We start from the raw sequence: 111870 nt of genomic DNA on the forward strand, positions 1-111870 counted from the left end.
TTCAGACAATTATTTTAAAAATTAGGGTCTGCAAAAAGCTCTGAATTGCCTGTGGATGAAATCTGGACAATTTTCCCACAAACGACTAATACCCAGTTAGCTCACATTCGCCTGACAAGTTGTGCACAGGCTTATCGACAAGACTCATCCCTTCAATACCTGCAGCAATACGTGCAGGTCGTGGTTCAGTTCGTTTTCCTTGGTGCGCAGCGAATCGATGGTTTTGACGGCATGAATGACCGTGGTGTGATCACGGCCACCGAAGGCATCACCAATTTCCGGAAAACTGTGCGACGTCACTTCGCGGCATAGCCACATCGCGACCTGACGCGGCCGGGCAATGGCTCGCGTCCGCTTCTTGGAAAAGAGATCGGCAACCTTGATCTTGTAATAGTCGGCCACCGTTTTCTGGATGTTGTCCATGCCGACGTTGCGCACTGAACCGATCAGGTCCTTCAGGGCTTCCTTGGCCAGGTCGAGGGCGATGATCCGCCCGTGGAAGGAGGAATAGGCCAGGACCTTCTTCAGCGCCCCTTCCAGTTCGCGAACATTCGAACGCAAATGTTTGGCAATGAAGAAAGCGACTTCGTCATCCAGTTGCAGCCCTTCGGCCTCGGCCTTTTTTTTCAGAATGGCGACCCGCATTTCCAGTTCCGGCGGTTCGATCTGGACTGTCAGCCCCCAGTCGAAGCGGGTGACCAGACGGTCGTCGAGGCCGTTGATGTCCTTCGGATAGGTATCGCAGGTGATGATGATCTGCTTGCGGGCTTCGATCAGCGCATTGAACAGGAAGAAGAACTCTTCCTGCGAGCGGTTCTTGCCATTGAAGAACTGCACGTCGTCGAGCAGCAGGACATCCAGCGTCCGGTACATGCGCTTGAAGGTATCGAAGGATTTTTGCTGATAGGCGCGCACGACGTCGGAGTAATAGTCTTCCGCATGCACGTAGCGGACGATCTTTTCCGGGTTTTCCTTGAGGATGGTGTTGCCGATCGCGTGAATCAGGTGGGTCTTGCCGAGACCGGCGCCGCCATAGATAAACAGCGGGTTGTAGGCGCCCCCCGGATTGTTGGCGACCTGCACGGCAGCTGCCCGGGCCAGGTCGTTGGCCTTGCCGACGACCAGATTGTCGAAAGTGAACGACGAGAAGAGCCGGGATTTTTCGTAATTGCTGCCCTTGCCGCGTCCTTTCTCCACAGTACCGCCCTGGGTCGCCGGTGTAGACGACGAAGCGGGGATGCCGGCCAGGATCGGGCGCGGTGCATCGGCGGAGGCGGCACTGACCTTGCTGCTGCCGATGATCAGGTCGATGCTGATCGGCTCGGCAAAGAAGGTACGGCTATATTCTTCGATCCGGCCGAGATAGCGGTCGCGAATCCATTTCAGGATGAAGCTGTTCGGAGCGATCAGGCGCAGACCTTCCTGCGGCGTATTTTCACCTTCGAGCCGCAGTGGCTTGATCCAGGTATTGAATTGCTGCGCGGGCAATTCCTGCTCAAAACGCAGTAGACAAGATTCCCAGAAACCAGCCATCGAAACCTACACTCCTTGCCGCATTGCCCAGGCGACCTGGATTGCGGTTTTAACTATATGATTTATTTGTTATTTTTATAACAAAATCGGCGGCCGATTGGCCGCCTTGGGAAGGCCGTATTCTACTCGTCATCCACACGGTTATCCACAGCTTTGGCAAATAATTGATCTTGACAAGACAAGTGAAAACACGGTGTAATCACGTGTTTTTCTTAGCACATCAAGGGATTACCAACATGAAACGCACGTATCAACCGTCGGTCGTGCGCCGCAAGCGCACCCATGGCTTCCTGGTTCGTATGCGCACCAAGGGTGGCCGTGCAGTTATTGCTGCTCGCCGCGCCAAGGGTCGCAAACGTCTGGGCGTTTAACCCGGACGTTCGGCGGGGTGGCACAAACCTTCGCCAGACGCTATCGCCTGACAAAAACGGATGAGTTCTCATCCGTTTTTGGTTTCAGGAAGGCGATTCGCGGGAAATTGCTGATGCTGCATTATCAACCTCGGGCTGAAGGCTTTACGGAGCCGCGGCTCGGGTTGGTGGTCGGCAAAAAGCTGCTCAAAAAGGCAGTCGACCGCAACAGGGTCAAGCGCATCGTCCGCGAGCAGTTTCGCTGTCTGCGCGAGAGCCTGCCGGCCTGTGACCTGATCGTTCGTCTGGCAGTAAAACCGTCATCACTTGACGGTAAACTGCTGGCCGGCGATTTTGTCGCCCTGCTGGACAGACTGCGTCGGCCAAAACCGAAGCGGGATGAATGATGAAACGCATATTGATCGGCCTGTTTCGCGTCTATCAATATGCGATCAGTCCCTTTTTGGGACGACGCTGCCGTTATTTTCCGAGTTGCTCGGAATATGCGGTGGAAGCAGTACAGAAACACGGTGCCATTAAAGGTGGCTGGCTCGGCGCCAAGCGCGTCTGCCGCTGTCACCCATGGCATCCCGGCGGGTACGATCCCGTACCCTGAATCAAGAATATTTACGTAGGCCGTTCATGGACACTCGACGCCTGATACTGGTTTTGATCTTCACGTTCTCCAGCTTCATGCTGTGGGAAAACTGGCAGAAGTACAACCAGCCGAAGCCGGCCGCCGATACCGTAGCCGCCACTCAGGCCGCCGGTGCTGCGCCCAAGCCTTCCACTACCCTGCAGCCTGGGGCCGCGCCCGGGACGCCCGTCGTTCCGGCTGGCGTTGCCGCCACGGCCGAAACCTTCACGATCAGCACCGACCTGCTGAAGGCCACCATTTCGCCACAAGGTGGCGACCTGGTCGGTCTCGAACTGCTCAAGTACAAAGAACACGACGACAAGGAAAAGACCTTCGTTCTGTTCGACGCCAAGCACCAGTACATGGCGCAAAGCGGCCTGATCGGCGACGGCCTGCCCACCCACCGCTCGGTATTCAAGCGGGTTGCCGGGGCCACTACCCTGGCGGACGACGCCCAAGAACTGAAGGTTCGTCTGGAAGCTGAGGCGGCCAATGGCGTCAAGATCGCCAAGATCCTGACCTTCAAGCGCGGCTCCTATGTCATCGACGTCGCCTGGGAAATTACCAACGGCAGCGACAAGCCGCTGGCGCCGCATGCCTACTTCCAGTTGCAGCGTGACGATGTCGTCCCGGCCGGCGAAACCAAGATGGTATCGACCTTTACCGGTCCGGCCGTCTATACCGAAGCCAACAAGTATCAGAAGGTCGATTTCAGCAATATTGCCGATAACAAGGCGAAGTTTGCCAAGACGGCCGACAACGGTTGGCTGGCCATGGTCCAGCACTATTTTGTCTCGGCCTGGGTGCCGAAGGACAAGACGCCGCGCGAGTTCTACATGCGCAAGCTGGAAGGCAGCAATGCCTATCAGGCCGGCCTGATCGTTCCGGTCAGCGAAATCGCGCCCGGTGCCAAGTCGGAAACCTCGGTCACGCTGTATGCCGGTCCGCAGGAACAGGCCGCGCTGAAGCAGATCGCGCCCGGTCTCGACCTGGTCGTCGATTATGGCTGGCTAACCGTTGTTGCCGCCCCGATTTTCTGGGCGCTGCAGGCGATTCACAGCCTGGTCGGCAACTGGGGCTGGGCCATCGTTGTCCTGACCATCATCCTGAAGGCGATCTTCTTCCCGCTCTCCGCTGCTTCCTACAAGTCGATGGCCAAGATGCGCGTCCTGACGCCGCGCCTGGCACAACTGAAGGAACGCTACGGCGACGACAAGCAGCGTCTGAATCAGGAAATGATGAAGATGTACCAGACCGAAAAGGTCAATCCGCTTGGCGGCTGCCTGCCGATCGTGGTCCAGATTCCGGTCTTCATCGCCCTCTACTGGGTGCTGCTGGGTGCCGTCGAAATGCGCGATGCACCGTGGATCCTGTGGATCAAGGATTTGGCTTCGGCTGACCCGTACTACATCCTGCCGGTGCTGATGATCATTTCGATGTTCATCCAGACCAAGCTCAACCCGACGCCGCCGGACCCGATCCAGGCCAAGGTCATGATGCTGATGCCGCTGATCTTCGGTGTGATGTTCCTGTGGTTCCCTGCTGGTCTGGTGCTGTACTGGGTGGTCAACAACGTACTGTCCATCGCCCAGCAGTGGCATATCACCCGGGCGATTGATGCCGGTAGCAAGGCTGCCAACGACGCCAAGGCCTAAAGTGTGAAGTCCGACACCATCGCTGCCATCGCCACGGCCCCTGGCCGTGGTGGTGTCGGCGTTATCCGCATCTCGGGCAGCAATTTGCTGCCCTTTGCTTTTGCGCTGACCGGCAAGACGCCGAAGCCGCGTTACGCCACCCTGGCCGATTTCAAGGCGGGCGATGGCACGGCGATCGACAGCGGCTTGCTGCTCTACTTCCCCGATCCGCATTCCTTCACCGGCGAAGATGTGCTCGAACTGCAGGGCCATGGCGGCCCCGTCGTCATGCAGATGCTGCTCGCCCGCTGTCTTGATCTCGGCGCCCGCCTCGCCGAACCCGGCGAATTCAGCCGCCGCGCCTTCCTGAATGGCAAACTCGATCTGGCCCAGGCCGAAGCCGTCGCCGATCTGATCGATGCCGCGACAACCAGTGCTGCCCGCTCGGCGGTGCGTTCGCTGCAGGGCGAGTTCTCCAAGGCCATCCACGGCCTGACCGACGAACTGATCAACCTGCGCATGCTGGTTGAAGCGACCCTCGACTTTCCCGAAGAAGACATCGATTTCCTCAAGGCGGCCAATGCCTTCGGCCGCCTGGAAAACCTGCAGATCCGGCTGGCCGAGGTCTTCGACCGGGCCGGTCAGGGCAAGCTGCTACAAGCGGGCCTGCACGTCGTTCTGGCGGGGCAGCCCAATGTCGGCAAATCCTCCCTGCTCAACCGGCTGGCTGGCGACGATCTGGCCATCGTGACGCCGATCGCCGGTACGACGCGCGATGCCCTACGGTCGACCATCCAGATTGAGGGAATTCCGCTACATATCATCGATACCGCCGGTCTTCGGGAAACCGAGGACGAGGTCGAGAAAATAGGTATCGAGCGCAGCTGGCGTGAAATCGAACGCTCCGACGTCGTTCTGCTGCTGGTCGATGCCCGCAGCGGCGTCAGCGCTGCCGACCGCGAAATCCTCGACCGGCTGCCGGAACGCCTGCAGCGCATCACCGTTTATAACAAGATCGACCTTTCCGGCGCCCAGGCCGAACGCCACGACGAAGCGGAAACTACCGCCATCGCGCTGTCAGCCCGTTCCGGCGATGGCATCGAATTGCTGCGCCAGGAGCTGCTGCGCATCGCCGGCTGGCATCAGACAGAAGATGTCTTCATTGCCCGCGAGCGCCACCTGCGGGCGCTGGCGATGGCCCAGGAGCATATCGCGGCAGCCCGCAGCGTTGTCGAAAGCGCCCTGCCCGCCCTGGAACTGTTTGCCGAAGAACTCCGTCTAGCCCAGCATGCCTTGGGTGAAATCACCGGCGAATTCACCGCCGACGACCTTCTGGGCGTGATTTTCAGCCGTTTTTGCATCGGCAAGTAAGCCCTTCCGCTGGTCCACAAAGCCCGTATTCCGTCGCCTTGAAAGCCTGTGCACAACTTGTCAGTGCTTTGGGGGTTAATGCGAGCTTTGTGGATTGTGGAAAAATTGTCCACATTTCATCCACAGCTGATTCAGAGCTTTCTGAAGAGCCTGATTTTGATTTCAAGTTGCTGAAAATAAATTGAATATTTGACTTATCCACAGAACAGTTCCTGAGATAGTCTTCGTAGACTGTTTTTATATAGTTCTTATTAAAGAACAAAGGCAGCGACTTTCCGATCCTTGAAAGCCTGTCTTTCCCAGCAACTCATTTTCTTGCAGGCAAAAAGTGGAATTTTTGGAAAGCGGATTGCTGGCCCTGGTTCTAGCGGCATTTCTGGCCGGGGCAATCGATGCGGTGGTCGGTGGGGGTGGCCTGATCCAGATTCCGGCCTTGTTTGCCGTGCATCCGGGCGAATCGGCGGCAACCCTGTTCGGCACCAACAAGTGCGCCAGCGTAGTGGGCACGGCCAATGCCACCTGGCGCTACGCGTTGCGGGTCAAAATGCCGTGGCGAACCATCCTGCCGGCCGCCATCGCCGCCTTTGCCTTTTCCTATCTCGGTGCGGCGGCCGTCGCCTGGTTGCCAAAGGACGCCATCCGGCCGCTAATCCTGCTGCTGTTGATTCTTGCGGCGGTGTACACACTGAAACGTAAGGATTTCGGTCAGTTGCACCGGCCGGCCCATGCCGGACCGCAGGAACTAATCTATGCCGTGCTGCTGGGTGGCGTCATCGGCTTCTACGACGGCTTTTTCGGGCCGGGGACCGGAAGTTTCCTGATCTTCCTGTTCGTCCGCTTTTTCGGCTTCGATTTCCTGCATGCCTCGGCTGGCGCGAAAGTGGTCAATGTGGCGACCAATCTGGCCGCCCTCGCCTACTTCATGCCGAACGGCTATGTCCTGCCCGTTCTCGCACTGACCATGGCGGTGGCCAATGTCAGCGGCTCGATGGCCGGCACCTGGCTGGCGCTGAAGCATGGCAGCGGTTTCGTCCGCCAAGTCTTCCTGGTCGTGGTCGGGGTCCTGATCGTCAAATTCGCTTGGGATACCTTTAGGCTTTTGTAATTCTTTTTCCTGAACCGATGCCAGGAAACTATTTCTAATAAAATTCAGTCACTTCGTTCGGGGAAGAATTCATGCGCATCACACTCGTTCATCCTGCCGGTTTCAATTTTGTCCCCGGCCAGCCGGATTTTTCGGTGCTGGCCAACCGGATGGCGCCAATCGGCATCATGCAACTGGCGTCCTGGCTGGAGAAGTTTGGCCATAGCGTGCAACTGCACGACTGTCTCGGCCCTTATGCGCCGCCGACCATCGCCGAAAATGCCGAAATCGTGCTCGCCACCGAGCCGGAGATGGTCGGTTTTTCGGCGACGACTTCCGGCTTCATGGATGCGTTCGAGATTGCCGCCTACATTCGCCAGCGGCGGCCGGAGATCAAGATCACTTTCGGCAACGTTCATGTCTCGTCGATCGGGGCGCCGATCCTCGAACAGTTCCCGGAGATCGATTATCTGGTGATCGGCGAAGGCGAAGGGGCATTCCTTGATCTGGCCGACGGCAAGCCGCTGAAAGAAATCGGCAACCTGATCTACCGTGACGAGACTGGCAAGATCCGCATCAACCCCCGCCGCGACCGCATTCTCGATCTCGACGAACTGCCCTTCCCGGCCTACGAAAAACTGGCCGGTTTTCCGCATGCTTACCATCTGCCGCTGTTCGCCTACGAAAAGCGCCACGGGGCGACGATGATCACCTCACGCGGCTGCCCCTATACCTGTTCCTTCTGCGACCGGACGGTGTTCGAGCGGTTGTACAAGACCAACTCGGCGCAATACACCTACGACCACATGAAGTACCTGCGGGATAACTTCGGGGTCTATCACATCAACATGTACGACGATCTGTTCACCGCCAAGAAGCAGCGGGTGATGGATCTGTGCCAACTGTTGATCGACAAGCCGCTCGGCATCCAGTGGAACTGTGCGATCCGTACCGGCCATACCTCGGACGAAATGCTCGCCAAGCTGAAACAGGCCGGCGTGCTGATGGTCTCGATGGGCATCGAATCGGCCGATCCGGGGATGATGGAACGCCACAAGGCCGGCGTCACGCTCGATGCGGTGCGCGATACGGTGCGCCAGATCCACGCTGCCGGGATGCGCGCCAAGGGCCTGTTCATTTTCGGCATGCCCGGCGAAACACCGGAAACCGTCAAGGTGACCAGCGATTTCATCCTGTCGCTCGAACTCGATGAAATGAACATGACCAAGTTCAGCCCGCTGCATGGCGCGCCGATCTGGGATGAATGCGTTTCCGGGGTGTCCGGCGAGATGATCGAAGACTGGCGACTGATGAACTGCCTGAATTTCGTCTTCCTGCCGCACGGCTTCAAGTCGCGCGAGGAAATGGACGCGCTATACAACTGGCACGTCAAGCGCTTCTACAACAGCAAGGGCTATCACCGCCGCTTCGCCAAGCGCCTGTGGGCGCACCGCTGGAGCCTGTGGCATGTCCTCAAGCACTTGCCGGAAACCATTGCCGCGGCCCGCTACTTCAGCGCCAACAAGGAGCAGTTGGAAAAGGCCAAGCGCGAATTCACGCTGCACCCGCGTCAGCCGGTCGGCCTGCAGCCTTTCCTCAGCCCGGAGTTGCAGGTCGATAACATTGTGTCGATGTCGCCGATCAAGCTCTCCCGCCGCGAAGTGATGAAAACGGTGCTGTCGGCCGTCGAGGAGGGATCCGCCTGTTGTACGCCGCCGGAATTGCAGGCAGCGGTATAATTTCGGCCCCGGGGGGTTTCAAAATGATAAACAAAAGCATTTTTGGCCATTTTTCACTGTTAACCGCAGCACTCGTGCTGGCATCGCTGGTCGGCTGCAAAGGCTCCGATAGCAAGCCGGACGATGGCAAACCGGCGGCAGCGGCCAAGCAAACCTTCCAGCGCAGCGGCTATGCCTGCTGCAATCTGCATTACGAAGGCGACTGGATCAGCGATTCGAACCTTGCCCAATTGGCTTTCATCCCGGCCGGGACGCCGATCAATGTCAAGAAGATCGATGGCTACCGGGCCTATGTCGAAGTCGATGGCAAGCCGATGCGCCTCGGCCACGACTATGGTCGGGCACAGGAAACGACCGAACAGTGGGTCAGCAAGATCGTCGTCCTCGATGACCCGAAGGCCAGGATCGCCAAGTTCCCGCCGACCGTCCGCAAGGCGATCGAAGCCGGCAAGCTGATGAAGGGGATGACCAAGGAACAGGTCGTCATCGCGGTCGGGTATCCGCAGACCAATGAAAACCCGAATCTGGACGGTCCTTACTGGCGTTACTGGTGGTCGAGTTTTGGCCCCTATTACGTCTATTGGTCCGGCAACAAGGTCAGCAAGATCGACGGTCACTCGGAAACCGTCGGTTACATGACTTACAAAGGCAAATAATAATTCTTCGCCACCACAGAGAAACGAACAGGCTCTAACCCATGGAACAGCAAGCGAAGAAAATTGAACGCCAGACATGCGATGTGCTGGTCATTGGCGGCGGCCCGGCCGGGACGACCGTCGCGCCGCTGCTGGCCGAAAAAGGCTACAAGGTGGTGCTGCTCGAAAAGGCGCGCCACCCGCGTTTCCATATCGGCGAATCGCTGCTGCCGGCCAACCTGCCGCTGTTTGAGCGGCTGGGCATCGCCGATCAGGTGAAGGCGATCGGCATGGAAAAATGGGGCGCCGAATTCGTTTCGCCGCAGCACGACATGTCCCAGACCTTTCATTTCGCCGATGCCTGGGACAAGTCGATGCCTCACGCCTACCAGGTCAAGCGCGCCGAGTTCGACACCATCCTGATCCGTAATGCCGCGGACAAGGGCGTCGAGGTGCATGAAAACTGCAAGGCCAAGGCGGTTGATTTCCAGGCCGACGACACGGCCGTGGTTAGCGCCCAGCATGACGACGGCCGCAAAGTCGAATGGCAGGCCCGTTTCGTGGTCGATGCCTCGGGGCGCGACACTTTCCTGGCCAACCGTTTCCAGATCAAGCACCGCAACCCGAAGCACAACAGTTCGGCGATCTACGGCCATTTCAGCGGCGCCAAGCGGCACGATGGCCAGGCTGAAGGCAATATCACCATTTTCTGGTTTGACCATGGCTGGTTCTGGTTCATCCCGATGATGAACGACGTCACCAGCATCGGCATGGTGACTTGGCCGTACTACATGAAGACCATCGGCGAGCGCAGCCTGGAGCAGTTCCTGCGCGATGGCATCGCGATGTGCCCGGGGCTGGCCGAACGCTTGAAGGACGCGAAACTCGAAACCAAGGTCGAGGCGACCGGCAATTTCTCCTATGTCTCCGAACGCAATCACGGCGCCAACTACCTGCTGCTCGGCGACGCCTACGCCTTCATCGATCCGGTGTTTTCGTCCGGCGTGATGCTGGCGATGAACAGCGGCGTGATCGGTGCCGAGGCGATCGATACCTGCCTGAAGACACCGGCCAAGGCGGCCGCCGCGCTGAAGCGTTTCGATGCATTGATGAAGCACGGGCCGAAGGAGTTCTCCTGGTTCATCTACCGCGTTACCAACCCGATCATGCGCGACTTCTTCATGTACCCGAAGAACATTTTCCGGGTCAAGGAAGCGCTGCTCTCGGTGCTGGCCGGCGACATTTTCGGCAAGACACCGATCTGGCGTTCGATTTGGATGTTCAAGGTGCTTTACTACCTAGCCAACATCTTTCAGCCGAAGCGCGCCTTCATGGGCTGGAAGCGTCGGAATTTCAACATCCGTCCGGTCGACGTGCCGCCGGTCTATAACGCCTAGTGAATCTCCAGCTTTTTTCCGATCTGCCGCTGGCCGATCTGCCCGATGCCGTTGCCGGCGGGGCGGATCGGGTGCTGGGCGGTGCCCGGCTCGGTCAGGCCAGCCCCGGGCTGGCCCCCGGCTGGCCGGTGCAGGCCATTGCCGCGCCGCTGCTCGGCAAGCCCGACGACAGCCTGCAGGAAATCTGGCGTTGCGATGCCGCCTGCGCGGCCGGCGAAAGCGAGGGCATCCGCTGGCGGCGGGCCGGTAATCTGCTGTACGGCGTGATCGAACTGGCGGAAGCCGATTTTTCGCCGACCCCGGTGGTTTCCGCCTTGCAGGCAGCCAGTGCCGAAGCCTACCGGCGCATTTTCCGGCTGCTCGATGCGCAGCGCCTGCCCAATCTGTGGCGGGTCTGGAATTATCTGGCCGGGATCAACCAGGAGGTCGATGGCCTGGAGCGCTACCGCCAGTTCAACATCGGCCGTCAGGACGCCTTCCTCGAATTCCGGCGCGGCGCCACCGGCAACGTACCGGCCGCCTGTGCCCTCGGTGTCGCCGAGGGGCCGCTGAGCATTGCCTTCATGGCCGGCGATACGCCGGCGGTGCCGGTCGAGAATCCGCGCCAGGTCAGCGCCTACAACTACCCGGCCGAATACGGTCCGCGCAGCCCGACCTTCTCGCGGGCGGCGCTGGTCTATCTGCCGGGTCAGGAAATCCTGTTCATTTCCGGCACGGCGAGCATCGTCGGGCACCGTACCGTGCATCCGGACGATGTTGTCGGCCAGTGTCGCGAGTCGCTGGCCAACGTTGCGGCTGTGGTCGCCGAGGCCAACCGGCTGGCGCGAACGACGGCCTACGGGCTGGACGAGTTGTCCTATCGGGTCTATGTCCGCCAGGCCGAGGATTTTCCGCTGGTGCGCGAAACGCTGGCCGGGCTGATCGGCGACACGGTCGAGATTGTCTATGTCCAGGCCGATATCTGCCGGCACGACCTGTTGCTGGAAATCGAGGCGATGGCCTCGCACACTCTGGAGACTTGCGCATGAATGCGGCCGGCAAAACCCTGGTGGCCATGCTGGCCGGCCTTGCCCTGATGCCAAACGCGGTACGCGCCGAGCAGCAGGAAAAGCCGCTCTGGGAAGTCGGGGCCGGAGTGGCTGCCTTCAGCTTTCCCGCCTATCGCGGTTCGGACCAGACCAATAATTTCCTGCTGCCGGTGCCGCTGGTCACCTATCACGGCGACTTCTTCAAGGCCGACCGGCACGGCATTCGCGGCAGTTTCTTCGATTCCGACCGGGTCGACCTGACGGTTAGCCTGGCCCTGTCGCCGCCGGCGAGCAGCGAGGATATCAAGGCCCGCAGTGGCATGAAGGACATCGAAGGCACCTTCGAAATCGGGCCGCAGATGGACTTCACCTTCTGGCGCTCGGAAAATCGGGCCCGCTTCGTCAAGCTGCTGATGCCGCTGCGTGCCGCCTTCACGGTCGAGAGTTCGCCCAAGGACATCGGCTGGGTGTTCCATCCCAAGCTGAACATGGACATCACCGACCTGCCGAACATGCCGGGCTGGAACCTCGGCCTGCTGGCCGGCCCGCTGTTCGGCGACAAGCGCCAGCACGCCTACTACTATTCGGTCGATCCGCAATACGCGACGGCCAGCCGCCCGGCCTACGAGGCCAAGGCCGGCTATGCCGGCATGCAGTACCTGGTCGGCCTGTCCAAGCGCTTTCCGAAATTCTGGGTCGGCAGCTTCGTCCGCTACGACAACCTGAGCGGCGCCACCTTCGAGGACAGCCCGCTGGTCCGCCAGAAGGACTATTTTGCGGCCGGCCTGGCCATTTCCTGGATCATCAGCGAGTCGTCCACCCGTGTGATGGTCAATGACTGAGTTGCGGCGGCCGGGCAATCCCTGGTGGATTACCTATGAATATGGCGCCATGCTGCTCGGCCTCGGCACGTTGGCCCTGCTCTGCCTGAGCTGGTTGCCCTTCGCTCTGCTCCTTTACCCGCTGCTGCCGCGCCGGCTCGGCCAGGCGCTCGGCCGGGCGACGATTTCATTCGGTTTCCGCCTCTATTTGCGCATCCTGACACTGTTTTGCGGCTGCCGCTTCGATCTGTCGGCACTCGACCAGCTGCGCGACGACGGGCCGCTGATCCTTGCTGCCAACCACCCTTCCCTGCTCGACGCCGTGCTGATCGTTTCGCGGCTGCCCAACGTCGTCTGCGTCATGAAGGCGGCGTTGATGGACAACCTGCTGTTCGGCGCGGCGGCGCGGCTGGCCCGCTACATCCGCAACAATGCGCCGCTCGAAATGATCCTCGGCGCGCGTGAGGAACTGCAGGCCGGGGCACAACTGCTGATCTTTCCCGAAGGGACGCGCACCGCCAATTTCCCGCTCGACGCCTGTTCGCCGAGCGTCGGCCTGATTGCCGGGCGCAGCAAGGTGCCGGTGCAGACGCTGCTGATCGAGTTTTCCACCCCTTACCTGGGCAAGGCCTGGCCGCTGTTTCGCCGGCCGACCCTGCCCCTGCACGTGCGCATCCGGCTCGGCCGGCGTTTCCCGCCCGCCGCCAATGCCCAGGCCCTGGCCGGCGAACTGGAAGCCTACCTGCGTCACGAGCTGGAAAATGCCCCGCCCACCATGTCGACCGCAGCTGTCCTTGCCTGACCTCATTTGATGCCCGAAACCTCCGCCACCCACCTCGTTCTGATTCCCAGCTACAACCCGGGGCCGAAAGTGCTCGCCACGGTACGCGCGGCGCGGGCGCAATGGACGCCGGTCTGGGTCGTGGTCGATGGCAGTACCGACGGCAGCGCCGCCCAGTTGCAGGCGCTGGCCGCCGAGGATGCCGGCTTGCGGGTCATCGTGTTGCCGGAAAATCGCGGCAAGGGTGCCGCCGTGCTCGAAGGCATCACGCAGGCGGCCGCCGCCGGCTTCACGCATGCGCTGACCATGGATTCCGACGGCCAGCATCCGGCCGAGCTGATTCCGGCCTTCATGGCCGCCTCGCAGGCGCAGCCGGCGACGATGGTGCTCGGCAAGCCGGTTTTCGCGGCCGATGCGCCGGCGCTGCGTGTCAATGGCCGCAAGGTGTCGAATGGCTGGGCCAACCTCGAAACGCTGTGGATGGGCATCGGTGATTCGCTGTACGGTTTCCGCGTCTATCCGATCGCCCCGCTGCGGGACATCATGCAGCGCAACCGTTTCATGCGCCGTTTCGATTTCGATCCGGAAGCGGTGGTCCGCCTGTGCTGGGCCGGCGTCAGGCCGCTCAACATCGACGCACCGGTGCGCTATTTCCGGGCCGATGAAGGCGGTGTATCGCACTTTCGCTACCTGCGCGACAATACGCTCTTAACCTGGATGCATACCCGGCTCTTTCTCGGCTTCCTGGTCCGCCTGCCAGTGCTGCTCTGGCGCCGCCTGCAATCAACCACCTGAATGCTGAAGACATGAGCGATTCCTCCAGCCGCGCCGCGGCCATCAAATCCGATCCCCGCCTGCAAGCCTATTTCGACGGCGAGGATGAGCGACGGGCGGCGACCCGTGCCATGTTCGACCAGGCGGCCGGCGGCTATGACCAGGCCGAGCGGATCACGGCGCTGGGCAGCGGCGCCTGGTACCGGCGCGATGTGCTGCGCCGCAACGGCTTGAGCAAGGGCATGACGCTGCTCGACGTCGCCGCCGGCACCGGCCTGGTGGCCGCCGAAGGGCAGCGCCTGATCGGGCCGGAAGGCCGCCTGCTCGCCCTCGACCCGTCGCCCGGCATGCTCGCCGAGCTGCGCAAGAAGCTCGATGTCGAAACCATCGAGGCCTACGCCGAGTCGATTCCGCTGCCCGACAATCATGTCGATTTCGTCTCGATGGGCTACGCGCTGCGCCATGTCGGCGATCTCGACCTCGCCTTCGGCGAATATCACCGCGTGCTGCGTCCGGGCGGCCGGGCCTGCATTATGGAAATCAGCCGGCCGCAGAGCCGCCTTGGCCGCCTGGGGCTGCGCGCCTACATCGGCGGGGTGGTCCCCTTCCTGGCCCGGCTGACGCGCAGCCAGGCCGACGTCAAGCTGCTCTGGGAGTACTACGGCGACACCATCGAGCTGGCCATCGAGCCGGAACGCATCCTCGACGCCATGCGCCGGGCCGGTTTCGTCGATGTCGAGTGCTCGGTGACCTTCGGCGTCTTCCGCGAATACCTCGGCCGCAAGGCCTGAGCATTTTTGCCCTTTTTCAGGTGTTGACCGCCGGAGTCCATATTTTTCGATGAATACCACCGAAATCTTCCTGATCGCGATGACGATCATCTTCACCGTGCCCTACCTGATCTGGCGGCTCGGCAAGACCGACTATTACGCGCCGCTGGTCGTCGTCCAGATCATCACCGGCATCCTGCTCGGGCCGGGCGTGCTCGGCCGCGCCTTCCCCGATTACTACAGTTTCGTCTTCACGCCGGCGGTGATCCAGTCGCTGAACGGCATTGCCTGGTGGGCGGTGATGCTGTTCGTGATGATCGCCGGCATCGAACTCGACCTCAAGAAAGCCTGGGCCCATCGCCGGGAGAGCTCGATCACCGCCGGCCTGGCACTCGGCATGCCGTTGCTTTTCGGCTGTGGCGCCGCCGGCGTCCTGCTCCTGAACGACGGCTGGATGGGGCCGCGGGCGCTGACCTGGCAATTCGTGCTCGGCGTCGGCATGGCCTGTGCGGTGACCGCGCTGCCGATCCTGATCCTGCTGATGGAAAAGCTCGAAGTACTGCGCCAGCCGATCGGTCAACGCATCCTGCGCTACGCCAGCCTCGACGACATCGCGATCTGGGGCGTGCTGGCGCTGATCCTGATGGACTGGGAGCGGATCGGTCGCCAGGGCGCCTTCCTCGTCGCCTTCGCGGTCGCCGCCTGGCTGTTCCATCACCTGATGCAGCGCCTGGCCGAGCGCGACCGCTGGTACGTCGCCCTGATCTGGCTGGCCGTGGTTTCCTTCGGGGCCGACTGGGCCGGCCTGCACTTCATGGTCGGCGCCTTCCTGGCCGGGGCGAGCATGGAAGCCGAGTGGTTCAATCAGGAAAAGATGGACCAGCTGCGCCACCACGTACTGCTCGTCATCATGCCGGTCTTCTTCCTGAGTACCGGCCTGCGCACCAACTGGGCGCTCGGCGGCGAAGCGGTCTTCGTCGGCGCGGCACTGCTGCTGCTCGCCTCGATCGCCGGCAAGCTGCTCGGCGTCCGGCTGGCCGGCCGCATCCTGAACTGGGCGCCGGGCGAAGCAAGCATCATCGGCTGGCTGCTGCAGACCAAGGCGCTGATCATGATCATTTTCGCCAACATCCTGCTCGACAAGCAGATCATCACCAGCGAAGCCTTCACCGCGCTGCTGCTGATGGCGGTGGTCAGCACCATGCTGACCGTGCCGGTGGTGGCGCCGAAACTGGCCCGGCTGAAGGAACTGATCTTCCGGACTAGCTGAGGCTTTTGGGGGCGGTTTCCGACCAATTCGACCTGCCGTTTAGGCCATCAAGGACTGAACGGCAGGTAACAACGATAAAATCGGCGCTGTTTTCCAGGCCAGCGAATCCGAATGACAACAACAGAAAGCCAGATCGAGCAGGATTTCATCGCCAAGCTCAAATCCCTGAAATACGCCTATCGACCGGAAATTCGTGATCGGGCATCGCTGGAAGCAAATTTCCGTAAACATTTTCAGGAACTGAACCGGGTCAGCCTGAGCGACAGTGAATTCGAGCGCCTGAAGGATGATCTGGTCACCGCCGATGTCTTTGCCGCCGCGAAACGCCTGCGCGAAATCAACAGCTTCGAGCGCGACGACGGCACGCCGCTGTTCTACACCCTGGTCAACATCAAGGACTGGTGCAAGAACACCTACGAAGTGGTGAACCAGCTACGCATCAACACCGACAACAGCCACCACCGCTACGACGTGGTGCTGCTGATCAACGGCGTGCCGGTCGTCCAGGTCGAACTCAAGACCCTGGGCGTCAACCCGCGCCGGGCGATGCAGCAAGTCGTGGAATACAAAAACGACCCCGGCAACGGCTACACCCGCACGCTGATGTGTTTCATGCAGCTCTTCATCGTCAGCAACCAGCGCGAAACCTGGTATTTCGCCAACAACAACACCCGTCATTTCAGCTTCGACGCCGACGAACGCTTTCTGCCGATCTACCAGTTCGCCGACGAGAGCAACGAGAAGATCAACCACCTCGCGCCCTTCGCCGAGAAGTTCCTGGCCAAATGCACGCTGGGCGAAATGATCAGCCGCTACATGGTGCTGGTCGCCAGCGAGCAGAAGTTGATGATCATGCGCCCGTACCAGATCTATGCGGTGCGCGCCATCGTCGATTGCATCCACCAGAACCGGGGCAACGGCTACATCTGGCACACCACCGGCAGCGGCAAGACGCTCACCTCCTTCAAGACCTCGACCCTGCTCAAGGACAACCCGGACATCGAGAAATGCCTGTTCGTGGTCGACCGCAAGGACCTCGACCGCCAGACGCGCGAGGAATTCAACAAATTCCAGGCCAATTGCGTCGAGGAAAACACCAACACCGAAACCCTGGTCCGCCGGCTGCTTTCCACCGACTACGCCGACAAGGTCATCGTCACCACCATCCAGAAGCTGGGCATCGCACTCGACGGCAAGGACGGCGAAGGCCACACGCTGCGCGCCACCACCGATACGCCTTTCTTCCACCATGTCGCCATGTTGAGCGAGTTGCATGCCGCCAGCTTGAACGGCGCGCTATACACCCACCACTTCAATACGCTGCGCAGCATTCTGGAGAAAACGGCGAACTTCTTTGGGCACGATGATTTTTCGGAATGCCTGGGCACCTCGGGTGACGAAGGTTTGCACGCCCGTGCCTTGAACCTGTTGAGCCATGGCAAGTATTCGCTCTACGAACCGCGCGAGATGCTGGAAGACAACAAGGCACTGTTCACGGAAATCCTGAATGGCTTTCTGGCGCGCTATGCCTTTGCCTTGCCCGAGCTTGCACCAGCCGTCGCTCAGGCTCAACCTGCCGTAGCAGAGGTCGTGCAATGACCGAGCGAGTGATTCTCTACACGGTGTGTAGAGATTTGGGAGGGTGCCTCCAGCGGTTAATGCCATATCGGGATTTCTCTGAGGTAACACAAGGCTTGTTTGCCCGCGGCGAGAGAGGAAATTGCCATGACTGATCTTGTTGATAACCGCTCTGCGTTACCGTCGCTGCTGGATGCTCTGCGTGGCCTGATTACCCAGGCACGCCAGCAGGTGCTACGCCACGTGGACCAGGTGCAGGTTCAGACTTGTTGGCAGATTGGACGGCATATCGTCGAGTTTGAACAGGGCGGACAGGCTCGCGCGGCGTATGGCAAACGCATGATTTCGGAATTGGGAAAAACCTTGGCCCAGGAATTTGGTAAGGGTTTTGACGAGCGCAACCTCCGCCACATGCGAGCATTTTTTCAGAGCTTCCCGATTTGGAACGCAGTGCGTTCCGAATTGAGCTGGACCCACTACCGGGTCTTATCCCGTGTGGAGAACGAGGAAGCACGGCAGTGGTACATGCGGGAAGCCGCAGCGCAGAATTGGAGTTCCCGGGCGCTGGAAAGGCAAATTGGCACCCTGTATTACGAGCGTTTGCTGTTGAGCCAGGATAAAGCAGCCGTGGAGGCCGAAGCCCGGGCCAATTTGGCCCTCTCGGACCAGTCGCCGCGTGCCTTCGTTCGCGATCCGGTGATGCTGGAGTTTCTCGGCCTGCCTAACGCCGGCAAGCTGCTTGAATCCGGCCTGGAACAGGCCTTGATGGATAAATTGCAGGATTTCCTGCTCGAACTGGGCAAGGGTTTTGCCTTTGTGGCGCGCCAGCAGCGCATCAGCACCGAGAGCAAGGATTTTTATATCGATCTGGTGTTCTATAACTATCTGCTGAAGTGCTTTGTGTTGATCGACCTGAAAACCGGCGAACTGACGCACCAAGATGTTGGGCAGATGGATATGTATGTGCGCATGTACGACGACCTGCGCAGGGGCGAAGGCGATAACCCGACCGTGGGCATCCTGCTTTGCGGCAACAAGGATCAATCGGTGGTGCGCTACTCGGTATTGAACGAGAGCGAACAACTGTTCGCCAGCAAATACCGCCTGGTATTGCCCAGCGAGGACGAACTGCGCGAGGAACTGGAGCGCGACCGTCAGGCGCTGGAAGAACAGGCCGAAGAAAAGAACAGCAAGGAAAACCAGGAATGACCGAGCAAGACCAGAAGAAACTGGGCGATACCCTGTGGGGAATCGCCGACGATTTGCGGGGCGCGATGAACGCGGACGACTTCCGCGATTACATGCTGTCCTTCCTGTTCCTGCGCTATCTCTCCGACAACTACGAGGTGGCGGCGCAGAAGGAGCTTGGCAGCGACTACCCGAAACTGCCCGAAGGCGATTCGCGCACGCCGCTGGCGGTCTGGTACGCAGATAACGCGGCTGACGTGGCGGATTTCGAGGCGCAGATGCGGCGCAAGGCGCACTACGTGATTGCCCCCTTCTATCTGTGGCGCAGCATCGCCGAGATGGCGCGCATCCAGCACAAGGAACTGCTAGGTACGCTGGTCGATGCTTTCAAGTACATCGAGAATGAGTCCTTCCAGAGCACTTTTGCCGGCCTGTTTTCCGAGATCAATCTCAACTCGGAAAAACTGGGCAAGACCGCTACCGACCGCAACGCCAAGCTGTGCATCATCATCAAGAAGATCGCCGATGGCTTGGCCAAGTTCTCGACCAATAGTGATGTGCTGGGCGATGCCTACGAATACCTGATCGGCCAGTTCGCCGCTGGTTCGGGCAAAAAGGCGGGCGAGTTCTACACGCCGCAGCCGATTTCGCGGATTTTGTCCGAGATCGTGACGCTGGATGGGCAAGACCCCACGATGGGTCCCAAGCACCGGCTGGACAAGGTGCTGGATTTTGCCTGCGGTTCGGGTTCGCTATTGCTGAACGTGCGTAAGCGCATGGGCGCGCACGGCATCGGCAAAATCTACGGCCAGGAAAAGAACATCACTACCTACAACTTGGCGCGCATGAACATGTTGCTGCACGGGATGAAGGACACGGAATTCGAAATCTTCCACGGCGACACCCTGTTCAATGAGTGGGACGAGCTGCGCGAGGCGAACCCGGCCAAGAAACTGCAGTTCGACGCCGTCGTCGCCAACCCTCCCTTCAGCCTGCGCTGGGAACCGAGTGAGGCGATGGCCGACGATTTCCGTTTCAAGGGCTACGGCGGGCTGGCGCCCAAGTCGGCGGCGGATTTCGCCTTCCTGCTGCACGGTTTTCACTTTCTTTCGCAGGAAGGCACGATGGCCATCATCCTGCCGCATGGTGTGCTGTTCCGGGGAGGTGCCGAAGAGCGCATCCGGACCAAGTTGCTGAAGGACGGCCATATCGATACGGTGATCGGCCTTCCAGCCAACTTGTTCTTCTCGACGGGTATCCCGGTGTGCATCCTGGTGTTGAAGAAGTGCAAGAAGCCGGACGACGTGCTGTTTATCAACGCGGCTGAGCACTTCGAAAAAGGCAAGCGTCAGAACCGCTTGCTGCCGGAGCACATCAAGAAGATCGTTGATACCTACCAGCACCGCACCGAAGAGGATCGTTATTCACTGCGGGTGCCGATGGAACGCATCGAGAAGGAAGGTTTCAACCTCAACATTTCGCGATACATCAGTACGGCCAAGGCTGAGGAAAAAATTGACTTGAAGGAAGTCCACCAGCAACTGGTGGGCCTCGAAAAGGAAATCACGGCGGCAAGAGACAAGCACAACGAGTTTCTTAAGGAACTGGGGTTGCCGCTACTGCCGTGAATCGGTAATCCAACAGTAATAGCTTCTCTATGCGAGGCTTTTTCCTGGCCGCGCAGGATATTGAATCAAGGAGAATAACGATGCCCTACACCCCGGATTTTGCCGACCCCGAACCCGGCCGCGCCGAGCTTGATTTACTGGCCGGCCCCGTGCTGATCGAATTCGGGGCGCCGTGGTGCGGTCATTGCCAATCGGCGCAGCCGCTGCTGGCCGAGGCGCTGGCGGCTTATCCGGCGTTGCCGCATATCAAGATCGAGGATGGGCCGGGGCGGCCCTTGGGTCGTTCCTTCCGGGTCAAGCTGTGGCCGACGCTGATCATGCTCAAAAACGGCAGTGAACTCGGCCGCCTGGTTCGGCCGGCGGCCAGCCGCGATATTGCGGCGCTGCTGGCGCAGGGCTGAAGACCGCCTTTAGTAGCGGTAGCGGTTTTTTTCGGCCTCGACCTGGCGCAGGTAGGCTTTTTCGCGGGCCAGGGCGCGTTCCGCCTCGTATTCCTTCTGCCGTTCGGCATTGGCCCTGGCTTGTTCCTTCTGCTGTTCTTCGCGCAACGCCGTTCGCCGGGCTTCGGCCTCGGCTCGTTCGAGGTTGTGGCTGACCTGGTTGCCGTAGGCGATATCGCGTTCGCGGTTGGCCCGTTCCATCGCTTCGTCGCGCTGCCGCTGGCGCTCCGCCCGTTCGACGGCGTAGCGCTCCTCGGCGGCCAGCCGGGCATCGGCCTGGGCCTTGATGGCTTCGGTCTCGGCCTGTTTAGCCGCGGCAACGACGCGCTCGGCTTCGAGGCGGGCCGTTTCCTGGGCGGCCTGGTATTTCTTGTAGGTGATGCCGAAGAAACCGACGATGCAGGCGATGACGATCAGCTTGACGAAGGGCCGGCCGGCCGGTTCGGCCTCGACTTCCTGGTCGCGGGCGGCCAGGCTGTCGTCGTAGCGCTGGCGGCGGCTCGGCTCGGACAGGGTGGTGAAGGCTTCGCGCAGCGCAATCATCCGGTTGGTCGCATCCTCGTCGCCCTTGGCCGCCGATTCGGCATATTGGGCATGGAGACGCTTGTAGCAGGCGGCAATGGCGTCGGCGCTGGCGGACTGACTGACTTCGAGCAGGTCGTAGAGGGTGTTGGCCATGAAAGTTGAGGTCTGCAGGGCGGCCTTCAGCGGCGCCGGTATTGTGGGGCATCGGCCGGGTTCATGCTGTCGATGCTGTTGAAACCGCCTTTGACGTTGCGATCGCGGGCGTTGCGGTATTCCAGTTCGGAAAGCTGGCTCTGGTTGCGTTGGTGCACCAGTTCGGCCTGCCGCTTCTGGCTGCGCTCGATCTGGTCGGCCGACTGGTCGACGCGGCTGGCGCCGGTCATGCAGGGCGTGTCGGAAATCATCGTCTTGCCACCCTGGCTGCATTTGTAGGTTTCGGCTTGGGCATGCAGGCCAAGGCCGAGCAAGGCGAGCAGAGTGAGGTGGTGCAGGCGATTCATGACTTTTCCGGAACGTTGGGCGAACTGCAGGATTCTATGGCTTTTGGGGAGCGGCGCCAAAGGATAAGCGCCGGGCGTTCAGATCATCGCGCCGTTGATCGAAATGACCTGCCCGGAAATGTAGGCGGCCCGCTCGGAGGCCAGGAAGGCGACCAGATCGGCGACTTCTTCCGGCTGGCCGGCGCGCTGCATCGGGACCAGCTTCTTGATCGCCTCCGCGTCGAAGCTGCCGTCGATCATCTCGGTGGCGATGATGCCCGGTGCCACGCTATTGACCGTGATGCCGCGGCTGGCCAGTTCGAGCGCCAGCGACTTGCCGGCGGCGTGCAGCGCGCCTTTCGCCGCCGCGTAATTGACCTGACCACGATTGCCGGTCAGGCCGGCGATCGAGGAAATATTGATGATGCGGCCCCAGCGGGTGCGGATCATCGGCAGGGTCAGTGGCTGGGTGACGTTGAAAAAGCCGTGCAGCGAGACGTCGATCACGCTATGCCACTGTTCGGCGTTCATGCCGGGGAAGACGGCATCGGCGTGGATGCCGGCGTTGTTGACCAGGATCTGGATCGTTCCGCTTTCGAGCAGCTTTTCCAGCGCGGCGGCCGTCGCGGCGCGCTCGGTGACGTCGAAGGCGACGGCTTCGGCGCTGCCGCCGGCGGCGACGATGGCGGCAACGACTGCGGCCGCCTTGTCGAGGCTGCGGTTGGCATGGACGATGACGTGATGACCGTCGGCGGCAAGGCGCTGGCAGATGGCGGCGCCAATGCCGCCGCTGCCGCCGGTGACGAGGGCGCGTTTCATGGGTTTTCCTTGGTCAGGGCGGCGGCGTCGAGGACGACGGCGGCACGGCCGTCGAGCAGGCAGCGGCCGGCGTGGCTGAGCGAGAACTGGTAGAGGATGTGGTTGGCGTCGCCGGACAGCCGTTCGGCCTGGACCAGCAGTTCGCCGGGCAGGTCGTCGAGGCGGGCGACATGCAGGCTGACGCTGCGCACGCTGGTCAGGTAGCCCTGGCGCGGCGGCGCGTCGGCGCCGGCAAGCAGCGCGCCATGGATGGCCATCGCCTGCGCCGCGTATTCGATGCCGTTGGCGGCGCCGAGCCGGCCGTCGGCGCGCAGCGGGTTGGCTGGATCGGTGTGGCTGATTGCCCGGCAGGAAATCGTGCTTTCCGACCAGTCGACCGCGGCATCGAGCAGGCACATGCTGCCCTGGTGCGGGATACGGGCGGCGATCCCGGCGTGGTCGAGCGGCGGGGTCAGCATGCTTGCAGGTCGACGTTCAGTTGCATTGGCGCCAGGTAATCAAGGCAGACGCGGCCGCTTTCGCCCCGCGCCAGCAGTTGCAGCAGCGGCAGGCTGCGCAGGGCCGGGATGGCGGTACGCAGGTTTTCCAGCGCCGGTTCGGCCAGTTGGGCGGCGCTTGCGTTGCTCGGGCTGACCGTAATCGCGGCCAGCGAACGGGTGGTCCGTGTCGGGGTCAGCAGCAGGGCGACGCCGCCGCAATCGGGTGTGTCGCGCTTGGCGTGCAGCGGCTCTGGGTATTCGCTGTCGTAGGCGATGAGCAGGGTCGGCTGGCGGTCGATGACGACCTGACCGAGCGCGTCGAGCAGGCCGGCGCCGAAGCTGGCATCGAAGCCGCAGATGACCTGGCAGGGCGCCATCGACTTGGTGGCAATGCCCCAGTAACCGGCGGCGGCGTTATGCACCGAATTGTGGAAACGGGTCGGCGAAATCTGGCGGTCGTCGGTCGCCAGTTGCTCGCACAGTGCGTGGCAGTTGTGGCCGTCGGCACCGGAGGCGGAAAAGACCGTGGCCAGCGTGCCGACATCGGCTGCGGCATGGGCGGCGGCTTCAAGGCCGATGGCCAGGGTCAGCTTGACGACGCGGCTGGCTCGCCGGCGTTCGGCCGGCGGCAGGATGGTTGGGGCCGGCAACAGGCTGGGGGCGGCGGTGAACGGCTGCTCGCCGCGCAAAACGGCGCGGGCGCTCGGCCAGTCGGGCAGCCCCGGGGCGAGCAGGCCGATGCCTTCGATCCAGGCGCTGAGCGGGATGGGGGCCGAGGCGATCATGGCGCCACTCCGAAAATGAGGCTGCAGTTGCTGCCGCCGAAACCGAAGGAATTACTTAGGGCGCGGCGGAGCGGTGCCGGGCGGCTGCTCAGTTGGTAGGCGAGCGGAATCGCCGGGTCGAGCGTGGTGGTGCCCGGGCTGCCGGGCAGCAGGTCGTGGCTGAGCGCCAGGGCGCAGATCACCGCCTCGACGGCGCCGGCGGCACCGAGCGTGTGGCCAGTGGCGCCCTTGGTCGAGCTGGCCGGGACGCGGTCGCCGAACAGCGCGCCGACCGCCTTGCCTTCGGCGGCGTCGTTGGCTGGTGTCGCCGTGCCGTGCAGGTTGATGTAATCGATGTCGGCCGCATTCAGGCTGGCCGAGTTCAGTGCTGCCTGCATCGCCATTCGGGCGCCGAGGCCTTCCGGGTGCGGCGAGGACATGTGGTAGGCGTCGCTCGATTCGCCGGTGCCGAGCAGCAGGATGCTGCCGCTGGCCGCTTGGTCGACGCGTTCGAGCAGGGCGAAGGCGGCGCCCTCGCCGACCGAGATGCCGTCGCGGTTTTCATCGTAGGGCCGGCACGGCTGGCTGGAAGTCAGTTGCAGCGAGGCGAAGCCGTACAGCGTGGTCAGGCACAGCGTATCGACGCCGCCGACGATGGCCGCGTCGATGCTGCCGAGTGCCAGTTGGCGGGCGGCGGCGGCAAAGACCTTGGCGCTCGATGAACAGGCGGTGGAAACGGCCATCGCCGGCCCTTCGAGGCCGAAATAGTCGCGGGTGAATTCGGCCAGCGAAAAGGAGTTGTGCGTCGTCCGGTAGATGAAGTCGTCCGGCAGCGCGCCGCTGGCCGGGTCGCGCCGGCGGTAGGCCAGTTCGGTCTGCAGGATGCCGGCCGTGCTGGTGCCGAGGAAGACGCCGACCCGCGCCTTGCCATAGCGGGCGACGGCGGCGCGGACACGCTCAGCGAAGCCGTCGGCTTGCAGGCCGAGCTGGGCCAGCCGGTTGTTGCGGCAGTCGTAACGGGCCAGGCTTTTCGGCAATTTTTCGGCGTCGACCGCCGGCACTTCGCCGATCCAGGTGGCGAGGTCGACCGTCTCGAAATGGCAGGGCTGCAGGCCGCTGCGTCCGTCGCGCAGCGCGGCCAGCGTGGCGTCAAGGCCGCGGCCGAGGCAGGTGGTGGCGGTGTAGCCGGATAGGAGCAGCGGGGTCACGATGGGCCTCGTATTCATCAGCCCGTCATTCTAACCGGAGGTGCCGTCAGCTGCTGCCTTCGGCCCGCGTCAGGCAGGTCCGGTAGCGGCCTTCGACGCGGCGGGCGAACCATTCGGTAGTCAGCTTGCGCTGGATTTTCGGGCTTTTCAGATCGATCTGCGGCATCGCCTGGCGCGGCAGCGGGCGGCCGGCCTGCTGCTCGGCCAGTGCGAAGAGACGACTGAAGGTCGGGCTCTGGCCGAAGGCGGCGGTTTTTTCGAGGAGCAGATCGCGGCGCAGTTCGCGCTGGCTCAGGCGCAGCTTGCCGGCCAGTTGCTGCAGGGCGCTTTCGACACTGCTCGGCTGCTCGACCGGCTTGCCGCCGGCATAGCGCAGCAGGTCGCCGTCGAGCACCATCGGCTTGCCGCTGGCCCGGCCGAGGGCGGCCTGGAAGGCGGCATTGCGGCTGCTGTAGCGGCCGGCGTTGAAATCGGCGAAGCGATAGACGACGTCGTCGTAGGGGGCCGGGTAGTCGAGCAGGATGGCGCTGCCGAAGTAGAGGCCGCCGCGCCGGGTGAACACTTCGTCGCGAATGCTGCGGTGGACCGGGTAGGGATAGGCTTTTTCGCGGGCGAATTCCTCGGCGAAGGCGATGCTGACCTGCATCGGGCCGCCGGTGCGCACCGGGTTGTAGCCGGCGAACAGCGTCTTGCCGGCCGGCAGCTCGGCGATCATGTCCTCGAACAGGCTGTTCAGCTGCTTCTCGGTTTTCAGCGTGTCGATGCGTTGGCTGTAGCTGCGGCCGTCGGGCGAGCCTTTCAGCATGGCAGCGGAAATCAGCAGTTTGGGGATGCCGTATTTCTTGCCGCGCTGTTCCAGTTCGCGCCAGACGATGTCGGGCAGGCCGGGCACCACCGGGTCGGCCTGGAAAGTCGATTCCTGTTCGATGACGGCGATCGTCGCGCAATAGAGTTGCGGTGCATGCGGCAGGCCGAGGCTGGCATAGGCGGTGTGCAGGTCGCCGGCCCAGGCGCTGCGCTCCTTGACGCCGGCCGGTAGCAGCCGGCCGATCATCGCCCGGATCTCACGCTCGCTCGGCGGCGGCTTGGCGACGCTGCCTTCGGGCTTGACCGGAGGGGCGCCGGGAATCGGCTGCGCCAGGTCGGGCGGCAGGTTGCTGGCCGGTGTGCCGGCCCCGCTGCCGTTATCGCGCCCGCCGGTGGCACAACCGGCGAGTAGAACGGCGCCCAGCAGCAGTGGCGACAGCCTGATCAAGCGCGGCACCAACTTAGAACAGATAGGGAATGAAGCGGCGCGTGCGCTGCATGTAATCGGCGTAGGGTTGGCCGAAATAGGCCAGGCATTCGTTCTCGTCGGCCTTGGCGGTGAGGAGCAGGAGCAGCGAGGCGAGTGCCGCGAGCGCCGTGCCCGGCCACGACGGGGCCTGGAAATAGGCGCCCCAGGCCAGCGCCAGCAGCGAGGTGTACATCGGGTGGCGGATGTACTGGAAGATGCCGCCGGTGACCAGCGCCGTGGTCTTTTCGAAGGCGTACAGCGCGTCGTCGTCGCGCGCCTCGCTGGCCGCGCCTTGCCGGCGCAGCGCGTTGTGGCCGAGGACGACGAGCAGGATGCTGAGCAGCATCAGCCCCCAGGAAACGCTCTGGTGCAGCGACGCCGGATTTTCGCCCCAGGGGCCGCGATTGAGCAGGACGAGGCCGAGGATCATTTCCCAGGCGAAGAAGCGGTAGAAGCCGTGCCGGCCGGGACGACGCAGCGATTTGCGCGACAGCCAGACGAGGGTCACGGTGCCGATAATGAACAGGGTCAGGTCGGAGAGGTCGGAAGTCATGAAGGCACCCGGCAAATCAACATGATATTGGCAAATGGCTTGCCGGCGCTCATCGGCATCGTTTCAACCTGGAAGCCGACGCTGCGCAGCAGTTCGCACCATTCGGCCACTTTGCGGCAATAGAGTTTGGGCAGGCGATGGCCGCGGGTGAAGGTGACCGCGTGATCGACCCAGTTGCAGATGTGGTAGCGCAGGCCGCCGCCGGCATCGCCGACCCGGGTCAGGAACAGGCCGCCGGCCGGCAATGCGGCGCGAATGCGCTTGATGACGTCCTTCTGGTGGGCGAAATCGATGTAATGCAGCGCGTCGAGGATGGTGACGACATCGGTCTGGCCGAAATCGACCTGGCACATGTCGCCCTGGCGGATCGAAACGACGGGATGATCGCGCCCGAAGGCGCGGGCGGCGCGCTCGACATCCTTGTGCATCAGTTCGTAGCCGCGCAGTTCGAGCGGCTTCGGCGGCGGCGCCCAGTCATTCGGCCAGTGGCCGTTGTCGTGCAGCCGGCGGGCGGCGAGCAGCCAGCCGAAGAGGCTGCCCTGGCCGCAGCCGAGGTCGAGAAAACGGGCTTCGGCCGGAAAAACGCCGCGCTTCAGCAGTTCGCGGAAGATGCAGTCGGAGGACAGCTTGCCGCGTGCGTAGTGGTAGGCGAAATGGCCGCCGTTGCGGAAGGGGCGGCTGGCTTCGTCGAGCAGGGTGGGCAGGAAACGGGAGGTCATCTCAGGGCAGCGCTTAGCGTGACGGGGGTTAGACGGTGTTCGGCGATGCTCTGCAGCAGCCGGGGCAAGACCGCAAGGATAACCGGCTCGCCGCCGGCAATGCGAGCGGCATTGCCGTCGTGCATCAGCAGGATGTCGCCGGCGGCGAGGCCCTTGGTCAGACGCCGGTAGACGGTTTCCGGCTCGCCGCAGCGGGTGTCGTAGGGGCGGCGTGTCCAGGAGGCGAGCTGGAGATCGAGTTTGGCCAGCACCGGGGCGAGCAGCGGGTTGCGCAGGCCGGCGGTCGGCCGGAAGAAGCGCGGTGCCTGGCCGGTGATGTCAGCCAGCGTCGCCTGGGCGGCGGCGATATCGGCCTTCATCCGGCTTGGCCCGAAGGTGGCGAACAGTGCGGAATGCGAGTCGCCATGGTTTTCGACCGAGTGTCCTCGCTCGACGATCTCGCGGCACAGCGCCGGGTACTGGCGGGCGATGCGGCCGATGCAGAAGAAACTGGCTTTGGCGCCGGCCGCTTCGAGCAGGTCGAGGACGCGCGGTGTGACTGCCGGGTCGGGGCCGTCATCGATGGTTAGCGCGATTTCCCGGCGGGCAATGGCGGCGGCGGGCAGCCGGTTGAGGTTGGGACCGAGCAGCGTCGTCCGTGGCAAGAGGCCGGCCGCGGTGATGATCGCCTGGTTGAGCGCGATGGCGCCGAGCGCCCACGGCCAGGCGGCCGGTGCGGCGAGCAGGCCGAGGCCGGCCACGGCGTGGGTGGCGAAAGTCAGTTGCAGGGCGGGGCTGGGTTTCCAGGGTTGCGGCATGGTCAGGCGGCGAGATAGCCACGGTCGAGAAAATGTTCCCACAAACGCTGCCAGACCGGCCAGTCGTGGCCGCCCGGCACGGCGTGGCGGTCGGCCGCCGGGAAACGTTCGGCGATCTGCCGCATGCCGCCGGCGAAGCGATCCTCGCTGCCGTAGCCGACGAAGACCGGCAGCCCGGCCGGTGGCTGCTGCAGCCAGCGCCACATGCGGAACTCGGGGTCGGTCAGTTCGTCGGCCGTCGCCTGCCAGGCGTCGAGGCCGCCGGCGCCGGCGATGGCGTTGGTGGTCAGCCGGCTGCCCGGATAGGGGGCGAGCAGGCACAGGCCATCGACGCAGCCCGCCGTGTCGGCGTTGTGGCACAGCGTCAGCAGGCCGCCGAGCGAGATGCCACCGAGCCAAACCTTGGCGTAGCGCCGGCGGGCCGGCGCGAGGATTTCGGCCTGCAGGGCCGGCAAGGCGCTGCCCTCGGAAATGCGGCTCAAATCGAGGTCGACCGCCAGGATATCGACGGCCAGCCGGCGCTCAGTGACGGCGTTGAAGAAACCGGCCTTGGCGTAGTCTTCCGGCGTCATGTAGGCGCCGGGCAGCAGCACGATCAGGGTCGGGGCGTCGCTACTCTGGCCGAGGGTGCGCAGCGCCGGTTTCATCGGCGCGTTTCACGTGGAACGAAAATGGCCGCCAGCAGCAGCGCCAGAATGGCGCCGGGGCCGACCGTAACGCCGACCGCGTGCAGCACCGGTACCTGTGACAGGCCGAGGGTGCCGAAGCCGATCGCGGTGGTCAGGTTGGCGATGGCCATCGAGGCCAGGGTTTCCGGGTCGAGCTGCTGCTGTTCGGCCCCGTCGAAGAACAGCGCGTAATTGGAGCCGACGGCGACGATCAGCAGCATGCCGACCAGATGCAGCAGGTGCAGGCGCTCGCCGAGCAGGTTGAGGCCGGCGATGACGATCAGCACGGCGAGGACCAGCGGCAATAGAACCTTGGCTAGCCGCCGGGCCGAGCGCAGCGTGACGGCGAGCAGCGCGACGATGGCGAACAGGCCGGCCAGCGAGAGCAGCATCGCTTCGTGCAGGTAGTCGTTGTAGAGCTTGTTGAATTCGCCCTTCATGTCGATGAACAGCGCATCGCTGCCGGCCAGTGCCTGGCGCACCGCGCTGGCGGCGATCTCCGGGGCATCCTCGCCGCTCGATGGATGCAGCGGCAGCAGCACGCTCCAGCCGTCGGCGTGGTGGAGCAGCAGCGAATCGACCAGTAGCGCCAGGCTGCTGCCGTCCAGCGACTGACGGGTGACCTCGCCCTGGTTGCGGGCGGCGGCGACATCGGCGATGAAGCCGCCGAGCTTGCCGGCGGCGAGCGGCGAATCCTGCTGGGCGGCCTGCAGCCGCGGCTGCAGGACCTCGGCCGGCGGCAGGCTGGCCCGCCGTACTTGTTGTGTGGCCAGGCTGGGCAGGAAGCGGGCCGGGCTGTCGTAGCCACCGATGATGCCGTCGGCGACCAGCCGGTCGAGCTTCTCGCCGGCCCGCTCGGCCGCCTGCAGGGCGGCTTCGCGCTCGGCCGCGCCGATCACCACCATGTAGCGGGAATCGGGGGCGGTGATGTCGGCGCGGATTGCCATGTCGCGGGCACCGTCCTCGGCGCTGACCGTGCTCAGGGCCGACAGTTCGGGGTGCCACAGGCTGTGGCGATGCAGGTACAACTGGCCGACGGCGAGTGCGGCGAGCAGCAGGACCGGCCAGCGCCAGCTAGCCAGGGACTGCAGGTACCGGTTCAGGGTCATGCCGAGCGGCGCCAGGTCGCGGCGCAGCGGCGTGTTGCCGGCCAGTTTGGGCAGCACGAAACGGGTGACCAGCGCCGCGGTCAGCACGCCGGACAGCGCATAAAGGCCGAGCTGGGCAAGGCCGGGAAAGCCGGAGAAAAGCAAGGCACCGAAGCCGGCGACCGAGGTCAGCACGCCGAGCCGGATGGTCGGCCAGAAGCGCTGGCGCCAGGCATCGAGGCCGACCCGGCCGGACTGCACGAAATAGTAGATCGAGTAATCGACCGCCTCACCGATCAGCGCCGAGCCGAAGCCGACGGTAATGCCGAAGACGGTGCCGTAGGCCAGGCTGACGACGACGACGGCGGCCAGTGCACCGCTCAGCACCGGGACCAGGCCGAGGCTGAGCAGGCGCAGCGAGCGATAGACGAAGAACAGCACGGCGACGATGGCCAGCGTGCTGATCAGCGACAGCCGGCTTACCTCGTCCTTGATCGTCGCCCGCGCCTTGACGGCAAACAGGCCGGGGCCGGACAGTTGCAGCCGTACATCGGTCAGGCCGGCCACGGCGGCAGCCGCCGCGAACTCCCGGTGAATCAACTCGATGCTCGCTTCCTGGCCATCGGTATCGGAACCGAGGGCGCGGGTCTGCACCAGCAGCATGGTCCGTTCGCCGTCGCGCGAGGCCCAGACGCCGTCGCGGCTGTTGGGCTGGGCGCCGGCGTTGAGCTGGCTGACGATGGCATAGAGTTCGCCGGTCGGGTCGCGGGCGAGCAGCGGCTTCAGCATCATGCCGGCCGGCGAGGCGAGCAGGTCGATGCTGTTGGCGATGGCATCGTGCAGGCCGGCGACGCTGAAGCGCTCCGCCGTCACCGCCGGACTGAGCAGGTAGCGGTGCTTGAACAGGAAGTCGCGGTCGGCCTGCAGGCCGTCGGCCTCGCCATTCTGGACGACGACAAAATTGTCCGTTTTCAGCAGTCGACCGCGCAACTCGCGCGACAGCGCGGCGCGCTGGCTGGCCTCGCCGCCTTCGATGGCGAGCATCAGCAGGCGCGAGACGGCGCCCTCCTTCAACTGGTCGACCAGGACCTTCTGCTCGGCCGTCGGGTGGGCCGGCAGGAAGAAGGACATGTCGGCCGAGAAACGCGCCTGCCAGACGATCGCCACCCCGGCCAGCATGGCCAGCAGCCAGAGCAGGAAGGTCCGGCCGGCGCTGCGTGTCATTTGGTTTCGATCGGTTCGATGCTCAGTACCGAGCGGTCGCCATCGGCCTGCAGGTATTCGATGCTGCGGATCTGGTTCCTGCTGCCGCTGACCGTGATGCGCTGGAGCAGCGTGGCGATTTTCTGGTCGCTCGGCAGCAGGGTGAGCACCCACTTGTCCTGGGTTCCGCTCAGATGCAGCAGATAGTTCTTTTCCAGCGCCGCCCGGTTGCCGCTCAGCGTGCCGCGGATGCTGTCGACGAAAGCCAGGGCTTCCGGCTGGTTGCCGAGGTTGATGCTCAATTTTTGCTTGTCGCGCTCGATGCTGAGCAGGTCCTTGTCGAGAACGAGCAGTTCCGGCTTCGGCGTCAGGGTCCGCTTTTCCAGCTTGTCGGGGGCGGTGTAGGTCATTTCGCCGGTCGACACGACCGGCTTGTCGAGCAGCGAGATGTATTTCTTCTCGACGAACTTGGCCTTGCCGCCCTTGTGGCGGGCCAGGTCGGCCATCAGTTGTGCGACGTCGAAGGCGGCCCAGGCCGGCAGCGCGAGGCTGGCCAGCAGCAGGCAGGAGAAAAGTCGTTTGCTCATTTTTTCTGCCAGAAATCGAAGAAATTGAACCAGTTGTAGGGGGCGAGACGGCAAAAGTGCGTCAGGCGTTCGGCGTAGCGGCGCTGCGCGGCCAGCATCGCGGCTTCGCGCTCGGCGCGCGGCGTTTCGGAGAAATCGGCGAGCGGCTCGAAATGGATCTGGTAGCGGTTGCCGCCGAGGTAGAGGCCGGTCATGAAGAAGACCGGCCGGCGCAGCATCGCCGCCATCCGCCAGGGGCCGACCGGGAACGGTGCCATTTTGCCGAGAAATTCGCAGTCCACCGTGCCGCGCAGCAAATCCCCTTGCGGGATGGCATCGTCGCCCAGGCTGCGGTCGGCCAGCATGCCGACGAGGTAGCCCTGCTCCAGCTTGTCGCGCGCTTCGAGCATCGATTCGAGGCGGCCGAGCGGGATGATGTCCTCGGTCGCTGCCGGGTTGATCGCTTCCAGCGTGCCATTGATCTTGCGGGCGTTTTCCTCGTACATCAGCATCGCCACCTTGAGCCCTGCCCTGCCCCGGCCGACGGCGCGCAGCACTTCGAAGCTGCCGAGGTGGGCGCCGATGAGCAGCGCGCCGGGCTGGCGGGCGAGCGCGGCATGCAGCGCCTCGGCGCCGATCACCTCGATGTCGAACAGGTCGAAGCGGTCGTTGAGCAGGTAGATGCGGTCGTGGATGGTGCTGGCGAAGCTGAAGACGTGGCGGAAACCGTCGCCCCACTCGGCCCAGCGCTGGAGGGCGAGTTGCAGGTAGGCGCGGCTGGCGCGCCGCGCCTTGGCGGCGAACAGCACGTAATAGGCGGCGATGCCGTAGAGCACGATGCGGCCGATGCGGCGGCCGAGGGTCAGCGAAATCCACACCATCAATTTGAGAATGGCGAGGTTGCTGCGTTCCTGCTGGCGCATCCAGTCGGCGCCGGCCGGTTTTTCCCGGTTCATGCGGCGGGCGGCGTCAGGCTGCCGGAGGCGACGGCGCGCTCGGCGGCTTGCACGGTGAAGGCGATGCCGCCGCTCGCCTTGCGCTGCAGTGCGAAAAACAGCGTTTCGCCAGGGCCGACCGGGCTGAGGAATTTGGCATTGCCGATCTGCCAGGCGATGGCCGGCTGGCCCAGCCATTGTCCGGCGAACAGGACGGCCTGGTCGAGCAGAACGACGCCGGGCACGATCGGCTGGCCGGGGAAATGGCCGGCGAAGGCCGGATGGTCGACCGGCACGGTCCAGCGATATTCAGCGGTCGACATGCGTCACCTTCTCGGCGTACAGCGCCTGCAAATGATTGCGCGGCAGCTTGCCGGTACTGTTGCGCGGCAACTCGTCGAGCAGTACCAGCGGCCGGGGCAGGAAGATCGGGTCGATGCGCTGGCGCAGTTCGCCGACGATCTGCCGGCTGCTCAGGCCGGGGGCGACGACGAAAGCGCAGAGACGGGTGATGCCGTCCACACTCTCCTCGTCGGGTAGGAAGAAGGCGGCATCGACGACGCCGGCGATGGCAGCGATCTGGTGGTTGAGGTAGGCCAGCGAGGTGCGCTTGCCGGCGATGTTGATCAGGTCGGCATGCCGGCCGTGCAACAGGAAGCGGCCGTCGGCGCGGATCTCGATCAGGTCGGAGAGCGGCACCCGGCCCTCGACGTGGCCGCCGACGGCGAATGTCGTCTCGTCCTGCTGTTCGAGCGCGACGCCGGGCAGCAGGTCCCAGGCGAGGTCGGCCGTGGTCCGTCGGCTGGCCAGCTGGCCGCTTTCGGTCGAGCCGTAGATTTCGTGGAGCGGCGCCCGGCAGGCGGCTTCGGCGTCGCGCGCCAGTTGCGCCGAGAGCGGCGCGGTTGCCGAGAGCAGCAGGTCGACAGCGGGAATCTCAAGGCCGGCGGCGAGCAGCGCCGACAGGTGGAAGGGTGTCGTCACCAGCAGGCGCGGCGCCGGCACGGCCTGCAGGGCGGCGACGATGTCCTGCGGGTAGAAAGGCTTGCCGGACCAGAACGGCGAGTTGCCGTGCAGCGCGAGCAGCACCGTCGATTCGAAACCGTAGCTGTGCTGCGCCGGCACCGTGCCGACGATGCTGTGCGGTTGCCGCAGTAGGCCGAGGCGCTCGGCTTCGGCGCGGCCGTTTAGCACCAGCTTGCCCCAGCTCTTGTCGTGGGCGACCGGGCGGCCGGTCGAGCCGGAGGTGAACAAGCGGGCGGCGATCAGCTCGCCGGGGATGCTCGGGATTTTTGCCACCTGGGCGGCGTCGACCGCCGGCAGCGCCGGAAAGTCGAGGCGCGGCAGGTCGAGGCTGTCGAACTCGCCATCGCTCAGGCAATAGACGTCTGGGCAGGTGGCCTCGATCTGGCGCAGCGTTTCGGCCGACTGCGAGGCCGGTTGCAGGCTGGTCTTGCCGCGCAGCAGGCCGGCTGCGAAACCGAGCGTGAAGCGGTAGCGGTCGTGGCAGACATTCAGTTGATGGCGGCCGGCCGGCAGCAAGGCGGCCAGCGCTTCGGCTTCGGCGATGAAGTCGCGGACGCGGACCGGGCCAGCGGCGCGCCAGGCGAAGATGTCGTCGAGGCTGGCGTGCCCGAGCAGCGGCACGCCGTTCATGGGTGGTTGGCCAGCGTGTGGGCGCGGCGTTCCTGCATCGAGGCGCGGTAGCCGCGGATGGTGTCGGCAACGCTGGAGCGCTCGTCGGCCGGCAGGAGCAGCAGGCGGGCCAGGTGTTCGAGGACGAACATCAGCGCGATCAACGGCGTGCTCAGCAGGTTGGCGAAGACCGACCAGGCGGCGGCCGGGGCCAGCCAGAATAGCGCGCTGGAGACGACCACCGAACCGACGAAGAAGGCGGTCCACGCTACCGTCACCTGCCGCGTGTAGCGCCGCTTCACTTCCGAAATGGCGCCGCCGTGGGCAAGGCGGGCGAACTGGGTAACCAGCGCATCCTGGTTGCCGAACAGGGTCCGCCCGAAGAGCAGGCCGAGCGCCAGGTTGGTGCCGAGGTGCTGGATGTAGAAGAGCAGCGCAATGTTCTGGCGCAGGCTGGGCCAGGCCCAGGCGAGCAGGCCGAGCACGCTCAGACCGCCGCCGACCAGCCACAGCGGATTGCCGATCCGCCAGAGCAGCATGACGACGAGGACGACGACCGGGGCGGTGGCGAGGGCGACCGAGACATCGGCATTGCCCTCGCCGGCGCTACCGAAGTGGGCGAGCACGGCCCAGGCCACGAGCAGCACCAGCAGGGCCAGTCCGCGCAGGAGAGCGGCCGGGCTGAAACTCATTTGGTGCGCTGGCTGGCGATGTGGGCGCTCAGGGTGCGCAGCGACGTGAAGATGCGGACGTTGTCCTCGTTGTCCGAGCGGAGCTGGAAGCCGTAGCGCTTGGAAATGACCAGGGCGATTTCCAGCACGTCGATCGAATCCAGGCCCAGGCCGTCGCCGAACAACGGTGCGTCGGCTTCGATTTCGTTCGGCGCGACCTCGAGATTGAGGGCGTCGACGATCAGTTCGGCGACTTCCGGCAACAGGGCGTCGACGTTTTCCGGGGATGGGTTTTCAGACATGACAGGGATTCCGGGGATCAAGGAGCGACGGCGCGAAACGCGAGAACCGCGTTGCTGCCGCCAAAGGCAAAGGAGTTGGAGAGCGCGGCGCGCAGCGGCTGGCCGTGGCGGGCGACGGTCACGTGATCGACGCCGGCGCAGGCCGGGTCGAGCTCGGTGAGGTGTGCGGTGGGCGGGATGGCCTGCTCGCGCAGCGCCAGCACGGTGACGATGGCCTCGACCGCGCCGGCCGCACCGAGCTGGTGGCCGTGCATCGACTTGGTGGCGCTGACCGCGAGGCGGCCGGCGGCGTCGCCGAAGACGGTTTTCAGGGCGGCGATCTCGACCGGGTCGCCCTCGGCGGTCGCCGTGCCGTGCGCGTTGACGTAGTCGATGTCGGCCGGGCTCAGGCCGCCGTCGGCCAGTGCCAGGTGCAGGGCGCGGACCTGCCCGGCCGCTTCCGGGCGGACCAGGTGGCTGTGGTCGCAGGTCGTGCCGTAGCCGATCAGTTCGCCGTGGATGCGGGCGCCGCGGGCGACAGCGTGCTCCCAGTCTTCGAGAACCAGGGCGGCTCCGCCCTCGCCCAGCACCAGGCCGTCGCGGTCGGCGCTGAACGGGCGGCAGGCGCGCGGCGCCGTCTTTTCATCGCCGCTGGCCAGGACGCGCAGGGCTTCCCAGGCACGGGCGACGCCATAGGCCTGCGGCACGTCGGAACCGCCGGTCAGCATGACCGGGGCCTCGCCGCTGCGCACCCGGCGGAAGGCTTCGCCGATGGCGATGGCCGACGAGGCGCAGGCGACGGTGTGGCTCATGCTGACACCGCCGAGGCCGAGCTGGATCGAGATGTGGGCGTTGGCCGCGTTGTTCATGCCAAGAATGACCGAGAGCGGCGAAATACGTTCGCGGCCCTTGATCCACAATTCCTTGTAGCCTTTTTCGTAGGCCAGCGTGCCGCCCAGCGCGGTGCCCCAGGAAACGCCCCAGCGCTCGCGGTTTTCGCCGTTTTCAGCCGGTTGACCGCAGGCCAGGCCGGCATCGGCCCAGGCGCTGAAGGCGGCGGCGGTGCCGAGCTGGGCGAAGCGGTCCATGGTGCCGGCCAGCGGCCGGCCGAGGCTGGCTTCGGCATCGAAGGCCGGGCAACTGACGAAGGGCATGGCCAGCGGTCGGGGAATGTCGTCGGTCTGCAGGAAACGAACGGCCGATTCGCCGGCCAGCAGACGGCCGAAGAAATCGGCGAGGTCGCCACCATAAGGACTGACCAGGCCCAGGCCAGTAATCGCCACCCGCCGCTGGCTCATGGCTCAGGGCTGCTGGCTGCGCAGCCGGTCCATCAGCGACACCATCTCGCCAACGGTCCGGGGGCTTTTCAGGTCTTTGGACAGCTTGACGCCGAAACGGTCTTCGAACTCGAAGATCAGTTCGAGCATCATCAGCGAGTCGACACCGAGCTCGCCCAGCGGGGCCTCGGCAACGACTGTTTCCGGGGCGACGCCAAGGCGCTCTTCAAGGAATTCGCGAATCAGGCCGATGGAGTCCATAGGGGGCGGATTTTATCCGAAAGCCCATGTTTCCCAAAGATTTTCCCGCCGCGCAGCGGGCTGATCGAGAATGCCGGACGATTTGATACCATGTTTGCCTTCGAGCGCTTTGCCGCGCCCTTCGTGGAGTTGCCCATTCAAGCCCCCTGGTACCGACAGCTCGTTGCACGGCTAGTGCTGCTGGCGCCGCTCAAGGCGGTGGGCACGATGCTGTTCATGGCCTTCTTTTTCTGGGCCTATTTCGCCATCCTGCGCAACCCGGTGACGCCGCCGACGGTGATGCCGCTGACCGCTGTTGATGAGTGGATCGCCTTTACGCCGGCCGCCTTTCCGGTCTATGCCTCGCTCTGGGTCTACGTCTCGCTGCCGCCGGCCTTGTTCAACAGCCGGCGTTCCCTGCTGCTGTTCGGCGCCTGGATCGGCGCCCTCTGCCTGTCCTGCCTGATCACCTTCTGGCTGTGGCCGACGGCGGTACCGGCCAGCCTGATCGACTGGGCGCAGTACCCGGAAATGGCGCTGATCAAGGGGCTGGATGCCTCGGGCAACGCCTGTCCGTCGCTGCACGTCGCTTCGGCCGTGTTCTCGGCAGTCTGGCTGGAGCGGCTGTTGCGCCGAGTCGGGGCGCCGCTGCTGCTGCGCGGCTCAAGCATCGCCTATTGCCTCGCCATCCTGTGGTCGACGGTGGCGATTCGCCAGCATGTCGTGCTCGATGTCGTGGCCGGTCTGATCGTCGGCCTGGCCTTCGCCTGGCCCTCGCTGCGCCAGGTGACGGCGGCGGCCGGCGAGGACGCGATCTGATTAACCGGTAACGCGGTTCAGGGCGGCCAGGAAAGTGGCGCCGTCCTGGAAGCCGACAATGCGCTGGCCCTTGATTTCGCGACCCTGGGCATCGAAAAAGATGATGCCGGGCGGGCCAAACAGGCCGAAACGGGCGAGCAGCGCCTTGTCGTCGGCGCTATTGGCCGTGACATCGGCCTTGAGCAGCTTGAAACCGGCCAGTTTGGCCTGCACGGCCGGATCGGTGAAGGTAAAACGCTCCATTTCCTTGCAGGAAACGCACCAGTCGGCGTAAAAATCGAGCATCACCGGCTGGCCGGCGGTGAGCACCTTCTGTTCCAGTTCGCCAAGCGAGGCGACCGGCTCGAACGGCAGTTTGTTGCTGGTAGTGGTGACGGCACCCTGTCCGGCGCGCAGGCCGGCCAGCGGTTGCAGCGGGTCGCGGCTGCCGGCCAGGGCGCCGATCAGCAGCGCGGCGCCGGTCAGCAGCATGACGATACCGATGCCTTTCCAGAAACGCGGCCAGCCCTTGGCATGCGGCGGCAGCGGATCGAGGGCGTGCAGGTAGATCGCCGGAATAATCAGCAGCGCGGCCCAGGCCAGCATCTGGACGACGGCCGGAATGACCGGCGAGATCAGCCAGACGGCGGTGGCCAGCAACAGCACGCCGAAGCCCTTCTTGACCGCTTCCATCCACGGCCCGGTTTTCGGCAGCAGCGAGCCGCCGGCCAGGCCGACCGCGAGCAGCGGCATGCCCATGCCGATGGCCATCACGAAGAGCGCGGTGCCGCCGAGCACGGCGTCGCCGGTCTGGCCGATGTAGAGCAGCGCGCCGGCCAGCGGGGCGGCGACGCAGGGGCCGACGATCAGCGCCGATAGCGCGCCCATCGCGAAGACGCCGAGGCCGCGGCCGCCCTGCAGGTGGCCGGACTCTTCCGACAGCTTGCTTTGCAGCGCGATCGGCAGTTGCAGTTCGTAGAAGCCGAACATCGAGAAGGAGAGGACGACGAAAACCAGCGCGAAGCTGCCCAGCACCCACGGGTTCTGCAGCGCGGCGGAGACCAGCGTGCCGCTCAGGCCGGCGGCGACGCCGACCGCGGCATAGGTCAGCGCCATGCCCAGCACGTAGGCCAGCGACAGCGCGAAGCCGCGGGCATGCGAGTTCTTGTGGCCCTGGCCGGCGATGATGCCGGAGAGGATGGGAATCATTGGGAAGACGCAGGGGGTCAGCGACAGGCCGAGGCCGGCGAGGAAAAAGAAGGCGAGATTGGCCCAGAAGCCGGCGTCCTTCAGCGTGCTGGCGATCTGGCCGCTTTCGTCGCCTTCGGCGGCCGCGGCACCCTGGCTGGGCGTGCTCGCCGGATCGGGCAGGTCGACGGTCAGGGTCTGGGTTTGCGGCGGGTAGCAGACGCCGGCATCGGCGCAGCCCTGCGAAGTCAGGTTCAGCTTCAGCGCCAGCGGGCCGGAGGCGTTCCGTTCGACCGGCAGGCGGATGGCGACGCTCTTGTAATAGACCTCGACCTTGCCGAAATTGTCGTCGTTCTTCTCCTTGCCCTTGGGTAGCACCGGCTGGCCGAGCGTCGTCGTCTCGCCGGCGACGGTGAAGCGGAACTTGTCGCGGTACAGGTAATAGCCCTTGGCGATCTCGTAGCTGACTTCGACGGTCTGGCCGTCGAGCGCCTTCAGCGAAGGCTTGAAGGCGACGGCCGGGTCGAGGAATTCCTCGGCGTGGGCGAGCGAGAGCAGCAGTGAAAGGAGGACGAACAGGAGGCGCATCATGATTGGAGTGTTTCCGCCGCCACCCAGTTCAGGTAGGCCGGCAAGCCGCGCGTGATCGGCAGCGCGATGATTTCGGGAACATCGTACGGGTGGCGCTGGGCGATGGCTGCCTGCAGCGCTGGATAGAGCGCGGCGGTGGACTTGATCAGCAGCGGGATTTCCGTCGCCGACTCGACCTTGCCCTGCCAGCGGTAGATCGACTGGACGCGCGGCAGGATATTGACGCAGGCCGCGAGCCCGGCTTCGACCACGGCCAGCGCGATGGCGTTGGCCGTTTCTTCATCCGGGCAGTTGGTCAGAACGAGCAGGGTTTCGGGCAAGGCTTCCATCAGCGAATTCTACTTGAGCAGGCGGCGGCGGGTCAGGTGCAGCGCGATGGCGAAGGCTACGACGCTGGTCAGCAGCAGCGCCATGATGTGGATCAGGGCATTCGGCGGCACCTGCCCGGCGAGCAGCGGGCGGACCAGCGCGACGCCCTGGGCCAACGGCAGCCAGCCGCCGATCAGCGCCAGCCAGCTAGGTAGCTGGTCGGTCGGGAAGAAGACGCCGGAAATCAGTGTCATCGGCGTGATGAACAGCGTGAAGTAGTACATGAAGAAATCGTAGGACGGAGCCAGCGCATTCCAGATCAGGCCGAGCGCGGCGAAGGCCAGCCCGGTCAGGACGATGGCCGGCAGCGCCCACAGCGCGAGCGGGCCGTGGCTCAGCCCCATGACGCTGATGACGACGAGAATGGCGGCGCCCGAGAACAGCGACTTGGTGGCGGCCCAGAACAGTTCGCCGGCGACGACGTCGGTCAGGCCGAGCGGCGTGTTGAGGATGGCATCCCAGGTTTTCTGCACATGCATGCGCGAAAACGACGAGTACAGCGCCTCGAAGGTCGCCGCGTTCATCGTCGAGGCACAGACGGTGCCGGCGGCGAGAAAGGCGACATAGGGCTGGCCGTCCAGCGTCGGCAGCAGCGCGCCGAGGCCGTAGCCGAGGCCGAGCATGTAGATCAGCGGGTCGGCCAGGTTGCCGAGGATTGACGGCAGCGCCAGCTTGCGCCAGACGAGGAAGTTGCGCTGCCAGACCGGAAACCAGCGAAAACTGTGCGAAGCAAGGGACATGCAGGCGGACCCGGAAGCGATTGGTGAGGCGGCCATTTTACTGCGTTCGGCCTGGCCCGGATTTTATTGCGGCGCACCATCGCGGCCCGTCCGCTGCCCCTGGCCGCACCAGCGTCAGGCATGCCCGGCCGGCCGGGGCTGGGTCGGGGTGATGATAAAACTATGTTTTTAAATAACTTGTGGCAGGCAATTGGCATTCGGCACGATTTTCGCTGCGGTGCACGACCAATCCCCCCGCGGTGCCGGACGGCCGCGCCCCAAGAGGACAAGACGATGGAAGAAAAGCTCGAAAAGGCCCAGCTGATGGCCCGTTTCAAACTGATGGTCAAACGCTCGCTGAGCCAGTCGGTCGACCTGGAGCGCCTCGAGCGCGAACCGGCCTATGCCCGCGAACGACTGGCCGAAATCGAGGAGGCCGCGCTCGACGAAGACCTGCTGGTCATGGTCCTCCGTCTGCGCGAACTGTTCGTGCCGCTCGCCCCGCTGCAACTGGCCGAGCCGGAAGCGGTCAAGGAAACCCGCAATTACAAGATGGGCGCCCGGGCCTGGTAAAAGCGCCGGGCCGCCTCCGGCATTTTTGCCCGCCGGGGGCGGTCGACCGCAGGCATGCTCCGGAAAGCGGTGGAACAGGGGTCGGGATGTCAAAATAGCGGCATGTCGCCACCTGCCATCATTCTCTGCACGCTCAACGCCAAGTACATCCACGCCTCGCTCGGCTTGCGCTACCTGCTCGCCAACATGGCCCGCCACGGCAGCGCCGAACTGCGGGCGGCTACCGTGTTGCGCGAATTCACCATCGCCCGCCCGGCAGCCGCCATCGTCGAGGCGCTGCTCGGCGAACTGGGCGAAGCGGCCGATGGCTGGCCGCAAATCGTCGGCTTCGGCGTCTATATCTGGAATGTCGCGGCGACCACCGAAGTTGTTCGTTTGCTCAAGGCGGCCCGCCCGGCGCTGAAGATCGTCCTCGGCGGCCCTGAGGTCAGCCATGAGTGGGAAAATCAGGAGATCGTTCGCCTGGCCGACCACCTGATCACCGGCTGGGGCGACGTCAGTTTCCCCAAACTGTGCCGCGCCCTGCGCCACGGACCGCCGCCGCTGATGAAGGTGATGCCGGGCGAACAGGCCGGCCTTGAGCAGGTCGACCTGCCCTACGCCGAGTACAGCGCCGACGACCTGGCGCACCGCCTGCTCTACGTCGAAGCCTCGCGCGGCTGCCCGTTCAAGTGCGAGTTCTGCCTCAGCGCCCTCGACAAGAGGGCCTGGGCCTTCGCCGAAGAACGCTTCCTGGCGGCGCTGGACGATCTGTTCCAGCGCGGCGCCCGCAACTTCAAGTTCGTCGACCGCACCTTCAACCTGAAGATCGACAGCTCGCTGCGCATCCTGCAGTTTTTCCTCGACCGCCTGACGCCTGATCTCTTCCTGCATTTCGAGGTCGTTCCCGACCACCTGCCGGAACGTCTGAAGGCGATGATCGCCCGTTTCCCGCCCGGCGTGCTGCAGTTCGAGGTCGGTATCCAGACTTTCAGCCCGGAAGTCCAGCAGCGCATCTCGCGCCGCCAGGACAACGACAAGACCTGCGCCAACCTCGCCTGGCTGGTCAAGCACAGCCACGCCCACCTGCATACCGACCTCATCTTCGGCCTGCCCGGCGAAACGTTGGCCAGCTTCGGCGCCGGTTTCGACCGGCTGTATGCGCTAGGGCCGCACGAAATCCAGCTCGGCGTGCTGAAGCGCCTGCGCGGCACGCCGATTGCCCGGCACAGCGCGGCATTCGGCATGCGCTACGAGGCGGCGCCGCCCTACACCGTGCAGCAGACGGCAGCGGTGGACGCGCCCACCGTGCAGCGCTTTACACGGCTCGCCCGCTACTGGGATCTGCTGGCCAATTCCGGCCGCTTCCCGCAAACCTTGCCGCTGCTGCTCGCCGGCCCCTCGCCGTTCGCCGCCCTGCTCGCCTGCAGCGACTGGCTGTGGCAGACGACCGGCCAGACCAGCGGCCTGACGCCGGAAATGCTGGTCGACCGCTTGTTCGATTACCTGACCGGGGTCATCGGTCTGGCCGCCGAGCAGGTTCGCCCCTTGCTGCTCGCCGATTACCTGGCCAGCGGCGCGCGCGCCAACCCGGCCTGCCTGCACGGCCTGTTGAAGGACCGCGCCAAGCCGCTGCCGCGCGCCACCCGGGCGCTGGCCGAACGCCAGGATCGGCATGGCGGGGCGGCTCGATGAGTGCCGACAGCCAGAAGATCCGCTTTTTCCGCCGCCATATTCCGGCCTTTGAATGCGAGCCGGGCTGTCACGACTGCTGTGGCCCGGTCACCGCCTCCAGCGAGGAGATGGCGCGGCTGCCGGTGAAAAGCGCGGCAGCGCACGCGGCGGCACTGGCTGAACTGAATTGCCCGCATCTCGGCGAGCACGGCTGCGAGGTCTATCTGGAGCGGCCGCTGATCTGCCGCCTGTTCGGCACCACGCCGCAGCTGCCCTGCCCGCGCGGCCGGCGGCCGGAAACGCCGATCGACCCGGCGATCGAGCAGCAGATCTACCGCTACTTCGCCGAGAAACGACAGATTCTCGTTTGAGACCGCGGCCGGCGGTTTTTGCCATTTTTACCCGGTCGACCGCCGGAGTTGGCGCCCAGCTACCTGCCAGCCCGTGCCGATGCAAGCTCGGCCAGTTTTGGCCGAGGTTGTACGCCTTCGGCTTCAAGCTCGGATTTGCCATGCTAATATATGCCATTGGCAACAAAGGGGGCTGAATTGCGTCCATTTATCGTTGTCGGAGATCGCACTAGCCACGGCGGTATTGTCATTTCCGGATCGGAATCCACGGACGTCGACGGTAAGCCCGTCGCACGGATCGGTGACCGGGCAACATGCCCACGCAAGGGGCACGGTAGCGTTACGACCATCGTCACCGGCGACGTTACGGCGATCATTGACGGTCGGCCGCTGGCTAGGCACGGCGACAAGACAGCCTGCGGCGCTACGCTGATATCCAGTCAAATGATTGCCTACGTCGACAACGAGAGCAGCAGGGGGCAAGGCGCTTCCTCGGCACCGGCTGCTGCCGTAGCTTCTTCGTTGGCCAGTAACGAAGAAAGCCACGCCTTCGACTTGCAATTCCTTGTTCAGGGTGACAAGTCCGGCAAACCCATGGCAAACACGCCTTACAAAATCACGCTGGACGATGGACGCATATTTACCGGCAAGACCGATAAAAGCGGTTTGACGCAGAAGGTCAGTGCGGATTACCCAGCTCACGCAACCCTGATTGCTCCATACCATGACGACGACAAGACAAGTACCGACGGATACTGCGGAATCGACTCCTGCTGTTGTTGATGCGCCGGGCGAGACGCTGGCAACACTGACCCCAACCAGCGATCCAACTCCCGCCGTCGCAATAGTCCCGGAGAGGGAATTCAGTGGCGCCGACTGGTGCGCTCGCTTTCCTGGTAGCAATTCGACCGATGACTTGGAAGGCGACTTTAAAACTGGCGTCAATTCATTCATCTGCGCGATGAAGCAGGGCGGTGCGGATGTCAGCGTTGCAGCGACATATCGACCGCCGGAGCGGGCCTACCTGATGCACTGGAGTTGGATGATTGCCAATGGCAAGAGCGAGGCCGCTGACGTATCGGCTAAAGCCGGCGTCAACATTAACTGGGATCATGGTAACGATGAGGCATCAAAAGCGGCTGCAAAAGCGATGGTTGCCGAATATGGCATGAGCGGCCTGAAGGTAGCGCCTGCGCTGCGTAGCAGGCACACTGAGCGAAAGGCTATTGACATGACGATTAGCTGGAAAAAAGAATTGGTAATTGCTGGGGCTGACGGGAGCCACGTGACGATCAAGACAGAGCCACGTACCGGAATGAATGAAGACTTGCATGCCGTAGGTGCTGGCTATGGCGTAATCAAGTTTTGGAAGGGCGATGCCGATAAGCCGCACTGGTCGACGGACGGACGATGAACTTTCGTTTAGCTGCCCTCGCCATTTGCCTAGCGTTCCCGCTCTCGTTGCGTGCAGACGCCGGGGTTTCGCCCGATATTGAGCGTTTCGTTGATATCGCTGATACGTGCCTGCACTTGGCCGGAGAATGGGATAGCTCTTTGCCGAAGGCGCAGCAGCGGGAAATCGAACGCAAGGCGAATTCCTACTGCATGCGAGCAAAAAAACAATATCGAGCCCTGCTCATCAAGTACAAAGACTCCCCAGAAATCGTCAGGCGACTTAATGATTACGAGGATTTGAATTCGGTCAGCGATTAGCCTATTCGCAAATCTGGATTCTGCTTAAACACCCACAATAGCGCGCCAGTGTCGGGCTTGTAGAGCGTCGGCTTACGCCTCAGCCAATACCTGTTTTGCCGCTAATCGCGCAGTTCGCGCCCGGTCAGCTTGATGAAGACGTCTTCCAGGTTGGAAGCGCGGTGCACATAGCGCAGGCCGCTGGCTTCGGCCAGTCGGGCGAGCAGTTGTTGCGGCTCGCGGCAGTAGAAGAAGGCGGTTTCGCCGCTCGTCTCGACGCGCTCGGCCAGTTGCCGGTTGGCGGCGACGAAGCCGCTCAGATCATGGCTGCCTTCGTCGAAGACTTCGACGACCTGTGGTTCGATGTGCTCGGCGATCAACTGGCGCGGGCTGCCTTCGCTGATCTTGCGGCCGTGGTCGATGACGATCAGCCGGTCGCACAGGCGCTCCGCCTCGTCCATGAAATGGGTGGTCAGGATCAGCGTCTTGCCGGCCGACTTCAATTGCTTCAGGCGGTCCCAGATCAGGTGGCGAGCCTGCGGGTCGAGGCCGGTCGTCGGCTCGTCGAGGAAGATGATGTCCGGGTTGTTGACCAGCGCCCGGGCCAGCGTCAGCCGGCGCTTCATGCCGCCCGATAGCGTCGCGATGCGGGCGTCGGCCTTGCCGGTCAGGCCGGCGAATTCGAGCAATTGCGGAATGCGCGCCTTGACCTCGGCATCGGCCAGGCCGAAATAGCGGCCGAAGACGAGCAGATTTTCGCTGGCCGTGAAATCGGGGTCGAGATTGTCGAACTGCGGCACGACGCCGACCCGGGCCCGCGCCTGCTGCGCGGCGGCGGGAATGGCGTGGCCGTTCAGCGCGATCTCGCCGCTGTCCGGCGCCGTCAGGCCGAGGCAGAGGCGCAGCGTCGTCGTCTTGCCGGCCCCGTTCGGGCCGAGCAGGCCGAAACAGGTGCCGGGCTCGACGGTGAAGGAAAGGCCGGCCACCACCTCGGTGCCGGCGTAGACCTTGCGCAGGCCGCTGACACTGAGCGCCATGGAAGCAGAGGCTGGCACTGGCGTCCCGGAATCAACAACTGCCATCAATGCCGCCAGGCGCGGGTGATGATGTCGCGGATCAGGTGCAGGCGACGGTGGAAGAAGTGGTCGGCGCCGGGCACCATGATCACCGGCAGGTCGAGCGGCAGCGCCCAGGCATAGACATTGGCCGGCGGCACCAGCGTATCGTCGGCGCCGTGGATGACGATGGTGTCGTGCGGCACGGCTTCGGTGTCGTACTGGCGGCTGCCTTCGACATGGCCGGCGGCGGTGCCGACCAGGACCAGGCGCTGGGCCGGGTGGCCGGCTTCGGCCAGCCGTTTGGCGGCGCGGGTCTGGCAGTAGGCGCCGAACGAGAAGCCGGCCAGCGCGACCGGCAGGTCGCCGCAGCGGCGCTTGGCTTCGTCGAGCACGGCAAGCAGGTCGTCGGTTTCGCCGCGGCCTTCGTTATGTTCGCCTTCCGTGCCGCCGACACCGCGGAAATTCGGGCGGAAAGCGGCATAGCCGAGGCTGACGAAAGTGCGGGCCAGCGTGTAGGCCACCTTGTTGGTATTGGCGCCGCCGCCCATCGGGTGCGGGTGGGCGATCAGCGCGATGCCGCGCGGTGCGTCCGGGCGTTCCATGATGACGTCGATCTTGCCGACCGGGCCATCGACGACGATTTTCTCTTCGGGGGCTTTCATGGTGTCAGAGCTTCAGGCGTTCGACGACACGGCCGTTGAGCAGGTGTTCCTGGATGATTTCCTCGACGTCTTCCTTGTCGATGAAGGAATACCAGGTCTCTTCCGGATAGACGACCATCACCGGGCCCTGGTCGCAGCGGCCGAGGCAGCCGGCCTTGTTGATGCGGATGGCGCCGGCGCCGTTCTTCTTCAGGGCGCCGATGCGGTCCTTGGCGTAGGCGAACATCTCCGAGCCGCCGACGCTGTTGCAGCATTGCTCGCCGGCTTCGCGCTGGTTGGTGCAGACAAAGACGTGGTGTTGGAAGTAGCTCATCAGTTTCTCCTTTGCGGCCGGCAATTATAGGCGGTCCGGTTTCACGTGGAACGCCGGCGGTTGCTCCAGCGCTTTTCGAGGCCGACGATCAGCGAGCTGAGCAGCGCAAAAGCGCCGATCTCCAGCCATTCCTGCCGGCCGATCGGTGCCGTCTGGAAGGCGGCGTTGAGCGGCGGCCAGTAGGTGAGCAGCAGTTGCAGGACGAGCATGGCGGCCAGCCCGGCCCAGAACCAGCGGTTGGAAAATAGCCCGAGCTGCCAGAAGCCGCGGCTCAGCGAGCGGCAGTTGAAGAGGTAGAGCATTTCGACCATGACGAAGACGTTGACCGCGACGGTGCGCGCTTCGGCCAGCGTGTGGCCCTGCGCCAGTTCACGCAGGAAGAGGCCGAAGGCGCCGCCGAGCAGCAGCAGCGAGACCAGCACGATGCGCCGGATCAGCGCGCCATCGAGGACCGGGGTCGCCTGCCGGCGCGGCGGCCGGTGCATGATGCCACGCTCGATCGGCTCGAAGGCCAGGGTCAGGCCGAGTAGGACGGCGGTCGTCATGTTGATCCACAGGATCTGCAGCGGCGTGATCGGCAGCGTCGCCCCGAACAGGATGGCGGCGACGATGACCAGGCCTTCGCCGAAATTGGTCGGCAGCGTCCAGGTGATGAACTTGACCAGGTTGTCCCAGACCCCCCGCCCCTCTTCCGCCGCCGCTTCGATGCTGGCGAAATTGTCATCGGTCAGCACCATTGCCGCCGCCTCCTTGGCGACTTCGGTGCCGCTCAGGCCCATGGCGATGCCGATGTCGGCCTGCTTCAGCGCCGGTGCGTCATTGACGCCGTCGCCGGTCATTGCCACCACCTCGCCCCGGCTTTGCAGGGCACGCACCAGGCGCAGCTTCTGCTCCGGCTCGACGCGGGCGAAGACGTCGGTATGCTGGGCGACCTCGGCCAGCTGCGCCTCGTCGAGCCCGGCCAGTTCGCGGCCGGTCAGCGCCCGCTCGGCCGGCAGACCGATCTGGCGGGCAATGGCCAGCGCGGTGACAGCATGGTCGCCGGTAATCATCTTGACCCGGATGCCGGCCGAGTGGCAGTTCCGGATCGCGCCGATCGCCGCCTTGCGCGGCGGGTCGATCATGCCGACCAGGCCGAGCAGGGTCAGCCCGTCGACCATGCCTGCGGTCAACGCCGAATTTTCGGCAAAAATGCGCCGGGCCAGCAGCAGGACGCGCATGCCCTGCCCGGCATAGGCTTCGGCGATGGCTTCGACCGCTGCCGCATCGAGCGCCACCGGCTGGCCACGCGCATCAAGCTGGTCGCGACAAAGCGGCAGCAGGCGTTCGAGGGCGCCCTTGACGTAGAGCAGCGGTTGGCCGTCACCCTGGTGGGCGGTTGCCATGTATTGACGGCAGGCATCGAAAGGCAGTTCGTCGCGGCGCGGGAACAGCGCGCGCAGCGTGTGCTCGTCCAGCCCGCCCTTACGGGCGGCGACCAGCAGCGCGGCTTCGGTCGGGTCGCCGGTGATCTGCCAGTGCGGGCCGTCGCGGCGCAGGCTGGCCTCGTTGCACAGCGCACCGGCGACCAGGCATTCGCGCAGGGCGCCGTCGATGCGGGCCGGCAAGCCGTCGTGCGTGATGGCGCCGTCCGGGGTGTAGCCGTGACCGCTGACGGCGTAGCCCAGGCCAGCCGTCCACAGCATGCGTACCGTCATCGCGTTTTCGGTCAGCGTGCCGGTCTTGTCGGAACAGATGACGGTCGTGCTGCCCAGCGTTTCGACGGCCGCCAGGCGACGGATGATGGCGCGCCGTTTGGCCATGCGGGCGACGCCGATCGCCAGCGTCACGGTGACGGCAGCCGGCAAGCCTTCCGGGATGGCACCAACGGCCAGCGCCACCGCCGCCATGAACATGTCGAAGGCGGCTTCGCCGCGGGCCAGGCCGACGCCGAAGGTGAGCAGGGCCAGGCCGCCGATTGCCCAGAGCAGCCAGTTGGAAAAGGTCGCCATCTTGCGGGTCAACGGCGTCGTTATTTCCGGAGCGTTGGCGATCAGGCCGGCGATGCGCCCGGTTTCGGTGGCGTCGCCGGTGGCGATGACCAGCCCGGCGCCCTGTCCGGCCACGACAGTGGTCCCGGCATAGGCCATGTTGGCGCGTTCGGCGAGCAGCGTGTCGTCGGCCAGCGGGTCGGTATGTTTGCCGACCGGCAGCGATTCGCCGGTCAGCATCGAGTCGTCGGTATGCAGTTCGCGCTGCTGGAACAGGCGGAGGTCGGCCGGAATGCGGTCGCCGGCGGCGAGAATGACGACATCGCCGGGGACCAGCCGGCTGGCGTCGAGCTGCTGCCGGTGGCCGCCCCGGCGCACGGTGACCGGCGTTGCGACACTGCGGGCCAGTGCGGCGAGCGCCCCTTCGGCCTTGGCTTCCTGCCAGTAGCCGATGCCGGCATTGACCAGCACGACGCTGAGGATGACGCTGGCGTCGGTCCATTCGCCGAGGCCGGCAGTAATGGCGCCGGCGGCAATCAGGACGAGGACCAGCGGCTGCAGCAACTGCTCGAGCAGGCGCCGCCAGGCCGGCTTGCCGGGCGTTTCCGTCATCAGATTGGGGCCGTGCCGGGCCAGGCGTTCGGCGACCTCGCCGTCGCTCAGCCCGGTCGAGCAATCGACGTTCAGTTGCTGCGCTGCCTGTTCGGCGGCCAGGCTGTGCCAGGCTACGGTCGACGGCTGGTCAGCAGCAGAAACGGCAGGGTCATGAAGGGCCATAGCGTACCTACCAATCGGGTCAGGCCGTTGAAGTTCAGGAAGTGCCCCTGCCGCCAGGTGGCCAGAGCGGCCATCGAGTACGGGTTGGGCGGGGCGAGATTGACCAGCACGGTGGCCGCCATCAGCGCCAGGGCGGCCAGCATCAGGCGGGGCGTCGCCGGCAACGCGATGGCAATGGCGAGAAACAGTGTCGCGACGAGCAAACCCATCTGGGCGCCGGGCGTCAGCCAGGCCAGCGCTTCGCCGGGGTTGATCAGGATCGCCGAGGCCAGTGTGCGGACGACCAGGCCGAGGAGCAGGAAGAGCGGTACGACCACATAGGCCCATAGCGTCCGTGCCGTCAGCTGGCGAATGATGAGGCCGACGGCGACCGCATTGAAGGCGGTGATGCTGGCCTCGATCAGCATGAAACTCTCGGCGGCGAAAGGCACCGCACCGACCAGGCCGAGCGTCTGGCGCAGGTCGCCGGCACCGAAAAGCAGGGTTTCCGGCGACAACGGTACGAGCAGCCAGAGACCGAGCAGGGTCAGGCCGAGTTCGGCGTGCGGTACCGGCGCAATCAGCCGGTGTTCCAGTGCCGCCAGGCGGGCGAAAACACGCGGGCCGACCGTCTGCGCCCAGAGTGCCCCAAGCAGCCCGCCCAGGCTGTTGCAGGCGAGATCGAGATTGGACGGAACGCGTGACGGTAGCCAGGTCTGCGCACTTTCCAGCCCGAAGCTGACCCCACCGGCGAGCAGCACGGCGAGGATCGGGGCGGTGAAGCGGCCGGGCAGCCGGTCGAGGGCGAGGGTCAGAAAAAAGCCGAGCGGCAGGTAGACCGCGACATTGGCGGCCAGGTCGAAGAAGGTCCAGTAACGCGGCCAGCCGCCCTCGATGAAGGCAAACGGCGAAACGCCGCTGTCTCGCCAGCCGGTAAACGGATGCAGGCTGCCGTAGATCACCAGCCCGCACCAGGCCAGCGCAAGGTAACGGGCGAGAAGGATGGGGCCGCGGCCGTGCTGGGTCATGAGCCCGATTTTATGGGCTATCGGCGAGGACGTCAGCCCTTATCTGCACTGCCTTAGGTGTGTCGCGCCTAGTGCTGGTGCGGGTGCTCGGTCGTGTGCTGGGTTTCCGCCGCTGCCCGGTGATGCAGTACGGCGTGGATGTCGATCGGCGGCGTCGGCCGGCCGACCCATTGCGGCAACAGCGAACCGAGGAGCATGCCGAGCATGCTGACGGCGAGGCCGATCAGTTGCGGCGGCACCAACTGCCCTGCCCCGGCCAGCGCGTAGGCGTAGTCGCCGGTCCGCGCACCGCCGGTGCTGACCAGCGCTTCGACCAGCAGCCAGGCGGACAGGCCGCCGATGATCGCGGCCAGGGCGCCCTGCGTCGTTGCCCGTTTCCAGAAGGCGCCGAAGAAAAGTGGCACGAAGGCGCCGGCCAGCGTCACCTTGTAGGCGTTCTCGACCATCTTGAAGATGCTGGCGCTGGAGTACAGCGCGAAGCCGAGGACGATGCCGGCGAATATGACGATCGAGGCACGCATCACCTTCAGGAACTGGTGGTCGCCCATGTGCGGGAAAAAGCCGCGGACGATGTTCTCGGAAAATGCGACCGACGGCGCCAGCAAGGTGGCCGACGAGCAGCTCATGATCGCCGACAGCACGGCACCGAAGAAGATCGCCTGGGCGAAGACCGGGGTGTGCTGCAGGACCAGGGTCGGCAGCACCAGTTGCGAGTCGGTCTGCAGCAGGCCGTTGAACAGTTCGGGGTCGATCAGCGTTGCCGAGTAGGCGATGAACATCGGCACGAAGGTGAAGCAGAAATAGATCGAGGCACCAAGGATCGAGCCCCACAGGGCGATTTTCTGGCTCTTGGCCGAGGTGATGCGCTGGAAGACATCCTGCTGCGGAATCGAGCCGAGCATCATGGTGATCCAGGCGCCGAGGAAGGTCAGCCACAGCCACGGGTCGGGCGGCGGGAAGAAATCGAGCTTGCCGGCCGCCGAGGCGTGGTTGATGACCAGTTCGACGCCGCCGGTCAGGCCGGAGACGACATAGCCGATGTACAGCATGCCGCCCATGATGACGCCCATCTGGACGAAATCGAGGATGGCGACCGAGAGCATGCCGCCGAAGGTGGTGTAGGTCAGTACGATGGCGGCGCCGAGGATCATGCCGGCCGTCTGGCTGACGTAGCCGGCGGTGACGACGTTGAAAACGAGGCCGAGCGCCTTGATCTGGGCCGACACCCAGCCGAGATAGGAGGCGACGATGCAGAGCGTGGTCAGCACCTCGACCGTGCGGTTGTAGCGCAGCCGGAAATAGTCGCCGAGGGTCAGAATGTTCAGCTTGTAGAGTTTCCGCGAGAAGAAAACGCCGGCGATGATCAGGCACATCGACGAGCCGAAGGGATCGGCGACGACGCCAGTCAGGCCCTCCTTGACGAAGGTTGCCGAGACGCCGAACACCGCTTCGGCGCCGAACCAGGTGGCAAAGACGGTGGCGGTGACGACCGGCAGCGGCAGATGGCGGCCGGCGACGGCGAAGTCCTTGGCGCTATGGACGCGGGTCGCGGCAAAGAGGCCGATGCCGATGGAAACGAGCAGATAGAGAACGACGAACCAGATCAGCATATGCGCGCGGTCGACCGGGGCAAGGGGTTGAAAACGCGGGAATTATAAGGTTATTGCGCGGCTGCGCTGCAGGCCGCGCGTTGATCAGAACGGTGGCGGACAGTGCAGGCTGAGCAGTGCTGCGGTCGACGGGTGCGGCAGGCATAAATCCATGGCATGCAGCAGCAGGCGTTCGGCCCGTTCGGTGGCCGCGCCGCCATAGAGGTCGTCGCCGAGAATCGGGTGGCCGAGGCTGGCCATATGCACCCGCAACTGGTGCGAACGGCCGGTGACCGGGGCCAGTTCGACCCGCGTCGTGTCCTGCGCCGGGTTCCGTTCGAGGACACGATACTGGGTCAGTGACGGCTTACCGATTGCGAAATCGACCATCTGCCGGGGGCGGTTCGGCCAGTCGCAGATCAGCGGCAGATCGATCTCCCCGGCATCATTGGCCAGGCAACCGGCGACGACGGCCAGATAACGCTTTTCCACCTGCCGCGTTTCGAACAGTTTGGACAGGCGCCGGTGCATTTCGGCGCCACGCGCCAGCAACAGCAGGCCGGAGGTCGACATGTCGAGGCGGTGGGCGATCAGCGCATCGGGAAACTCGGCCTGGACCCGCGCCACCAGGCAGTCATCCATGCCGGCGCCGCGGCCCGGTACCGAAAGCAGCCCGGCCGGCTTGTTGACCGCCAGCAGGTAATCATCCTGGTAGACCAGGTCGAGGCCGCTATGCGGCGGTGGGCAATAGGCGACCACGGCAGACCGGCTCAGGACTCGAAAACGATCAGGTCGAGGTCGGCTGCGGCGCTGCGCAGCGGAATCAGCGCCTGATAGGCAGCCGACTGGTACCAGCCGTCAACCGAGGCCCGGTCGGGAAAGCGGATGACCACCGTGTCGCTGTGCGCGTGGCTGCCGGTAAGGATCTCCGTGAGCGTGCCGCGCAGCACCAGTTCGGCCTGCCATGGGGCCAGCGTGGCCGGCACGGCGCTGCGGTAGGCCGCCCATTTTTCGGCATCCTTGACGCTGATGTGGCCGATGACATAAGCGGCGTGGGGGGCTTCAGCCATGAAAATATCCTTCGCGTACGGTCCGGGCTTGCGCCGGATGGGCTGTACAGGTATAACTGTACATATAAACAGTAGTCGAGTTTGGGGTGGGCGGACGAAGCATTTCGTTCCCGGCGCCGGGCCGAAAGGATACGCACCGTGCCGCGGGGTGTCCAACGGCATAAGGACAAATTCCGGCTTCTGCAATTTCTATTCCATCTTTGGCCCCTGTGCCATAATCCCGTCAAATTTCCGAGGTATGCCCATGGACGACAACAAGGCAAAGGCGCTCGCCGCAGCGCTGCAACAGATTGAAAAGCAGTTCGGCAAAGGTTCCATCATGAAGATGGGCGACGCCGAAATCGACGAAGGTATCCAGGTCGTGTCGACCGGTTCCCTCGGTCTCGATATTGCTCTCGGCGTCGGCGGCCTGCCGCGCGGCCGTGTTGTCGAAATCTACGGTCCGGAATCCTCCGGCAAGACCACGCTCTGTCTGCAGGTCGTTGCCGAAATGCAGAAACTTGGTGGTACGGCCGCCTTCATCGACGCCGAACACGCCCTCGACCCGCAATACGCCCAGAAGCTCGGCGTCAATGTCGGCGAACTGCTCATTTCGCAGCCCGATACCGGCGAACAGGCGCTGGAAATCGCCGACATGTTGGTACGTTCCGGCTCGGTCGACATCATCATCGTCGACTCGGTCGCTGCCCTCACCCCGCGCGCCGAAATCGAAGGCGAAATGGGCGACCAGATGGTCGGCCTGCACGCCCGCCTGATGAGCCAGGCCCTGCGCAAGCTGACCGCCAACATCAAGAAGACCAACACGCTGGTCATCTTCATCAACCAGATCCGGATGAAGATCGGCGTCATGTTCGGTTCGCCGGAAACGACGACCGGCGGCAACGCGCTGAAGTTCTACGCCTCCGTCCGCCTCGACATCCGCCGCATCGGCTCGATCAAGAAGGGCGACGAGGTGATCGGCAGCGAAACCAAGGTCAAGGTCGTCAAGAACAAGGTCTCGCCACCGTTCCGCGAAGCGATTTTCGACATCCTGTACGGCGAAGGTATTTCCCGTCAGGGCGAAATCGTCGAAATGGGCGTCGCTCACAAGCTGGTCGACAAGTCCGGCGCCTGGTATGCCTACAAGGGCGAAAAAATCGGCCAAGGCAAGGACAATGCCCGCGAATTCCTGCGCAGCCACCCGGAAATCGCCCAGGAAATTGAGGCCGGCATCCGCGAGGCCGCCAGCACCAACGTCATCAAGCCGGTCAAGGCGGCGAAGACGGATGCCTGATCCGGCTGTTGCGTTGCGAGTCGCTGCCCTTCGACTGCTGACCCGGCGTGATCACAGCCGGGCCGAGTTGATGGGCAAGCTCGCCGCGCAAGCCGAGTCGGTCGAGCAGCTGGAGGCCGTGCTCGACGCCCTGCAGGCGGAACGCCTGCTCTCGGACAACCGCTTCGCCACCCAGCGCGTCGTTGCCCGTGCCGGCCGTTACGGCAATGCCCGGCTGAAACAGGAATTGCGCCAGAAGGGGGTGGCTGACGACGATATCGCTGCCGCCCTGCCCGAAGGCGGCGACGAAGCCGAACGCTGCCGGGCGGTGTGGGCGCGAAAATTCCGCGAATTGCCGCAGAGCGCGGCAGAGCGGGCCAAACAGATGCGGTTTTTGCAATATCGCGGCTTCTCCGGCGAGGCGATTCGCCGGGTCATGCGCGGAGCGGATGAATGAGCGACACCCAAGTTTCCACCCTCGCCGCCCTCAACCTGAAAAAGCGCTACAAGGCGCGGACCGTGGTCGAGGATGTTTCCTTCGAGGTCAAGAGCGGTGAAGTGGTCGGCCTGCTCGGCCCGAACGGGGCCGGCAAGACGACCTGTTTCTACATGATCGTCGGCCTGGTGCCGGCCGATGGCGGCGACGTCTATATCGATGATGCCAAGCTGACCCACCTGCCGATGCATAACCGGGCGCGCCAGGGCTTGTCCTACCTGCCGCAGGAAGCCTCGGTCTTCCGCAAGCTGAACGTCGAGGAAAACATCCGGGCCGTGCTCGAACTGCTCAAGCTGCCGGCCAAGGAGCTCGACGACCGGTTGGAAGGCCTGCTCGCCGAACTGCACATCAACCACGTCCGCCATGTCAATGCGGCTGCCCTCTCCGGCGGCGAGCGGCGGCGGGTCGAAATCGCCCGCGCCCTGGCCACCAATCCGCGTTTCATCCTGCTCGACGAACCCTTTGCCGGGGTCGACCCGATTGCGGTGCTGGAAATCCAGAAAATCATTCGCTTCCTGAAAGAGCGCGGCATCGGGGTGCTGATCACCGATCACAACGTCCGTGAAACGCTGGGTATTTGCGACCACGCCTATATTATTAGTGCCGGCCGCGTATTGGCTGCTGGACGGCCGGACGAAATCGTCGATAATGAAAGCGTGCGTAAGGTTTATCTCGGCGAGCATTTCAAGCTCTGACCGATAAGCAGCGTCCAGATCCCATTTGATGAAGCCAGCACTCCAACTAAAACTATCCCAGCATCTGGCGCTGACGCCCCAGTTGCAGCAGTCGATCAAGCTGTTACAGCTATCTACGGTCGAGATGCAGCAGGAACTTGAGCGTTACCTGCTCGAGAATCCGATGCTGGAACGCGACGACGACGGCGGCACCGAATCCTTTGCCGCGGCCCAGCAATTCGATGCGCCGCGCACCGAGGAAGGCGAGCGCGAGCAGCGCGTCGAGCGCGAAGAGCGGGATGCGCGCGACGATCGCGAGCAGGATGTACCGATGACGCCGTCCGATGTGGACGACGACCGCTGGACCTCGGATGCCGGCACCTTTACCGGGGCCGGCCGCGACGAGGACGATGACAGCGATTCGCACGACGTGCATGCGGCGACGATCAGTCTGCGCGACCATCTCGGCTGGCAACTCGGCATGACCCAGCTCAGCGAGCGTGACCGCAGCCTGGTCCGTTTTCTGATCGAAGCTCTCGATGATGACGGCTATCTGTCGACGCCGCTCGAAGAGCTGTGGGAAACCCTGCCGCCGGAATACGAAATCGAGCTGGAAGAGCTCGAAATCGCCCTCCACCATATCCAGAATTTCGACCCGATCGGGATCGGTGCCCGTAGCCCGAAGGAGTGCCTGGCGCTGCAACTGAAGGCCTTGCCGGTGGATGCAGTGCGGGCGCTGGCCCTGGTCATCGTCGAAAAGCATCTCGAATTGCTGGCGGCGCGTGATTTCACCAAAATCCGCCGGTTGACCGGCTGCGATGATGAAATCCTGAAGGCTGCCCAGGCCCTGATCGTCAGCCTCAATCCGCGGCCGGGCGCCCGCTTCGCGCAGATCGAGGCGCGCTACATCACGCCCGACGTGATGGTGAAGAAGCTCAAGGGTAAATGGACCGCCTACATCAACCCGGATGCCTACCCGCGTCTGCGCATCAATCGCCTGTATGCCGAGATACTCTCCAGGCAGCGCCGGGGTAACGGCAATCTGTCCGGCCAGTTGCAGGAAGCGCGCTGGCTGATCAAGAACGTGCAGCAGCGCTTCGAGACCATCCATCGCGTCACGCAGGCCATTGTCGACCGCCAGCGCCAGTTTTTCGAGCACGGCGAAGTGGCGATGCGGCCGCTGGTCCTGCGCGAAATCGCCGACATTCTCGGCCTGCATGAATCCACCGTTTCGCGGGTCACCAGCCAGAAATACATGGCGACGCCGCGCGGCATTTTTGAATTGAAGTACTTTTTCGGCAGTCATGTCGCCACCGATACCGGTGGTGCCTGTTCTGCCACCGCCATCCGCGCCCTGATCAAGCAATTGATCGGAGCGGAGGATGGCAAGAAGCCCTTGTCGGATAGTCAATTATCCGAAATACTAGGCCAGCAGGGAATCGTTGTCGCACGACGCACGGTCGCCAAATACCGTGAATCGCTCAACATCCCGCCGGTCAATTTACGCAAGACCCTGTAGAGAGAGGAGAAAAGCATGAATCTGCAGATCGCTGGTCACCATATCGAAGTTACGCCGGCATTGCGCGAATACGTCGAAAACAAGCTCGACCCGGTTGTTCGCCATTTTGACAAAGTTACCGGCGTGAACGTCGTTCTGTCGGTTGAAAAGCTCAAGCAGAAGGGTGAAGTCACGCTTCACGTGCCGGGCAAGGACATTCACGTCGAAGAGTCCGGCGACGACCTTTACGCCGCCATTGACGCGCTGTTTGACAAGCTCGATCGTCAGGTCCAGAAGTACAAGCAGAAAGTGCAGGATCATCACCGCGGTGACAAGCCGGCGCACTACGTGGCCGAATAAAGGCTGACAGGCCGCGACTCTTTTGTCGCGGCCTTTGCTTTTCAAAACTCCCTTATGAACCCCCTAAACAATATTCTGTCTGCCTCGCAGGTGGTTCTCGACCTCGAAGCCAGCAGCAAGAAACGGGTCTTTGAACAAGCCGGCATGCTTTTCGAGAATCATCTCGGCATTGCCCGCGCTGTCGTTTTCGACAGCCTTTTCGCCCGTGAAAAACTCGGCTCCACCGGCCTCGGCCAGGGGATCGCCATTCCACATGGCCGCATCAAGGGCCTGAAGCAGGCCGCCGGCGCCTTCATCCGCTTGTCCGCTCCGGTGCCGTTTGACTCACCCGATGGCCGGCCGGTCAATCTGCTGTTTGTCCTGCTCGTTCCGGAACAGGCGACCGAGCAGCATTTGCAGATACTGTCGGAGCTTGCCCAGCGCTTTGCCGAACGCAGCTTCCGCGAGGCCCTCGTTGCCGCCCCCGATGCGGTGAGCGTGGTTGCCCTCTTCCAGTCCTGATTCCTGCCCGTGCGCCATATCAGCCTCGTCCAGCTTTACGAGGATAATCGCGAAAAGCTGCTGCTCAACTGGGTGCTCGGCCATCAGTCGGACCGCCGCATCGAGATCAAGCTGTCGAACAACTACGGTGCCGATGTCGTCGGCCATATCAACGTCATCCACCCGGAGCGTCTGCAGGTCATGGGCCAGGCGGAATACGACTGGGCGACGAAGATCGGCGAACGGCGCTTTGCCCAGATGTTCCAGGACCTGCTCGGCGCCCAGCCACCGGCGGTGATCGTCGCCGATGGCCTGACGCCGCCGGAAATCCTGGTTGATGCCTGCAAGAACTTCAATACCCCGCTGATTTTTTCGCCCAAGCCGTGCTCGGCGGTGATCGACCTGCTGCGGATTTATCTGTCGTCCCGTTTGGCCGATACGGTCAATCTGCACGGTGTTTTCATGGACGTGCTGGGCATGGGCGTGCTGATTACCGGGGATTCCGGGGTCGGCAAATCAGAACTGGCCCTCGAGTTGATTTCTCGTGGCCACGGCCTGGTTGCCGATGACGTTGTTGAAATGGCGCGGATTGCGCCGACGACGATCGAAGGTCGTTGCCCCGGCATGTTGCGCGATTTTCTCGAAGTCCGCGGGCTGGGCCTGCTCAATATTCGGACCATCTTTGGCGAAACCGCCTCGCGGCGGAAGATGAAGCTGAAGCTGATCGTCCATCTGCAAAAAACGGTGGCCGGCAGTGATGCGCCGCGCCTGCCGCTCGATGCGCAAACGCAGGAAGTGCTCGGCGTGCCGGTGCGCAAGGTGCTGATTCCGGTGGCGGCCGGCCGGAACCTGGCGGTTCTGCTCGAGGCGGCGGTGCGCAATACCATTCTGCAGTTGCGCGGCATCGACAGCATGCAGGATTTCATGGACCGCCAGCAGCGCATGATGCTTGACGATGACGCCTGATTGACCGATAGTTGGCCGGACATTCTTACCACCGGATTCGGGAGATTTTCAATGATAAAACTGATTGCCCTGCTTGCTGTCGTGATGTCCGCTTCATCGGTTTACGCGGCCGATGATTGCGCTGCCCGTGCCGCCGAAAAGAAGCTGGCCGGTGCCGCCAAGACCAGTTTCATGAAGAAGTGCGAAGCCGATGCCATGGGCCCGGAAGCCACGGCCTGTGAGGCCACGGCCAAGGAAAAGAAGCTGGCCGGCGCGGCCAAGAACAGCTTCATGAAGAAGTGTGTGGCGGACGCCCAGGCCGCCAAGTAACAATCAGGCAGTTTGTTCTCGATAGGCCATCTACGGATGGCCTATCGTCGTTTACAGGTATTCGAAATCCGCTGCGTCGGCTGCCGGATCGTTGCGCGAAGTACCGAAACAGATGTTGCCGCTGCCTTCGAGCAGGATTTCATGGCGCCGCACCATGACTTCCTGCTTGCCGGTCAGGCAGACAAAGGTGCCGTTGGTGCTGGTGTCCACCAGAAAGTAGCCGTCCTTGCGTTTCTCGATCCTAGCGTGCAGCCGCGAGGCTTTGCGATCCTCGATCTGCAACTTGTTGCCGAGGTCGCGGCCGAGCGTCAGGACCGGTGTCTTGTCGTCGAGCAGATAGGCTTTGCCGCGGTAGCGCACGCAGAGACGTGGGACTGGCATGATGCTGAGCGAACTGATCTGCTCGATGGCACTCTGGCTGGTCCATTCGATCAGGCGCAGGGCCACCTGTTCGTCATTTTGCCGAATGGTGCCGAGATTGGGCATCGGCCTCGAATTGATCGTGGTGTTGGCGGGCAGTTCGGCCACCAGATGGGAACTGGCCAGAATCTGGTCGCGGCGTGCCGCGCCGACGATCCGTGCCGCCGTGGTGACGACCTCGCCGCTCAACTGACCCTCGCCGTCCTCGGTCAGGGTGCCGACATGCAGGCCAATCCGGATGGTCAGCTTGAGGCCGGAGACCGGCGGCAGATCGGCAATCCGCTGTTGCATGTCGATCGAGGCCTGGCAGGCTTCTTCCGCCGTTTCGAAGGCGGCCAGCAACTCGTCGCCGACCACCTGGACGGTCCGGCCGCGGTAGCCTTCGATGGAGCGGTTCATCCGTTTCAGGCAGCGTTCTACCGCATGCATGGCCTCGGTATCGCCCAGGCGCTCGAAGAGGCGGGCGCTACCGGAGACATCGGCAAACATGATGACCAATTTGCGTTGCTGGCTGCTCATTGCGGACTATTCGTTCGTAATGTTCTGGATTATAAGCGGATTATGCCGGCTTGGCGTTATGACGAAAGGCTGATCGGAAAAGTGCCGCTGATTGGCATTTCCGGGCTGTCGAAGGCAATATCGCCTTCCTCGACCGGGGTGTCCAGCGTCAAGTTCTGGAAGTCGAACAGTTTGTTGTCGGCCAGGTGTGACGGCACGACGCTTTGCAGCGCCGTCAGGACCGACTCGGTGCGGCCGGGGAAGCGGCGATCCCAGTCCTCCATCATTTCCCGGATTTTCTGGCGTTGCATGTTTTCCTGGGAGCCGCAGAGGTTGCAAGGAATGATCGGGAATTCCATGCCTCGGGCAAATTTGGCGATATCGCTTTCGGCGCAGTAGGCGAGCGGCCGAATGACGATGTGGGCATGATCGTCGGTGACCAGCTTGGGCGGCATCGCCTTGATCTTGCCGCCAAAGAGCAGGTTGAGGAACAGGGTGTGGACCATGTCGTCGCGATGATGACCCAAGGCAATCTTGTTGGCGCCGAGTTCCTTGGCCGTCTTGTAGATGATGCCACGGCGCAGCCGCGAGCACAGCGAACAGGTGGTCTTGCCCTCGGGAATCTTGTCCTTGACGATCGAATAGGTATCGGCTTCGATGATCCGGTATTCGATACCGAGCGAGGCAAAATAATTGGGCAGGATGTCAGCCGGAAAGCCCGGCTGCTTCTGATCGAGATTCATCGCAATCAGACGGAATTTGACCGGCGCCCGCTGTTGCAGCGCCATCAGCATGGCGAGCAGCGTGTAGGAGTCTTTGCCGCCGGAAACGCAGACCAGGATGGTATCGCCATCCTCGATCATGTTGTAGTCGCCGATTGCCTTGCCAGTTCGGCTTTCGAGGTTCTTGCGCAGTTTGAGCAGGGTGTTTGAATGAGTCATCTGGGCCGTGGCGGGTATCCGCGAGTCGATTGCTGCGGTGAACCGATAAAAATGGCAAGTTTACCTGATACGTTGTTTTGCAAGCCGGTGATATTTCACCCTCCAGTCAAATTTGCCTGCGATTGCGACAACAAAAGCCTAAATCCGGGTCCGGCCACCGGCTAAAATCCCGCCTTTATGGAGCCACTATGAATCTGCCCCTCCCCTCGCCCGATGCCCAGGCGCATAGCCAGCGCCTGCTTGACTGCATTCGCCGGGAAATTGCGGCGAACGAGGGCTGGATCCCGTTTGCCCGCTACATGGAACTGGCACTCTATGCCCCGGGACTGGGTTACTACACAGCAGGGGCGCGGAAATTCGGGGCAGCCGGCGACTTCATCACCGCCCCCGGCATGAGCGTCCTCTTTGGCCAGGCGCTGGCCCGCCAGGTGGCGCAGGTGATGGCGGCATCGGCACCGGTCATTCTCGAAGTGGGGGCCGGCTCCGGCCGGCTGGCGGCCGATCTGCTGCTCGAGCTGGAGCGCCGGGCCTGTCTGCCCAAGCAATACCTGATCCTCGATCTGTCAGCCGATCTGCGCGAGCGTCAGCAGCAAACGCTGGCCGCTGAAGTGCCGCATCTGCTGCCCCGGCTGCGCTGGCTGGATGCGCTGCCCGAGTCCTTCGCCGGCGTGGTGGTCGGCAATGAACTGCTCGATGCGATGCCGGCTGAAATTGTCGCTTGGCGGGAAAACGGCATCTTCGAGCGCGGCGTCGAACTGGATACGGCTGGCACCTTCGTTTGGAGCGAACGCTCGGCTACTGGTGCCTTGCTGGCCGCCGCGCAGCAGATTTGCGAGCAATGTCAGTTGCCGCCTGGTTTCGAGAGTGAAATCAGCCTGGCGGCCCGGGCCTGGGCGGCGGAATGGGGGTGCCGCCTGAGCGCCGGGGCGCTGCTGCTGATCGACTACGGCTTTCCCCGCCGCGAGTTCTATCACCAGCAGCGGGCACGCGGCACCTTGATGTGTCACTACCGCCATCACGCCCATCCCGACCCCTTCTACCTGCCTGGATTGCAGGATCTGACGGTGCACGTCGATTTCACGGCGATTATCGCGGCGGCCCATGGCGCCGGACTGGAACTGCTGGGTTACACCAGTCAGGGGCAGTTCCTGCTCAATTGCGGCATCCTCGACTTGCTGGGCGAGTTGCCGAACGATAGTGCGGACTACATTCGTGCCGCCGGTGCGGTCAATAAACTGCTGATGCCGCATGAAATGGGCGAGTTGTTCAAGGTGATCGCCATTGGCCGGGGGATCGACGAAGGCCTGTGCGGTTTTGCCAGCGGCGACCAAAGTCGCCGACTGTAAGGGCTACTGCCGCGTGACCTGTTCCCGGAAGCGGTTGGGCAGGCCGAGGACGAGGCGGCCGAAATCATCGAGCATGGCCTGATCGAGGGCTTGGGGACGAATGGCGTAGCTGAGGCTGCCCAAGCGCTCCAGATTGCGCGCGTCCAGGATGATCAGCCCCTTGTCGAAATCGGCGCGCCAACGGGCGTTGACGCTAATTTCCGGCTGAATCTCGAAATCGGCGCGTTCGGTATAACGGCGCTCGTTCTTGGATTCCTTGCAGTTGAAGCGCAAGCCGTAGTCGAAGAGCAGGCTGCGAAAACGTTCGACCACCGGGCCGTCGCGTTGAATGTGCAGGCTCTCGCCGCCAGCCAGGCGATAGGTGCAGCTGACCAGTTCGACAAGGGCCCCGGCCGCTTGAGACTGGGTCCGGTAGTCGGCAAAGCCTTCCGCCCAGGCCAGCGATCCGAGCACCTGCTCGTCGGTGAGCGGATAGGGACGGGGGATCGCCGGCTTGAGGATGTTGAGCTGTTGCACAAAGTCATGCAGGTAGAAGAACAGGCGTTTCAGGGCCCGATCAATACTCTCGTTGATAGCCGTGCGCTCAGCCTTGGCTGAGTGCTGCTCGCGCTGCCGGTGCTCGGCCTGCTGACGCAACTGGCTGAGCAGACTGCCGCGTGGGTCGAACAGTTGGGTCGGGTCTTCGGCATCGTCTGCGCCGTCCGGCTCCGGGCTGGTCGCTGGTTTGGCAGGCGCGATCGTCGGGAAGACCAGGCTCGGGTCGACCAGCCCTGCCCCTGTGCTGGTCTGCTGCTCGTTGCGTGCCCGTTGTTCGGCGGCATCCAGATCGAAGGTTTCGATATCGGCGAGCAGCGAGGCTTCGATGGCTGCAATATCCTCGGCGATAGCGCTCTTCCGCTCGCGCTTGGCGCGAATGGCATCGATGATGGCTGAGGAAGGATCCGAATCTTTAGGATTGCTCATTGCTTTGTTAAAAATAGTGTCTACACTAAAAGTAATAGTGATTTCACTTTGGAGCAAGGACGATATGGACGTCGGAGCGGTAGGAAGTTTGAGTAGCGCCTTGTCACAGGCTCAGACCGGTGATGCTGTGAGTACTTTGGTCCTCAAAAAGGCAATGGCCCTTCAGGAACAGAACGCGATGCAGCTGTTGCAGGCTCTGCCGCAACAGCCGAACAATCCGCCCAATTTGGGGAATAGCGTCGACGTTAAGGCCTGAGTCCCTTCAACCAGGTTTGTAGCGTGGCCGCGACCAGCGGCCATTCTTTTTCGTGGGTCACCGCGTGCCCCATATTGCGGAATATATGGACCGGCAGGCCGTAGGTCTGGGCGGTCGCCTGAACCAGGAATGCCGGCACCAGGACGTCGAGTTCGGCGCCGAGAATCAGCATCGGCGGGCGGTGCATGGCCGGCAGGTTGGGCAGGTTGAACATCGACATGTCCCACAGCGCGCGGTGCGATTCGGGTTGCATGCGGTCCAGCCAGGCGGCGAGCATGGTTTCGTCGATTTCGCCGGCAAACAGCGCTTCCCTCAACACTTCGGTATCCGGATAGTTGCCGCTCATGATCCGGTTGATGTCCATGAATAGCTGCGGCTTCTGGAACATCAGGTGAAACTGCGAGGCGATCAGGCCTTGTGGCGGCACCGAGCAAACGAGGGCAGCCCCCGGCACGTCGTGATGTTCGAGATACTTCTGAACGATGAACCCACCCATCGAATGGCCGATCAGGACCGGGGCTTCGCCCAGCCAGTTGGCTACGGTAACGACATCGGCGACGTAATCGTTGATCGAGTGCCAGTCGATATGCTCGCTGCCGTCGCTGCCGCCATGGCCGCGCAGTGACAGGGCATGGCAGGGGTAGCCGGCTTCGGCCAGGAAGGGCATGAAGGTTTCCGTCCACATCCAGCCGCCGGCGAAGGCGCCGTGAATGAAAAGCAGCGGGGGAAGCTTGGTTTTTTTGGTCGGCAGGCAGGAAAAGACTTCGAGACCTTCGACGATTTGAGTTTTGAGCATGGCAATCCGTTGGGGTGAAGCATGATTAAATGCGACTTTCACCCTGCAGTGCAAGGCAAAATGTTGAAGTGGATATTGACGCTGGTGGTGGCGATCTTCCTGCTGGGCATCATCAGCCCGCATCTGGCGCGCTTTATCCGTTTCGGCCAGTTGCCGGGGGACGTCAGTTTCCGCTTGCGGGGCCGGCACTACGCCTTTCCGTTCGCGACGATCATCCTCAGTTCCCTACTGCTCTGGCTGCTCTCCAGGCTCATTTAGGCAGCACTTGACGGCGCTGACCCGGGCGGCGTGAATGCGCGCCGGAATGCTGCCCTTGTCGGCGCAGGCGGCGGCGATTTTGCCCGCTTCCACGGCGTTGACCGCAGCCAGTGCGGCGAGCAGCCGGGCCGGACTCTCATAGTTGCGATCATGCCAGCCGAGGCGGCCCGTGTAGTCGCACAGGCAGGCGTCGAGGAGTTGCTGGAAGCGTTCCGGGCGGCGCAGGGCATCAGTCTTCTCGAGCAGCGAAACAATGGTGCTGGCCCGCAACTCGGCGGCACGGTGGATATTGCCGTGATAGCGGGCCGTCAGTAGCGCCAGGTCGCGGCAGTCATTCGGCACGCGCAGGCGGGCGCACAGTTGTTCAGTTAGCTGCACGCTGCGTTCTTCATGGCCGAGATGGCGCGGCAGGATGTTGGCCGGTGTCGTCGCCTTGCCGAGATCGTGGGTCAGCGCGGCAAAGCGGACTGGCAGCGCGAAATTGCGGCGGGCGGACTGGTCGATGACCAGCATCGTATGAATGCCGGTGTCGATTTCCGGATGATAGTCGGCCCGTTGCGCCACGCCGAACAGCGCATCGACTTCCGGTAGCAGGCGGGCCAGCGCGCCGCAGTCGCGCAGCACGCCGAACATCCGCGAGGGCTGTACTTCCATCAGGCCCTTGGCCAGTTCCTGCCAGACCCGTTCGGCGACCAGGTGGTCGACTTCCCCGCTGGCGACCATGGCGCGCATCAGGGCCTGGGTTTCGGGGGCAATCGAAAAATCATGGAAACGTGCCGCAAAGCGAGCAATGCGCAGGATGCGTACCGGATCTTCGGCAAAAGCCGGACCGACGTGGCGGAGGATTTTGGCCTGCAGATCCTGTTGACCACCGAAGGGGTCGACCAGGCTACCGTCGGCGGCTTTGGCCATCGCATTGATGGTCAGGTCGCGGCGGGCCAGATCCTCTTCCAGGGTGACTTCCGGTGCGGCATGAAAGCTGAAGCCATGGTAGCCGCGGCCGGTTTTGCGCTCGGTCCGGGCCAGTGCGTATTCTGCGTGCGTTTTCGGGTGCAGAAACACCGGGAAATCCTTGCCGACCGGGCGAAAGCCCTTGGCCAGCATGGCTTCCGGTGTGGCGCCGACGACGACGTAGTCGTGGTCGGCGCTGGGCCGACCGAGCAGTTCGTCACGGACGGCGCCGCCGACGATGTAGATCTGCACGGTCGGGCCGGACTTAGCGCCCGGCGCGGAAGCGGAAGCCGTCGAGCTTGCCCTTCGGCGTGTTGAGCGCAATGTAGGTCGGGGCGATGGCTTCCAGTGCCGTCGGCTGCCAGTTGGCCGGCGGCTTGCAGTTGCCCTCGCAGACGCTGTCGCGCTGCATTGAGCGCAGGTTGTCCGGCGACATCATCGGCTTCGGCGCCAGCCACATCAGGCCGGCCTGCAGATAGGCCCAGCCTTCGGAAAGCGGCACGATGGTGGCTTTGCTGCCGGTTAGCTGGGCGGTGTAATCAACCAGTTCGCGCAGCGTGTAAACCTTGGGGCCGACCAGGTCATAGGCCTGACCGTAGGTGCTGCTGTCGCCCAGGCAGTCGACAAAGGCATCCGCCACGTCGGCGGCCCAGACCGGCTGAAAGCGGGCGTGACCGAAGCCGAGCGGGAAGAACGGCAGCTTTTTCAGAACGCTGGCGAACATCGACAGGAAGGAGTCGCCGAGGCCGAAGATCACGGAAGGACGGAAGACGGTGACATCGAGTTCGTTGCGGGCGGCGAGCACGATGGCTTCGCCGTCGCCCTTCGAGCACAGGTATTCGGACGGGCCTTTGGGGTCGGCATTCAGGGCGCTCATGTGCACCAGGCGACGAACGCCGGCCGCCTTGCAGGCGGCGATGATCTTCTTCGGCAGTTCGACGTGCGCCTCGGCAAAATCCTTGCTGTAGGGCAGCTTGACGTCGTGGCTGTGCAGGATGCCGACCAGGTTGATCACGGCATCCTGATCCTGCATCAGCGCGGCCAGGGTTTCTGTGCAGTGGATGTCCGCTTCCGGCATCTCGACATTCGGCTGAATGATCAGCGCCTTGGTGCGCTCGCGCCGACGGGTCGGGATGGTGACCTCAATGCCGCGTTGTGACAGGCGATTGGCGATATAGGTACCGAGAAAACCGCTACCCCCCAGCAGCAAGACCTTTTTGATGTCCATGTGGAACCCCGGAAGCTTGATTCGAAAAACTTGAATTTTAAGGCAAATCGGCTTCTTTGGGCCATTTGCCGGCGCCGGCCGGCGCGGTGCCTGGCCCTCAGGCGCTTTCGGTTCGCCGCAAAGCCTGTTCGGCCGCCGAGTTGAACAGCGACTCATTGCTGCTGAGCTGGGCGCGCCCGGCTTTGAGCATCTGTTCAAGAATGTTCGGGTGGATGGCCAGGGCGAATTGCCAGTCCGGGTTGGCGAGCAACAGCATGCCGCTTTCCGGACTGATCTGGCAGAGGCGGCCGCAGATCGGCGGCTTGCCGTTCAGGGTGAGGCTGAGCCAGACGCCGGGACGGACGGCGGCACGCAGCCGCGACGCCTCGGCTTGATTGCCGCTCAGGTCGATGATCTTGAGCAGCAGATGGCCGGCGCTCAGTTCGCTGACGCCGGGTTTGGCTGCGGCCGGTATGGCTGGCGTCTGGTCGGCCGGGACCGGCGGAGGCGCGCCGGTGGCGCGCATGGCGGCGGTTTGCAGCGCAAAGCAGGTGTCGAGGAAAGCGCCCTGGGTTTCTTCCGGGAGACCGATGCGCGCCATGCCGGCATTCAGGCGTTGCAGCAAGGCCGGTAACATCTTGGCCAGCCGTTTGCGGTCGTCGATCTCGGCTTTCGGCTCGATGCTCCACAGCAGGTTGCCGATCAGCGCCAGGTTCTCCTGCCAGTCGGTGCTTTGTTCGCCGCCTTCCATCCAGTTGACGACGAGAACCTTGAGCCAGTGCTGGTGCAGGAAGCCGACGATACTGGCCGGGACGTCCGGGCGCAGGTAGCCGTCAATGACCTGGCGGGCGCGCCGTTCGGCCTGCTTGCGCCGGTCGAGCTGGTAGAGCAGCGGCAGATAGGCCTCGGCCGCCAGCTCGGCGGCCTTGTCGCGGCCGGCGATCAGCGCGTTCAATTCGCCGATCCGCGCGTTGAACACCTGATTATCGTTACGGAATTCGGTGCGAGCACGGCTCGCGATGGCCTGGATGTCGACGCACAGCGGATGCCGTGCGGAGACTTCGTGGGCCAGGCCGAGGGCGGCCCGGGCCATCTTGTCGAGCAACAGCCGGGCCGGGTGGTTTTCGGTGGTGAAGAAAGCGGCATCCAGCATGGCTGCCTTCAGGGTCGGAATCTGCAGGCTGGCGAGGGCCGACTTGATCGGGTCAGGCAGGGTCGGCGAGGCGAAAATCGCTTCGAAGATGCGGGCGATGGCGTCGATCGTCGCTGCTTCGGGGGCGCCACTGGGAATGCCCAGCCGATCCGAATCCAGGGGCTGCGGCGTCGCGGACGGCGCAGGCTCGGCGGTGAACAGGCCGGGAATCAATGTTTCCAGCGAGGGGCTGGTGGCCGTTGGCGAGAAGTTGCTGACCGGGGTTGGGCGAGCCGGCTTGTCCAGTTCGTCGAGGCGGGTCAGCAGACGTTCCAGCATGGCCTGGGAAAACAGGTGGGCGGCTGGGCCGGCGATTGGCAGCGCTGCCTCGCCGGCCGGCCCGAGCAGTTGCCGTTGCAGCAGTGCTGCCGGGTTCGGTGTGTTGACCGGCGTCCCGCTGGCGCCCGCCGAGTCGGAGGCGGTAACGATTGCCGCTTGCGCGGCGCCCACCTTATTGCCGGCCAGGAAATCGTTCAGTGACGCGTAAAGGACCGTCAGATTCTTGGCAAAGTAATCTTCCAGCCGGTCGATCCGCTCCAGGGTCTGGTCATGGCCTTCGCCCAATTCGTTGCACAGATCGGTCAGGCCGAGAGCAATGCCCCTGGGGCCGACCGGATTGTCGGCGGTGCTCAGGTCGGGACGGTCGAGCAGGGTCACGAAGCGTAGATAGACCCGCCACAGGTCGCCGCCGGTTCGCTCCATCAAGTGAGCCGAAAATTCGCCGAGGCGGATTTCCAGTTCGAGATCGCTCTCGCCAACCAGCGAAATGCGCGAAGCGGTCAGCCCCTTGGCGTCCTCAAAACTGCTGCGCCGGCCGGTTGACACCATTTCGTCGAAATAGGCGCCGACCGTCTGCTGGAAGGCCTGTACCGCACGGGCCGAGACCGGCTCCGCTTCCTGGAGCAATTGGCCGAGCTGCTTCAGATACAGCATCCGGCAGTCGCGCAGGATCTGCAAGTCGTCAGCCGGGAGTTGGCTGGCGGGGCTGGAAGCGGGTGGGGTGGCCATTCCGGGGGGCGTGTGACTAAGAGGTTAAGGCAGGTCGGCATCCTTGAGGGCATCGGTGCTACGCGGGCCGATGACGCCAAGGCGGGCTTTCAGTGAGTCGGGTTTGCCATTGAACAATGCCGAGTAATAAACGGCGTTGCTCATGACTTTCTTGACGTAGTCGCGGGTTTCGCTGAAGGGAATGGTTTCGGCGTAGATCGCCCCTTCCAGCGGCCGGTCGGCCCGCCACTTCTTGGCGCGGCCGGGGCCGGCGTTGTAGGCAGCCGAGGCGAGCACCGGGTGGTTGTCGAGGTTTTCCATGACCAGGCGCATGTAGCTGGTGCCGAGCAGAACGTTGGTCTGGGTGTCGGTGACCTGGCTGTGGTTGTATTCGCGCAGGCCGATCTTCTTGGCGACCCATTTGGCGGTGGCCGGCATCAGTTGCATCAGGCCGGAAGCGCCGACATTGGACTTGGCGCTGGTGATGAAGCGGCTTTCCTGGCGCATCAGACCGTACACCCAGGCATCGTCGAGCGATTGGTTGAGGGCGGCTGGGCGGACATGTTCGCCGTAGGGAGCGAGAAAGCGCAGCGTGTAGTCGTGTTCGTACTTGGTCCGGTCGGCAGTATTGATGGCCCGGTCCCAGATCTGGTTGCGCTTGGCGAGGTCGGCGACAGCGAGCAGTTCGCGGTCTTCCATGCCGCGCAGCGCCCAGTTCCATTCCTTGACCGCTTCGGTCCGCAGGTCGAGGCGGAAGAAGGCCAGGGCGCGGCGGATACCTGGATTGTCGCGGGCGGCCTTCTGTTCCTCGCTGGTCGGTGCCTTGGCCCTGGCCGGTGGCATGACGACGCGATCGAGTTCCTCGTCGGCCAGATTGCCGTAAAAATTAGGCTGGCCGGCGATCTTCTCGAACAGTGCGTCGGCATCGGTAGTCCGGCCGCCGGCTTTCTGGGCCCGTCCCAGCCAGTAGATCCATTCCGGCTTGGCGGCCAGTTCGGCCGGCATGGCCTGGATGGTGTCGCGGACGATGCCCCACTCCTGGGCGCGCAGCGCAGCCCGCACTTTCCACTGATAGCCCTCGTCGGAGAGCGGCGCCTTGCCGGTATTGGCGTACCAGCCGACGGCTTCCGGCAGATGTTTCTTGGCGGCCTGCAGGCCGATCTGGCTCCAGGCCCACTGTTTCTCGGAATCCTGCAGGCGGTTTTTCAGCTTTTCCAGCTCGTCGACCGCAGCCCTCGGGTCGTTGGTCGCAATGCGCTGCACGGCAATTGTCGCCAGCTCTCGGCCGGCCCGGCTGGTGTGCCAGTTGGCGGGCTGGCGGACGAGATAGCCCATCGCATTGTTGAGGGCAGCATCGAGGGCGCGGCTGTCGGGCATCTGGCTGTCCGGCAGGTAGTTCAGCGTCGTCTTGGCCCAGCCCGGCCGGTTGGCCTCGATCTGGCGGCGGGCACGTGTCCAGACATCGTCGATGCTCAGCCGCTGGCTGGCGATCAGGTTGTCGAACACCGGCCGGCAGGCCTCCGGCGGTTCAAGCTGGCTCAGCCAGAGCTTCTCGGCTTCGTCGAGCACGCTCTTGTCGTCGCGGGCGAGGCGGGCCTGCTGGTTGTAACAGGTGATCTCCGGCTCGGGGGCGAGCAGTTTCGGGTATTCACTCTCGATTTCGTTCCACGTGGAACGCTTGCCCAACCAACGGATCCAGTCGGCCCGCAATTTCTCGGCGACGTAGCTCTTTTCGTAGCGTTCGAAGAAGTTGCGCAGGCTGGCCGCATCGCCCTGGTCCATCCACATGCGCAGCCGGTAGCTCTCGGCGTAGGGCGCCAGTTCGTGGTTGCCGAGCTGGGCCGTGGCGCGCTCCAGCTTGTTGCGGTCGCCGGCGCGGAAGGCGTCGCGGGCGGCGAGGAAGGCCGCGTCGCGACTATCCTGAGCAAAGACGGGAAAGGCGAGCGAGAGGCCGAGGATGAGGACGCGAAACTTCATGCTAGATTTGGCGGATGACTGAGCTGATCGAGGATAACACGGGCTGGCGACGGGCGTTGCGGCGTGAGATGGTTGCGCGCCGGGCGGGGCTCGACGATGCGGCGCATGCCGCCCTGTCGGCGCGCATCGTCGGGCATTTGGGGGCGAGCTTGCCGGTGCCGCGGATTGCCGCCTTTTGCTGGCCGATTAAGCATGAGCCGGATGTGCGGGCGATTGTCGCGCACTGGGCGGCCGCCGGCGCGCAGGCCGCCTTGCCGGTTGTCGTTGCCGAGAATGCGGCGCTGGCTTTCCGGATTTGGGAGAGCGGGACGACGCTGGCACCGGATCGTTACGGCATCCCGACCCCGGTCAGCGGTGACTGGGTGACGCCGGACCTGATCCTGTTGCCGCTCAACGGTTTCGATGCGGCCGGCTATCGCCTGGGTTACGGCGGCGGCTATTTCGACCGTACGCTGGCGGCGCTCTCCCCTCGCCCGCTGGCGGTCGGCGTCGGTTTCGAGGTCAACCGGCTGGCCAGCATCCGACCGGAAAGCCACGATCAGCGGCTGGACTGGATCGTTACCGAGGCCGGCGCCTTCAGACCGTCTGCCGCCTGATGCCGTAGATGCCGAGCGCGAAGAGGCCGGCGCTGAGCCCGGCGAGAACCGCTTGCCGCAGGTCGTAGAGGCCGGTGCGCAGGGCCAGTTCCAGCGTGTAGCCGTGGAGCAGCGCGAGCAGGGTCGAGCCGATGGCGACCGCCAGCCAGGAACGGCGCTGGCTGGCCGCGGCCGCCTTACGCAGAAAGAGTTCGATGGCCAGACCGCTGACGATGGATTGGGCGAGCATGGCGCCGATCAGGGACCAGATGCTCAGGCTGAAGGGATTCATGCGGCGGCGCAGGTGGTCAAGAAACGTTTGAGGGCAGCTTCGAGGGTGCTGCGCGGGCAGCCGAAATTCAGCCGCAACCAGCCCGGCGCCCCGAAATCGGCGCCGTCGGAGAGGCCGAGACCGTGTGCTTCGAAGTGGGCGGCCGGTTGGGCGAGGCCGAGGCCGCGCACATCGATCCAGGCCAGGTAGGTCGCTTCGATCGGGTTCACTTTTACCCCGCTGATTGCGTCGACCGCAGCTCTCACCAGGTCGCGGTTGCCGGCAAGGTAGGCGATCAACTCGCGGTGCCAGTCGGTGCAGTCGCGGTAGGCGGCTTCGCAGGCGGCGAGGCCGAGCACGTTGGCGTGCGGCACGATGCCGTCCATCGCCTGCCGGAAACGCCGGCGCAATTGCGGGTCGGGAATGATCGCGAAGGCGCAGCCGAGGCCGGGAATGTTGAAGGTCTTCGACGGTGCCATCAGCGTGATGCTGCGCTGGGCTGCATCCGGCGACAGGCTGGCGAACGGGATGTGGCGTTGGTCGGCGTCGAGAATCAGGCCGCAGTGGATTTCGTCGGAACAGACAACCAACTCGTTGGCGGCGGCGAAAGCCGCCAGGTCGAGCAGTTCTGCCCGGCTCCAGCAGCGGCCGACCGGGTTGTGCGGGTGGCAGAGCAGGAACAGGCGGGTGGCTGCGGTCGACGCCTGCTCCAGGGCAATTTTGTCCCATTGCCAGCGGCCGTCAACGTTGGCCAGTTCGACCCGGTTCAGTTGGCGGCCGGACAGCCGTGGGGCCGACAGAAACGGCGGGTAGATCGGCGTCGCCGTCAGCACCTCGCCGTCGACCGCCCGGCAGGCGATGTTCAGGCCGCTGACCAGGCCCGGCAGCCAGACGATCCAGTCGCGCTCAATTGACCAGTCATACTCATTTTTGAGGTGAGTAAGCACTGACTCTTCCAGCGACGGCCAGGGGTGGCCGTAGCCAAAAACCCCTTGCTCGATGCGCTGGTGCAGGGCGGCGATGACCGGGGGCGGCGCGGCGAAGTCCATGTCCGCCACCCACAGCGGCAGGATGTCACGACCGGCGTACTTGCCCCATTTGATGGAGTCGGTATGGCGCCGGTCGATCGGCTGGTCGAAGCGGCTCAAACTTCGAGGTGCTGATACAGGGCGGTGGACAGATAGCGTTCGCCGAACGATGGAATGACGACGACGATCAGCTTGCCGGCGTTTTCCGGGCGCTTGGCCAGTTCGAGCGCGGCCCAGGTGGCGGCACCGGAGGAAATACCGACCAGCAAGCCCTCTTCCGTCGCCATGCGGCGGGCAATGGCGAAGGCGTCGTCATTCTTGACGCGGATCACTTCGTCGTAGATCTGGGTATTGAGCACGCCCGGCACGAAGCCGGCGCCGATGCCCTGGATCGGGTGCGGCCCCTTGGCGCCGCCGGACAGTACCGGCGAGGCATCGGGTTCGACGGCGACGATCTGGACCCCCGGCTTGCGGGCCTTCAGTACTTCGCCCACCCCGGTCACGGTGCCGCCGGTGCCGACGCCGGCGACGAAGATGTCGACCTGGCCATCGGTGTCGCGCCAGATCTCCTCGGCGGTAGTGCTGCGGTGCACGGCTGGATTGGCCGGATTTTCAAACTGCTGCGGGATGAAGTATTTCGGGTCAGCCTCGGCCAGCGCTTTGGCCTTGGCGATCGCACCGCCCATGCCGTCCGGGCCCGGGGTCAGGATCAGTTCGGCGCCATAGGCCTTGAGCAGCAGCTTGCGCTCGCGGCTCATCGTTTCCGGCATGGTGAAGGCGCACTTGATGCCGCGCGCTGCACAGACCATGGCCAGGCCGATGCCGGTATTGCCGGAGGTCGGCTCGAGGACGACGGTATCCGGCCCGATCTTGCCGGCCGCTTGGGCGGCGTCGAGCATGGCGACCGCGATGCGGTCCTTGACGCTGTGCCCGGGATTGAAGAATTCGAGTTTGGCGACGACGGTGGCGCCGGCGCCCTCGGTGACGCGGTTGAGCTTGACCAGCGGCGTGTTGCCGACCAGTTCGGTAACGTTGTTGGCGATTTTCATGGCGGCTCCTGATGAAGATCAGGAATTGTAGGCGACTCCGTGCTTGCTGTGGGTAGGTCTGCACTCGCTTTGCGGCGCGCCGAACAGCGCACCCCGCCCGAGATCGATCGCGGCCGCCCTGGCCCGGGCCAGATCGGCCACCGTATCGATGCCGGCCAGTTCGCGCGCATTGCCGCTCAGGCCACTGGCGGATTCGCTGCTGGCGAGCTGGATGATTTCCGGCTGCAGTTCGCCGACGGCGGCCAGATCGGTTGCCGAATCCGGCTGGCGCAGGGCCAGCCGGTAGCCGCGTCGACGGTAGTTGCCGAGCGCGGCGAGCCGGTGCGGGTCGCTGCCGAGCTGGCTGGCAGAAAACTCGAGCACGATATCCTCCGGGGCCAGGCCGCAGCGTTTCAGGATGGCCTCGTAGACCAGGCCGTGCTGGTTCGGCACGGCCAGCAGGTGGCGCGGGTGGATGGCCAGTTGCAGGTAGCCGCCGGCGTAGCGGCGCTGGGCGAGGAAATTGAGGGCATGCAGGGTGCGGCACAGGCGGTCGAAATGGACGATCGCTTCGGCGCTTTCGCATGCAGCATAGGCGGCCTCGGCGCTGACTGGCGTGCCGTCCTCATGGCGGGCGGCCAGCACCGCCCGGTGGCCGACGATGCGTTCCTGCGCCAGATCGACAATCGGCTCGAACAGCGACCCCAGGCGCAAGCCGCGGTGCCAGGCAGCGGCCCGTTCGCCGGCCGGGTAGAGGCTGCTGTCGCCGGAGCTGTCGGCGGTATTGAAATAACGGATCAGGTCGCCCAGCGGCATCATCTTCCCCTGGCGCTTCAGATGAAAAGGGCGGGTCCTGCGGTCGACACCGCAGAAAAGGCAATTTTGCGCATGAAAAAACTCCGGTCAAGCTGCGCCAGAAAGCGCGATGACCGGAGTCTAGGGAGCGTGCCTTATTCTGTAAAAGAATTGATTCTTACAAAAATATAAGCAAAGCCGATTAGCCGAGGAAGAGCTTGTAGACCGGGTTGTCGCTCTCATCCCAGTGGGCGTAGCCGAGCTTGGTCAGGAAGTTCCGGAACTCGCTCATCTCGCCCGGCGGCACCTGCATGCCGACCAGCACGCGGCCGTAGTCGGCACCGTGGTTGCGGTAATGGAACAGGCTGATGTTCCAGCCGGCGCTCATCTGGGTCAGGAAATTCATCAGCGCGCCCGGCCGTTCCGGAAATTCGAAGCGGTAGAGCAGTTCGCGCAGGCCGCCGTTTTGTTCCGCTTCGCAGGCGGCTGGGGCATGGCCGCCGACCATGTGCCGGATATGGTTCTTGGCCATCTCGTCGTCGGTGAGGTCGAGCGTCGGGTAGCCGTGTTTCTGCAGGCTATCGACCAGCTTCAGCGATTCCTTGCGGTCGACCACCTGGACACCGACAAAAACATGGGCCTCGCTAGCCGTGTGGTAGCGGTAGTTGAATTCGGTGACGTTGCGCTTGCCGATCAGGCCGAGGAACTTCTTGTAGGCGCCCGGCTTCTCGGGCAGCGTCACGGCGAACACCGCTTCACGCTGCTCGCCGAATTCGGCGCGCTCGGCGACGAAGCGCAGGCGGTCGAAATTCATGTTGGCGCCGGAGGTCACGGCGACCAGGTTCTTGTCCTTCAGCTTGTGCTGGCGGGCGTATTCCTTGGCGCCGGCGACGGCCAGCGCGCCGGAGGGTTCGAGGATGGAGCGGGTGTCCTCAAAAACGTCCTTGATCGCGGCGCAGATGGCGTCGGAGTCGACCAGGATGACTTCGTCGAGGTATTCCTTGCACAGCCGGAAGGTTTCCTCGCCGACCAGCTTGACGGCGGTGCCGTCGGCGAACAGACCGACCTGGTCGAGGCGCACCCGCTTGCCGGCGGCCAGCGACTGTTTCATCGCATCGGCGTCGAAAGTCTCGACCCCGATCACCTTGACGTCCGGGCGCAGGCGCTTGATGTAGGCGGCCACCCCGGCCGCCAGACCACCGCCGCCGATGGCGCAGAACACGGCATGGATCGGGCCATTGTGGCGCGAATGCTGGCGCAGGATTTCCATCGCCACGGTGCCCTGCCCGGCGATCACTTCCGGATCGTCGAACGGATGCACGAAGGTCAGCTTCTCGGATTTTTCCAGCTCCAGCGCATGGGCGTAGGAGTCGTCGAAAGAGTCGCCGAATAGCACGACTTCGCCGCCGCGCCGTTTGACCGCGTCGATCTTGATGCCCGGCGTCGAGGTCGGCATGACGATGACCGCCCGACAGCCGACCTTGGCCGCCGACAGCGCGACGCCCTGGGCGTGGTTGCCGGCCGAGGCGCAGATGACGCCGCGCTTCAGCTTTTCGGCCGACAGGCTGGCGATCTTGTTGTAGGCGCCGCGCAGCTTGAAGGAGAACACCGGCTGCATGTCTTCGCGCTTAAGAATGATCTTGTTGCCGACTCGGGCGGAAAGGTTGCCAGCCAGTTCGAGCGGCGTTTCGATCGCCACGTCGTAAACCTGTGCGTTGAGAACTTTTTCGAGATAATCGGGGTGCATGGCGCGATTCTTAAAGGCAAAAGGGGGATTCTACGGGTGGAGTGGCTAAACGTCACGGCGGAAAGCGGGCTTTGGGGCTTGCTGGCTGCCAGTTTCCTGTCGGCCACGGTGCTGCCCGGCGGTTCCGAAGCCCTGCTCTGGGGTTTTCTGAAGCTGCATCCCGGTGAATACGGGGCCGCCCTGCTCCTTGTCACCGTTGGCAATACGGCGGGCGGCATGACCTCCTGGTGGTGCGGCCGCTACCTGCCCCGCTGGCAAAGGCTGGAGCGCTTGCCGCACAAGGAAAAACTCGAACGCTGGGGCAGCCCGGCCCTGCTGCTGGCCTGGGCGCCGCTGATTGGTGACGCGTTGTGTCTGGCTGCCGGCTGGCTGCGGCTGCACTGGCTGCCGTGCTGTCTGTTCATGGCGCTCGGCAAATTCGTCCGTTACTGGCTGGTCGCCCAGTCGGCGCTGAATTAACTGCAGCAGGGATCGCTTCACTCTTTGGCGGCAGCAGGCTGAACCTTTGCCAAGTTCGCAGAGTCTATCTCTGCCGACGTGTTGCGCTGCAATACGCTAAAATTTATCTTTTGACGGACCCCGGCTGCTTCCATGACTGCCCGCCTGCGCGAAATACCTTACAACTACACTTCGTTTTCCGATCGCGAGATCGTTATCCGCCTGCTCGGCGCCGACAATTGGGCCGTGCTCGACGAGCTCCGCGCCGAGCGCGTCACCGGCCGTTCGGCACGCATGCTCTACGAGGTGCTGGGCGATATCTGGGTCGTGCAGCGTAACCCCTATTTGGAAGACGATCTGCTGGCCAACCGCGAGCGCCGCGAGGCGCTGGTCAATGCCCTGCACCACCGTCTTTCCGAAGTGGAAAAGCGCCGCGAGGCAACGGAAAACGAAGGTCCGGAACGCGCCGCCAAGGTCAAGCGGCTGGTCGATGCGGCGCGCGATGCGGTGAACCGTTTTGCCGAGCGCTTCGGTGAAACGCATGACCTGCGCCGCAAGGTCCAGAAAATTCTCGGCAAGCACACGCGCAAGGACAACATTGCGTTCGATGGCCTGGCCCGTGTCTCGCATGTCACCGACGCCACCGACTGGCGCGTCGAGTACCCCTTCGTCGTCCTCTACCCGGATACCGAAGAGGAAATCGGCCATCTCGTCCGCGGTTGCATCGAAGCTGGCCTGACCATCATCCCGCGCGGCGGCGGCACCGGCTACACCGGCGGCGCCGTGCCGCTGACGCCGCGCTCGGCGGTGATCAATACCGAAAAGCTGATCGACATCGGCCCGGTCGAGGAAATCGTGCTGCCCGGCCATACGGCGCCCTACGCGACCATTCGCACCGGTGCCGGCGTCGTCACCGAACGCGTTGCGGAAGCCGCCTCGGCCGCCGGCCGCGTCTTTGCCGTTGACCCGACCTCGGCCAGCGCCTCCTGCATCGGCGGCAATATCGCGATGAATGCCGGCGGCAAGAAGGCCGTGTTGTGGGGTACCGCGCTCGACAACCTGGCCTGGTGGAAGATGGTCGATCCGGACGGCAACTGGCTGGAAGTCGAACGCCTCAACCACAACTACGGCAAGATCCACGAGCAGGAGAAGGTCGAGTTCCGCCTGAAGCGTTTCGATCCGAGCGGCAAGAAACTGCTCGGCGAGGAAATCCTCAGCATCGCCGGTGCCGCCTGCCGCAAGGTCGGCCTCGGCAAGGACGTTACCGACAAGTTCCTGGGCGGCGTGCCCGGCGTCCAGAAGGAAGGTACCGACGGCCTGATCGTCGCTGCCCGCTGGGTGCTGCACAAGATGCCGCCGGTGGTGCGCACGGTCTGTCTCGAATTCTTCGGTCAGGTCCGCGAAGCGGTCCCCGCCATCGTCGAAATCACCGACTACTTCAAGCCGGGCGGCGCCGGTCTGGCGGCCGGCGTCCAGTTGGCCGGCCTTGAGCATCTCGACGAGCGCTACGTCAAGGCAGTCGGCTACGCGACCAAGGCCAAGCGCCACGGTCGGCCGAAAATGGTGCTGCTCGGCGATCTCGTCGGTCACGACGAAAATGCCGTGATGGCGGCTGCTTCCGAAGTCGTCCGCATGTGCAACCTGCGCGCGGCGGAAGGCTTCATTGCGGTCAACGCCGAAACGCGCAAGAAATTCTGGCTCGACCGTTCGCGGACGGCGGCTATTTCCCGTCACACTAACGCCTTCAAGGTCAATGAAGACGTGGTCATCCCGCTGCCGCGCATGGGCGACTATTGCGATGGGATCGAACGCATCAATATCGAGCTGTCCACGCAGAACAAGCTGGCCTTGTGCGACGCGGTCAGCGAATTCCTCAAGGGTGACCTGCCCCTGCACCGCGGCGATACGACGATCGACTCCGAGGTCTTGATCGGCGATCGCCGGCAGGCCGCGCTCGATTACGTGAACGCAGTTCGCCTGCGCTGGGAATGGTTGCTGGAGAATCTCGACCTGCCGCTGGCCGAGGCCGAGTCGCGCTTTGCGTCCTACGGCGTACAGGCCGGCGAACTGACCAACAAGGCGGCCAATCCGAAGCTGTTCCACCGTCTGCAGGACTATTCGGTGCGCACTTCCTGGAAGCAGGAACTGCATGCCCGCCTGATCAAGATTTTCGACGGCGGGGTCTATCGCCCGATCGTCGAGCGGATCGAGGCCATCCACAAGGAAGTGCTGCGCGGCCGCGTCTTCGTCGCACTGCACATGCACGCCGGCGACGGCAACGTGCATACCAACATCCCGGTCAATTCCGACAATTACGAGATGCTGCAGACGGCCAACAAGGCGGTCGAGCGCATCATGCATCTCGCCCGCTCGCTGGATGGCGTCATTTCCGGCGAACACGGCATCGGCATCACCAAGCTGGAGTTCCTGAGCGAAGCCGAACTGGCCCCCTTCCGCGCCTACAAGCAGAAGGTCGATCCGGAAGGCCGCTTCAACAAGGGCAAGCTGATGCCGCATGGCGATCTCGGCAACGCCTACACGCCATCGTTCAGTCTGCTGGGCACCGAGTCGCTGATCATGGAGCAGTCCGAAATCGGCAAGATTTCCGATATGGTCAAGGACTGCCTGCGTTGCGGCAAATGCAAGCCGGTCTGCTCGACGCACGTGCCACGGGCCAACCTGTTGTACAGCCCGCGCAACAAGATTCTCGCCACGTCGCTGCTGGTCGAGGCCTTCCTCTACGAAGAACAGACCCGGCGCGGCATTTCGCTGAAGCATTTCGACGAATTCAACGACGTCGCCGACCATTGCACGGTCTGCCATCGTTGCGTCAAACCCTGTCCGGTCGACATCGATTTCGGCGATGTTTCCGTCGCCATGCGTAATTTCCTGCGCAAGCAGGAGAAAAAGCGCTTCAGCCCGGGTACTGCCGCGGCGATGACCTACCTGAACCTGAAGGATCCGGCGACCATCAAGCTGATGCGCGGCGTCATGATGGACTTCGGCTTCAAGGCGCAGCGCCTGGCCTACAAGGCCGTCAAGACGCTCGGCCTGGTCCGCGAAACGCGGGCCCATCCGCCGGCCACGGTCGGCGCGCCGACGGTCAAGACGCAGATCATCCACTTCCTGAACCGGCCGATGCCGGGCAACCTGCCCAAGCGGACCTCGCGCGCCCTGCTCGATATCGAGGACGACAAGGTCATCCCGGTCATCCGCAATCCGAAGAAGACGACCGAAGAATCCGATGCCGTTTTCTACTTCCCGGGTTGCGGTTCGGAACGGCTCTTCTCGCAGGTCGGCCTGGCCACCCAGGCTATGCTCTACGAAATCGGTGCGACGACGGTGTTGCCGCCGGGCTACCTGTGCTGCGGCTACCCGCAGAACGCTTCCGGGGATGAGGACAAGGGCCAGAAGATCACCACCGACAATCGCGTGCTCTTCCATCGCGTCGCCAATACCCTGAACTACCTCGACATCAAGACGGTGATCGTCTCCTGCGGTACCTGCATGGATCAACTGCAGAAGTACCAGTTCGAGAAGATCTTCCCGGGCTGCCGCCTGCTCGACATCCATGAGTATTTGATGGAAAAGGGCGTCAAGCTGAATGGCGTTGAGGGGACGCGCTACATGTATCACGATCCCTGCCATACGCCGATCAAGACCTACGCGCCGCTGGCGGTGACCAAGGCGCTGATGGGCCAGGAGGTGCCGCTGACCGACCGCTGCTGTGGCGATGCCGGCTCCTTTGCCTACTCCCGCCCGGATATCGCGACCCAGGTCAAATTCCGCAAGCAGGAAGATATCGAGACCCAGGCCGCCGCGCTGCGGGCCGATGGCTTCAAGGGCGACGTCAAGATCCTGACCTCCTGCCCGGCCTGCTTGCAGGGTCTGTCGCGCTACGAGGACGACGCCGATACCAAGGCCGACTACATCGTGGTCGAGATGGCCAAGTACCTGCTTGGTGAAAATTGGGCCGCACAGTATGTTGACCGCGCCAATAACGGCGGGATCGAGCGCGTTTTGCTCTGATCGCAACGGTTTTTAATCGCCGGCCGTGAATTTCTTGCTGGATTCACGGCCGCGGTTGCGCTATTAAGGTTCCGGTGTAATGCTAGAAAAAAATGACCGGAGCTTTGAACGTGGCAAATGGCGCCAATTCCAAATCATGTGAACTTTGCGTTTCAAGCGGCGGCACGGTGCTCTGGGAGTCACCGGTCTGCCGGGTGGTGCGCGTCGCGGATCCCAACTACCCGGGCTTTTGTCGGGTCATCTGGACGGCCCACATCCGTGAGATGACCGACCTTGATGCCGGCGAGCGGCGCAGCCTGATGGATGTCGTCTTCGCCGTCGAGGGGGTCATCAGAAGCCTGTTCGCGCCGGACAAGATCAACCTGGCCAGTTTTGGCAATGTCGTGCCGCATGTGCACTGGCATGTCATTCCGCGCTGGCAGGAAGACCGCCATTTTCCCGAGCCGATCTGGGGCACCGTGCAGCGTGAAGGTCGGCCGGGGGCGCCGACGGTTGATGATGCCACCCTGGCCGACGCCCTGTCCCGGGCGCTTGGCGGCAGTACGCAATAGGGAACCCCATGAACGATAACTTCAGGGCAAGCGAACTCTCGATTCGCGATCTGCAAACCGGGGCTAACCTGCTGGCCCAACTGCCGCTGGCCAACCCGCTGGCCGCCGAGCAGCAACTGATCCGCCTGCTCGATAGCCTGCTGGTGGAGCCGCCGGATCCCGGCGTGTTGTTTGCGTTGCTGGAACAGGCACGGGTACCGATGTGTTTCGTCGAAGAAGAAATGGCGCGGCGCTATCACAACAAGCCACTCGCCCTGAGCGATGACGAAGAGGCGTCTTTCGAGCAGGTGGTCGCCGTCTGGCGCAAGACCAGCAAGGCCTATGCGCTGTGCGCGCGCCTGGAGGAACCGGACGCCGCCAACACGCAGTACGCGTCATTGATGGCGACCATCCTGCATCGCTGCCTCTACTACACGGGGATGATCATCCTCGAGCATTACCGCGCTCGCCGCGAGTTGCCGGCCGGTATCTGGATGGAATTGCATGGCTATTACGAGACCGCCGAAGAATGGGGGGTTGCCTGTTTGCCCGTCGAGGATGTCCTGGAAAACAACTTGCAGGCGACGCACTGTGCCGCAGCCTACGCCACCCTGTTGCTGATCGATCTGGCCAGCCCGTACAGCAACAGCGTCCGCAACCTGAACTTGATTCGGCGTTGGGCCGGCCTGTGGGCGCCACTGATTTCACTGCACCGACTCGACGACGAGCCGAATATTCCACCCTACATCGTCGAATTGATGAAGGATGCCCCCTTGCATCCAAGCGCGGCGGCTGATGAGCCGGGTAGCGATGCCCGCCGTCTTGATACGACGCGTCTGGGCTTGCAGATCAATCACCTGCTCAGCCAGTTGCACCAGCGCATCACGCCGTCCCAGCTTGGTCTGGGGGAAGAAACCAGCAGCCATGTCATCCAGTTGCTCGAGCATCTTTCCCGGCCATGGAGCCAATTGGCTTCGCCCCGGCGATTCCGGCGCTTTCCGACGACCGGGATCGCCCGGGTGGCGACGGGTCTGGAGGCGATTCATTTCTCGGTGACCGGGCGTGAATTCACTCAGCCGGATTCGGCAAGTGCCTATTCGCGGGGTGATTTCGACCAGCTATTTACCTTCCGCGACCGGGCCGAGCCCGGCCAGGCCTTAAGCATCAAGCCCAGCATCAGCTTTCCCATTGATGAATGGTCGGTCATCAACCATTCCGCCAATGGTTTTCGCCTGGCCCGCAGCGGCGCCGGCCAAAAGCTGGCGCACGGCCAGTTGATGGCTGTCTGCCCGCACGATGGTGAGCATTTCCTGCTCGTTCAGGCCAGTTGGTTGATGCAGGAAGAGAGTGGTGGCCTGATCGTCGGCGTCGCCAGCCTGCCGGGCATGCCGAGCGGGGTCGGGGTACGCTATGCGGCGACCAGCGCCTCCGGTGGGGAGGATTTCGTACGGGCCTTCCTGTTGCCGGCGGTACCGGCGATTCACGAAGCTGGCTCGATCGTCATTCCGGTCGGGATGTACCAGGCCAGTCGGGTCCTCGACGTATTTAACGGCGAGGCACACTGGCAGGTGCGATTGAAGCACATCCAGCAGCGTGGGCTCGATTTCGACCGGGTCAGCTACGATCCTCTTTGACCTATCTTGCCGCCAGAGCGGAACGAGTGCGCTAAACTAGCGCCCTTATTCTGGAGGAAATTATGGCTGGTATTGATCGGGATACACCGATTCCGAGCGAAATCAAATTGCATCAGAAATCGCGCATGCTGGAGATTTCCTACGAGAGCGGTGAAAGTTTCAAGCTGGATTTCGAATACTTGCGTGTGTACACTCCTTCGGCCGAAGCGCGGGGGCATGGCCCAGGTCAGGAAACGCTGCAGACCGGCAAGCGGAATGTCGAGATTGAACGCGTCGAGCCAGTCGGCACCTACGCGTTGCGTTTCGTTTTTTCCGATGGTCACGACAGCGGCCTGTATTCGTGGGACTTGCTTTATAACCTGGGCGCCCACCACGACGAGCTATGGCAGGCCTATCTTGAGCAGATTGAGGGGCAAGGTCTGTCGCGTGACATAGATACGACATCGCGCCCTGCTGCCGGCGGCAGCTGCGGCCATCATCATTGATACCATGAACCACGATAAAACCCATTTTGGCTTTGAAACGGTCGCCGAACAGGAAAAAGCACGGCGTGTTGCCGATGTTTTCGACTCGGTAGCCAGTCGCTATGACCTGATGAACGACTTGATGTCGGGGGGCATGCATCGCCTGTGGAAGGCCTTTACCATTCAGCGCAGCGGTGTCCGTGAAGGCTCCCGGGTGCTCGATGTGGCCGGTGGTACCGGCGACCTGTCGCTGGCCTTCGCCAAGCGCGTCGGCAAGAGCGGCGAGGTCTGGCTCACCGATATCAACAACGCTATGCTGGCTCGCGGGCGTGATCGCTTGCTCGACAAGGGCTACATGGTGCCGGCCGCGCAGTGCGATGCTGAGAAGCTGCCTTTCCCGGACGATTACTTTGATTGTGTCACTGTCGCCTTCGGTTTGCGCAACATGACACACAAGGATGGCGCGCTGGCCGAAATGTATCGTGTGCTGCGCCCGGGCGGGCGCCTGCTGGTGCTGGAGTTTTCCAAAGTCTGGAAGCCGCTGGCACCGGTTTACGACTTCTATTCTTTCCAGGTCATTCCGCGGGTCGGCAAGCTGGTCACCAACGATTCCGATAGCTATCGCTATCTTTCCGAATCAATCCGGGTGCACCCGAGCCAGGAAGAATTGAAGGGCATGATGGAAGACGTCGGTTTTGAAAAAGTCGAATTTTTCAACATGGCATTCGGGGTGGTCGCCCTGCATCGTGGGTATAAGTTCTGAATCCACGCTGTTCGCCGAATATCGCTGTAGGTGATTTCTTGCTGACGATACCGTTTGAACGCCTCCTGCCCCGCATTCTGAATCACCTGATTCAGAATGAGACGTGGGCTTCGGAACGGCTGCGTCCATTTGATGGCAAGCAGACCCTGATCCGCGCGGGGGGGCTGGATATCTACCTGGTCGTTGATAGTCGTGGTTTCTTTGCCGCCGGCTCCCCAAAAGAACCGGTCGCGGTAACCGTGAATCTGCCGGCGGACACACCGGCCAAACTACTGCTTGATAAAGATGCTGTCTTTCAAGCGGCCAGATTATCGGGTTCCATTGATTTTGCGGAGACCCTGGCTTTTGTTTTTCGCAATTTGCACTGGGATATCGAAGCAGATTTGGCGGCGTATGTCGGGGATATACCGGCATACCGCCTTGAAAGACTCCGCCAGAAAGTGTTTTCGGTAACCAGGGAATCCGCCAGCAAAGCGACGCAAAACATAGTCGAGTATTTAACCGAAGACTCCGATTCGCTGCCGCCACCGCGCGAAGTCGCAGCCTTCATCCGCGAAGTCGATGTCTTGCGTGATGCGGTCGCCCGATTCGAGAAAAGACTGGCCGCTCTTTGACGGCTAACGCGGACAAATAAAAAGGGCAGCCTAGGCTGCCCTTTTTGCGTCCATGAAACAGACTCAGTGAACCGACTTGCGCAGGCGCTGGATAGCCTGAAGCTGGGCGATGGCCTGAGCCAGTTCAGCTTCTGCAGCAGCGTAGTCGACTTCAGCCTGCCGATTGGCAAGAGCTTCTTCGGCCCGCTTTTTGGCTTCGAGTGCCTTGGCTTCATCCAGATCATGCGCCCGGATGGCCGTATCGGCCAGCACGGTAATCATGTCAGGCTGAACTTCCAGCATGCCACCGGATACATAGACCAGCTCAAATTCGCTTTGATCCTGCACCTTCAGACGAATGGTGCCGGGCTTGATGCGGGTGAGCAAGGGCGTATGGTGCGGCAGAATGCCGAGTTCCCCGGCTTCACCGGGAAACACCGCCATTTCGACCAGGCCGGAGAAGATGGACTCCTCGGCGCTGACGACATCACAATGAACAGTCATAACCATCGCTGGCTCCTATGCTGAGGCTGCATTACTGCAGCGTCTTGGCCTTTTCGATGACTTCCTCGATACCGCCAACCATGTAGAACGCTTGTTCCGGCAGGTGATCGTATTCACCGGCGCAAATGCCCTTGAAGCCCTTGATCGTGTCCTTGAGGGAAACGAACTTGCCCGGCGAACCGGTGAAGACTTCAGCGACGTGGAACGGCTGCGACAGGAAACGCTGGATCTTACGAGCACGGGAAACAGCGAGCTTGTCTTCCGGAGACAGTTCGTCCATACCCAGAATTGCGATGATGTCGCGCAGTTCCTTGTAGCGCTGCAGGTTCATCTGCACCGCACGGGCAACGGAGTAGTGCTCTTCACCAACGACCTGCGGGTCGAGCTGGCGGGAGGTTGAGTCGAGCGGGTCGACAGCCGGGTAGATACCCAGCGAAGCGATGTCACGCGACAGCACGACCGTGGAGTCCAAGTGCAGGAAGGTGGTGGCCGGGGACGGATCGGTCAAGTCATCGGCAGGCACGTAAACGGCTTGGATGGAGGTGATCGAGCCAACCTTGGTCGAGGTGATCCGCTCTTGCAGACGGCCCATTTCTTCCGCCAGCGTCGGCTGGTAGCCCACGGCGGAAGGCATACGGCCGAGCAGTGCGGAAACTTCCGTACCAGCCAGCGTGTAGCGATAGATGTTATCGACGAAGAACAGAATGTCGCGGCCATCGTCACGGAAACGCTCGGCCATGGTCAGACCAGTCAGCGCGACGCGCAGACGGTTGCCCGGCGGCTCGTTCATCTGACCGAACACCATCGCGACCTTGTCGAGAACGTTGGAGTCCTTCATTTCGTGGTAGAAGTCGTTACCTTCACGGGTACGTTCACCGACGCCAGCAAACACGGACAAACCGGCGTGCTGTTTGGCGATGTTGTTGATCAGTTCCATCATGTTGACGGTCTTGCCAACGCCGGCGCCACCGAACAGACCGACCTTGCCGCCCTTGGCGAACGGGCAGATCAGGTCGATAACCTTGATGCCGGTTTCCAGCAGATCGATGGAAGAGGACAGCTCGTCGAACTTCGGAGCCGGTGCGTGGATTTCGCGCAGCTCGTTGCTGTCAATCGGGCCAGCTTCGTCGATCGGACGGCCGAGGACGTCCATGATGCGACCCAGCGTACCCATACCGACCGGCACGGAGATGCCGGCACCGGTGTTATTTACTTTCATGCCGCGGCGCAGGCCGTCGGATGAACCCATGGCGATGGTGCGAACTACGCCGTCACCCAGTTGTTGCTGAACTTCAAAGGTCAGGCCTTCTTCGGCCATGCCATTGACTTCGGCAGCATCCAGCTTGAGCGCGTCGTACACCTTCGGCATGGCATCGCGCGGGAAGTGGATGTCCACAACGGCGCCGATGCACTGAACGATGGAACCTTGACTCATATTCAAATCCCCAATAATTAAAAGCTTCGCGCTTGCGTCAGACGGCGGCTGCACCGCTTACGATTTCCGAGAGTTCCTTGGTAATCGCGGCCTGACGGGCCTTGTTATAGACCAGCTTCAATTCACCGATGACGTTCTTGGCGTTGTCGGATGCAGACTTCATGGCGACCATCCGGGCGGATTGCTCGGAGGCCATGTTTTCAGCCACAGCCTGATAAATCAAAGCTTCTACATAACGGATCAGAAGATCGTCGATAACGGCCTTGGCTTCGGGTTCGTAGACATAATCCCAACTCGAATTCGACTTGGTGGTCGACCCGACGGCATCGTCGGAAAGGGGAAGAATCTGCTCGAACACCGGTTCCTGCTTCATCGTGTTGATGAAGCGGGTGTAGCCAATGTACAGCGCGTCGATCTCGCCATTCATGTAGGCGTCGAGTTGAACCTTGACCGGCCCGATGAGTTTTTCCAGATGCGGCGTGTCGCCAAGGCCAATTACGCTGGAGACAACCTTGGCGCCAGCGCGTTGCATGAAGCCTAAGCCCTTGTTGCCGATGCAGGTAGCCTGAAACTTTTTGCCCTGAGCATCGAATTCCTTCATCTTGATCACCGCGAGGCGCAAGAGGTTGGAGTTCAAACCGCCGCACAGACCCTTGTCCGACGTGACGAGAATCATGCCAATGTTGGCCTGCTCACGCTTGGTCAGAAACGGGTGCTTGTACTCGGTCAGGGCGTGCGACAGATTGCCTGCAACGCGCCGGATTTTCTCACCATAAGGACGGGCAGCACGCATCCGTTCCTGCGCCTTGCGCATTTTGGATGCGGCCACCATTTCCATGGCCTTGGTGATCTTTCGCGTACCTTCTACGCTCTTGATCTTGTTGCGAATTTCCTTGCCGCTAGCCATGCAATTCTCCTAGCCGATCAGGCCCAGCTGCTCTTGAAAGCGGTGATGCCGGCGGCGAGTGCCTTTTCGGTCTCACCGTCGAGGTCTGCCTTGGACTCCATGGTACTCATGACGTCGGCGCAGCTCGCCTTCAGGTAGCCGATCATGGCCTTTTCGCATTCCAAGGCACGCTTGACTTCGACATCATCGAAATAACCCTTGTCAGCTGCGTACAGCGTGACGGCCATCTCGGAGATGCTCATCGGCGAGTATTGCGCCTGCTTCATCAGCTCGGTAACCAGACGGCCACGTTCCAGTTGCTTGCGGGTTGCTTCGTCGAGGTCGGAAGCAAACTGGGCGAAGGCAGCAAGTTCGCGGTACTGGGCCAGGGCCAGACGGACACCGCCGCCGAGCTTCTTGATCAGCTTGGTCTGGGCAGCACCACCGACGCGGGACACGGAGATACCGGCGTTGATTGCAGGGCGAACACCAGCGTTGAAGAGGTCGGTTTCCAGGAAGATCTGACCATCGGTAATCGAGATCACGTTGGTCGGAACGAAAGCAGAAACGTCACCAGCTTGGGTTTCGATGACCGGCAGTGCCGTCAGCGAACCGCTCTTGCCGGTTACTTCGCCATTGGTGAACTTCTCGACCCAGGCTTCGGAAACGCGAGCGGCACGTTCGAGCAGGCGGGAGTGGAGATAGAAGACGTCGCCCGGATAGGCTTCACGGCCCGGCGGACGGCGCAGCAGCAGGGAAACCTGACGATAGCCCCAAGCTTGCTTGGTCAGATCGTCATAAACGATCAGTGCGTCTTGACCGCGGTCGCGGAAGTATTCACCCATCGTGCAGCCGGCGTAAGGAGCCAGGTACTGCAGCGCAGCGGATTCGGAAGCGGAGGCCGCGACGATGATGGTGTATTCCATCGCGCCGTGTTCTTCCAGCTTGCGAACGACGTTGGCAATGGTGGAGGCCTTTTGACCGATAGCGACATAAACGCAGAAGAGGTTCTTGCCCTTCTGGTTGATGATGGCGTCGACCGCGACGGCGGTCTTGCCGGTCTGGCGGTCACCAATGATCAGTTCGCGCTGGCCACGGCCAACCGGCACCATGGAGTCCACACACTTCAGACCGGTCTGCACCGGTTGGGAAACGGATTTACGCCAAATAACTCCGGGCGCGACCTTTTCCAGCTTGTCGGTTAGCTTGGCGTTGATCGGGCCTTTGCCATCGATCGGCTGGCCGAGCGTGTTGACCACGCGGCCAAGCAGTTCCGGGCCAACCGGCACTTCCAGAATGCGACCGGTCGTCTTGACGACGTCGCCTTCGGAAATGTGCTCGTATTCACCGAGGATAACGGCGCCGACGGAGTCGCGCTCGAGGTTGAGTGCCATGCCGAAGGTATTGCCGGGGAATTCCAGCATTTCGCCTTGCATGACGTCTTGCAAACCATGCACGCGGACGATACCGTCAGTGACGGAGACCACGGTGCCCTGCGTGCGCACTTCCGATGCGCCTTGCAGGTTCTGGATTTTGCTCTTGATCAGTTCAGAAATTTCGGAAGGATTCAACTGCATGAAATTCTCCTAGTTGTTCAGCGCCACGGCCATCGAGTCGAGTTTGCCGCGGACTGAAGCATCCAGCACCTGGTCACCGACAGCGACACGAACACCACCGATCAGGCTCGGGTCGATTACGACGCGGGCAGTCAGGCGGGTAGCAAAGCGGGGCTCCAGCTGTTGCAGCAGGGTGGCCACTTGGGTGTCGTCAATGGGAAATGCCGAATACACCACCGCCTCCTTGACCCCTTCGTCCTGGCTCTTGGCCATTTCGAAAAGCCGGGAAATCTCCGGCAGGAGCGCGAGACGCCGGTTTTCTGCGAGGGTACGAATGAAGTTGCCAAGGATCGGATCGCTGTCTTGGGACAGCGAAATGAAGAGTTCGGCAACCTGCTCAACGGAGAGCCGGGGATTGCTCATGACCGAGGCCATGTCCCCGTCCTGGGCGACCAGTGCCAGGCGCTCGAGGCGCGCTGACCAGGCAGCCTGCGCCCCGCTTTCCTGAGCCATGCGATACACGGCTTCGGCATAGGGGCGGGCGATGGTGACAGATTCAGCCATAAGCTTTACAGATCCTGTTTGATCGTAGCCAGAATATCGGCATGAGCCTGGGCATTAATCTCGCGACGCAGAATTTTTTCTGCACCGGAAACCACCAGGGCAGAGACTTGTTCGCGCAGTTGTTCCTTGGCGCGTACAGCTTCCTGGTCGATTTCAGCCTTGGCGCCGGCGACGATGCGGTCAGCTTCGGTCTTGGCCGTTGCCTTCGCTTCTTCGATCACCTGGGCAGCACGCTTTTCAGCTTGTGCCAGGAGTTCGGCAGCCTTTTCCTTGCCTTCACGGAGAGCTTCCGTGGAGCGCTTGGTGGCCAGTTCGAGATCATGCTTGCCGCGTTCAGCAGCAGCCAGTCCATCCGCGATCTTCTTCGCACGCTCGTCGAGCGCCTTCACAATGGGGGGCCACACGAATTGCATCGTGAACCACGCCAGAATGAAGAACACAACGAGCTGTGCAAACAACGTTGCGTTCAGATTCACGGTATTAGTCCTCTAAAGAGTTGATCGGATGAGGACCGATTAAACCAGCTTGAACGGGTTGGCGAAGGCGAACATCATGGCGATACCGACGCCAATCAGGAAGGCGGCGTCAATCAGACCGGCCAGCAGGAACATCTTGGTTTGCAGAGCGTTCATCAGCTCAGGCTGGCGGGCAGAGGCTTCAATGTACTTGCCGCCCATCAGGCCGATACCGATACAGGCACCGATAGCACCCAGACCAATGATCAGGCCGGCAGCCAGAGCAACAAAACCGAGAACGTGTTCCATGACAACTCCTTGCTAAGTTAAAAAGTAAAAAACTACAAAGTTACAACGAAATCAGTGCGCTTCGTGAGCCTGGCCGACATAGACCAGCGTCAGCATCATGAAGATGAAAGCCTGCAGGGCAACGATCAGGATGTGGAAGATCGCCCAGATCGAACCGGCCACAATGTGGCCGAGGAACAGGGAGACGCCGGTGGCGCTTGCCGTCCAGGCCGCACCCATCAGCGCGATCAGCATGAATACCAGTTCGCCGGCGTACATGTTGCCGAACAGTCGCATGCCGTGGGAGACGGTCTTGGCGAGGAATTCGATCATCTGCATGGCGAAATTGACCGGGTAGAGCAGCGGGTGGCTGCCGAACGGGGCGGTGAAGAGTTCATGAACCCAGCCGCCCATGCCCTTGATCTTGATGTTGTAGTACACACAGACCAGCAGGACGCCCGTCGACATGCCCAGCGTACCGTTCAGGTCAGCAGTCGGGACGACGCGCAGATAGGCGTGGTGGTCACCGGTGATCGTTTGCCAGATGGTCGGCAGCAGGTCGACCGGCAGGAAGTCCATCGAATTCATCAGGAAGATCCAGATGAAGACGGTCAGCGCCAGCGGGCCGACGAACTTGCGGGATTCGGCGCTATGGACGATGCCCTTGGCCTGGTCGTTGACCATTTCGAGGACGATTTCGACCGCGGCCTGCATGCGACCCGGTACGCCGGAGGTGACGCTCTTGGCGATGCGCCACATGACGAACAGACCCAGTACGCCCATCAGGACGGAAAAGATCATGGTGTCGATGTTGATGACGCTGAAATCGATCACATCCTTCTGCGCATGACCGGTGGAGTTCCATTGCGTCAGGTGGTGGACGATATATTCGCCGGCGGTCGGCGCGTTTGCTGCTGCTTCTTCGTGGCCTGCTGTAGACATAATCAGGGTTTCTTCCAGAACGCTATAAAACCTGCATGCAAAACAATCGCGAAGCCGATCAGCAAGCTGGGCCAGTGCATCTCGGGATACCCCTTGACGGCGATTGCCAAAAATCCAATGGTGGCCGCTATCTTGAGGAACTCACCGATGAAGAAATTCGCTGCGAACGATGCGTCCGGGCGATTTGTCACCATCGTCAACCGGACGGCAAAGAATAGGTTGGGCAATATGCAGGCCAAAGCCGCTAACCCCACCGAGACAAGCCCCCGCGTCCCTACGATTGCACCGGCCCCGATTGCTGTTATGAGTGCTGCACCAAATTGCAGAATAATTGCTCTGTACATGGTGCTATTCAATCGTTGACCGGCTGTGCCACACGGATATAAATGATACAAGACTTGGCTTGGCCAAGTCAATGAAATTGAGGGTTTTCCACAATGTCGGCCCCTCCAGAAGCGGGTTAACGTATGCGGTTGAGGATGCCATCGAGCTGCTCCAGGTCGCTGAATTCGATGGTCACTTTGCCGGCGCCCGTCTTGTTGCTGCGGATGGCGACGCTGGCCCCGAGGCTGTCCGAAATCTCTTCCTGCAGGCGCAGCAGGTCACGGTCGACAGCATGGGCCGGTGCCGCTTTCGGTGGATTGAGGATCTGCTGGACGAGGCGCTCGGCTTCGCGCACCGACAAGCCCTTCTGAATGATGCGCTGGGCCAGGGCCAGTTGTTGCGTGCCGGGGATCGGCAGCAGGGCGCGGGCATGGCCCATGTCGATCTTGCCGGCCATCAGCAATTCCTGGACGCCGGCGGTCAACTGCAACAAACGGAGCAAATTGGTCGCCGCCGGGCGCGAGCGGCCGACGGCATCGGCTGCCTGCTGGTGGGTCAGGCCGAATTCGTCGATCAGGCGCTGCAGGCCCTGGGCTTCTTCCAGCGGATTGAGGTTTTCGCGCTGGATGTTCTCGATCAGCGCCATGGCCAGCGCCTGTTCGTCCGGAATGCTGCGGATCAGCACCGGGACTTCGTTCAGGCCGGCCAGTTGTGAGGCGCGCCAGCGCCGTTCGCCGGCAACGATTTCGTAGCGTTCGGCGCCCGGCGTGGCATCGACGGCGCGGACCAGGATGGGCTGCATGACGCCCTGGGTCTTGATCGAGGCGGCCAGTTCGGCCAGCGACTCCTGGTCCATCTGGGTGCGCGGCTGGTACTTGCCGGGACGCAGGCGTTCGACCGGCAGGTTGCGCTGTTCGTCGCCCTGCGGCTTGTCGCTGCCGGAGAGCAGTGCGTCGAGGCCGCGGCCGAGTCCTTTCATCTTGATCATGGGGCGACCCTTTCGAGAATTTCCCTGGCGAGCGCGCTGTAGGCTTGCGCGCCTTTCGAGCTTTTATCAAAGGCGATGACCGGCTTGCCGTAGGACGGGGCTTCGGCGAGACGGACATTGCGCGGCACGATGGTCTGGTAGACCTTGCTGCCGAAGTGGTTTTCCAGTTCGTTCGAGACCTGCTGGGTCAGCGTGCTCTGGCTGTTGTACATGGTACGTAGCAGGCCTTCGATTTCGAGCCGGGAATTGAGGTGGGAGCGCACCTTGCGCAGTGTTTCGACGAGGTCGGAGAGGCCCTCCAGCGCGTAATACTCGCACTGCATCGGGATCAGCACCGAATCGGCGGCGACCAGGCCGTTGACCGTCAGCATGTTGAGCGCCGGCGGGCAGTCGATCAGGATGAAGTCGTAGGTGGCGTGGCCGGCCTGCAGTGCATTCTTCAGCCGGTATTCGCGTTCGTCGAGTTCGATCAGCTCGACCTCGGCGCCGGCCAGTTCGCGGTTGGCCGGCAGGACGTCGAAGCCGAACTCGGTCTGGATGCAGACCTCAGTCAGCGTCGCGGCACCGATCAGTAGTTGATAGACGGTGGGCAGTGCTTCCTTCTTGGTGATGCCCGAGCCGGTCGTCGCATTGCCCTGCGGATCGAGGTCGATCATCAGGACGCGCTGGCCTTCTGCGGCGAGCGAGGCGGCGAGATTGACCGCGGTTGTCGTCTTGCCGACGCCGCCCTTTTGATTCGTTATGGCGAGTACTTTCATGACCCGGCTTTCAAAATGATCAAATGTCGTTCGGCAGCCAGCCCCGGTACGGCGAGCGGAATGATCGCCTCCACCGTGATGTCGGCTGACAGGGCTTGCAGTTCGTCGTCCGGTCGCACGCCCTTCATGGCCAGCCAGCGGCCGCCCGGCGCCAGCAGGTGGCGGGTCAGGCTGATGAAGAGGCCGATCTCGGCAAAGGCGCGCGAGCTGATCTGGGCGTATTGCCCGCTCATTTCCTCGACGCGGGCATGGTGGGCGCTGACGTTCTTCAGGCCGAGCTCGATCGCCGCCTGCTGCAGGAAGGTCGCCTTCTTTTGCACGGTGTCGACCATGCTGACCGCCAGTTCCGGGCGGGCGATGGCCAGCGGAATGCCGGGCAGGCCGCCGCCGCTGCCGACATCGAGCAGCGCGCCGGGGCCGACATACGGCAGGATGGCCAGGGAATCGAGCAGGTGGTGCGAAATGGCCTGTTCCGGATCGCGCAGCGCGGTCAGGTTGTAGGTCCGGTTCCACTTGAGCAGCAGGTCGCGGAAGGCGAGCAGCTTGTGCTGCGCGACGTCGGGCAGATCGAGGCCGAGGGCGGCGAGGCCCTCGCTGAGCGTGATTGGCTTCATGCGGCGGACGCCAGGCTGTGGCGTTTCAGGTGGATCAGCAGCAGCGAAATGGCAGCCGGCGTGATGCCCTGGATGCGCGAGGCCTGGCCGATGGTCTGCGGCTTGTGCTGGGCCAGCTTCTGCTTGACCTCGTTCGACAGGCCGGCCACCTTGGCGTAGTCGAGATCGACCGGCAGGGCAGTGTGCTCATAGGCCGCCGACTTGGCGACTTCCTCGCTCTGGCGATCGATATAGCCTTGGTATTTGGCCGAGATTTCCAGTTGTTCGACGACCAGTGGGTCGGTCTGGGCCTCGCCGGCACCGGGCAGGGTCAGCAGCTCGCTGTAGGAAACTTCGGGGCGGCGCAGCAGCTCGAACAGGTTGTATTCATGTTCGATGGCCTTGCCGAGAACGCGGACGGCATCTTCAGCCGGCAGGATTTTCGGATTGACCCAGGTTGACTTCAGGCGTTCCTGCTCGCCGGCGATGGCATCGCGCTTCTGGCAGAAGGCGGCCCAGCGCACATCGTCGACCAGGCCAAGCGCCCTGCCCTGTTCGGTCAGGCGCAGGTCGGCGTTGTCCTCACGCAGGCTGAGGCGATATTCGGCGCGGCTGGTGAACATCCGGTAGGGATCGGACACGCCACGCGTGATCAGGTCGTCGACCAGTACGCCGAGATAGGCTTCATTGCGCTTCGGGCACCAGCCGTCTTCGCCACGCATGTAGCGGACGGCGTTGATGCCGGCGAGCAGGCCCTGCGCCGCCGCTTCTTCGTAGCCGGTGGTGCCGTTGATCTGGCCGGCGAAGAACAAGCCGTTGATCGCCTTGCTCTCCAGCGTGTCCTTGAGGCCGCGCGGATCGTAGAAATCGTATTCGATGGCGTAGCCGGGGCGCAGGATGTGCACGTTTTCCATGCCGCGGATCGAGCGCACCAGCGCCAGCTGGATGTCGAAGGGCAGGCTGGTCGACACGCCGTTCGGGTAGATTTCGTGCGTCGTCAGGCCTTCCGGCTCAAGGAAGACGTTGTGCTTGTCCTTGTCGGCGAAGCGGTGGATCTTGTCTTCGATTGACGGGCAATAACGCGGCCCGACGCCCTCGATGACGCCGGTGTACATCGGCGAACGGTCCAGGCCGCTGCGGATGATGTCGTGGGTTTTCTCGTTGGTTTCGGTGATCCAGCACGGCAACTGGCGCGGGTGCTGGCCGGCGCTGCCGAGGAAGGAGAAGACCGGCAGCGGCTTGTCCGAATGCTGTTCTTCCATCACCGAGAAATCGATGGTCTTGCCGTCCAGACGCGGCGGCGTGCCGGTTTTCAGGCGGCCCTGCGGCAGTTGCAGTTCCTTCAGCCGGCTGGCCAGCGATACCGAGGGCGGATCGCCCATGCGGCCGCCGGTGTAGTTCTCCAGGCCGACGTGGATCTTGCCGTTCAGGAAGGTGCCGGCGGTCAACACCACCGCCGAGGCAAAAAAGCGGATGCCGAGTTGGGTCACTGCGCCGCACACCTTGTCGCCTTCAACGATCAGGTCGTCGCAGGCTTCGGCGAAGATGGTCAGGTTGGGCTGGTTTTCCAGACGCGAGCGGATGGCCTGCTTGTACAGCACGCGGTCGGCCTGGGCGCGGGTGGCGCGCACGGCCGGGCCCTTCGAGGCATTGAGGATGCGAAACTGGATGCCGGCTTCGTCGGTGGCCGCCGCCATGGCGCCGCCCAGCGCATCGACCTCGCGCACCAGATGGCCCTTGCCGATGCCGCCGATCGACGGGTTGCAGCTCATCGCGCCGAGCGTATCCAGATTGTGGGTCAGCAAAAGCGTGTTCGCACCCGCCCGCGCTGCGGCGAGCGCAGCTTCGGTACCGGCGTGACCGCCGCCGACGACGATGACATCGAAACGGGTGGGATAGAGCATGGCCTGATCTGAAAAGGGAATTGCTGCAGCGCAGTATCGGACCGCGGATTTTACGGGCGAACAACCGGTTTAGACAAGGATTTCCGCTGTCTTCGCAAAGAAATGATTTGCCAAATCAATTGCTTGCGATGGTGCCGAATCCCATCATCAGGCTCGCCAAATGCCGCAAGTGCCTGCCACCCCCTCTTCATGAGGGGGGACATTTAGCCCCGGGCCCCGGAGAATCAATTTTCTAAATTTGTCTTTTTTGGAGAAGGCTCGTGCAGGGGACGGAGATTGCTTTGGCAAACGGTATGGCCCGCGGTGGCATCACGCTGCGTCGCCTTGGCATGGACAGACTGAGCATCAAGACCAAGCTCGGGTTGCTCGCCGGTTTTTCGCTGCTCAACCTGGCGGTGGTCGCTGTTGCCGGCTGGCTTGGCGTCAGCCATTTGAACCAGGCGCTGGAAGAAATCAGCGACCACAGCGCGCCCGCCCTGATCCTGATGGCGGAAATGCGCATGTGGCAGGCGAAATCCTTGCTGGCGACGCGCGATGTCGCGACCTGGCGCCAGGAGCGCTATGACTCCGCATCGGCCCGGCTGGACGGTGTCAGCGAAGCCAACAGCATTGCCGCCTCGGTCATCGAGCGGCGCAATGAAGCGGAAGCCCGGGTCAAGCTGGCCCTCGATGCCTACCAGGCGCTGCCCAAGAGCGAAAACGTGGCGCTGCAGTGGGGCGTGGTGCAGGAGCGTCTGCAGGAGTTCAAGGAGACCTTTGATCCGGTTGTGCCGGTTCTCCAGGAAATGGCCAAGACCCAGAGCTGGGAAGAGGTCATTAGTGTGACCCAGCGCTTCCAGTTGATCGACGAACGGGTTGGTGCCGTCTGGGAACGCACCGAAGCCGAGATGGATCTGCTCAACAAGCTGGAAAAGGCCAATGCCGAGGTTATCAACGAATCAGCCGCGACGGCGCGCCAGACAGCCCAGCGGGCGATTGTGCTGGTCTCCCTGATGGCCGCCGGTGGCTTGGGCATCCTGATTTTCATCATCATTCGTGGCATCACCGGTGCGCTCGATCAATTGCGCAAAACGATGGTGAATGTTGCGCAGAGCGGCGATTTCACGCAGGACATCGCGATCCGCGGCAAGGATGAGATCGCCGAGACCGCCCAGGCCTTCAACAGCCTGCTCGGCTCGGTGCGTCAGGTCTTGGCGATTGTCCTGCGCAATGCCCTGAGCATCAATGCGGCGGCAGCCACGACCCTGGGCGCCGCGCAGGAGGTAGCTACCGCTTCGCAGCAGCAAACCGACTCGGCGGCGGCGATGGCAGCCGTCGTCGAGCAGATGACGGTTAGCATCGGCCATATCACCCAGTCCTCCGGCGATGCCGTGCATTGCGCCCGACATGCCGGGCAGGCAGCTGACGAAGGGGCGGCGATCATTGCCCAGACGGCAACCGAAGTCGGCATCATTTCATCAACGGTCGATCAAGCCGAAATCACCATTCAGGAACTCGGCCGCCATTCGGCCAAGATTTCGACCATCGTCCAGGTCATCAAGGAGATTGCCGACCAGACCAATCTGCTCGCCCTCAATGCGGCGATCGAGGCGGCCCGCGCCGGCGAATCGGGCCGTGGTTTCGCGGTTGTCGCCGACGAGGTGCGCAGCCTGGCCGAACGGACTCGCAGCTCGACCGAGGACATCGGCGCCATGGTCGTCGTCATGCAGCAACTGGCTGGCAATGTGATCAGCAACATGGCGATGGTCGGCAGCAAGGTCAGGGATGGCCAGGCGCATGCCAACCAGGCGGCGGAACGGATTGTCGCCATCCAGGACAACACCCGTCAGCTATCGAATGCGGTCGGTGAAATTGCCCAAGCCTTGCAGGAACACGCCGTCGCTTCGGAAGAAATCTCGCGCCAGGTCGAACGGGTGGTCGGCATGAGCGAGGGCAATGCCGCCTCGGCGGTACGCGCCGAAGATGTCTCGGCGGAGCTGCAGACCCTGGCCGTCTCGCTGCGTCAGGCCGTCGGCGCCTTCAAGGTGTGATGGCGCTGGATTCAGCCATGGGCTTGCCCGAGCTTAGCGTCGCCGGTTCCGACCTGCGGCCGCATGAGGTCGAACAATTGCAGGATGGCCGGATCCAGGTCGCCGATGACTCCCTGCTGTGCCGCTGGGACTACGATCCGCAGGCCCGCCGCTTCCATTTCGACGCGATGGCCGGGCGGCTCTTCGGCTGGCGTGCCGACGAACGCCAGCCGAGCCTTGACCAGTTGGCATCCCGGGTGGCCAGTGACGAGCGCCCGGCGCTGATCGCCCGCTTTGCCAACCGGGGCGGCGGTAGCCCCCTGCCCGGCCATCCGCTGCATGTCTGGAATGCCGAACTCGGCTGCTGGATCGTCGTCAAGGTCTTTGCCTACGCGCAGTCGCTGGCTGGCGGACCGCGCTTCGTCCTCAAGGGCTTTTGCCTGGACATCACCCGGCAGCAGGAAAGCGAGGAAACCCTGCGCCGCTACCGGACCTTGCTCGCCGCGCCGAGCAGCCTCGGCCATATGTGGTACTGGTCGATCAACTATGCCGACGGCCATTACGAGACCAGCGACAATTCGCTCCTGTTGCTCGGCTGGCCGGACGGCACGAGCCGGATCCCGGAGGCCGAATTCCGGGCGCGGATTCATCCCGAGGATCTGCCGCACATCATCGCCCGGCGCCAGAGCGCGCTGCGCGACGACAAACCGACTGAAATCGACTACCGTTTCTGGCAGATTGCCCAGCAGCGCTGGATCTTCCTGCGCTCGTTGTTCTTCTTCGTGCGCGACCCGGCAGGCAGTCCGGTCACTCTCTATGGCTTCACTCAGGACATTACCCGGCACAAGGAGGCCGAGGCGGCACTGGCCAAGGAGCGCCAGCGCATCGAATCAGCCCAGGTCCTTGGCCGGATGGGCACCTGGAGCTTCGACATCGGGCGGCGGGTGGTGCGGGTCAGCCGCAGCACCTTGAACATGCTTGGCCATGACAGCCCGGGCGACGCCTTGATGGGCGAGGAGGAGTCGCTGGCCAATCTCCATCCCGACGACCGGCAGAGCGTGTTGAAGGCGATCAATCGCAGTTGCCTGACCTTCGAGCCGTTCAGTATGGAATACCGGCGCTGGCACTATCGCGAAAATCGCTGGGTGCATCTGAAGAGCTCGGCCCATGTCGTGCGCGATGCGGATGGCGTTCCTTACGAGGTGCAGGGCTTTACCCAGGACATCACCCGGCAAAAGGAAAACGAGCAGCACCTGCGCTTTGCCGCCTCGGTCTTCGAGCATGGCCGCAGCCTGATCGTGATCACCGATATCGAACGGCGGATCATCCAGGTCAATCCGGCCTTCTGCGAACTGACCGGCTTTTCTGCCGATGAGGTGATTGGCCGCCGACCGGGCGAATTGATCCGGACCCCGGTGGCGGCCGACTGTCGGCCCGGTAATTTTTGGTTTCCGCTACTGCGGGCCGGGCATTGGTCCGGTGAACTGCCCTGCCGGCACAAAAATGGCGAGCCCTTCACGCTCGCCGTCAATTTCTCCGCCGTCCGCAACGAAAGCGGAGAAATAGGCCATTTCATCTGTGTCGGCGACGATGTCACGCAGCAGAAGGCGGCCGAGCGGCAGATCAACCATCTCGCCTATTTCGATCCACTGACCCAGTTGCCGAACCGGGTGCGCTTCAAGGAGCAGGTCGACCTGGCAATCCGTCAGGCGTCGCGCGACGGGCACGAACTGGCCCTGCTCTTTCTCGATCTCGACTACTTCAAGCATGTGAACGACTCGCTCGGCCATTCGGCCGGCGACCAGTTGCTGGTCGAGGTGGCAGGCCGCCTGCGGGCGGCGGTACGGGCGTCGGATACCGTCGGTCGCCTGGGGGGCGATGAATTCATGGTCCTGCTGCCGATCGGTGGCCACCAGGCAGCCCGCTGCGTTGCCGACAAGCTGATCGAGGCCCTGGGCCAGCCCTTCCAGATCGACGCCATGGCGCTGACCGTGACCTCCAGCATCGGCATCAGCCTGTTTCCGCGCGACGGCGACCACTACGATGCGTTGTTGCGAGCCGCCGATGCCGCCATGTACAAGGCCAAGGATGCCGGCCGCAACACCTTCCTCGATTTCGTTCCGGAAATGAACGACATGGCGCTCAAGCGCCTGACGCTGAGCAATGAACTGCGCCAGGCCCTGCCACGCCGGGAACTGCTGCTCCATTACCAGCCGCAGGTTGCGCTGGACGACGGGCGACTGATCGGCGTCGAGGCCCTGCTCCGCTGGCAGCATCCGGAATGGGGCATGATTTCGCCAGCCGAATTCATCCCGGTGGCCGAGGAGTCCGGCCTGATCGAAGCGATCGGTGCCTGGGTCATCGAGGAAGCCTGTCAGCAAGCTGTGGCCTGGGACCAACTCGGGCTGCCTGAGCTGAGCATGTCGATCAATTGCTCGACCCGCCAGTTCCTCGAACCGCAGGCCTTGCTCGACACCGTGCGCACGGCACTACGCCGTTCCGGTCTGCCGCCGGCGCGGCTCGAGCTGGAAATCACCGAAACCCTGATCGTCCAGGATATTGCCAAGACGCAGTGGCTGCTCGAACAATTCCGTGCCCTTGGGGTGCGCATCGCGATCGACGATTTCGGTACCGGCTATTCCAGCCTCTACTACCTGAAGCGTTTGCCGATCGACAAGCTGAAGATCGACCAGTCCTTCGTCCGCGACCTGGTCGCCAACCCGGACGACCGGACCATCGCCGCCACGGTTGCCACCCTCGGTCACTCGCTGGGCCTACGGGTGATTGCCGAGGGGGTCGAGACGGCCGAGCAACTGCAGATCCTCGAAACCATGCAGTGCGATGAAGGCCAGGGCTATCTGTGGAGTCGACCGCTGCCGGCCGGGCAGTTTATCGCTTGGTACCGTGGCACCTATGGCGCGCCCGAGCGCGCTGGCTTGCCGCAGGTCGGGGCACGCCTGAGGCAGCGCCATTACGGGAGGACTGACTGAAAGATCCCCGGGCCGGGCCCGCGCCGGCGGCCCTTTTCGCGGCTGCTGGCCCGGCCCGGCAGCGATTGCGGCACATCGTCGATGCCTTGCTCAGCATGACGAACTCAAGTAACTTGCCGGAAATGAGCAATAGCCCTCTCGATAACGATGAGATGCTGCTGGTTCTCCAGCAGTCTCTGACCAAAAAGCGCGTGCTGATCGTTGATCGCCATTCGCCGGCCCGGGATTCGCTGCGCCTGATGCTGGGTGCGCTCGGCGTGACGGCGGTACATGGCGCCGGCAATTCGGCCGAGGTGATCCGCCAGGTCAAGAGCAACCGTTTTGACGTCATTTTGTCCGACTTCGTGCTCGACGACGGGCGCGACGGGCAGCAATTGCTGGAAGAGCTGCGCCACGCCCATCTGATTCCGCTGTCGACGGTCTATTTGATCATCACCAGCGAACGGGGCTACACCAATGTCGTGGCGCTGGCCGAATTGGCGCCGGACGATTACCTGATCAAGCCGTTTACCGCCGAGCAGTTGCAGGCCCGGCTGATCAAGGCGATCTACAAGAAGCACGTGCTGCGCAAGATCTACGAGCAGATCGAGCGCGGCGCCCTGCAGGAAGCGATTGCCGCCTGCGATCGGGTGATCCAGCAGCAGCCGCTCTACATGTACGACGCCCTGCGTTTCAAGGGCGAACTGCTGCATACGCTGGGCCGGACCCACGAGGCCGAGGAGGTGTTTCGCCGGGTGCTCGAAGGCCGCGTCGTGCCCTGGGCGAAGATGGGGCTGGCGACGGCGCTGCGCGACCGCGGCGCGCTCGACGAAGCCGAGCAACTGGCCGAGCAGGTGACGACGGAGGCGCCGAACTACCTGTCGGCCTACGACTTTCTCGCCTCGGTACACGAGGCCAAGGGCAAGCTGCAGGCGGCGCAGCAGGTCCTGCAAAAAGCAGCCGATGCCTCGCCGCACAATACGCTGCGCCAGCGTCTGGTGGGCGACACGGCGGCCCGCAACAAGGATTTCCTGGCGGCGGAAAAGGCCTATGGCAAGGTGATCGACCGCAATCGCGGCTCCAGCCTGCGTTCGGTCGATGATTTCGCCAATCTGTCGCGGGTGCTGGTCGAGCGCGGCGATACCACCGCCTCGCGCAAGATCGCCACCGAAATGAAGCGCGAATGGCGTGGTGACAAGCAGGCCGAACTGGCGGCGCTGGTCACCGAGAGCCTCTGTCTCGATCTGGAAGGGGCGCCGGAAAAGGCGCGGGCCCTGGTCGACCAGGCGCTCGAGCTGCAGCAGCAGGTCGAGGTCGAGGGCGCCGACAAGGGCAAGCCTGTCTCGCAGCGGCTGGCCATCGATCTGGCCCACGCCTGCTACGCCAGCGGCAAGGCGGAGGCGGGGCAGAAGATCATGCGCCAGGTGGCAGCCGAGAATCATGAAGACCCGCATCTGATCGAGCACATCACCAGCGTTTTCGAGAAAACCGGCCAGCCGGATGCCGGCAAGGCGCTGCTCGACCAGGTCAACAAGCAGATCATCGATCTCAACAACAAGGGCGTGCTGGCGGCGCGCAACGGCGATCTGGAAGGCTCGGTGCAATTGCTGATCCAGGCTGCCGAACAGGTGCCCAACCTGCAATTCCTGGTCAATACCGCGAAGGCGATTTTCACCCTGATGGACCAGAAAGGCTGGGATGCCGAACTGGCGGCGCGCGCCGTGGATTACCTGGTACGCGCCCAGCGCAAGGATCGCAAGAGCCCGAAAGTCGCCTCGGCGCGCGAACTGTATGTCGCCGTCGCCAAGCGCCACGGCATCGCACCCGAACTGCTGTAGCGCCCGGCCGGGCCCGCAGCAACATTTTGCAACCATTTGGCCGGCGGCCTGGTTCATCCGTTTTTCTAGACGAACGTTATTCGTAGGAGCAGAGTCATTGCCATATGGCAGTGCGTGCCGAATAGTCAGGAGTTCGTCATGTTCCGTTCGATGCGTTTTATCCTTGCCTGGCTCGCCGTGTTCGGCACGGCGCTGGCGCAGGCCGATCCGCCGGCCCGGGTCGGCCGGCTGGCCCTGGTTGAAAATGAGGTCAATTTCCGCGTTGACCGCAGCGATGCCGGTGGCCCGGCCAGTATCAACTGGCCGATCAGCAGCGGCGCCGAAGTGGATACCGAGCGCCGCGGCCGGGCCGAAATCTGGATCGGGGCCACCGCCTTTCGGCTGGCCGGCAGCAGCGAACTGCGTTTCCCGGTGGTCGATGATCGGCAGATCAGTGCGCAACTGCTGCGCGGCACGCTGACCGTCAGCATTCTCGAGCGCGAGCAGAGCGACGAGGTCACAGTGCAGACGCCGGAAGGCCGGGTCAGCTTCGCCGGTCCCGGCCGCTACCGGATCGATGTCCAGGGTGACCATAGCGAACTGACCTCCCAGGCCGGGCGGGCCAGCTTCGACGATGGCGAGCGCCGCCAACTGGTCGAGGCCGGCGAGAAGGCCAGCTTTTACGGCGGCGGACGGATGCAGATCGAAAACTATGAAGGGCCGGATGCCTTCGATCGCTGGGTTGCCGCCCGGGAAAATGCCGCGCTGGCCAAGGCCGGGCCGCGTCACGTTTCGCCGGCGATGACCGGTTACCAGGACCTCGATGCCTATGGCGACTGGCAATCGCAGCCCGATTACGGCGCGGTCTGGTATCCGCGCGCCGTCGCCGACGACTGGGCGCCCTACCGCTTCGGCCGCTGGGTGTGGATCGCACCGTGGGGCTGGACCTGGGTCGACCGGGCACCGTGGGGCTTTGCCCCTTTCCATTACGGGCGCTGGGTGCAGGTGCGCGGCCGTTGGGGCTGGGTGCCCGGCAGCTATGTCGCCCGCCCGGTCTATGCGCCGGCGCTGGTCGCCTGGATCGGCAACCCGGGCTGGAGCGTCAGTTTCAGTTTTGGCAGTGCGCCGGCCGTCGGCTGGTTCCCGCTGGCACCGCGCGAAGTCTATATCCCGGGCTTCCGGGCTTCACCGACTTACGTTCGCCAGATCAACGTGACCCATATCCACGATGTGACGATCATCGACCGCGCCGTGCGCAACGGGCCGCCCAGAGCCTATGCCTACCGCGACCAGCCGCGCGCGGTGACCGTCGTGCCGGCCCGGAACTTCCGCGAAGGGCGACCGATCACGCCCCGCGAACTGGGCCGTCACGACCAGCGTGAACTGGCGCGGGCGCCGCAGGCCAGAGCCGTCCCTGACAGCACCTGGCTGCCTCGGCCGACGCACGAGGAGCGTCGAGAAGTCCCCGGCGGGCGCGCCAACGAGGGGCGGCCCAGCCGCGATGGGGCACCGCTGATGCGGCCGCCGGCCAACGAGCGACTGCCGGACGGCCGCCGCGACGACCCGCAGCGCATGGAAATGCAGCAGCGTGAAGCGCAGCAACGGCAGGAAATGCAGCGGCGGGACGCCGAGCAGCAGGAAGCTCGCCACCGCGATCAGCAGCGCACGGAAATGCAACAGCGCGAGGCGCAGCAAAAGCAGGAGATGCAGCGCCGGGACGCCGAGCAGCAGGAAGGCCGGCGCCGCGACCAGCAGCGCATCGAAATGCAACAGCGCGAGGTGCAGCAAAAGCAGGAAATGCAGCGCCGGGATGCCGAGCAGCAGGAAGGCCGGCGCCGTGACCAGCAGCGCATCGAAATGCAGCAGCGCGAGGCGCAGCAAAAGCAGGAGATACAGCGCCGGGAGGTCGAGCAGCAGGAAGGCCGGCGCCGCGACCAGGAGCGCATCGAAATGCAGCAGCGCGAGGCACAGCAAAAGCAGGAAATGCAGCGCCGGGACGCCGAGCAGCAGGAAGGCCGGCGCCGCGACCAGGAGCGCATCGAAATGCAACAGCGCGAAGCGCAGCAAAAGCAGGAGATTCAGCGCCGGGACGTCGAGCAGCAGGAAGGCCGGCGCCGTGAGCAGCAGCGCATGGAAATGCAGCAGCGTGAAGCGCAGCAAAGGCAGGAGATACAGCGCCGGGACGCCGAGCAGCAGGAAGGTCGGCGCCGTGACCAGCAGCGCATGGAAATGCAGCAGCGCGAGGCACAGCAAAAGCAGGAAATGCAGCGCCAGGAGGCGCAACAGCAGGAGGCCCGCCGCCGTGATCAGCAGCGCATGGAAGCGCAGCAGCGCGAGACGCAACAAAGGCAGGAGCAGCGTCCTCCCGAGTCGCGTGGCGGTAATCGCGAGGGGGGCGAGCGCGGCCCGCGCTAGGCAGGGGTTGCCAAGGGAAAATCGGAACGCGGGTCGACTGCTGGACCCGGTTAAAAGGCCATTTTTCCGGCCGGCAATACGGCGCTCAGTGCTGCTTGTGGCCCAGCCCGAGGTAAGCCTCGATGACGCGCGGGTCGGCCGCCAGTTGCTGGCTCGGCCCGGCCAGCGAGACTTCGCCGGTTTCCAGTACGTAGCCGTAGTCGGCGATCTGCAGCGCGGCGCGGGCGTTCTGCTCGACGAGCAGGATGGCGACGCCGGTCTTCTTCAGTTGGCCGATGATGCGGAAGATTTCCTTGATGATCAGTGGCGCCAGGCCGAGGCTCGGTTCGTCGAGCATCAACAGCTTCGGCTTGGCCATCAGGGCGCGGCCCATGGCCAGCATCTGGCGCTCGCCGCCGGACAGCGTGCCGGCCAGCTGGCTGCGGCGCTCTTCGAGGCGCGGGAACAGTTCGAAGACTTCGTCCATCGTCTCCATCTGGTCGCGGTGGCCGGTCCGGTAACGGTCGAAGGCGCCGAGCAGCAGGTTGTCCTCGACGCTCATTTCGGCGAACAGTTCGCGTTTTTCCGGGACCAGCGTCATGCCCTGGCGGACCAGGGCCTCGACTTCACGGTCGCGGCCCTGCCGGTGGCCCATGTAGACGATCTCGCCATCGGCCGGCAACAGGCCCATCAGCGCCGCGAGCAGCGTCGTCTTGCCGGCGCCGTTCGGGCCGATGACGGTGACGATGTCGCCGCGGCGGATGGTCAGGCTGACTTCGTGCAGCGCCTCGACCTTGCCGTAGGCGACGCGCAGGTTTTTGACGTCGAGGATGACTTCGTGGTCATGCAGGTGGGGAGGGGTGATGTTCATGCTTATTCCACGCCGCCGAGATAGGCTTCAAGAACTTTCGGATCGCGCTGCACGTCTTCCGGCACGCCTTCGGCGATCTTCTCGCCGAATTCCATGACGACGACGCGGTCGGCCAGGCCCATGACGAAATCCATGTCGTGCTCGACGAGCAGGATGCCCATGCCTTCGCTGCGCAGCTTCTTCAGCAGTTCGGCCAGTGCCTGCTTTTCCTTGTAGCGCAGGCCGGCCGCCGGTTCGTCGAGGAGCAGCAGGCAGGGGTCGGACGCCAGGGCACGGGCGATTTCGACGATGCGCTGCTGGCCGAGGGCGAGGCTGCCGGCAGCGTCGAACATGTGCTCCTTCAAACCGACCCGCTCGATCTGGCGCGCTGCTTCGGCGAGCAGCCGGTTTTCCTCGGCGCGGTCGAGGCGCAGCGCGGCGGCCAGCACGCCCTTGCTGCCGCGCAGGTGGGCGCCGATGGCGACGTTTTCGAGGACCGACATCTGGCCGAGCAGACGGACGTGCTGGAAGCTGCGGCTCATGCCGCGGCGGGCGACGTCGCGCGAGACGAGGCCGGCGGTCGACGTGCCGAGAAAGGCGATTTTGCCCTCGCTCGCCGGGTTGACCGCCGAAATGCAGTTGAACATCGTGCTCTTGCCGGCGCCGTTCGGGCCGATCAGCGCCATCACCTCGCCGGCTTTGACGGAGAGCGACATGTTGTTGTTGGCGACCAGGCCGCCGAAGCGCTTGGTCACTTCGCTGGCTTCGAGCAGCACGCGGCCGGCCTCGCTGGCCGGTCGTTTCGGCAGCGCGGCCGCCTGCGGCATGGCGCGCTGCAAGCTGCGTTCCGGCAACAGCCGGAGGATCACCGGCCACAGGCCGTCGCGCGCCTTCTGCAGGATCAGCACCATCGCGATGCCGAACACGATGATCTCGAAATTGCCGCTCTGGCCGAGGATCTGCGGCAGCCAGTCCTGCAGCCACTGCTTCAGGATGGTGATCAGGCCGGCGCCGAGCACGGCGCCCCAGACGTGGCCGACACCGCCGACCACGGCCATGAACAGGTATTCGATACCCTGAGTGATCGAGAACGGCGTCGGATTGACGAAGCGCTGCAGGTGGGCATAGAGCCAGCCGGAAATGCTGGCCAGCAGCGCGGCGATCAGGAAGATGACGATCTTCGTGCGCGGCGTATTGACGCCCATCGCCTCGGCCATCACCGCCCCGCCCTTCAGGGCCCGGATGGCGCGCCCTTGGCGAGAATCGAGCAGGTTGCGAATGCTGACGATGGCGAGCAGCACGACCAGCCAGATCAGGTAGTAGAACTCGCGGCCCGACTTCAATTCCCAGCCGAACAGCGAGACGGCCGGGATGCCGGTGATGCCGGTATGGCCGCCGAGGAACTCGACATTGCCGAACAGGAAATACAGGCTGATACCCCAGGCGATGGTGCCGAGCGGCAGGTAATGGCCGCCCATGCGCAGCGTGATGAAGCCGAGGAAAAGCGCAACGGCGGCGGTGACGGCGAGGCCGATCAGCAGCGTGGTCCACGGCGAGAAGCCGTGCGTCGTCGTCAGCCAGGCCGTGGTGTAGGCGCCGAGGCCGACGAAGGCGGCCTGCCCGAAGGAAGTCAGGCCGCCGACGCCGGTCAGCAGCACGAGGCCGACGGCGACGATGGCGTAGAGGCCGATGTAGTTGAGCAGCGTGACGTGGAATTCGGGCAGCAGCAGCGGGCCGACGCCGAGCAGCGCGATGAAGATGGCGAGCGGGAGGTGGCGCATCACTCTTCCTCCTCCTCGATATGCTTGGAGGTCAGCGAGCGCCAGAGCAGTACCGGGATGATCAGCGTGAACACGATGACTTCCTTGAAGGCGCTGGCGTAGAACGACGAATAGGATTCGAGCAGGCCGACCAGCACGGCGCCGAGCGCGGCGACCGGGTAGGAGGCGAGGCCGCCGATGATGGCGCCGACGAAGCCCTTGAGGCCGATCAGGAAGCCGGAGTCGTAGTAAATGGTGGTGATCGGCGCGATCAGGATGCCGGAGAAGGCGCCGATGGCGGCGGCCAGCGTCAGGCACAGCTTGCCGGCCAGTACCGGCGGAATGCCCATCAGGCGGGCGCCGGTGCGGTTCATCGCGGTGGCGCGCAGCGCCTTGCCGTAGATGGTCCGTTCGAAGAAGAAGTAGAGGCCGATGATCAGCGAGGCCGAAGCGACGACGACGAGGATGGTCTGGCCCTGCAGCGGGGCGCCGGCCAGTTCGAAGCTGAGTTCGGTGAACGGCGGCGTGCGCGAGCCTTCAGCGCCGAAGAAGAGCAGGCCGAGGCCGATCATCGCGACGTGGATGGCGACCGAGACGATGAGCAGCACGAGTACCGAGGCGCCGGCCAGCGGCTGGTAGGCGACGCGGTAGATCATCGGCCCGAGCGGGACAACGAGCAACATCGAAATGACGACCTGCGCCGCCAGCGGCAACTGCGTCGGCGGCATTGCGAAGAGACCGGCGGCGGCGAGCAGCGGCAGGCCGATATTGAAAATCAGCAGCGGCGGCAGCTTGGCGAAACGCCCCTCGCGGACCAGACGGATGCCATCGAGCACAGCCACCGTGCAGCCCAGCGCCAGCAACAGCCAGACCGTGCCCGGTACCTTGCCAGCCTGCAGGCTGGCAAGGGTCAGCGCGCCGTAGGCGACGAACTCGCCCTGGGGAATGAAGATGACGCGGGTGACGGTGAAAACCAGCACCAGCGCGAGGGCCAGCAGCGCATAAATGGCACCATTGGTGATGCCATCCTGGCCGAGCAGCAGGAGAATTTGGAGGTCCATAGATTACCGGTAACGGCAGCGCCGGCCGCCCCGCAAACCGTGCATCAGGCACGGCCGGGGGCGGATTGGGGAGCGGCGCGAGGCAGCTGAATTACTTGATGAGTTTCCAGGTGTTGTTTTCGATGGTGACCATGACGCGGGCGCGCTGGTCATAACCCTGGTGATCGTTGGCCGACATGTTGAAGATGCCATGCGCGGCCGGCAGGTTCTTGGTGCTTTCGATGGCATCGCGCAAGGCCTTGCGGAATTCCTTGGTGCCCGGCTGGGCCTTCTTCAGGGCGACCGGGATGGCGTTCTGCAGCAGCACGCCGGCATCCCAGGCGTGGCCGCCGAAGGAGCTGACGCTGCCCTTGCCGTGGGCGGCTTCGTACTTGGTGACGTATTCCAGCGCCGATTTCTTGACCGGGTTGTCGTTCGGCAACTGGGCGGCGACGACCATCGGGCCGACCGGCAGGAAGGCGCCTTCGACATCCTTGCCGCCGACACGCAGGAAGTCGTTGTTGGCAACGCCGTGCGTTTGATAGATCAGGCCCTTGTAGCCTTTTTCCTTCAGGGCCTTCTGCGGCAGGGCGGCCGGGGTACCGGCGCCGCCGATCAGGATGGCGTCCGGCTTGGCGGCCATCACCTTGAGAATCTGGCCGGTCACCGAGGTGTCGTTGCGCTGGTAGCGCTCGCTGGCGACGACCTTCAGCTTGCGGGCTTCGGCGATCTTGGCGAATTCCTTGAACCAGCCTTCGCCGTAGGCGTCGGCAAAGCCGATGAAGGCGACGTTCTGAACGCCCTTGTCGGTCATGTGCTGGACGATGGCGGTCGCCATGTGGGCGTCGTTCTGGGCCGTCTTGAAAACCCACTGGCGCTTGGCGTCCATCGGTTCGACGACGATCGCCGAGCCGGCCATCGAAATCAGCGGCGTTTCGTTGTCGACCGCGACATCCATCATGGCCAGCGAATTCGGCGTGGTGGTCGAGCCGATCATCACGTCGACCTTGTTCTCGCCGATCAGCTTCTTGATGTTCTTGGTCGCGGCGGTCGGGTCGGTCGCATCGTCGAGCACGATGTAATTGACCTTCTGGCCGCCGATCGTGGTCGGCAGCAGGGCAATCGTGTTCTTCTCCGGGATGCCGAGCGAGGCGGCCGGGCCGGTGGCCGACACGGAAACGCCAACGTTGATGTCGGCCAGCGCAGCGGTGGATACGGTGGCGAGAACGGCGAGGGTCAGTTTCTTGAGCATGGTCTTATCCCGGAAAAAGAAACACAAAAGGGTAAAAAATCGAAGGGCGGAAGTCTACCACGCGCCGCCCCTGCTGCTGCCCCGGGCGGTCGCGTCAATGCTGCCGGCCAAATCTAGCGCGCCAGCTGCCAGCCGCCTTGGCGAATGCTGACCATGACGCGGGCGCGCTGGTCGAAGCCGAGATGGTCGTTCGGACTCATGTTGAAGACGCCATGCGCCGCCGCGACATTCCGGCTGCCTTCCAGCGCCTCGCGCAGCGCCAGGCGGAATTCGCGGCTGCCCGGCGCACCCTTCTTCAGCGCCTCGGGGCCGGCGCTGGCGAGCAGCAGGCCGGCATCCCAGGCATAGCCGCCGAAGGCATTGACGCTGCCCTTGCCGTGCACGGCCTCGTATTTCGCGACATATTCGCTGGCCGATTTCTTGACCGGGTTGTCGGCCGGCAACTGGCCGGCGACCAGCACCGGACCAGTCGGAAGCACGGTGCCTTCGCAGTCCTTGCCGCAGACGCGCAGGAAATCGTTGTTGGCGACGCCGTGCGTCTGATAGACGATGCCCTTGTAGCCCTTTTCCTTCAGCGATTTCTGCGGCAGCGCGGCCGGCGTGCCGGCGCCGCCGATCAGCACGGCATCGGGCTTGGCGGCAAGCACTTTGAGGACCTGGCCGGTGACGGTGGTGTCGGTGCGGTTGAAGCGCTCGTTGCCGACCAGCTTTCGGCCAGCTTCGAGAACTCGTTCCACCAGCCTTCGCCGTAGGCATCGGAAAAGCCGATGTAGGCCACCGTCTTGACGTTGTTGCTGGTCATGTGCTCAACGATGGCGGTCGCCATGTGGGCATCGTTCTGTGCTGTCTTGAAGACCCATTTGCGCTTGTCGTCCATCGGTTCGACGATACGGGCCGAGGCGGCCATGGCGATCATCGGCGTCTCGTTCTCGGCGGCGATGTCGATCATCGCCAGCGAGTTGGGCGTCGTCGTCGAGCCGATGATCAGGTCGACCTTGTGCTCGCTGATCAGCTTGCGGGTGTTCTTGACCGCGGTCGTCGTGTCGGAGGCGTCATCGAGCACGATGTAATTGACCTTCTGGCCGGCCATCGTCTTCGGCAGCAGGTCGATGGTGTTCTTTTCCGGAATGCCGAGCGAAGCGGCCGGGCCGGTCGCCGACAGCGTGACGCCGACGTTGATGTCGGCGAGGGCTGCGGTCGACAGCGCCCAAAAGGCTATAACCATTCTTGTTTTCTGCATTTTGTCTCCCATCGGTGAATCAATTGCACAAAAGTGAAAACCCTAGTCTTCGATTGCCTTTCCCGCAAGCCGGCCGGTCAACCGGGCGTGATAAAGTCTCTTTTTTTGCGCAAAACAGGTTCTGCCATGTTCTCAGGAATCATCGCGGCGGTTGGCCGCATCACCCATCTCACCGCCCGCGAAGCCGGTTTCCGCCTGCAAGTCGAAGCCGGAACCCTCGGCCTCGACGACGTCGCGCTCGGCGACTCGATCGCCCACAACGGCGTCTGCCTGACCGTCGTCGCCAAGGAAGGCAATCACTTCATGGTCGATGTCTCGCCAGAAACCCTGTCCTGCACCGTCGGCCTCGACGCGCCCGGCCCGGTCAATCTGGAAAAGGCGCTGCGCCTGTCCGATGTCATCG

At 63.4% G+C, this 111870-nt stretch carries 112 protein-coding genes and 1 pseudogene (1 of these 113 running past the window's edge); 50 read left to right on the top strand and 63 right to left on the bottom strand.

Annotation, left to right across the window (positions count from 1 at the left end):
* Positions 1-144: 144 nt before the first annotated feature.
* Positions 145-1533 (bottom strand): chromosomal replication initiator protein DnaA, encoded by a 1389-nt coding sequence (gene dnaA / locus AT959_RS16810; protein ID WP_066885560.1) that lies wholly within the window; start codon positions 1531-1533, stop codon positions 145-147.
* Between the two features lie 236 nt (positions 1534-1769).
* Between dnaA and rpmH the strand changes: the two genes are divergently transcribed.
* From rpmH to AT959_RS16895, 19 genes are all read left to right on the top strand, one after another.
* Positions 1770-1904, top strand: a complete 135-nt coding sequence (gene rpmH, locus AT959_RS20685) for a 50S ribosomal protein L34 (RefSeq protein WP_083518461.1) — start codon at positions 1770-1772, stop codon at positions 1902-1904.
* A gap of 17 nt (positions 1905-1921) precedes the next feature.
* Positions 1922-2290 (top strand): ribonuclease P protein component, encoded by a 369-nt coding sequence (rnpA, locus tag AT959_RS16815; protein WP_066885563.1) that lies wholly within the window; start codon positions 1922-1924, stop codon positions 2288-2290.
* Positions 2290-2499: a membrane protein insertion efficiency factor YidD gene (gene yidD, locus AT959_RS20690; protein ID WP_083518489.1), complete on the top strand. Its 210-nt coding sequence runs from the start codon at positions 2290-2292 to the stop codon at positions 2497-2499. The genes rnpA and yidD overlap by 1 nt, the downstream gene beginning before the upstream one ends.
* Positions 2500-2525: 26 nt before the next feature.
* Entirely contained in the window at positions 2526-4175 is a 1650-nt protein-coding gene (gene yidC / locus AT959_RS16820) for a membrane protein insertase YidC (RefSeq protein ID WP_066885566.1), read from the top strand.
* A 3-nt stretch (positions 4176-4178) separates the two neighbouring features.
* On the top strand, positions 4179-5525 hold the full coding sequence (mnmE, locus tag AT959_RS16825) for a tRNA uridine-5-carboxymethylaminomethyl(34) synthesis GTPase MnmE (RefSeq protein WP_066885568.1): 1347 nt from the start codon (positions 4179-4181) through the stop codon (positions 5523-5525).
* A gap of 349 nt (positions 5526-5874) precedes the next feature.
* Positions 5875-6630: a sulfite exporter TauE/SafE family protein gene (locus AT959_RS16830; protein ID WP_088179003.1), complete on the top strand. Its 756-nt coding sequence runs from the start codon at positions 5875-5877 to the stop codon at positions 6628-6630.
* A gap of 71 nt (positions 6631-6701) precedes the next feature.
* A complete protein-coding gene (locus tag AT959_RS16835; protein ID WP_066885574.1) occupies positions 6702-8348 on the top strand; it encodes a B12-binding domain-containing radical SAM protein in 1647 nt (548 codons plus the stop codon).
* Positions 8349-8422: 74 nt separating this feature from the next.
* Complete coding sequence (locus tag AT959_RS16840; RefSeq protein ID WP_153130258.1) at positions 8423-9004, top strand: hypothetical protein; 582 nt, start codon at positions 8423-8425, stop codon at positions 9002-9004.
* A 41-nt stretch (positions 9005-9045) separates the two neighbouring features.
* Positions 9046-10380 (top strand): NAD(P)/FAD-dependent oxidoreductase, encoded by a 1335-nt coding sequence (locus tag AT959_RS16845; protein ID WP_066885579.1) that lies wholly within the window; start codon positions 9046-9048, stop codon positions 10378-10380.
* A complete protein-coding gene (locus AT959_RS16850) occupies positions 10380-11408 on the top strand; it encodes a chorismate transformation FkbO/Hyg5 family protein (RefSeq protein ID WP_240481867.1) in 1029 nt (342 codons plus the stop codon). Before AT959_RS16845 ends, AT959_RS16850 begins: the two co-directional genes overlap by 1 nt.
* The gene (locus AT959_RS16855) at positions 11405-12250 is read left to right on the top strand and encodes a MipA/OmpV family protein (RefSeq protein ID WP_066885582.1); all 846 of its coding nucleotides are present in this window, start codon (positions 11405-11407) and stop codon (positions 12248-12250) included. Before AT959_RS16850 ends, AT959_RS16855 begins: the two co-directional genes overlap by 4 nt.
* Positions 12243-13031: a lysophospholipid acyltransferase family protein gene (locus AT959_RS16860; protein ID WP_066885584.1), complete on the top strand. Its 789-nt coding sequence runs from the start codon at positions 12243-12245 to the stop codon at positions 13029-13031. The genes AT959_RS16855 and AT959_RS16860 overlap by 8 nt, the downstream gene beginning before the upstream one ends.
* Before the next feature lie 9 nt (positions 13032-13040).
* Entirely contained in the window at positions 13041-13805 is a 765-nt protein-coding gene (locus tag AT959_RS16865) for a glycosyltransferase family 2 protein (RefSeq protein ID WP_066885587.1), read from the top strand.
* A gap of 11 nt (positions 13806-13816) precedes the next feature.
* Positions 13817-14575, top strand: a complete 759-nt coding sequence (locus tag AT959_RS16870) for a class I SAM-dependent methyltransferase (protein ID WP_066885590.1) — start codon at positions 13817-13819, stop codon at positions 14573-14575.
* A 49-nt stretch (positions 14576-14624) separates the two neighbouring features.
* On the top strand, positions 14625-15824 hold the full coding sequence (locus tag AT959_RS16875; RefSeq protein WP_066885593.1) for a cation:proton antiporter: 1200 nt from the start codon (positions 14625-14627) through the stop codon (positions 15822-15824).
* A gap of 111 nt (positions 15825-15935) precedes the next feature.
* Positions 15936-17423, top strand: a complete 1488-nt coding sequence (locus AT959_RS16880; RefSeq protein WP_169795481.1) for a type I restriction endonuclease — start codon at positions 15936-15938, stop codon at positions 17421-17423.
* Positions 17424-17549: 126 nt separating this feature from the next.
* Complete coding sequence (locus tag AT959_RS16885; RefSeq protein WP_066885596.1) at positions 17550-18611, top strand: PDDEXK nuclease domain-containing protein; 1062 nt, start codon at positions 17550-17552, stop codon at positions 18609-18611.
* Positions 18608-20218 (top strand): type I restriction-modification system subunit M, encoded by a 1611-nt coding sequence (locus AT959_RS16890; RefSeq protein WP_066885599.1) that lies wholly within the window; start codon positions 18608-18610, stop codon positions 20216-20218. Before AT959_RS16885 ends, AT959_RS16890 begins: the two co-directional genes overlap by 4 nt.
* 80 nt (positions 20219-20298) lie before the next feature.
* A complete protein-coding gene (locus AT959_RS16895; RefSeq protein WP_066885602.1) occupies positions 20299-20619 on the top strand; it encodes a thioredoxin family protein in 321 nt (106 codons plus the stop codon).
* A 9-nt stretch (positions 20620-20628) separates the two neighbouring features.
* Here AT959_RS16895 and AT959_RS16900 read toward each other — a convergent pair whose 3' ends face one another.
* The 20 genes from AT959_RS16900 to AT959_RS16995 all read right to left on the bottom strand — a co-directional run bounded on the left by AT959_RS16900 (position 20629) and on the right by AT959_RS16995 (position 36859).
* Positions 20629-21336: a DnaJ domain-containing protein gene (locus tag AT959_RS16900; RefSeq protein WP_066885606.1), complete on the bottom strand. Its 708-nt coding sequence runs from the start codon at positions 21334-21336 to the stop codon at positions 20629-20631.
* Positions 21337-21362: 26 nt separating this feature from the next.
* Entirely contained in the window at positions 21363-21683 is a 321-nt protein-coding gene (locus AT959_RS21285; RefSeq protein ID WP_066885608.1) for a hypothetical protein, read from the bottom strand.
* A 78-nt stretch (positions 21684-21761) separates the two neighbouring features.
* A complete protein-coding gene (gene fabG / locus AT959_RS16910) occupies positions 21762-22481 on the bottom strand; it encodes a 3-oxoacyl-ACP reductase FabG (RefSeq protein ID WP_066885612.1) in 720 nt (239 codons plus the stop codon).
* Positions 22478-22939: a hotdog family protein gene (locus AT959_RS16915; RefSeq protein ID WP_066885615.1), complete on the bottom strand. Its 462-nt coding sequence runs from the start codon at positions 22937-22939 to the stop codon at positions 22478-22480. The genes fabG and AT959_RS16915 overlap by 4 nt, the downstream gene beginning before the upstream one ends.
* Positions 22933-23745, bottom strand: a complete 813-nt coding sequence (locus AT959_RS16920; protein ID WP_083518463.1) for a beta-ketoacyl synthase chain length factor — start codon at positions 23743-23745, stop codon at positions 22933-22935. Before AT959_RS16920 ends, AT959_RS16915 begins: the two co-directional genes overlap by 7 nt.
* Positions 23742-24932: a beta-ketoacyl-[acyl-carrier-protein] synthase family protein gene (locus tag AT959_RS16925; RefSeq protein WP_066886442.1), complete on the bottom strand. Its 1191-nt coding sequence runs from the start codon at positions 24930-24932 to the stop codon at positions 23742-23744. Before AT959_RS16925 ends, AT959_RS16920 begins: the two co-directional genes overlap by 4 nt.
* Before the next feature lie 46 nt (positions 24933-24978).
* Complete coding sequence (locus AT959_RS16930; protein WP_420806647.1) at positions 24979-26187, bottom strand: DUF1615 domain-containing protein; 1209 nt, start codon at positions 26185-26187, stop codon at positions 24979-24981.
* A gap of 13 nt (positions 26188-26200) precedes the next feature.
* Positions 26201-26761, bottom strand: coding sequence for a methyltransferase family protein (locus tag AT959_RS16935; protein ID WP_066885618.1), 561 nt, complete (start codon positions 26759-26761; stop codon positions 26201-26203).
* Positions 26758-27480, bottom strand: a complete 723-nt coding sequence (locus AT959_RS16940; protein ID WP_066885621.1) for a class I SAM-dependent methyltransferase — start codon at positions 27478-27480, stop codon at positions 26758-26760. Before AT959_RS16940 ends, AT959_RS16935 begins: the two co-directional genes overlap by 4 nt.
* On the bottom strand, positions 27477-28277 hold the full coding sequence (locus tag AT959_RS16945) for a polysaccharide deacetylase family protein (RefSeq protein ID WP_066885624.1): 801 nt from the start codon (positions 28275-28277) through the stop codon (positions 27477-27479). The genes AT959_RS16940 and AT959_RS16945 overlap by 4 nt, the downstream gene beginning before the upstream one ends.
* 2 nt (positions 28278-28279) lie before the next feature.
* The gene (locus tag AT959_RS16950; RefSeq protein ID WP_066885627.1) at positions 28280-28924 is read right to left on the bottom strand and encodes an alpha/beta fold hydrolase; all 645 of its coding nucleotides are present in this window, start codon (positions 28922-28924) and stop codon (positions 28280-28282) included.
* Complete coding sequence (locus tag AT959_RS16955; RefSeq protein WP_066885630.1) at positions 28921-31257, bottom strand: MMPL family transporter; 2337 nt, start codon at positions 31255-31257, stop codon at positions 28921-28923. Before AT959_RS16955 ends, AT959_RS16950 begins: the two co-directional genes overlap by 4 nt.
* A complete protein-coding gene (locus AT959_RS16960; protein ID WP_066885632.1) occupies positions 31254-31823 on the bottom strand; it encodes an outer membrane lipoprotein carrier protein LolA in 570 nt (189 codons plus the stop codon). Before AT959_RS16960 ends, AT959_RS16955 begins: the two co-directional genes overlap by 4 nt.
* The gene (locus AT959_RS16965; protein WP_066885635.1) at positions 31820-32758 is read right to left on the bottom strand and encodes an LpxL/LpxP family acyltransferase; all 939 of its coding nucleotides are present in this window, start codon (positions 32756-32758) and stop codon (positions 31820-31822) included. The genes AT959_RS16960 and AT959_RS16965 overlap by 4 nt, the downstream gene beginning before the upstream one ends.
* On the bottom strand, positions 32755-33060 hold the full coding sequence (locus AT959_RS21410) for a 3-hydroxyacyl-ACP dehydratase FabZ family protein (RefSeq protein ID WP_066885638.1): 306 nt from the start codon (positions 33058-33060) through the stop codon (positions 32755-32757). Before AT959_RS21410 ends, AT959_RS16965 begins: the two co-directional genes overlap by 4 nt.
* Positions 33047-34390 carry an AMP-binding protein gene (locus tag AT959_RS16975; RefSeq protein ID WP_066885641.1) on the bottom strand — a complete coding sequence of 448 codons (1344 nt, stop codon included), beginning with the start codon at positions 34388-34390 and terminating at the stop codon, positions 33047-33049. Before AT959_RS16975 ends, AT959_RS21410 begins: the two co-directional genes overlap by 14 nt.
* Positions 34387-35061, bottom strand: coding sequence for a COG4648 family protein (locus tag AT959_RS16980; protein ID WP_066885644.1), 675 nt, complete (start codon positions 35059-35061; stop codon positions 34387-34389). The genes AT959_RS16975 and AT959_RS16980 overlap by 4 nt, the downstream gene beginning before the upstream one ends.
* Complete coding sequence (locus AT959_RS16985; protein ID WP_066885645.1) at positions 35058-35342, bottom strand: phosphopantetheine-binding protein; 285 nt, start codon at positions 35340-35342, stop codon at positions 35058-35060. The genes AT959_RS16980 and AT959_RS16985 overlap by 4 nt, the downstream gene beginning before the upstream one ends.
* Before the next feature lie 17 nt (positions 35343-35359).
* Positions 35360-36619 carry a beta-ketoacyl-[acyl-carrier-protein] synthase family protein gene (locus tag AT959_RS16990; protein WP_066885648.1) on the bottom strand — a complete coding sequence of 420 codons (1260 nt, stop codon included), beginning with the start codon at positions 36617-36619 and terminating at the stop codon, positions 35360-35362.
* A 3-nt stretch (positions 36620-36622) separates the two neighbouring features.
* Complete coding sequence (locus tag AT959_RS16995) at positions 36623-36859, bottom strand: acyl carrier protein (protein WP_066885651.1); 237 nt, start codon at positions 36857-36859, stop codon at positions 36623-36625.
* Between the two features lie 90 nt (positions 36860-36949).
* On the opposite strand from AT959_RS16995, the gene AT959_RS17000 reads away from it, so the two are divergent.
* Positions 36950-37657, top strand: coding sequence for a phosphatase PAP2 family protein (locus AT959_RS17000; RefSeq protein ID WP_066885654.1), 708 nt, complete (start codon positions 36950-36952; stop codon positions 37655-37657).
* On the opposite strand, the gene AT959_RS17005 is transcribed toward AT959_RS17000, so the two are convergent.
* From AT959_RS17005 to AT959_RS17015, 3 genes are read right to left on the bottom strand one after another with little or no spacing between them, the layout of a single operon-like run.
* Positions 37658-39415 (bottom strand): protein-disulfide reductase DsbD, encoded by a 1758-nt coding sequence (locus tag AT959_RS17005; protein ID WP_420806648.1) that lies wholly within the window; start codon positions 39413-39415, stop codon positions 37658-37660.
* Positions 39412-39744, bottom strand: coding sequence for a divalent-cation tolerance protein CutA (gene cutA, locus AT959_RS17010; protein WP_066885657.1), 333 nt, complete (start codon positions 39742-39744; stop codon positions 39412-39414). The genes AT959_RS17005 and cutA overlap by 4 nt, the downstream gene beginning before the upstream one ends.
* A gap of 9 nt (positions 39745-39753) precedes the next feature.
* Positions 39754-40524: an ABC transporter permease gene (locus tag AT959_RS17015; protein ID WP_066886451.1), complete on the bottom strand. Its 771-nt coding sequence runs from the start codon at positions 40522-40524 to the stop codon at positions 39754-39756.
* A 273-nt stretch (positions 40525-40797) separates the two neighbouring features.
* Here AT959_RS17015 and AT959_RS17020 point away from each other — a divergent pair, with 273 nt between their 5' ends.
* The 6 genes from AT959_RS17020 (at position 40798) to AT959_RS17045 (ending at position 44792) form a co-directional block, all read left to right on the top strand.
* Positions 40798-41076 carry a hypothetical protein gene (locus AT959_RS17020; protein WP_066885660.1) on the top strand — a complete coding sequence of 93 codons (279 nt, stop codon included), beginning with the start codon at positions 40798-40800 and terminating at the stop codon, positions 41074-41076.
* Between the two features lie 102 nt (positions 41077-41178).
* On the top strand, positions 41179-42750 hold the full coding sequence (locus tag AT959_RS17025) for a B12-binding domain-containing radical SAM protein (protein ID WP_066885663.1): 1572 nt from the start codon (positions 41179-41181) through the stop codon (positions 42748-42750).
* Positions 42747-43100: a YkgJ family cysteine cluster protein gene (locus tag AT959_RS17030; RefSeq protein WP_066885666.1), complete on the top strand. Its 354-nt coding sequence runs from the start codon at positions 42747-42749 to the stop codon at positions 43098-43100. The genes AT959_RS17025 and AT959_RS17030 overlap by 4 nt, the downstream gene beginning before the upstream one ends.
* A gap of 177 nt (positions 43101-43277) precedes the next feature.
* The gene (locus tag AT959_RS20695) at positions 43278-43862 is read left to right on the top strand and encodes a PAAR domain-containing protein (RefSeq protein WP_240481868.1); all 585 of its coding nucleotides are present in this window, start codon (positions 43278-43280) and stop codon (positions 43860-43862) included.
* Entirely contained in the window at positions 43804-44493 is a 690-nt protein-coding gene (locus AT959_RS17040; RefSeq protein ID WP_205629950.1) for a hypothetical protein, read from the top strand. The genes AT959_RS20695 and AT959_RS17040 overlap by 59 nt, the downstream gene beginning before the upstream one ends.
* Positions 44490-44792, top strand: a complete 303-nt coding sequence (locus AT959_RS17045; RefSeq protein ID WP_066885670.1) for a hypothetical protein — start codon at positions 44490-44492, stop codon at positions 44790-44792. Before AT959_RS17040 ends, AT959_RS17045 begins: the two co-directional genes overlap by 4 nt.
* Positions 44793-44893: 101 nt before the next feature.
* Here AT959_RS17045 and AT959_RS17050 read toward each other — a convergent pair whose 3' ends face one another.
* The 8 genes from AT959_RS17050 to AT959_RS17085 all read right to left on the bottom strand — a co-directional run bounded on the left by AT959_RS17050 (position 44894) and on the right by AT959_RS17085 (position 53217).
* Positions 44894-45808, bottom strand: a complete 915-nt coding sequence (locus AT959_RS17050) for an ATP-binding cassette domain-containing protein (RefSeq protein ID WP_066885675.1) — start codon at positions 45806-45808, stop codon at positions 44894-44896.
* Positions 45809-45852: 44 nt separating this feature from the next.
* Positions 45853-46491, bottom strand: coding sequence for an alpha/beta hydrolase (locus AT959_RS17055; protein ID WP_066885678.1), 639 nt, complete (start codon positions 46489-46491; stop codon positions 45853-45855).
* Positions 46492-46495: 4 nt separating this feature from the next.
* Positions 46496-46804, bottom strand: coding sequence for a (2Fe-2S) ferredoxin domain-containing protein (locus tag AT959_RS17060; RefSeq protein WP_066885681.1), 309 nt, complete (start codon positions 46802-46804; stop codon positions 46496-46498).
* A gap of 41 nt (positions 46805-46845) precedes the next feature.
* Entirely contained in the window at positions 46846-49551 is a 2706-nt protein-coding gene (locus AT959_RS17065; RefSeq protein ID WP_066885684.1) for a cation-translocating P-type ATPase, read from the bottom strand.
* Positions 49500-50558 (bottom strand): VanZ family protein, encoded by a 1059-nt coding sequence (locus AT959_RS17070; protein WP_066885687.1) that lies wholly within the window; start codon positions 50556-50558, stop codon positions 49500-49502. Before AT959_RS17070 ends, AT959_RS17065 begins: the two co-directional genes overlap by 52 nt.
* 68 nt (positions 50559-50626) lie before the next feature.
* Positions 50627-52168 (bottom strand): high affinity choline transporter 1, encoded by a 1542-nt coding sequence (locus AT959_RS17075; RefSeq protein WP_066885691.1) that lies wholly within the window; start codon positions 52166-52168, stop codon positions 50627-50629.
* An 84-nt stretch (positions 52169-52252) separates the two neighbouring features.
* On the bottom strand, positions 52253-52906 hold the full coding sequence (locus AT959_RS17080) for an RluA family pseudouridine synthase (protein WP_066885694.1): 654 nt from the start codon (positions 52904-52906) through the stop codon (positions 52253-52255).
* An 11-nt stretch (positions 52907-52917) separates the two neighbouring features.
* On the bottom strand, positions 52918-53217 hold the full coding sequence (locus AT959_RS17085; protein WP_066885696.1) for a DUF1330 domain-containing protein: 300 nt from the start codon (positions 53215-53217) through the stop codon (positions 52918-52920).
* Between the two features lie 244 nt (positions 53218-53461).
* On the opposite strand from AT959_RS17085, the gene recA reads away from it, so the two are divergent.
* Genes recA through AT959_RS17125 form a run of 8 tightly spaced genes read left to right on the top strand, consistent with a single transcriptional unit; the run spans position 53462 to position 59252 of the window.
* Positions 53462-54490 (top strand): recombinase RecA, encoded by a 1029-nt coding sequence (recA, locus tag AT959_RS17090; RefSeq protein WP_066885698.1) that lies wholly within the window; start codon positions 53462-53464, stop codon positions 54488-54490.
* Positions 54483-54926 (top strand): recombination regulator RecX, encoded by a 444-nt coding sequence (gene recX / locus AT959_RS17095; protein ID WP_066885700.1) that lies wholly within the window; start codon positions 54483-54485, stop codon positions 54924-54926. Before recA ends, recX begins: the two co-directional genes overlap by 8 nt.
* Complete coding sequence (gene lptB / locus AT959_RS17100; protein ID WP_066885703.1) at positions 54923-55660, top strand: LPS export ABC transporter ATP-binding protein; 738 nt, start codon at positions 54923-54925, stop codon at positions 55658-55660. The genes recX and lptB overlap by 4 nt, the downstream gene beginning before the upstream one ends.
* A gap of 28 nt (positions 55661-55688) precedes the next feature.
* Positions 55689-57158, top strand: coding sequence for an RNA polymerase factor sigma-54 (locus tag AT959_RS17105; RefSeq protein ID WP_066885706.1), 1470 nt, complete (start codon positions 55689-55691; stop codon positions 57156-57158).
* Positions 57159-57173: 15 nt separating this feature from the next.
* Positions 57174-57497 (top strand): ribosome hibernation-promoting factor, HPF/YfiA family, encoded by a 324-nt coding sequence (gene hpf / locus AT959_RS17110; RefSeq protein WP_066885709.1) that lies wholly within the window; start codon positions 57174-57176, stop codon positions 57495-57497.
* Positions 57498-57551: 54 nt separating this feature from the next.
* The gene (ptsN, locus tag AT959_RS17115) at positions 57552-57998 is read left to right on the top strand and encodes a PTS IIA-like nitrogen regulatory protein PtsN (RefSeq protein WP_066885712.1); all 447 of its coding nucleotides are present in this window, start codon (positions 57552-57554) and stop codon (positions 57996-57998) included.
* A gap of 9 nt (positions 57999-58007) precedes the next feature.
* Positions 58008-58943: an HPr(Ser) kinase/phosphatase gene (gene hprK / locus AT959_RS17120; protein WP_066885715.1), complete on the top strand. Its 936-nt coding sequence runs from the start codon at positions 58008-58010 to the stop codon at positions 58941-58943.
* 51 nt (positions 58944-58994) lie between these two features.
* Complete coding sequence (locus AT959_RS17125) at positions 58995-59252, top strand: PsiF family protein (protein ID WP_066885718.1); 258 nt, start codon at positions 58995-58997, stop codon at positions 59250-59252.
* 51 nt (positions 59253-59303) lie between these two features.
* Here the strand turns inward: AT959_RS17125 and AT959_RS17130 are convergent, their stop codons facing one another.
* Both AT959_RS17130 and ttcA read right to left on the bottom strand, forming a co-directional pair.
* Positions 59304-60191 (bottom strand): adenylate/guanylate cyclase domain-containing protein, encoded by an 888-nt coding sequence (locus AT959_RS17130; protein ID WP_066885721.1) that lies wholly within the window; start codon positions 60189-60191, stop codon positions 59304-59306.
* Between the two features lie 56 nt (positions 60192-60247).
* Entirely contained in the window at positions 60248-61111 is an 864-nt protein-coding gene (gene ttcA / locus AT959_RS17135) for a tRNA 2-thiocytidine(32) synthetase TtcA (protein WP_066885724.1), read from the bottom strand.
* Positions 61112-61299: 188 nt separating this feature from the next.
* Here ttcA and AT959_RS17140 point away from each other — a divergent pair, with 188 nt between their 5' ends.
* A complete protein-coding gene (locus AT959_RS17140) occupies positions 61300-62457 on the top strand; it encodes a class I SAM-dependent methyltransferase (RefSeq protein WP_066885727.1) in 1158 nt (385 codons plus the stop codon).
* Between the two features lie 3 nt (positions 62458-62460).
* On the opposite strand, the gene AT959_RS17145 is transcribed toward AT959_RS17140, so the two are convergent.
* Positions 62461-63420 (bottom strand): hypothetical protein, encoded by a 960-nt coding sequence (locus tag AT959_RS17145; RefSeq protein WP_066885730.1) that lies wholly within the window; start codon positions 63418-63420, stop codon positions 62461-62463.
* 64 nt (positions 63421-63484) lie between these two features.
* Between AT959_RS17145 and AT959_RS17150 the strand changes: the two genes are divergently transcribed.
* The gene (locus AT959_RS17150; protein ID WP_066885733.1) at positions 63485-63676 is read left to right on the top strand and encodes a YjfB family protein; all 192 of its coding nucleotides are present in this window, start codon (positions 63485-63487) and stop codon (positions 63674-63676) included.
* Here the strand turns inward: AT959_RS17150 and AT959_RS17155 are convergent.
* Entirely contained in the window at positions 63666-64472 is an 807-nt protein-coding gene (locus tag AT959_RS17155) for an alpha/beta hydrolase (protein WP_066885736.1), read from the bottom strand. The two genes, AT959_RS17150 and AT959_RS17155, sit on opposite strands and share 11 nt — an antisense overlap.
* Before the next feature lie 60 nt (positions 64473-64532).
* On the opposite strand from AT959_RS17155, the gene AT959_RS17160 reads away from it, so the two are divergent.
* Positions 64533-64730, top strand: a complete 198-nt coding sequence (locus AT959_RS17160) for a DUF2905 domain-containing protein (RefSeq protein WP_066885739.1) — start codon at positions 64533-64535, stop codon at positions 64728-64730.
* On the opposite strand, the gene AT959_RS17165 is transcribed toward AT959_RS17160, so the two are convergent.
* From AT959_RS17165 to AT959_RS17180, 4 genes are all read right to left on the bottom strand, one after another.
* Positions 64698-65933: a multifunctional CCA addition/repair protein gene (locus AT959_RS17165; RefSeq protein WP_066885742.1), complete on the bottom strand. Its 1236-nt coding sequence runs from the start codon at positions 65931-65933 to the stop codon at positions 64698-64700. The genes AT959_RS17160 and AT959_RS17165 overlap by 33 nt on opposite strands.
* A 13-nt stretch (positions 65934-65946) precedes the next feature.
* Positions 65947-66909: a complex I NDUFA9 subunit family protein gene (locus tag AT959_RS17170; RefSeq protein ID WP_066885745.1), complete on the bottom strand. Its 963-nt coding sequence runs from the start codon at positions 66907-66909 to the stop codon at positions 65947-65949.
* Positions 66910-67006: 97 nt separating this feature from the next.
* Entirely contained in the window at positions 67007-69088 is a 2082-nt protein-coding gene (locus AT959_RS17175; protein WP_066885748.1) for a DUF1631 family protein, read from the bottom strand.
* 24 nt (positions 69089-69112) lie between these two features.
* Positions 69113-71044, bottom strand: coding sequence for a lytic transglycosylase domain-containing protein (locus tag AT959_RS17180; RefSeq protein ID WP_066885751.1), 1932 nt, complete (start codon positions 71042-71044; stop codon positions 69113-69115).
* 14 nt (positions 71045-71058) lie between these two features.
* On the opposite strand from AT959_RS17180, the gene AT959_RS17185 reads away from it, so the two are divergent.
* A complete protein-coding gene (locus tag AT959_RS17185; protein ID WP_066885754.1) occupies positions 71059-71640 on the top strand; it encodes a 5-formyltetrahydrofolate cyclo-ligase in 582 nt (193 codons plus the stop codon).
* Here the strand turns inward: AT959_RS17185 and AT959_RS17190 are convergent.
* The 5 genes from AT959_RS17190 to ilvA form a co-directional block, all read right to left on the bottom strand.
* Positions 71621-71911 carry a hypothetical protein gene (locus AT959_RS17190; RefSeq protein ID WP_066885757.1) on the bottom strand — a complete coding sequence of 97 codons (291 nt, stop codon included), beginning with the start codon at positions 71909-71911 and terminating at the stop codon, positions 71621-71623. The two genes, AT959_RS17185 and AT959_RS17190, sit on opposite strands and share 20 nt — an antisense overlap.
* Positions 71908-73038, bottom strand: coding sequence for a MalY/PatB family protein (locus AT959_RS17195; protein ID WP_066885759.1), 1131 nt, complete (start codon positions 73036-73038; stop codon positions 71908-71910). Before AT959_RS17195 ends, AT959_RS17190 begins: the two co-directional genes overlap by 4 nt.
* Positions 73035-73967: a cysteine synthase A gene (gene cysK, locus AT959_RS17200; protein ID WP_066885762.1), complete on the bottom strand. Its 933-nt coding sequence runs from the start codon at positions 73965-73967 to the stop codon at positions 73035-73037. Before cysK ends, AT959_RS17195 begins: the two co-directional genes overlap by 4 nt.
* Before the next feature lie 18 nt (positions 73968-73985).
* Positions 73986-74762: an EAL domain-containing protein gene (locus AT959_RS17205; protein WP_157651349.1), complete on the bottom strand. Its 777-nt coding sequence runs from the start codon at positions 74760-74762 to the stop codon at positions 73986-73988.
* Between the two features lie 181 nt (positions 74763-74943).
* Positions 74944-76488 carry a threonine ammonia-lyase, biosynthetic gene (gene ilvA / locus AT959_RS17210; RefSeq protein ID WP_066885767.1) on the bottom strand — a complete coding sequence of 515 codons (1545 nt, stop codon included), beginning with the start codon at positions 76486-76488 and terminating at the stop codon, positions 74944-74946.
* Positions 76489-76524: 36 nt separating this feature from the next.
* Here ilvA and AT959_RS17215 point away from each other — a divergent pair, with 36 nt between their 5' ends.
* From AT959_RS17215 to AT959_RS17245, 7 genes are all read left to right on the top strand, one after another.
* Positions 76525-76947 carry a YqaA family protein gene (locus tag AT959_RS17215; protein WP_066885771.1) on the top strand — a complete coding sequence of 141 codons (423 nt, stop codon included), beginning with the start codon at positions 76525-76527 and terminating at the stop codon, positions 76945-76947.
* Positions 76948-77079: 132 nt separating this feature from the next.
* A complete protein-coding gene (locus AT959_RS17220) occupies positions 77080-80955 on the top strand; it encodes a DUF3683 domain-containing protein (RefSeq protein ID WP_066885773.1) in 3876 nt (1291 codons plus the stop codon).
* Positions 80956-81065: 110 nt separating this feature from the next.
* The gene (locus AT959_RS17225; protein WP_240481870.1) at positions 81066-81506 is read left to right on the top strand and encodes an HIT family protein; all 441 of its coding nucleotides are present in this window, start codon (positions 81066-81068) and stop codon (positions 81504-81506) included.
* Positions 81507-81514: 8 nt separating this feature from the next.
* Positions 81515-83119 carry a hypothetical protein gene (locus AT959_RS17230; RefSeq protein ID WP_066885780.1) on the top strand — a complete coding sequence of 535 codons (1605 nt, stop codon included), beginning with the start codon at positions 81515-81517 and terminating at the stop codon, positions 83117-83119.
* Positions 83120-83181: 62 nt separating this feature from the next.
* Positions 83182-83604 carry a gamma-butyrobetaine hydroxylase family protein gene (locus AT959_RS17235; protein ID WP_066885783.1) on the top strand — a complete coding sequence of 141 codons (423 nt, stop codon included), beginning with the start codon at positions 83182-83184 and terminating at the stop codon, positions 83602-83604.
* A gap of 4 nt (positions 83605-83608) precedes the next feature.
* Positions 83609-84346 (top strand): bifunctional demethylmenaquinone methyltransferase/2-methoxy-6-polyprenyl-1,4-benzoquinol methylase UbiE, encoded by a 738-nt coding sequence (ubiE, locus tag AT959_RS17240; protein ID WP_066885786.1) that lies wholly within the window; start codon positions 83609-83611, stop codon positions 84344-84346.
* A gap of 38 nt (positions 84347-84384) precedes the next feature.
* On the top strand, positions 84385-84960 hold the full coding sequence (locus tag AT959_RS17245) for a ubiquinone biosynthesis accessory factor UbiJ (protein WP_083518466.1): 576 nt from the start codon (positions 84385-84387) through the stop codon (positions 84958-84960).
* 63 nt (positions 84961-85023) lie between these two features.
* Here AT959_RS17245 and AT959_RS17250 read toward each other — a convergent pair whose 3' ends face one another.
* The 13 genes from AT959_RS17250 to mnmG all read right to left on the bottom strand — a co-directional run bounded on the left by AT959_RS17250 (position 85024) and on the right by mnmG (position 96136).
* The gene (locus AT959_RS17250) at positions 85024-85449 is read right to left on the bottom strand and encodes a F0F1 ATP synthase subunit epsilon (protein WP_066885791.1); all 426 of its coding nucleotides are present in this window, start codon (positions 85447-85449) and stop codon (positions 85024-85026) included.
* Positions 85450-85474: 25 nt separating this feature from the next.
* Positions 85475-86878, bottom strand: coding sequence for a F0F1 ATP synthase subunit beta (gene atpD / locus AT959_RS17255; RefSeq protein WP_066885793.1), 1404 nt, complete (start codon positions 86876-86878; stop codon positions 85475-85477).
* 37 nt (positions 86879-86915) lie between these two features.
* Positions 86916-87785, bottom strand: a complete 870-nt coding sequence (gene atpG / locus AT959_RS17260) for a F0F1 ATP synthase subunit gamma (RefSeq protein WP_066885796.1) — start codon at positions 87783-87785, stop codon at positions 86916-86918.
* A 17-nt stretch (positions 87786-87802) separates the two neighbouring features.
* On the bottom strand, positions 87803-89341 hold the full coding sequence (gene atpA, locus AT959_RS17265; RefSeq protein ID WP_066885799.1) for a F0F1 ATP synthase subunit alpha: 1539 nt from the start codon (positions 89339-89341) through the stop codon (positions 87803-87805).
* A 9-nt stretch (positions 89342-89350) separates the two neighbouring features.
* A complete protein-coding gene (locus tag AT959_RS17270) occupies positions 89351-89884 on the bottom strand; it encodes a F0F1 ATP synthase subunit delta (RefSeq protein WP_066885801.1) in 534 nt (177 codons plus the stop codon).
* A 5-nt stretch (positions 89885-89889) separates the two neighbouring features.
* The gene (locus AT959_RS17275; protein ID WP_066885804.1) at positions 89890-90360 is read right to left on the bottom strand and encodes a F0F1 ATP synthase subunit B; all 471 of its coding nucleotides are present in this window, start codon (positions 90358-90360) and stop codon (positions 89890-89892) included.
* Between the two features lie 39 nt (positions 90361-90399).
* Positions 90400-90648: a F0F1 ATP synthase subunit C gene (gene atpE / locus AT959_RS17280; protein ID WP_027457100.1), complete on the bottom strand. Its 249-nt coding sequence runs from the start codon at positions 90646-90648 to the stop codon at positions 90400-90402.
* 51 nt (positions 90649-90699) lie between these two features.
* Positions 90700-91569, bottom strand: coding sequence for a F0F1 ATP synthase subunit A (atpB, locus tag AT959_RS17285; RefSeq protein WP_066885807.1), 870 nt, complete (start codon positions 91567-91569; stop codon positions 90700-90702).
* Between the two features lie 2 nt (positions 91570-91571).
* Entirely contained in the window at positions 91572-91913 is a 342-nt protein-coding gene (locus tag AT959_RS17290; RefSeq protein ID WP_066885810.1) for an ATP synthase subunit I, read from the bottom strand.
* A gap of 116 nt (positions 91914-92029) precedes the next feature.
* Positions 92030-92881 (bottom strand): ParB/RepB/Spo0J family partition protein, encoded by an 852-nt coding sequence (locus AT959_RS17295; RefSeq protein WP_066885813.1) that lies wholly within the window; start codon positions 92879-92881, stop codon positions 92030-92032.
* A complete protein-coding gene (locus AT959_RS17300; protein ID WP_066885816.1) occupies positions 92878-93639 on the bottom strand; it encodes a ParA family protein in 762 nt (253 codons plus the stop codon). Before AT959_RS17300 ends, AT959_RS17295 begins: the two co-directional genes overlap by 4 nt.
* Entirely contained in the window at positions 93636-94253 is a 618-nt protein-coding gene (rsmG, locus tag AT959_RS17305) for a 16S rRNA (guanine(527)-N(7))-methyltransferase RsmG (protein ID WP_066885819.1), read from the bottom strand. Before rsmG ends, AT959_RS17300 begins: the two co-directional genes overlap by 4 nt.
* Positions 94250-96136, bottom strand: a complete 1887-nt coding sequence (gene mnmG / locus AT959_RS17310; RefSeq protein ID WP_066885822.1) for a tRNA uridine-5-carboxymethylaminomethyl(34) synthesis enzyme MnmG — start codon at positions 96134-96136, stop codon at positions 94250-94252. The genes rsmG and mnmG overlap by 4 nt, the downstream gene beginning before the upstream one ends.
* 281 nt (positions 96137-96417) lie before the next feature.
* On the opposite strand from mnmG, the gene AT959_RS17315 reads away from it, so the two are divergent.
* The 4 genes from AT959_RS17315 to AT959_RS17330 all read left to right on the top strand — a co-directional run bounded on the left by AT959_RS17315 (position 96418) and on the right by AT959_RS17330 (position 105346).
* A complete protein-coding gene (locus tag AT959_RS17315) occupies positions 96418-98166 on the top strand; it encodes a methyl-accepting chemotaxis protein (RefSeq protein ID WP_157651350.1) in 1749 nt (582 codons plus the stop codon).
* Positions 98166-101135: a sensor domain-containing protein gene (locus tag AT959_RS17320; RefSeq protein WP_066885828.1), complete on the top strand. Its 2970-nt coding sequence runs from the start codon at positions 98166-98168 to the stop codon at positions 101133-101135. The genes AT959_RS17315 and AT959_RS17320 overlap by 1 nt, the downstream gene beginning before the upstream one ends.
* A 122-nt stretch (positions 101136-101257) precedes the next feature.
* Positions 101258-102952, top strand: a complete 1695-nt coding sequence (locus tag AT959_RS17325) for a response regulator (RefSeq protein ID WP_240481871.1) — start codon at positions 101258-101260, stop codon at positions 102950-102952.
* A 138-nt stretch (positions 102953-103090) separates the two neighbouring features.
* Entirely contained in the window at positions 103091-105346 is a 2256-nt protein-coding gene (locus AT959_RS17330; RefSeq protein WP_066885831.1) for a DUF6600 domain-containing protein, read from the top strand.
* 85 nt (positions 105347-105431) lie between these two features.
* On the opposite strand, the gene AT959_RS17335 is transcribed toward AT959_RS17330, so the two are convergent.
* From AT959_RS17335 to AT959_RS17355, 5 genes and pseudogenes are all read right to left on the bottom strand, one after another.
* On the bottom strand, positions 105432-106196 hold the full coding sequence (locus AT959_RS17335) for an ABC transporter ATP-binding protein (RefSeq protein ID WP_066885834.1): 765 nt from the start codon (positions 106194-106196) through the stop codon (positions 105432-105434).
* A gap of 2 nt (positions 106197-106198) precedes the next feature.
* On the bottom strand, positions 106199-107956 hold the full coding sequence (locus tag AT959_RS17340) for a branched-chain amino acid ABC transporter ATP-binding protein/permease (protein ID WP_066885838.1): 1758 nt from the start codon (positions 107954-107956) through the stop codon (positions 106199-106201).
* A complete protein-coding gene (locus AT959_RS17345; protein WP_066885842.1) occupies positions 107956-108996 on the bottom strand; it encodes a branched-chain amino acid ABC transporter permease in 1041 nt (346 codons plus the stop codon). Before AT959_RS17345 ends, AT959_RS17340 begins: the two co-directional genes overlap by 1 nt.
* Positions 108997-109087: 91 nt before the next feature.
* Positions 109088-110227, bottom strand: coding sequence for an ABC transporter substrate-binding protein (locus tag AT959_RS17350; protein WP_066885844.1), 1140 nt, complete (start codon positions 110225-110227; stop codon positions 109088-109090).
* Between the two features lie 113 nt (positions 110228-110340).
* Positions 110341-111479, bottom strand: a pseudogene (locus tag AT959_RS17355) (ABC transporter substrate-binding protein).
* Between the two features lie 114 nt (positions 111480-111593).
* On the opposite strand from AT959_RS17355, the gene AT959_RS17360 reads away from it, so the two are divergent.
* Positions 111594-111870 carry the beginning of a riboflavin synthase gene (locus AT959_RS17360; RefSeq protein WP_066885847.1) on the top strand. It continues 317 nt past the right edge of the window, so the window shows 277 of its 594 coding nt (coding positions 1-277); its start codon is at positions 111594-111596; its stop codon lies beyond the right edge, outside the window.

Origin of the sequence: Dechloromonas denitrificans (assembly GCF_001551835.1) — a bacterium.
GTDB lineage: Bacteria > Pseudomonadota > Gammaproteobacteria > Burkholderiales > Rhodocyclaceae > Azonexus > Azonexus denitrificans.

Coding starts and splice junctions, on each gene's coding strand:
- AT959_RS16880 (WP_169795481.1), top strand. CDS start 15,936: ATGACAACAACAGAAAGCCAGATCGAGCAGGATTTCATCGCCAAGCTC.
- AT959_RS17025 (WP_066885663.1), top strand. CDS start 41,179: ATGTCGCCACCTGCCATCATTCTCTGCACGCTCAACGCCAAGTACATC.
- AT959_RS16860 (WP_066885584.1), top strand. CDS start 12,243: ATGACTGAGTTGCGGCGGCCGGGCAATCCCTGGTGGATTACCTATGAA.
- AT959_RS17145 (WP_066885730.1), bottom strand. CDS start 63,420: ATGAGCAATCCTAAAGATTCGGATCCTTCCTCAGCCATCATCGATGCC.
- AT959_RS16995 (WP_066885651.1), bottom strand. CDS start 36,859: ATGGACTCCATCGGCCTGATTCGCGAATTCCTTGAAGAGCGCCTTGGC.
- AT959_RS16965 (WP_066885635.1), bottom strand. CDS start 32,758: ATGAACCGGGAAAAACCGGCCGGCGCCGACTGGATGCGCCAGCAGGAA.
- AT959_RS17295 (WP_066885813.1), bottom strand. CDS start 92,881: ATGATCAAGATGAAAGGACTCGGCCGCGGCCTCGACGCACTGCTCTCC.
- ubiE (WP_066885786.1), top strand. CDS start 83,609: ATGAACCACGATAAAACCCATTTTGGCTTTGAAACGGTCGCCGAACAG.
- AT959_RS16955 (WP_066885630.1), bottom strand. CDS start 31,257: ATGACACGCAGCGCCGGCCGGACCTTCCTGCTCTGGCTGCTGGCCATG.
- AT959_RS17155 (WP_066885736.1), bottom strand. CDS start 64,472: ATGCTCAAAACTCAAATCGTCGAAGGTCTCGAAGTCTTTTCCTGCCTG.
- AT959_RS17000 (WP_066885654.1), top strand. CDS start 36,950: ATGTTTGCCTTCGAGCGCTTTGCCGCGCCCTTCGTGGAGTTGCCCATT.
- AT959_RS17160 (WP_066885739.1), top strand. CDS start 64,533: ATGTTGAAGTGGATATTGACGCTGGTGGTGGCGATCTTCCTGCTGGGC.
- AT959_RS21285 (WP_066885608.1), bottom strand. CDS start 21,683: ATGAATCGCCTGCACCACCTCACTCTGCTCGCCTTGCTCGGCCTTGGC.
- AT959_RS17185 (WP_066885754.1), top strand. CDS start 71,059: ATGACTGAGCTGATCGAGGATAACACGGGCTGGCGACGGGCGTTGCGG.
- AT959_RS17005 (WP_420806648.1), bottom strand. CDS start 39,415: ATGATGCGCCTCCTGTTCGTCCTCCTTTCACTGCTGCTCTCGCTCGCC.
- ttcA (WP_066885724.1), bottom strand. CDS start 61,111: ATGACTCATTCAAACACCCTGCTCAAACTGCGCAAGAACCTCGAAAGC.
- AT959_RS17150 (WP_066885733.1), top strand. CDS start 63,485: ATGGACGTCGGAGCGGTAGGAAGTTTGAGTAGCGCCTTGTCACAGGCT.
- AT959_RS17230 (WP_066885780.1), top strand. CDS start 81,515: ATGAACGATAACTTCAGGGCAAGCGAACTCTCGATTCGCGATCTGCAA.
- AT959_RS16885 (WP_066885596.1), top strand. CDS start 17,550: ATGACTGATCTTGTTGATAACCGCTCTGCGTTACCGTCGCTGCTGGAT.
- AT959_RS17250 (WP_066885791.1), bottom strand. CDS start 85,449: ATGGTTATGACTGTTCATTGTGATGTCGTCAGCGCCGAGGAGTCCATC.
- AT959_RS17125 (WP_066885718.1), top strand. CDS start 58,995: ATGATAAAACTGATTGCCCTGCTTGCTGTCGTGATGTCCGCTTCATCG.
- AT959_RS16950 (WP_066885627.1), bottom strand. CDS start 28,924: ATGAAACCGGCGCTGCGCACCCTCGGCCAGAGTAGCGACGCCCCGACC.
- AT959_RS16935 (WP_066885618.1), bottom strand. CDS start 26,761: ATGACTTCCGACCTCTCCGACCTGACCCTGTTCATTATCGGCACCGTG.
- ptsN (WP_066885712.1), top strand. CDS start 57,552: ATGAACCCCCTAAACAATATTCTGTCTGCCTCGCAGGTGGTTCTCGAC.
- AT959_RS16900 (WP_066885606.1), bottom strand. CDS start 21,336: ATGGCCAACACCCTCTACGACCTGCTCGAAGTCAGTCAGTCCGCCAGC.
- AT959_RS17300 (WP_066885816.1), bottom strand. CDS start 93,639: ATGAAAGTACTCGCCATAACGAATCAAAAGGGCGGCGTCGGCAAGACG.
- AT959_RS17085 (WP_066885696.1), bottom strand. CDS start 53,217: ATGGCTGAAGCCCCCCACGCCGCTTATGTCATCGGCCACATCAGCGTC.
- fabG (WP_066885612.1), bottom strand. CDS start 22,481: ATGAAACGCGCCCTCGTCACCGGCGGCAGCGGCGGCATTGGCGCCGCC.
- AT959_RS17235 (WP_066885783.1), top strand. CDS start 83,182: ATGGCTGGTATTGATCGGGATACACCGATTCCGAGCGAAATCAAATTG.
- AT959_RS16875 (WP_066885593.1), top strand. CDS start 14,625: ATGAATACCACCGAAATCTTCCTGATCGCGATGACGATCATCTTCACC.
- AT959_RS17055 (WP_066885678.1), bottom strand. CDS start 46,491: ATGAAAGCCCCCGAAGAGAAAATCGTCGTCGATGGCCCGGTCGGCAAG.
- AT959_RS16980 (WP_066885644.1), bottom strand. CDS start 35,061: ATGAGTTTCAGCCCGGCCGCTCTCCTGCGCGGACTGGCCCTGCTGGTG.
- AT959_RS17020 (WP_066885660.1), top strand. CDS start 40,798: ATGGAAGAAAAGCTCGAAAAGGCCCAGCTGATGGCCCGTTTCAAACTG.
- hpf (WP_066885709.1), top strand. CDS start 57,174: ATGAATCTGCAGATCGCTGGTCACCATATCGAAGTTACGCCGGCATTG.
- AT959_RS16865 (WP_066885587.1), top strand. CDS start 13,041: ATGCCCGAAACCTCCGCCACCCACCTCGTTCTGATTCCCAGCTACAAC.
- yidC (WP_066885566.1), top strand. CDS start 2,526: ATGGACACTCGACGCCTGATACTGGTTTTGATCTTCACGTTCTCCAGC.
- AT959_RS17075 (WP_066885691.1), bottom strand. CDS start 52,168: ATGCTGATCTGGTTCGTCGTTCTCTATCTGCTCGTTTCCATCGGCATC.
- lptB (WP_066885703.1), top strand. CDS start 54,923: ATGAGCGACACCCAAGTTTCCACCCTCGCCGCCCTCAACCTGAAAAAG.
- mnmG (WP_066885822.1), bottom strand. CDS start 96,136: ATGCTCTATCCCACCCGTTTCGATGTCATCGTCGTCGGCGGCGGTCAC.
- AT959_RS17105 (WP_066885706.1), top strand. CDS start 55,689: ATGAAGCCAGCACTCCAACTAAAACTATCCCAGCATCTGGCGCTGACG.
- cutA (WP_066885657.1), bottom strand. CDS start 39,744: ATGGAAGCCTTGCCCGAAACCCTGCTCGTTCTGACCAACTGCCCGGAT.
- AT959_RS16960 (WP_066885632.1), bottom strand. CDS start 31,823: ATGAGCAAACGACTTTTCTCCTGCCTGCTGCTGGCCAGCCTCGCGCTG.
- atpA (WP_066885799.1), bottom strand. CDS start 89,341: ATGCAGTTGAATCCTTCCGAAATTTCTGAACTGATCAAGAGCAAAATC.
- atpD (WP_066885793.1), bottom strand. CDS start 86,878: ATGAGTCAAGGTTCCATCGTTCAGTGCATCGGCGCCGTTGTGGACATC.
- AT959_RS16940 (WP_066885621.1), bottom strand. CDS start 27,480: ATGACCTCCCGTTTCCTGCCCACCCTGCTCGACGAAGCCAGCCGCCCC.
- AT959_RS17130 (WP_066885721.1), bottom strand. CDS start 60,191: ATGAGCAGCCAGCAACGCAAATTGGTCATCATGTTTGCCGATGTCTCC.
- AT959_RS17270 (WP_066885801.1), bottom strand. CDS start 89,884: ATGGCTGAATCTGTCACCATCGCCCGCCCCTATGCCGAAGCCGTGTAT.
- AT959_RS16945 (WP_066885624.1), bottom strand. CDS start 28,277: ATGCCGCAACCCTGGAAACCCAGCCCCGCCCTGCAACTGACTTTCGCC.
- AT959_RS17350 (WP_066885844.1), bottom strand. CDS start 110,227: ATGCTCAAGAAACTGACCCTCGCCGTTCTCGCCACCGTATCCACCGCT.
- recA (WP_066885698.1), top strand. CDS start 53,462: ATGGACGACAACAAGGCAAAGGCGCTCGCCGCAGCGCTGCAACAGATT.
- AT959_RS17335 (WP_066885834.1), bottom strand. CDS start 106,196: ATGAACATCACCCCTCCCCACCTGCATGACCACGAAGTCATCCTCGAC.
- AT959_RS16990 (WP_066885648.1), bottom strand. CDS start 36,619: ATGAGCCAGCGGCGGGTGGCGATTACTGGCCTGGGCCTGGTCAGTCCT.
- AT959_RS16870 (WP_066885590.1), top strand. CDS start 13,817: ATGAGCGATTCCTCCAGCCGCGCCGCGGCCATCAAATCCGATCCCCGC.
- AT959_RS17340 (WP_066885838.1), bottom strand. CDS start 107,956: ATGCGCCACCTCCCGCTCGCCATCTTCATCGCGCTGCTCGGCGTCGGC.
- AT959_RS16855 (WP_066885582.1), top strand. CDS start 11,405: ATGAATGCGGCCGGCAAAACCCTGGTGGCCATGCTGGCCGGCCTTGCC.
- AT959_RS17045 (WP_066885670.1), top strand. CDS start 44,490: ATGAACTTTCGTTTAGCTGCCCTCGCCATTTGCCTAGCGTTCCCGCTC.
- AT959_RS17320 (WP_066885828.1), top strand. CDS start 98,166: ATGGCGCTGGATTCAGCCATGGGCTTGCCCGAGCTTAGCGTCGCCGGT.
- AT959_RS16890 (WP_066885599.1), top strand. CDS start 18,608: ATGACCGAGCAAGACCAGAAGAAACTGGGCGATACCCTGTGGGGAATC.
- AT959_RS17325 (WP_240481871.1), top strand. CDS start 101,258: ATGAGCAATAGCCCTCTCGATAACGATGAGATGCTGCTGGTTCTCCAG.
- AT959_RS21410 (WP_066885638.1), bottom strand. CDS start 33,060: ATGTCGACCGCTGAATATCGCTGGACCGTGCCGGTCGACCATCCGGCC.
- ilvA (WP_066885767.1), bottom strand. CDS start 76,488: ATGCACCCCGATTATCTCGAAAAAGTTCTCAACGCACAGGTTTACGAC.
- recX (WP_066885700.1), top strand. CDS start 54,483: ATGCCTGATCCGGCTGTTGCGTTGCGAGTCGCTGCCCTTCGACTGCTG.
- AT959_RS16895 (WP_066885602.1), top strand. CDS start 20,299: ATGCCCTACACCCCGGATTTTGCCGACCCCGAACCCGGCCGCGCCGAG.
- AT959_RS17170 (WP_066885745.1), bottom strand. CDS start 66,909: ATGGACATCAAAAAGGTCTTGCTGCTGGGGGGTAGCGGTTTTCTCGGT.
- AT959_RS17065 (WP_066885684.1), bottom strand. CDS start 49,551: ATGGCCCTTCATGACCCTGCCGTTTCTGCTGCTGACCAGCCGTCGACC.
- AT959_RS17345 (WP_066885842.1), bottom strand. CDS start 108,996: ATGGACCTCCAAATTCTCCTGCTGCTCGGCCAGGATGGCATCACCAAT.
- dnaA (WP_066885560.1), bottom strand. CDS start 1,533: ATGGCTGGTTTCTGGGAATCTTGTCTACTGCGTTTTGAGCAGGAATTG.
- cysK (WP_066885762.1), bottom strand. CDS start 73,967: ATGAAAATCGCCAACAACGTTACCGAACTGGTCGGCAACACGCCGCTG.
- atpG (WP_066885796.1), bottom strand. CDS start 87,785: ATGGCTAGCGGCAAGGAAATTCGCAACAAGATCAAGAGCGTAGAAGGT.
- AT959_RS17220 (WP_066885773.1), top strand. CDS start 77,080: ATGACTGCCCGCCTGCGCGAAATACCTTACAACTACACTTCGTTTTCC.
- AT959_RS17330 (WP_066885831.1), top strand. CDS start 103,091: ATGTTCCGTTCGATGCGTTTTATCCTTGCCTGGCTCGCCGTGTTCGGC.
- AT959_RS17015 (WP_066886451.1), bottom strand. CDS start 40,524: ATGTCCCTTGCTTCGCACAGTTTTCGCTGGTTTCCGGTCTGGCAGCGC.
- AT959_RS17175 (WP_066885748.1), bottom strand. CDS start 69,088: ATGGCCACCCCACCCGCTTCCAGCCCCGCCAGCCAACTCCCGGCTGAC.
- AT959_RS17180 (WP_066885751.1), bottom strand. CDS start 71,044: ATGAAGTTTCGCGTCCTCATCCTCGGCCTCTCGCTCGCCTTTCCCGTC.
- atpE (WP_027457100.1), bottom strand. CDS start 90,648: ATGGAACACGTTCTCGGTTTTGTTGCTCTGGCTGCCGGCCTGATCATT.
- AT959_RS17290 (WP_066885810.1), bottom strand. CDS start 91,913: ATGTACAGAGCAATTATTCTGCAATTTGGTGCAGCACTCATAACAGCA.
- AT959_RS16835 (WP_066885574.1), top strand. CDS start 6,702: ATGCGCATCACACTCGTTCATCCTGCCGGTTTCAATTTTGTCCCCGGC.
- rpmH (WP_083518461.1), top strand. CDS start 1,770: ATGAAACGCACGTATCAACCGTCGGTCGTGCGCCGCAAGCGCACCCAT.
- AT959_RS17040 (WP_205629950.1), top strand. CDS start 43,804: ATGACGACGACAAGACAAGTACCGACGGATACTGCGGAATCGACTCCT.
- AT959_RS17140 (WP_066885727.1), top strand. CDS start 61,300: ATGAATCTGCCCCTCCCCTCGCCCGATGCCCAGGCGCATAGCCAGCGC.
- AT959_RS16915 (WP_066885615.1), bottom strand. CDS start 22,939: ATGCTGACCCCGCCGCTCGACCACGCCGGGATCGCCGCCCGTATCCCG.
- AT959_RS16845 (WP_066885579.1), top strand. CDS start 9,046: ATGGAACAGCAAGCGAAGAAAATTGAACGCCAGACATGCGATGTGCTG.
- atpB (WP_066885807.1), bottom strand. CDS start 91,569: ATGTCTACAGCAGGCCACGAAGAAGCAGCAGCAAACGCGCCGACCGCC.
- AT959_RS17030 (WP_066885666.1), top strand. CDS start 42,747: ATGAGTGCCGACAGCCAGAAGATCCGCTTTTTCCGCCGCCATATTCCG.
- rsmG (WP_066885819.1), bottom strand. CDS start 94,253: ATGAAGCCAATCACGCTCAGCGAGGGCCTCGCCGCCCTCGGCCTCGAT.
- AT959_RS17190 (WP_066885757.1), bottom strand. CDS start 71,911: ATGAATCCCTTCAGCCTGAGCATCTGGTCCCTGATCGGCGCCATGCTC.
- AT959_RS16975 (WP_066885641.1), bottom strand. CDS start 34,390: ATGAACGGCGTGCCGCTGCTCGGGCACGCCAGCCTCGACGACATCTTC.
- AT959_RS17205 (WP_157651349.1), bottom strand. CDS start 74,762: ATGCCGCTGGGCGACCTGATCCGTTATTTCAATACCGCCGACAGCTCC.
- AT959_RS17070 (WP_066885687.1), bottom strand. CDS start 50,558: ATGACCCAGCACGGCCGCGGCCCCATCCTTCTCGCCCGTTACCTTGCG.
- AT959_RS17060 (WP_066885681.1), bottom strand. CDS start 46,804: ATGAGCTACTTCCAACACCACGTCTTTGTCTGCACCAACCAGCGCGAA.
- AT959_RS17050 (WP_066885675.1), bottom strand. CDS start 45,808: ATGGCGCTCAGTGTCAGCGGCCTGCGCAAGGTCTACGCCGGCACCGAG.
- yidD (WP_083518489.1), top strand. CDS start 2,290: ATGAAACGCATATTGATCGGCCTGTTTCGCGTCTATCAATATGCGATC.
- AT959_RS16920 (WP_083518463.1), bottom strand. CDS start 23,745: ATGATCGCCTCGGCCCCCATCCCGCTCAGCGCCTGGATCGAAGGCATC.
- AT959_RS16985 (WP_066885645.1), bottom strand. CDS start 35,342: ATGTCTGAAAACCCATCCCCGGAAAACGTCGACGCCCTGTTGCCGGAA.